104 protein-coding genes and 1 riboswitch (2 of these 105 running past the window's edge) are annotated in these 115,343 nt (G+C 63.2%); of the genes, 31 read left to right on the top strand and 73 right to left on the bottom strand.

Annotated features, from left to right (window positions below):
- The 4 genes from C8C89_RS16895 to queE form a co-directional block, all read right to left on the bottom strand.
- Positions 1-546, bottom strand: the 5' portion of a protein-coding gene (locus C8C89_RS16895) for a TonB-dependent hemoglobin/transferrin/lactoferrin family receptor (protein WP_133991221.1). 1,818 nt of this gene lie to the left of the window's left edge; 546 of the gene's 2,364 nt are visible here — the first part of the coding sequence; it begins with the start codon at positions 544-546; the stop codon falls past the left edge of the window.
- 233 nt (positions 547-779) lie between these two features.
- Positions 780-1,289 carry a tRNA adenosine(34) deaminase TadA gene (gene tadA / locus C8C89_RS16890; RefSeq protein WP_133991219.1) on the bottom strand — a complete coding sequence of 170 codons (510 nt, stop codon included), beginning with the start codon at positions 1,287-1,289 and terminating at the stop codon, positions 780-782.
- Positions 1,282-1,728: a 6-carboxytetrahydropterin synthase QueD gene (gene queD / locus C8C89_RS16885; RefSeq protein ID WP_035819191.1), complete on the bottom strand. Its 447-nt coding sequence runs from the start codon at positions 1,726-1,728 to the stop codon at positions 1,282-1,284. Before queD ends, tadA begins: the two co-directional genes overlap by 8 nt.
- An 8-nt stretch (positions 1,729-1,736) precedes the next feature.
- On the bottom strand, positions 1,737-2,372 hold the full coding sequence (queE, locus tag C8C89_RS16880) for a 7-carboxy-7-deazaguanine synthase (protein WP_133991217.1): 636 nt from the start codon (positions 2,370-2,372) through the stop codon (positions 1,737-1,739).
- 288 nt (positions 2,373-2,660) lie between these two features.
- On the opposite strand from queE, the gene C8C89_RS16875 reads away from it, so the two are divergent.
- The 4 genes from C8C89_RS16875 to C8C89_RS16860 all read left to right on the top strand — a co-directional run bounded on the left by C8C89_RS16875 (position 2,661) and on the right by C8C89_RS16860 (position 11,152).
- The gene (locus tag C8C89_RS16875; protein ID WP_133991215.1) at positions 2,661-3,551 is read left to right on the top strand and encodes a sensor histidine kinase; all 891 of its coding nucleotides are present in this window, start codon (positions 2,661-2,663) and stop codon (positions 3,549-3,551) included.
- Positions 3,552-3,641: 90 nt separating this feature from the next.
- Entirely contained in the window at positions 3,642-4,628 is a 987-nt protein-coding gene (locus C8C89_RS16870) for a diguanylate cyclase (RefSeq protein WP_243858050.1), read from the top strand.
- Between the two features lie 153 nt (positions 4,629-4,781).
- On the top strand, positions 4,782-7,658 hold the full coding sequence (locus C8C89_RS16865) for a pitrilysin family protein (protein WP_133991213.1): 2,877 nt from the start codon (positions 4,782-4,784) through the stop codon (positions 7,656-7,658).
- Positions 7,659-8,317: 659 nt separating this feature from the next.
- Positions 8,318-11,152 (top strand): TonB-dependent receptor, encoded by a 2,835-nt coding sequence (locus C8C89_RS16860; RefSeq protein ID WP_166674774.1) that lies wholly within the window; start codon positions 8,318-8,320, stop codon positions 11,150-11,152.
- A gap of 52 nt (positions 11,153-11,204) precedes the next feature.
- On the opposite strand, the gene C8C89_RS27535 is transcribed toward C8C89_RS16860, so the two are convergent.
- Genes C8C89_RS27535 through C8C89_RS27030 form a run of 3 tightly spaced genes read right to left on the bottom strand, consistent with a single transcriptional unit; the run spans position 11,205 to position 11,637 of the window.
- Positions 11,205-11,327 (bottom strand): hypothetical protein, encoded by a 123-nt coding sequence (locus C8C89_RS27535; protein WP_279587395.1) that lies wholly within the window; start codon positions 11,325-11,327, stop codon positions 11,205-11,207.
- Positions 11,305-11,451, bottom strand: coding sequence for a hypothetical protein (locus tag C8C89_RS27385; RefSeq protein ID WP_243858049.1), 147 nt, complete (start codon positions 11,449-11,451; stop codon positions 11,305-11,307). The genes C8C89_RS27535 and C8C89_RS27385 overlap by 23 nt, the downstream gene beginning before the upstream one ends.
- 21 nt (positions 11,452-11,472) lie before the next feature.
- On the bottom strand, positions 11,473-11,637 hold the full coding sequence (locus tag C8C89_RS27030) for a hypothetical protein (RefSeq protein ID WP_166674773.1): 165 nt from the start codon (positions 11,635-11,637) through the stop codon (positions 11,473-11,475).
- Between the two features lie 103 nt (positions 11,638-11,740).
- Here C8C89_RS27030 and C8C89_RS16850 point away from each other — a divergent pair, with 103 nt between their 5' ends.
- A complete protein-coding gene (locus tag C8C89_RS16850; RefSeq protein ID WP_133991212.1) occupies positions 11,741-14,083 on the top strand; it encodes a M20/M25/M40 family metallo-hydrolase in 2,343 nt (780 codons plus the stop codon).
- 15 nt (positions 14,084-14,098) lie between these two features.
- Here the strand turns inward: C8C89_RS16850 and C8C89_RS16845 are convergent, their stop codons facing one another.
- Complete coding sequence (locus C8C89_RS16845) at positions 14,099-14,353, bottom strand: hypothetical protein (protein ID WP_101481450.1); 255 nt, start codon at positions 14,351-14,353, stop codon at positions 14,099-14,101.
- Positions 14,354-14,373: 20 nt separating this feature from the next.
- Positions 14,374-15,159 carry a DNA/RNA non-specific endonuclease gene (locus C8C89_RS16840; protein ID WP_133991210.1) on the bottom strand — a complete coding sequence of 262 codons (786 nt, stop codon included), beginning with the start codon at positions 15,157-15,159 and terminating at the stop codon, positions 14,374-14,376.
- Between the two features lie 239 nt (positions 15,160-15,398).
- On the opposite strand from C8C89_RS16840, the gene C8C89_RS16835 reads away from it, so the two are divergent.
- Positions 15,399-15,926, top strand: coding sequence for an SRPBCC family protein (locus C8C89_RS16835; protein WP_133991208.1), 528 nt, complete (start codon positions 15,399-15,401; stop codon positions 15,924-15,926).
- A 59-nt stretch (positions 15,927-15,985) separates the two neighbouring features.
- Here the strand turns inward: C8C89_RS16835 and C8C89_RS16830 are convergent, their stop codons facing one another.
- The 6 genes from C8C89_RS16830 to C8C89_RS16805 form a co-directional block, all read right to left on the bottom strand.
- Entirely contained in the window at positions 15,986-16,999 is a 1,014-nt protein-coding gene (locus tag C8C89_RS16830) for a response regulator (RefSeq protein WP_101481453.1), read from the bottom strand.
- Positions 16,992-18,089, bottom strand: coding sequence for a hybrid sensor histidine kinase/response regulator (locus C8C89_RS16825; protein ID WP_133991206.1), 1,098 nt, complete (start codon positions 18,087-18,089; stop codon positions 16,992-16,994). The genes C8C89_RS16830 and C8C89_RS16825 overlap by 8 nt, the downstream gene beginning before the upstream one ends.
- Before the next feature lies 1 nt (position 18,090).
- Positions 18,091-19,434, bottom strand: coding sequence for a HAMP domain-containing sensor histidine kinase (locus C8C89_RS16820; RefSeq protein ID WP_133991204.1), 1,344 nt, complete (start codon positions 19,432-19,434; stop codon positions 18,091-18,093).
- Positions 19,434-20,828: a class I SAM-dependent methyltransferase gene (locus C8C89_RS16815; RefSeq protein ID WP_133991202.1), complete on the bottom strand. Its 1,395-nt coding sequence runs from the start codon at positions 20,826-20,828 to the stop codon at positions 19,434-19,436. The genes C8C89_RS16820 and C8C89_RS16815 overlap by 1 nt, the downstream gene beginning before the upstream one ends.
- Before the next feature lie 273 nt (positions 20,829-21,101).
- On the bottom strand, positions 21,102-22,127 hold the full coding sequence (locus C8C89_RS16810) for an AraC family transcriptional regulator (protein WP_101481457.1): 1,026 nt from the start codon (positions 22,125-22,127) through the stop codon (positions 21,102-21,104).
- Entirely contained in the window at positions 22,127-23,029 is a 903-nt protein-coding gene (locus C8C89_RS16805; protein ID WP_101481458.1) for a GGDEF domain-containing protein, read from the bottom strand. Before C8C89_RS16805 ends, C8C89_RS16810 begins: the two co-directional genes overlap by 1 nt.
- A gap of 307 nt (positions 23,030-23,336) precedes the next feature.
- On the opposite strand from C8C89_RS16805, the gene C8C89_RS16800 reads away from it, so the two are divergent.
- Both C8C89_RS16800 and C8C89_RS16795 read left to right on the top strand, forming a co-directional pair.
- Complete coding sequence (locus tag C8C89_RS16800; protein WP_133991200.1) at positions 23,337-25,877, top strand: TonB-dependent receptor; 2,541 nt, start codon at positions 23,337-23,339, stop codon at positions 25,875-25,877.
- Positions 25,878-25,894: 17 nt separating this feature from the next.
- A complete protein-coding gene (locus C8C89_RS16795; protein ID WP_133991198.1) occupies positions 25,895-27,760 on the top strand; it encodes a phytase in 1,866 nt (621 codons plus the stop codon).
- A gap of 64 nt (positions 27,761-27,824) precedes the next feature.
- On the opposite strand, the gene C8C89_RS16790 is transcribed toward C8C89_RS16795, so the two are convergent.
- Positions 27,825-28,241, bottom strand: coding sequence for a hypothetical protein (locus tag C8C89_RS16790; RefSeq protein WP_133991196.1), 417 nt, complete (start codon positions 28,239-28,241; stop codon positions 27,825-27,827).
- Between the two features lie 69 nt (positions 28,242-28,310).
- Positions 28,311-28,811 (bottom strand): hypothetical protein, encoded by a 501-nt coding sequence (locus tag C8C89_RS16785; RefSeq protein WP_133991194.1) that lies wholly within the window; start codon positions 28,809-28,811, stop codon positions 28,311-28,313.
- A gap of 201 nt (positions 28,812-29,012) precedes the next feature.
- On the opposite strand from C8C89_RS16785, the gene C8C89_RS16780 reads away from it, so the two are divergent.
- Both C8C89_RS16780 and C8C89_RS16775 read left to right on the top strand, forming a co-directional pair.
- A complete protein-coding gene (locus C8C89_RS16780) occupies positions 29,013-29,891 on the top strand; it encodes an EamA family transporter (protein ID WP_166674772.1) in 879 nt (292 codons plus the stop codon).
- Positions 29,892-30,110: 219 nt separating this feature from the next.
- A complete protein-coding gene (locus C8C89_RS16775; protein WP_347876605.1) occupies positions 30,111-30,464 on the top strand; it encodes a cytochrome c family protein in 354 nt (117 codons plus the stop codon).
- Positions 30,465-30,685: 221 nt separating this feature from the next.
- Here C8C89_RS16775 and C8C89_RS16770 read toward each other — a convergent pair whose 3' ends face one another.
- Positions 30,686-30,949, bottom strand: coding sequence for a DUF378 domain-containing protein (locus tag C8C89_RS16770; RefSeq protein WP_208327713.1), 264 nt, complete (start codon positions 30,947-30,949; stop codon positions 30,686-30,688).
- Between the two features lie 357 nt (positions 30,950-31,306).
- Here C8C89_RS16770 and C8C89_RS16765 point away from each other — a divergent pair, with 357 nt between their 5' ends.
- The gene (locus C8C89_RS16765) at positions 31,307-32,692 is read left to right on the top strand and encodes a methyl-accepting chemotaxis protein (RefSeq protein WP_133991190.1); all 1,386 of its coding nucleotides are present in this window, start codon (positions 31,307-31,309) and stop codon (positions 32,690-32,692) included.
- A gap of 21 nt (positions 32,693-32,713) precedes the next feature.
- Here the strand turns inward: C8C89_RS16765 and C8C89_RS16760 are convergent, their stop codons facing one another.
- Complete coding sequence (locus tag C8C89_RS16760; RefSeq protein WP_133991188.1) at positions 32,714-33,238, bottom strand: GNAT family N-acetyltransferase; 525 nt, start codon at positions 33,236-33,238, stop codon at positions 32,714-32,716.
- Positions 33,239-33,245: 7 nt separating this feature from the next.
- Complete coding sequence (locus tag C8C89_RS16755) at positions 33,246-33,818, bottom strand: XRE family transcriptional regulator (RefSeq protein ID WP_133991186.1); 573 nt, start codon at positions 33,816-33,818, stop codon at positions 33,246-33,248.
- A 117-nt stretch (positions 33,819-33,935) separates the two neighbouring features.
- Between C8C89_RS16755 and C8C89_RS16750 the strand changes: the two genes are divergently transcribed.
- Positions 33,936-35,024, top strand: coding sequence for a flavodoxin family protein (locus C8C89_RS16750; protein WP_101481467.1), 1,089 nt, complete (start codon positions 33,936-33,938; stop codon positions 35,022-35,024).
- A gap of 12 nt (positions 35,025-35,036) precedes the next feature.
- Here C8C89_RS16750 and C8C89_RS16745 read toward each other — a convergent pair whose 3' ends face one another.
- Positions 35,037-35,939 carry a LysR family transcriptional regulator gene (locus tag C8C89_RS16745; protein WP_133991184.1) on the bottom strand — a complete coding sequence of 301 codons (903 nt, stop codon included), beginning with the start codon at positions 35,937-35,939 and terminating at the stop codon, positions 35,037-35,039.
- A 118-nt stretch (positions 35,940-36,057) separates the two neighbouring features.
- On the opposite strand from C8C89_RS16745, the gene C8C89_RS16740 reads away from it, so the two are divergent.
- Positions 36,058-37,134, top strand: a complete 1,077-nt coding sequence (locus C8C89_RS16740; RefSeq protein ID WP_243858048.1) for a YeiH family protein — start codon at positions 36,058-36,060, stop codon at positions 37,132-37,134.
- A gap of 106 nt (positions 37,135-37,240) precedes the next feature.
- Positions 37,241-37,882 (top strand): LysE family transporter, encoded by a 642-nt coding sequence (locus C8C89_RS16735; protein ID WP_101481470.1) that lies wholly within the window; start codon positions 37,241-37,243, stop codon positions 37,880-37,882.
- Here C8C89_RS16735 and C8C89_RS16730 read toward each other — a convergent pair whose 3' ends face one another.
- The gene (locus tag C8C89_RS16730) at positions 37,883-38,650 is read right to left on the bottom strand and encodes an alpha/beta hydrolase (protein WP_133991182.1); all 768 of its coding nucleotides are present in this window, start codon (positions 38,648-38,650) and stop codon (positions 37,883-37,885) included. It lies immediately after the preceding gene.
- An 85-nt stretch (positions 38,651-38,735) separates the two neighbouring features.
- Between C8C89_RS16730 and C8C89_RS16725 the strand changes: the two genes are divergently transcribed.
- The gene (locus tag C8C89_RS16725) at positions 38,736-39,509 is read left to right on the top strand and encodes a helix-turn-helix transcriptional regulator (RefSeq protein WP_208327712.1); all 774 of its coding nucleotides are present in this window, start codon (positions 38,736-38,738) and stop codon (positions 39,507-39,509) included.
- Here C8C89_RS16725 and C8C89_RS16720 read toward each other — a convergent pair.
- The 5 genes from C8C89_RS16720 to C8C89_RS16700 form a co-directional block, all read right to left on the bottom strand.
- A complete protein-coding gene (locus C8C89_RS16720) occupies positions 39,506-40,201 on the bottom strand; it encodes a CatA-like O-acetyltransferase (protein ID WP_243858047.1) in 696 nt (231 codons plus the stop codon). The two genes, C8C89_RS16725 and C8C89_RS16720, sit on opposite strands and share 4 nt — an antisense overlap.
- 126 nt (positions 40,202-40,327) lie before the next feature.
- Positions 40,328-41,029: a hypothetical protein gene (locus tag C8C89_RS16715; protein WP_243858046.1), complete on the bottom strand. Its 702-nt coding sequence runs from the start codon at positions 41,027-41,029 to the stop codon at positions 40,328-40,330.
- Between the two features lie 333 nt (positions 41,030-41,362).
- Entirely contained in the window at positions 41,363-41,734 is a 372-nt protein-coding gene (locus tag C8C89_RS16710; protein WP_133991178.1) for a DUF5071 domain-containing protein, read from the bottom strand.
- 13 nt (positions 41,735-41,747) lie between these two features.
- Positions 41,748-42,968, bottom strand: a complete 1,221-nt coding sequence (locus C8C89_RS16705; protein WP_133991176.1) for an MFS transporter — start codon at positions 42,966-42,968, stop codon at positions 41,748-41,750.
- A 78-nt stretch (positions 42,969-43,046) separates the two neighbouring features.
- Entirely contained in the window at positions 43,047-44,072 is a 1,026-nt protein-coding gene (locus C8C89_RS16700) for an ice-binding family protein (RefSeq protein WP_166674771.1), read from the bottom strand.
- A 523-nt stretch (positions 44,073-44,595) separates the two neighbouring features.
- Between C8C89_RS16700 and C8C89_RS16695 the strand changes: the two genes are divergently transcribed.
- A complete protein-coding gene (locus C8C89_RS16695) occupies positions 44,596-45,375 on the top strand; it encodes an EAL domain-containing protein (protein ID WP_101481475.1) in 780 nt (259 codons plus the stop codon).
- 33 nt (positions 45,376-45,408) lie between these two features.
- Here the strand turns inward: C8C89_RS16695 and C8C89_RS16690 are convergent, their stop codons facing one another.
- The 4 genes from C8C89_RS16690 to C8C89_RS16675 form a co-directional block, all read right to left on the bottom strand.
- Entirely contained in the window at positions 45,409-45,711 is a 303-nt protein-coding gene (locus tag C8C89_RS16690) for a pentapeptide MXKDX repeat protein (RefSeq protein WP_133991173.1), read from the bottom strand.
- 182 nt (positions 45,712-45,893) lie between these two features.
- A complete protein-coding gene (locus C8C89_RS16685) occupies positions 45,894-46,664 on the bottom strand; it encodes a molybdopterin-dependent oxidoreductase (protein ID WP_133991171.1) in 771 nt (256 codons plus the stop codon).
- A gap of 10 nt (positions 46,665-46,674) precedes the next feature.
- Positions 46,675-47,280: a cytochrome b/b6 domain-containing protein gene (locus C8C89_RS16680; protein ID WP_133991169.1), complete on the bottom strand. Its 606-nt coding sequence runs from the start codon at positions 47,278-47,280 to the stop codon at positions 46,675-46,677.
- On the bottom strand, positions 47,280-48,086 hold the full coding sequence (locus C8C89_RS16675; protein WP_243858045.1) for a DUF1223 domain-containing protein: 807 nt from the start codon (positions 48,084-48,086) through the stop codon (positions 47,280-47,282). The genes C8C89_RS16680 and C8C89_RS16675 overlap by 1 nt, the downstream gene beginning before the upstream one ends.
- A gap of 140 nt (positions 48,087-48,226) precedes the next feature.
- Between C8C89_RS16675 and C8C89_RS16670 the strand changes: the two genes are divergently transcribed.
- The 6 genes from C8C89_RS16670 (at position 48,227) to C8C89_RS16645 (ending at position 53,768) form a co-directional block, all read left to right on the top strand.
- Positions 48,227-48,817, top strand: a complete 591-nt coding sequence (locus C8C89_RS16670; protein WP_133991167.1) for a sigma-70 family RNA polymerase sigma factor — start codon at positions 48,227-48,229, stop codon at positions 48,815-48,817.
- Positions 48,814-49,461 (top strand): DUF1109 domain-containing protein, encoded by a 648-nt coding sequence (locus C8C89_RS16665; RefSeq protein ID WP_133991165.1) that lies wholly within the window; start codon positions 48,814-48,816, stop codon positions 49,459-49,461. Before C8C89_RS16670 ends, C8C89_RS16665 begins: the two co-directional genes overlap by 4 nt.
- Positions 49,462-49,592: 131 nt before the next feature.
- Complete coding sequence (locus C8C89_RS16660; RefSeq protein WP_180338461.1) at positions 49,593-51,101, top strand: DUF4331 domain-containing protein; 1,509 nt, start codon at positions 49,593-49,595, stop codon at positions 51,099-51,101.
- 18 nt (positions 51,102-51,119) lie between these two features.
- Positions 51,120-51,368 (top strand): hypothetical protein, encoded by a 249-nt coding sequence (locus C8C89_RS16655; protein ID WP_101481481.1) that lies wholly within the window; start codon positions 51,120-51,122, stop codon positions 51,366-51,368.
- 73 nt (positions 51,369-51,441) lie between these two features.
- On the top strand, positions 51,442-52,653 hold the full coding sequence (locus tag C8C89_RS16650; RefSeq protein ID WP_133991163.1) for a hypothetical protein: 1,212 nt from the start codon (positions 51,442-51,444) through the stop codon (positions 52,651-52,653).
- A complete protein-coding gene (locus tag C8C89_RS16645; RefSeq protein WP_133991161.1) occupies positions 52,650-53,768 on the top strand; it encodes a HupE/UreJ family protein in 1,119 nt (372 codons plus the stop codon). The genes C8C89_RS16650 and C8C89_RS16645 overlap by 4 nt, the downstream gene beginning before the upstream one ends.
- A 41-nt stretch (positions 53,769-53,809) precedes the next feature.
- Here C8C89_RS16645 and C8C89_RS16640 read toward each other — a convergent pair whose 3' ends face one another.
- The gene (locus C8C89_RS16640; RefSeq protein ID WP_133991159.1) at positions 53,810-54,355 is read right to left on the bottom strand and encodes an RNA 2'-phosphotransferase; all 546 of its coding nucleotides are present in this window, start codon (positions 54,353-54,355) and stop codon (positions 53,810-53,812) included.
- A gap of 17 nt (positions 54,356-54,372) precedes the next feature.
- Entirely contained in the window at positions 54,373-56,424 is a 2,052-nt protein-coding gene (locus C8C89_RS16635) for a TonB-dependent receptor (protein WP_347876596.1), read from the bottom strand.
- 453 nt (positions 56,425-56,877) lie between these two features.
- On the opposite strand from C8C89_RS16635, the gene C8C89_RS16630 reads away from it, so the two are divergent.
- The 5 genes from C8C89_RS16630 to C8C89_RS16610 all read left to right on the top strand — a co-directional run bounded on the left by C8C89_RS16630 (position 56,878) and on the right by C8C89_RS16610 (position 62,907).
- A complete protein-coding gene (locus C8C89_RS16630) occupies positions 56,878-58,152 on the top strand; it encodes an alpha-xenorhabdolysin family binary toxin subunit A (protein ID WP_133991155.1) in 1,275 nt (424 codons plus the stop codon).
- 69 nt (positions 58,153-58,221) lie between these two features.
- On the top strand, positions 58,222-59,478 hold the full coding sequence (locus tag C8C89_RS16625) for an alpha-xenorhabdolysin family binary toxin subunit A (protein WP_133991153.1): 1,257 nt from the start codon (positions 58,222-58,224) through the stop codon (positions 59,476-59,478).
- 73 nt (positions 59,479-59,551) lie between these two features.
- Entirely contained in the window at positions 59,552-60,571 is a 1,020-nt protein-coding gene (locus C8C89_RS16620) for a hypothetical protein (RefSeq protein WP_133991151.1), read from the top strand.
- A complete protein-coding gene (locus C8C89_RS16615; protein ID WP_133991149.1) occupies positions 60,568-61,590 on the top strand; it encodes a hypothetical protein in 1,023 nt (340 codons plus the stop codon). The genes C8C89_RS16620 and C8C89_RS16615 overlap by 4 nt, the downstream gene beginning before the upstream one ends.
- 114 nt (positions 61,591-61,704) lie before the next feature.
- Positions 61,705-62,907 carry a response regulator gene (locus C8C89_RS16610; RefSeq protein ID WP_166674769.1) on the top strand — a complete coding sequence of 401 codons (1,203 nt, stop codon included), beginning with the start codon at positions 61,705-61,707 and terminating at the stop codon, positions 62,905-62,907.
- On the opposite strand, the gene C8C89_RS16605 is transcribed toward C8C89_RS16610, so the two are convergent.
- Positions 62,889-63,272, bottom strand: a complete 384-nt coding sequence (locus C8C89_RS16605) for an immunity 22 family protein (protein ID WP_133991145.1) — start codon at positions 63,270-63,272, stop codon at positions 62,889-62,891. The genes C8C89_RS16610 and C8C89_RS16605 overlap by 19 nt on opposite strands.
- A gap of 2 nt (positions 63,273-63,274) precedes the next feature.
- The gene (locus C8C89_RS16600; protein ID WP_133991143.1) at positions 63,275-65,968 is read right to left on the bottom strand and encodes a polysaccharide deacetylase family protein; all 2,694 of its coding nucleotides are present in this window, start codon (positions 65,966-65,968) and stop codon (positions 63,275-63,277) included.
- Between the two features lie 161 nt (positions 65,969-66,129).
- Here C8C89_RS16600 and C8C89_RS27530 point away from each other — a divergent pair, with 161 nt between their 5' ends.
- Positions 66,130-66,252, top strand: coding sequence for a hypothetical protein (locus C8C89_RS27530; RefSeq protein ID WP_279587394.1), 123 nt, complete (start codon positions 66,130-66,132; stop codon positions 66,250-66,252).
- A 19-nt stretch (positions 66,253-66,271) separates the two neighbouring features.
- Here the strand turns inward: C8C89_RS27530 and C8C89_RS16595 are convergent, their stop codons facing one another.
- The 8 genes from C8C89_RS16595 to C8C89_RS16560 are packed head-to-tail and all read right to left on the bottom strand — an operon-like array spanning position 66,272 to position 74,079.
- A complete protein-coding gene (locus tag C8C89_RS16595) occupies positions 66,272-67,324 on the bottom strand; it encodes an ABC transporter substrate-binding protein (RefSeq protein WP_166674768.1) in 1,053 nt (350 codons plus the stop codon).
- Positions 67,325-67,372: 48 nt separating this feature from the next.
- Positions 67,373-68,434: an ABC transporter substrate-binding protein gene (locus tag C8C89_RS16590; protein WP_133991139.1), complete on the bottom strand. Its 1,062-nt coding sequence runs from the start codon at positions 68,432-68,434 to the stop codon at positions 67,373-67,375.
- A 39-nt stretch (positions 68,435-68,473) separates the two neighbouring features.
- Positions 68,474-69,358, bottom strand: coding sequence for an ABC transporter ATP-binding protein (locus tag C8C89_RS16585; protein ID WP_133991137.1), 885 nt, complete (start codon positions 69,356-69,358; stop codon positions 68,474-68,476).
- Positions 69,355-70,620 carry an MFS transporter gene (locus C8C89_RS16580; protein ID WP_133991135.1) on the bottom strand — a complete coding sequence of 422 codons (1,266 nt, stop codon included), beginning with the start codon at positions 70,618-70,620 and terminating at the stop codon, positions 69,355-69,357. Before C8C89_RS16580 ends, C8C89_RS16585 begins: the two co-directional genes overlap by 4 nt.
- Positions 70,613-71,377 (bottom strand): ABC transporter permease subunit, encoded by a 765-nt coding sequence (locus C8C89_RS16575; RefSeq protein ID WP_133991133.1) that lies wholly within the window; start codon positions 71,375-71,377, stop codon positions 70,613-70,615. Before C8C89_RS16575 ends, C8C89_RS16580 begins: the two co-directional genes overlap by 8 nt.
- Positions 71,374-72,216 (bottom strand): ABC transporter permease, encoded by an 843-nt coding sequence (locus tag C8C89_RS16570; protein ID WP_133991131.1) that lies wholly within the window; start codon positions 72,214-72,216, stop codon positions 71,374-71,376. The genes C8C89_RS16575 and C8C89_RS16570 overlap by 4 nt, the downstream gene beginning before the upstream one ends.
- 11 nt (positions 72,217-72,227) lie before the next feature.
- Positions 72,228-73,307 (bottom strand): PhnD/SsuA/transferrin family substrate-binding protein, encoded by a 1,080-nt coding sequence (locus C8C89_RS16565; protein WP_133991129.1) that lies wholly within the window; start codon positions 73,305-73,307, stop codon positions 72,228-72,230.
- 22 nt (positions 73,308-73,329) lie between these two features.
- Positions 73,330-74,079, bottom strand: coding sequence for a class II aldolase/adducin family protein (locus C8C89_RS16560; protein WP_133991127.1), 750 nt, complete (start codon positions 74,077-74,079; stop codon positions 73,330-73,332).
- 226 nt (positions 74,080-74,305) lie between these two features.
- Here C8C89_RS16560 and C8C89_RS16555 point away from each other — a divergent pair, with 226 nt between their 5' ends.
- Complete coding sequence (locus tag C8C89_RS16555) at positions 74,306-75,367, top strand: ABC transporter substrate-binding protein (protein ID WP_133991125.1); 1,062 nt, start codon at positions 74,306-74,308, stop codon at positions 75,365-75,367.
- Positions 75,368-75,433: 66 nt separating this feature from the next.
- Here C8C89_RS16555 and C8C89_RS16550 read toward each other — a convergent pair whose 3' ends face one another.
- From C8C89_RS16550 to C8C89_RS16460, 19 genes are all read right to left on the bottom strand, one after another.
- Positions 75,434-75,934 carry a 6,7-dimethyl-8-ribityllumazine synthase gene (locus C8C89_RS16550; protein ID WP_133991122.1) on the bottom strand — a complete coding sequence of 167 codons (501 nt, stop codon included), beginning with the start codon at positions 75,932-75,934 and terminating at the stop codon, positions 75,434-75,436.
- 173 nt (positions 75,935-76,107) lie between these two features.
- A riboswitch (FMN riboswitch) is annotated at positions 76,108-76,269 on the bottom strand.
- Between the two features lie 68 nt (positions 76,270-76,337).
- Positions 76,338-78,710: a TonB-dependent receptor gene (locus tag C8C89_RS16545; RefSeq protein ID WP_133991120.1), complete on the bottom strand. Its 2,373-nt coding sequence runs from the start codon at positions 78,708-78,710 to the stop codon at positions 76,338-76,340.
- Positions 78,711-78,929: 219 nt separating this feature from the next.
- On the bottom strand, positions 78,930-80,084 hold the full coding sequence (locus C8C89_RS16540; RefSeq protein ID WP_133991118.1) for an LLM class flavin-dependent oxidoreductase: 1,155 nt from the start codon (positions 80,082-80,084) through the stop codon (positions 78,930-78,932).
- 34 nt (positions 80,085-80,118) lie between these two features.
- Positions 80,119-81,198, bottom strand: a complete 1,080-nt coding sequence (locus tag C8C89_RS16535) for an LLM class flavin-dependent oxidoreductase (RefSeq protein WP_133991116.1) — start codon at positions 81,196-81,198, stop codon at positions 80,119-80,121.
- Positions 81,199-81,442: 244 nt separating this feature from the next.
- Entirely contained in the window at positions 81,443-82,525 is a 1,083-nt protein-coding gene (locus C8C89_RS16530; protein ID WP_243858312.1) for a sigma 54-interacting transcriptional regulator, read from the bottom strand.
- 285 nt (positions 82,526-82,810) lie between these two features.
- Positions 82,811-84,115 carry a homogentisate 1,2-dioxygenase gene (gene hmgA / locus C8C89_RS16525; protein WP_133991112.1) on the bottom strand — a complete coding sequence of 435 codons (1,305 nt, stop codon included), beginning with the start codon at positions 84,113-84,115 and terminating at the stop codon, positions 82,811-82,813.
- Positions 84,112-84,297 (bottom strand): DUF2783 domain-containing protein, encoded by a 186-nt coding sequence (locus C8C89_RS16520; RefSeq protein ID WP_133991111.1) that lies wholly within the window; start codon positions 84,295-84,297, stop codon positions 84,112-84,114. Before C8C89_RS16520 ends, hmgA begins: the two co-directional genes overlap by 4 nt.
- A 12-nt stretch (positions 84,298-84,309) precedes the next feature.
- A complete protein-coding gene (locus C8C89_RS16515; RefSeq protein ID WP_133991110.1) occupies positions 84,310-86,001 on the bottom strand; it encodes an FAD-dependent oxidoreductase in 1,692 nt (563 codons plus the stop codon).
- 13 nt (positions 86,002-86,014) lie between these two features.
- A complete protein-coding gene (locus tag C8C89_RS16510) occupies positions 86,015-87,370 on the bottom strand; it encodes an MFS transporter (protein ID WP_243858044.1) in 1,356 nt (451 codons plus the stop codon).
- Positions 87,371-87,510: 140 nt separating this feature from the next.
- A complete protein-coding gene (locus C8C89_RS16505; protein WP_101481496.1) occupies positions 87,511-87,909 on the bottom strand; it encodes a DUF1842 domain-containing protein in 399 nt (132 codons plus the stop codon).
- Positions 87,910-88,117: 208 nt separating this feature from the next.
- The gene (locus C8C89_RS16500; protein WP_101481497.1) at positions 88,118-88,936 is read right to left on the bottom strand and encodes a helix-turn-helix transcriptional regulator; all 819 of its coding nucleotides are present in this window, start codon (positions 88,934-88,936) and stop codon (positions 88,118-88,120) included.
- A gap of 18 nt (positions 88,937-88,954) precedes the next feature.
- On the bottom strand, positions 88,955-89,464 hold the full coding sequence (gene msrA / locus C8C89_RS16495) for a peptide-methionine (S)-S-oxide reductase MsrA (RefSeq protein ID WP_101481498.1): 510 nt from the start codon (positions 89,462-89,464) through the stop codon (positions 88,955-88,957).
- A gap of 53 nt (positions 89,465-89,517) precedes the next feature.
- Complete coding sequence (locus tag C8C89_RS16490) at positions 89,518-90,861, bottom strand: MBL fold metallo-hydrolase (protein WP_133991106.1); 1,344 nt, start codon at positions 90,859-90,861, stop codon at positions 89,518-89,520.
- 101 nt (positions 90,862-90,962) lie between these two features.
- Positions 90,963-91,937: a porphobilinogen synthase gene (gene hemB, locus C8C89_RS16485; RefSeq protein ID WP_096235656.1), complete on the bottom strand. Its 975-nt coding sequence runs from the start codon at positions 91,935-91,937 to the stop codon at positions 90,963-90,965.
- Positions 91,938-92,049: 112 nt separating this feature from the next.
- Complete coding sequence (locus C8C89_RS16480) at positions 92,050-92,952, bottom strand: DUF535 family protein (RefSeq protein ID WP_133991104.1); 903 nt, start codon at positions 92,950-92,952, stop codon at positions 92,050-92,052.
- Positions 92,953-93,121: 169 nt separating this feature from the next.
- On the bottom strand, positions 93,122-94,315 hold the full coding sequence (locus C8C89_RS16475; RefSeq protein WP_243858310.1) for an acyltransferase: 1,194 nt from the start codon (positions 94,313-94,315) through the stop codon (positions 93,122-93,124).
- Between the two features lie 110 nt (positions 94,316-94,425).
- Positions 94,426-95,793 (bottom strand): HAMP domain-containing sensor histidine kinase, encoded by a 1,368-nt coding sequence (locus C8C89_RS16470; protein WP_133991101.1) that lies wholly within the window; start codon positions 95,791-95,793, stop codon positions 94,426-94,428.
- The gene (locus C8C89_RS16465) at positions 95,783-96,469 is read right to left on the bottom strand and encodes a winged helix-turn-helix domain-containing protein (protein WP_101481503.1); all 687 of its coding nucleotides are present in this window, start codon (positions 96,467-96,469) and stop codon (positions 95,783-95,785) included. Before C8C89_RS16465 ends, C8C89_RS16470 begins: the two co-directional genes overlap by 11 nt.
- Before the next feature lie 107 nt (positions 96,470-96,576).
- Positions 96,577-96,963 carry a hypothetical protein gene (locus tag C8C89_RS16460; protein ID WP_133991099.1) on the bottom strand — a complete coding sequence of 129 codons (387 nt, stop codon included), beginning with the start codon at positions 96,961-96,963 and terminating at the stop codon, positions 96,577-96,579.
- 238 nt (positions 96,964-97,201) lie between these two features.
- On the opposite strand from C8C89_RS16460, the gene C8C89_RS16455 reads away from it, so the two are divergent.
- Both C8C89_RS16455 and C8C89_RS16450 read left to right on the top strand, forming a co-directional pair.
- Entirely contained in the window at positions 97,202-97,978 is a 777-nt protein-coding gene (locus tag C8C89_RS16455) for a DUF481 domain-containing protein (protein WP_101481505.1), read from the top strand.
- 16 nt (positions 97,979-97,994) lie between these two features.
- Positions 97,995-99,854: an alpha/beta fold hydrolase gene (locus C8C89_RS16450; protein ID WP_166674767.1), complete on the top strand. Its 1,860-nt coding sequence runs from the start codon at positions 97,995-97,997 to the stop codon at positions 99,852-99,854.
- A 15-nt stretch (positions 99,855-99,869) separates the two neighbouring features.
- Here the strand turns inward: C8C89_RS16450 and C8C89_RS16445 are convergent, their stop codons facing one another.
- From C8C89_RS16445 to ppc, 11 genes are all read right to left on the bottom strand, one after another.
- Positions 99,870-100,865, bottom strand: coding sequence for an HD domain-containing phosphohydrolase (locus tag C8C89_RS16445; RefSeq protein ID WP_101481507.1), 996 nt, complete (start codon positions 100,863-100,865; stop codon positions 99,870-99,872).
- Between the two features lie 13 nt (positions 100,866-100,878).
- A complete protein-coding gene (locus C8C89_RS16440) occupies positions 100,879-104,586 on the bottom strand; it encodes a PAS domain S-box protein (protein WP_243858043.1) in 3,708 nt (1,235 codons plus the stop codon).
- 371 nt (positions 104,587-104,957) lie between these two features.
- Positions 104,958-105,614, bottom strand: a complete 657-nt coding sequence (locus C8C89_RS16435; protein WP_133991092.1) for a hypothetical protein — start codon at positions 105,612-105,614, stop codon at positions 104,958-104,960.
- A complete protein-coding gene (locus tag C8C89_RS16430; RefSeq protein ID WP_133991090.1) occupies positions 105,611-105,979 on the bottom strand; it encodes a hypothetical protein in 369 nt (122 codons plus the stop codon). Before C8C89_RS16430 ends, C8C89_RS16435 begins: the two co-directional genes overlap by 4 nt.
- Positions 105,980-106,062: 83 nt before the next feature.
- Positions 106,063-108,522 (bottom strand): TonB-dependent receptor, encoded by a 2,460-nt coding sequence (locus C8C89_RS16425; RefSeq protein ID WP_243858042.1) that lies wholly within the window; start codon positions 108,520-108,522, stop codon positions 106,063-106,065.
- 221 nt (positions 108,523-108,743) lie between these two features.
- The gene (locus C8C89_RS16420; protein ID WP_166674766.1) at positions 108,744-109,721 is read right to left on the bottom strand and encodes a FecR domain-containing protein; all 978 of its coding nucleotides are present in this window, start codon (positions 109,719-109,721) and stop codon (positions 108,744-108,746) included.
- Complete coding sequence (locus C8C89_RS16415) at positions 109,718-110,224, bottom strand: sigma-70 family RNA polymerase sigma factor (RefSeq protein ID WP_133991084.1); 507 nt, start codon at positions 110,222-110,224, stop codon at positions 109,718-109,720. The genes C8C89_RS16420 and C8C89_RS16415 overlap by 4 nt, the downstream gene beginning before the upstream one ends.
- A 174-nt stretch (positions 110,225-110,398) precedes the next feature.
- Positions 110,399-110,656, bottom strand: a complete 258-nt coding sequence (locus C8C89_RS16410; protein ID WP_133991082.1) for a hypothetical protein — start codon at positions 110,654-110,656, stop codon at positions 110,399-110,401.
- A gap of 119 nt (positions 110,657-110,775) precedes the next feature.
- The gene (gene pyk / locus C8C89_RS16405; RefSeq protein WP_101481513.1) at positions 110,776-112,236 is read right to left on the bottom strand and encodes a pyruvate kinase; all 1,461 of its coding nucleotides are present in this window, start codon (positions 112,234-112,236) and stop codon (positions 110,776-110,778) included.
- Positions 112,237-112,324: 88 nt separating this feature from the next.
- Positions 112,325-113,335, bottom strand: coding sequence for a type I glyceraldehyde-3-phosphate dehydrogenase (gene gap / locus C8C89_RS16400; RefSeq protein ID WP_133991080.1), 1,011 nt, complete (start codon positions 113,333-113,335; stop codon positions 112,325-112,327).
- A 126-nt stretch (positions 113,336-113,461) separates the two neighbouring features.
- Positions 113,462-115,343, bottom strand: partial view of a phosphoenolpyruvate carboxylase gene (ppc, locus tag C8C89_RS16395; protein ID WP_208327710.1) — the 3' portion only. 872 nt of this gene lie beyond the right edge of the window; 1,882 of the gene's 2,754 nt are visible here — the last part of the coding sequence; the start codon falls outside the window, past its right edge; it ends in the stop codon at positions 113,462-113,464.

The following is a 115,343-nucleotide window of genomic DNA, read 5'->3' as shown; positions in this document are numbered from 1 at the left end:
ATCGATGCGCACTTCGCGGAACGTTTCCGGGTCAAAATAATCACGGCCCGTGGCGAAGGCGTTGAGGGTGTTGCCGTCCGGCTTGGGCGCCGCGTCGGGCAGCGCAATGCCATCGAGCTCCAGGCTGACCCGATTGCCTTCCAGGCCGCGAATGTTGTAACCGGTATTACCCGAACCATCCCACACGCTGCCGCTGCCCGAGGCGGCCGCTGGCGCGGTAATCAAAGGCAGGTAGCGCACGATGCCGCCCATTTCCGTGACATTGCGGCGCTCCAGGTCGTCCGCCGTGACGAGCGTCCTGGTACCGGCGCGGCGTTCATAGTCCTGCTTGGCATTCACGACGATTTCCGGGAAGACAGGCAGCTTGGCCGGTTCCTGCGCCGCCGTGCCCGCGTTGATGGCGGCGTTTTGCGCAGCGACGGGCAGCAGGGGCGCGGCAAACAAGCCCAGCAAGGCGGCACGCAGCACCAGGTTGTGGCGACGGTTTGGCAGGTAAACTGGGGGTACGACGGGTGCAGCGGTGCGCTGCAAAGGCACTGTAGTCATGATGATCCGGTCTAAGAGTAAAGGCTGGCTCTTGAACCCAGATCGATAACGATGCGCAAGGGAAGTTTGCTGGCGAAAACAATAGTGTAACACGAATCATTCTCATTTGAGAACGATGTGGACATAAATAGATGTTACTGCGCAACAGTTGTAAAAAATGCCAGCCGGAGTGGCTGGCAAGGCATGGCTCATTACCAGCAAGGCCGTGGCGGCCCTGCCCTGTCAGGGCATGCTCAGGCCGGCGGATTGGCCAGCTTGCGCGCTTCCGCCTGCGCGCGGCGGCGCTCGGCAAAGAAACGCTTGAGGAAGGCGCCGCACTCGTCGGCCAGCACGCCCCCTTCGATCGCCGTCTGGTGGTTCAGCGCCGGCTGCTCGAACAGGTTCAGCACGGAACCGCAGGCGCCCGTCTTCGGGTCGCCCGCGCCGTACACCACGCGTGCCAGGCGCGCATGCAGCATGGCGCCCGAGCACATCACGCACGGCTCCAGGGTCACATACAGTTCGCAGCCGGGCAGCCGGTAGTTGCCCAGTTTTTCGGCAGCGGCGCGCAGCGCCATCACTTCCGCGTGCGCCGTGGGGTCGTGGCGGCCGATGGGCTGGTTGTAGCCGACGGCGATGACTTCCCCATCCTTGACGACAACGGCGCCGACGGGCACTTCGCCCAGGTTCCACGCGTGCTGGGCCTGCTCCAGGGCCAGCTGCATGTAGCGCGCGTCCTGCGCGCTAGCGTGCGTTTCAGTCATCGGTCACTTCTGCCCAGCAATTTGGCGTTTCATGCAGCACCAGTTTATGCAGGTGCAAGCCCGTGCCGAAATGGTCGGTAAACGCCGCTTTCAGGATCTCGAAGGCGATGCGGGCCAGGTTTTCCACTGTGGGGATGCGGTCGATGACGACGGTTTTATGGTCAGGCAGGCTGGCCAGGAAGTCGCGCACTGCCGTATCCTTTTCATAGACGAGGAAGGCGTGATCCCACACATCGACCAGATGCTGCTTGGCGAGGGTTTTCACGTCGGAAAAGTCCATGATCATGCCATTGTCGGAATTGCCTTCCGCTTCGATGACCTTGCCGACCAGGGTGATTTCCACCGTGTAGCGGTGGCCGTGCAGGTTGCGGCACTGGCTTTTATGGTCGGGAATGCGGTGGCCCGCGTCGAATTCGAGCTTGCGTGTGATAGTCAGCATAGGTGTTGTTAAGGTATTTGCAGGAGTTTATGGGTTTGCAGGCTCAGCTTCCATTTCGGGTTGCTTTTGCACGTCTCGATGGCCAGCTGCATGTTGTGCGCGGCCAGGGGGCCGTCCATCGCTTGCACGAAGAAGTTCTCGAAGTCGAGCCCTTCGTAGGCGGCCAGGTCTTGCTGGAACTGGGGAATGACGACCTTGATTTCATTGCCTTTGTGCACGACCAGGGTGGAGCCCATCTTCGGGCTGACACAGATCCAGTCCACGCCGGCCGGCACGGGCAAGGTGCCGTTGGTTTCGATGGCGATCGTAAAGCCGACCGCATGCATGGCGTCGATCAGGGCCGTGTCCAGTTGCAGCAGCGGTTCGCCGCCCGTAAACACCACGTATTTGCTCGGTGCGTAGCTGGCCGGCCACAGGCTGTTGATCAGCGCGGCCAGTTCCTCGGGCGTCTTGAATTTGCCGCCCAGTTCGCCGTCCGTGCCGACGAAATCCGTGTCGCAGAACTGGCACACGGCCGTGGCGCGGTCGCTTTCGCGGCCCGTCCACAGATTGCAGCCGGAAAAGCGGCAAAACACGGCCGGACGGCCCGCGTGTGCACCTTCGCCCTGCAGGGTGTAAAAAATCTCTTTGATGCTATAAGTCACTGTATTTCCTAAGAGCTGGCTGGCGTCCTCGCGCAGGGCGTACGCAGCGATGCCGGCGCACAGCGCCGTCACCGCAAAAGCCGATTGACAACCCTCTATTATATGCCGCCACGACACTTCCCGTGCAAATGCCTTGGCCGCCACCTGACGCTGCGACACCAAAGGGCAAGAAAGCTCCAGCGGCAGACCTACCTGCGCAGCTTTTGCGCTTAGACAATACAAATAGCCCAAAGATAATATATTTTCTGTAATAACATTGCCTGATGAGAACATTTTGGGAGCGAGTAAATGATGCAACGCTGGTTACTCCTGCCGTACCGCCTGAGCATCCTGGCCTGTCTGGCGGCCGGCGCACTCGCTACCCTGCACACCGTGCCGATGCTGCAGACAGACACGCCCGCCACCTTGATGGCGGCATGTGATGCCCTGCTGGGTGCGCTGACCCTGCTGCTGTGGCGCCAGCACCGCCTGGCGCTGCGCCTGCAGGTGCAGGAACAGCTGCGTGCGCACGCCGAGCAGACGCGCCTGAGCAGTGAGCAGTACAAGGCCCGCGAACAGGAACGCCTGCGCATCGGGCGCGACATCCACGACGACCTGGGCCAGCATCTGCTGACCCTGAAAATCGACCTGTCCATGCTGCAGGCCAACACGCATGGCGCGACGCCCCAGCTGACACGACACCTGGCCGTGATGGCGCGCAATGTCGACCTCAGTATTGCGGCGCTGCGCCGCGTCATCCACGACCTGCGCCCGCCCGCCCTCGATGCTGGCCTGCAAGCGGCGTGCGACGGCTTGCTGGTGGACTTTCAGCGCAGCACGGGCATAGACTGCAGCTGCGATTACCGGCTCGACGCCGCCGCCGGCTGCGCGCACGGCCCCTTGCTGTACCACGCGCTGCAGGAAGCGCTGGCCAATATCGCCCGCCATGCGCGCGCCACGCATGTTCAGCTGCGCCTGCAGCAAGCAGGCGCCACCCTGACTTGCCGCATCCGCGACGACGGCGTCGGGCTGTCAGGCTCGCCGCCACGCCTTGGTCGCGGCCTGTCCGGCATGCATGAACGCGTGGCCGCCGCTGGCGGCAGCCTGCACATCGACAGCCACAGCGGCGCCGGAACCACCTTGCACCTGTCGCTGCCCCTGCCAAGCTGCTGTCAGGACGAAGCGATGCTGCATCGCTGAAAATATTGCTCATGATCAACACCGTCTTTTCTTCACGCTGCAACATGGCCTAAGAGCCCACCCCCATTCACGCCCAAGAAGGATGCATACATGCCGGATAGCCATGCACAAGCCAGCGCATTGCCCTGCGAAGTAGCTCAGGGTTTCGCCGTCAAGATGATGGAATTGCTGGTGGTGCCCACCTTTGTCCTCGATGTGCACGGGCGGGTGATGATCTGGAACCGCGCCTGCGAGCAGCTGACGGGCGCGCCGGCGGCCGAAGTGCTGGGCATGCGTGAGCCGGGCCGCTGCTTTTACAATGACGAGCGCCCCACGCTGGCCGACCTGCTGCTGGCCGGGCGCGGCGCCGACATGCGCGCCCTGCATCTCCAGCAGCAATACCGCAGCAGCACGGGCAGCAATCTGTGCGCGGAAAACTGGTGCGACATGCCGCGCACGGGGCGCCGCCGCTACCTGGCCGTCGATGCCAGCCCCATCTACGGCAATGGCGACGAACTGATCGCCGTGGTCGAAACCCTGCGCGACATGACCGATGAAAAGCGCGCGCAGGTGGAGCTGGAACGCCTGGCCACGCGCGACGGCTTGACGGGCCTGGCAAACCGGCGCTGCTTCGATGACACCATCCTGGCCGAATGGCAGCGCGCCCGGCGCCAAGGCCAGCCCCTGTCGCTGCTGATGGTCGATGTCGACAACTTCAAGGAATACAACGACAGCCACGGCCACCAGGGTGGCGACCTGTGCCTTCGCAAGGTGGCCGGCGCCGTGGCCAGCGAGATGCGTACAAACGACCTCGTGGCCCGCTATGGCGGCGAAGAATTTGCCGTCATCCTGCCGAACCAGTCGCTCAAGGGCGCGGCCATCGTGGCCGAACGCATCCGCCAGCGCGTGGAGCGGCTGCAACTGCCGCGCAAGCGTCCCGACGGCGCCTGCGTCACCGTCAGCATCGGCGCCGCCACGGCCCTGCCCGGCCCCGGCACGGAACTGGGGCAGCTGATCCACACGGCAGACTGCGCCCTGTACCGCGCCAAGCACCTGGGCCGCAACCGCATCAGCCTGCCGGCAACGACGCCCCCGTAAGCACCCGCCCCAGCGGCAGGCCTTGCCAGTTCCTGGCGCAGCGTTGACGGGCCAGCCCTGACCTGCCAAAACACTTGCCCCTATGCACGGCGGCATGAATATTCTATGCTGCGGCGTTGCACTTTCCACATTCCAAAAAAAGAAGGAGCCTTCGTGTCAAGAATCATGCCCACTTTATTACCTGCTTTCGCCCTGGCCCTGTCGGCCATGGCCTCGTCGAACCTGGGCGCCGCGCCTGTGAAGCCGACCGCCGCCCACGGCGCTACCGCCAGCAAGGCCGATTTGCTGCCATTCAAGGCGACGGAAAAGACCCTGTCCAACGGCTTGAAAATCATCATCGTGCCGACCGGTTTCCCCAACCTGGTCTCCTTGCAAATTCCCGTGCAGACGGGTTCGCGCAATGAAGTCGAGCCGGGCAAGTCCGGCTTCGCCCATTTTTTTGAACACATGATGTTCCGCGGCACCAAGGCCTATCCGCCCGAGAAATACCAGGAAGTCATCACGCGCGCAGGCGCGCGCCAGAACGCGTATACCAGCGACGACTTGACCAATTACCACACCACGTTTGCCAAGCAAGACCTGGAAACCGTGCTGAAGGTGGAGGCGGACCGCTTCCAGCACCTCGAGTACGCGGAAGATGCGTTCAAGACGGAATCGCGGGCCGTGCTGGGCGAATACAACAAGAACAGCGCCAATCCCGTCTCGAAACTGTTTGAAGTGATGCGCGACAGCGCCTACACGACGCATACCTACAAGCACACGACGATGGGTTTTATCCAGGATATCGAAGACATGCCGAACCAGTACGCATATTCGAAGGTCTTCTTTGACCGCTGGTACCGTCCCGAGCGCACCACCATCATCATCGCCGGCGACGTGGAGCCGCAGCAAGCCATCGCGCTGGTGGAAAAATACTGGAGCGGCTGGCAGCGCGGCAAACAGCAGGCGGCCGTGCCCGTGGAGCCCAAGCCGCACGGGCCCGTCTACAAGCATGTGGCCTGGCCTACGCCGACCCTGCCGTGGGTAGCCGTGGGCTTCCACGCGCCCGCGTTTTCCGTGAAGGACAAGGACCAGGCGGCGCTGGCGACCCTGCTGTCGCTGTCGTTCGGCCGAACCTCGCCGCTGTATAAACGCCTGGTGCAGAATGAACAGAAAGTCGACCAATTGTTCGACATGACGCCGGACCGTGTCGACCCGACCCTGGCCGTGCTGGGCGCGCGGGTGAAAAACATCGATGACGCCGTCTACGTGCGCGACGCCATCCTGGCCACCGTGGCGCAGCTGCGCGACACGCTAGTGAGCGAAAAAGACCTGGCGGATGCCAAGTCAGCCGAAAAATATGGTCTGATCCGCACCTTGGACAATACCGAGCAGATCGCCGGCACCCTGGCTTCCTTCGTGCATTTCGACCGCTCGTATGCCACCCTGAACCAGTACTACCGCCTGATCGATACGCTCACGCCGGCCGACCTCCAGGCGGCCGCGCGCAAATACCTGACGGATGACGGCCTGGTGGTGACGACCCTATCGCACCAGCCGATGGCGGCCGTGATCGCCACCACGCCGAAGCTGGCCAGCCTGCTGCCGGCCGCCTCGAACGCCAAGTTCGACGTGCTGGTGCAAAAGTCGGCTCTGCCGCAAATCCGCTACAAGCTGCTGTTTACGGCCGGTTCCGCGCAAGACCCCAAAGGCAAGGAAGGCCTGGCCGCGCTGACGGCCGCCATGGTGGCGTCCGGTGGCTCGTCCGAACGCAAGATCGACGAAGTCAACCAGGCCCTGTTCCCGCTCGCCGGCAGCTTCAGCCAGCAGACGGACAAGGAAATGACGACGTTTACGGGCTCCATCCACAGGGATAACTGGACGCAGTTCAACGCCATCGCCCTGCCACTGCTGCTCTCGCCCGGTTTCCGCGAGGATGACTTCCGCCGTCTGAAGGATGCGCAAAAGAACGCGCTGTTGCTGGACCTGAAGGACAATAACGAAGAAGAGTTCGCCAAGGAGCGCCTGCAAACCAATGTGTATGCGGGTACGCCGTATGGCCACCCGGTGCTGGGCACGGTGGCAGGCATCGACGCCATCACCCTGGACGATGTGAAACAGTTCTGGAAGAGCGCGTATGCGCAGGGCGCCGTCAAGGTGGGCATTTCCGGCGATGTGTCCGACGCCATGACGGCCTCGCTGACGCGGGCGCTGGCAAGCTTGCCGGCCGGCCCCGGCTTGCCAGCCACCGCAAAACCCGCGGGCCGCAAGGCACAGGGACTGGAAGTGGAAATCATCGAAAAGAACACGCGCGCCACGGCCATCTCCTTCGGACTGCCGCTCGACGTGACCCGCACGCACCCGGACTTCCCCGCCCTGTGGCTGGCGAAGACCTGGCTGGGCGAGCACCGCGCCTCGAATTCCTATCTGTACCAGCGCATCCGGGAAATTCGCGGCATGAACTATGGCGATTACGCGTACATCGAAGCCTTCCCGCGTGGCATGTACCAGTTCTTCCCGAACCCGAACCTGGGCCGCAAGGCGCAGCTGTTCGAAATCTGGATACGCCCCGTGGCGCCGGACAACGCCCACTTCGCCCTGCGCGTGGCCCTGACGGAATTGGGCAAGCTCATCGACAACGGCTTGACGCAGGACGATTTCGCCACCACGCGCGACTACCTGATGAAAAACGTGTTCGTCATGACGTCGACGCAAGACCAGCAACTGGGCTATGCGCTCGATTCGCAATGGTATGGCACGCCGGAGTTCACCAAGCTGATGCGTGATGGCTTGACGAAACTGACGCTGGCCGATGTCAACCGCGCCATCAAACAGCATCTGTCGGCGAAGAACCTGTCCGTGGTGATCGTCGCCAAGGATGCGGCCGGCCTGAAGGAAAAACTCGTCAGCGACGCGTTTTCTCCCATCAAGTACGACGGCAACAAGCCGCAGGCTCTGCTCGATGAAGACAAGGTCATCGGCGCGATGAAGCTGAACATCAAGCCGGAAGCGGTCACCGTGACGCCAACTGCACAGGCGTTCGCCAGGTAACCGCGACAGAAAAATAACGCACAAAGTAAATGCAGTCATGGCCGCCAGCATAAAGCTGGCGGCTTTTTTTATGCACGAAAATGGCGCACCGCAGCATCCATTGGCGATTATTTGCCGATATTACCTCGCCTAGCCGGGTGCGTCATAGAGCTTCCGTCGCCGCACCAGAACGGTGCATTTGCAACATATTACAAATGTAAAAATTTGCAACTTGAATGGACATCCGCAAAACAGGAAAAAAATATTTTCAAGCGGGAATAATTTAAATTAATCCTTAAAAATCAATAACTTAAAAAGTTAATGGTGCATTTATGACATTGCTACTTTTGTAATTTCTGGATATTTCCTAGCATAAAATCTTTTACCTGCCATCAATTTTTTACCGAATATGTAAGCATAAAAATAATCTAGATAAACTGTTGTGTCAACGTGACAATGTTGAAAAAAAGCATGGCGCAACTTTTCCGAAAATGTTTTGATAAAGGTCTAGGCAATACTGTTTATACGGTTTTGCAACAAAAATCGCTCAAGCGATCCACTAGACCGGGAAAGTCGCGCATCGCACAACGATGCCCGACCATGTGTTCAGCAGTTGAAATTCGATGGAGAATATTTTGCTTAAAAAAATAGTCTTAAAACAAAGTGTGATCGCAGTCGCCTTGACCTTATCTTCCTCGCAATTAGTCTACGCGCAGCTGGCACCACAGGAGCCGGCGCTGCAAAAAATTCTCATTACAGGTTCGAACCTGAAGCGCGCCGACAAGGAAGGCACTTCCCCTGTCGATGTGATTACCGCCAAGGATATCAAGGACAGCGGCGCATCGACCGTTGCCGAACTGATGAAACTGGTGCCATCCATGGGCACCGACACCAATCAGGACCAGCTCGGCGGTTCCGGCTTTGCCAAGGGCGTCGCCACCGCCTCGCTGCGCGGACTGGGTTCAAGCTCCACCCTGATCCTGCTGAACGGACGGCGCATGACGCCATCGGCCTACGCCGACCCGAACAACGGCAACTCCACCCTGTATGACTTGAACAGCATCCCGCTGTCCGCCCTGGACCGCGTCGAGATCCTGAAAGACGGCGCTTCGGCCGTCTACGGCTCGGATGCCATCGGCGGCGTCATCAACTTCATCACCAAATCGAATTATCGTGGCGGCCAGATCGCTGGCAATGCTGGCACCAACGACGATGACCGGTTCCGCCGCAAGAATGTGAGTGGTTTCTTCGGCACGGGCGACCTGGACACCGACGGCTACAATATCTTCGCCGCCGTCGACTTTTCCGAGCGCGACCGCGTGGCACGCCGCGATGCAAAGGACATCGCTTATTCAACCTACCAGGACTTGAACGGCCGCTTCCGCTCCAACTACTCGAGTTCCATCTCGAAATACGCAACGGTCTACCGCGAATCGTCGCCAGGCTCGCGCAACTTCGGCGTGACGCAAGCGAACGCGCCACAGCGCGTGACGTTCAATCTGGGCTGCGACCCGTCGGAACGCATTACGGGGGGCACCAAGGATGGCTTGCTGCCAACGAGCATCCTCATTGGCCGCACTTTCTGCAACTATGATGCAGATAAATTCCTGGAAAGCCAGGGCGACGGCCGCGATGCCAGCGTGTTGAGCCGCGGAACCCTGAAGATCAGCAACGCCGTCACCGGCTACGCCGAAGCGGCCTACACCCGCTCCGTGCGCTCGTACACGCTAGCACCGATCACCCTGGGCACGACCTCCGTCACCAACTACATGGCGACGGGTTTGGCCGATCCATTCCAGGCCATCCTGCCGATTGGTCATCCGGACAACCCGCTGACGAATGCCCGCGCCTCGGTCGCCTACCGCTTTGAAAACCTGCGCGGCGGCTCGGAGACGACCAACCAGAACACGCGCCTGCTGACTGGCCTGCAAGGCGATCACTTCGGCTGGAGCTGGGACACCGGCCTGCTGTGGAACCGCTCCAAGCGCGATGAAACAACATATGGCCGCCTGTACCTGCCAACCTTGCGCAAGCTCAATACCGGTACCTCGCTGGCACAGCTGGCTGCCGATCCGACCATCGGCTACGACCCGCAAAGCGTAGGCATAGCGGAAATCTTCCAACTCGACGGCAAGGCCAGCACGGAATTTGGCAAGCTGGGTGGCGGGGCCATGGGCCTGGCAGTCGGTTTCGAACTGCGCCGTGAAAAAATCCGTATCGATCCGGACGCAGCAGTCGCCGCCGGCCAGATCTACGGACAGTCCAATACCATTATCGACGGCCAGCGCGACGTCAAGTCGGCCTTCGTCGAACTGCGCACGCCATTCACCAAGAGCTTCGAGATGGACTTTGCCGGCCGCGTAGACAAATATCCTGGCATCAAAACCAACTTTGTGCCGAAAGTGGGCGCCAAGTGGACCGCCACGGATACGCTGGCCTTCCGCGGCACGTATGCCGAAGGTTTCCGCGCCCCGGCATTGTCACAAGTGACGCCAGGCGGTGCACAATTCTTCCTGTCCGGCGTGTGGGATCCGAAACGCTGCCAGGAAGATGAAAGCACCCCGCGTCCGGGTGGCGTGACGGCCGACTGCAGCAAATCGATCTCTGGCGTCGGCGGTGCCAATCCGGACCTGAAGCCGGAAACGTCGAAGAGCTACTCGCTGGGCCTGATCTACTCGCCGACCTCCAACATCGACTTTGTCGTTGACGTGTACCGCGTACGCAAGGAAAAAGAAGTGGCGCTGGGTACGGCTAGCGAAGCGCTGAAAAACGAAGACCGCGCGCCGGAAAACGTCCTGCGCGATCCGAATCCAGCCAACTTCATCACCGATGCGAACGGCAATCCGATTCCCGGCACGGGCACCTTGTTGTCGGTCAAGACTCCTTGGTCCAACCAGGGTTCGACCGAACTGCGTGGCGTGGACTTTGAAACGCGTCTGCGCAACAAGCTTGGTGAATGGGGTTCGCTCAGCACCGCCTTGCGCGGCACCTACGTCTACAGCTACAAGCTGGAGCAGCACGAAGGCGACACGGTCAGCAATGTGACCGGCACCCGTCCAGGTCTTTACGACTGGCAACTGTCCACCGGCACCGACATGCCGAAGGTCAAGGCTTCGCTGACCACCAACTGGACGCGTGGCGACCATAGCGTTAACGCCTCGCTGAACTTTGTTGGCAGCGTATCGCTCAAGCGTAACCGCGACGGCGCCGAGATCTACGACCAGCCTTTCTGCTACTACGGCACGAAGAAGCCAACCGATGCGGCGCCGGATCGCAATACCACGATCCCTGGCTATGAAGCGGCCTTCCCTGACTGCAAAGTCGCCAGCTGGACCACCGTGGGTCTGGGCTATACGTACACCGGCTTCAAGAACCTGAGCCTGGGCATCAACATCCAGAACTTGTTCGACAAAGCCGCACCGTACGATCCAGCGTACCCACTTGAGGGCTACAACGAAGGCTTGCATAACGCCTACGGCCGTTACTTCACCTTCAATGCGCGCTACACGTTTTAATTAACAGCACGCAAGAGACCAACGCCTCCTTCGGGAGGCGTTTTTTTTGCCACTACTCGAATGGATTGGCCACCGTCGTCACCTCGGGCGGCGGCAGCTGGTCGGTCAGCACCTGCTTTTCCAGCTGCGCCAGCACGTCGCCCAGCAGTTTTTTACAGCTGCCTGACCGTGGCAAGACCCGGTTTGTCCAGGGTCTGGTCGATGTCGCCGCTGATGCCGTCGACACGGTTTTCGATGCTCAGGCCGCCGATGTCGCGCACATCGCAGCATGGGCATACAGGACGAATTTCTTTGCTCAATGGGATTTCCTCTCAAGGGGATTATTTCGTGGGCTTGCCATGAATCTTGGGCAAACTCGGCATGTGCTGCTTTTTCTGCCGCGCCAGTGGCGGTAGCTGATGAAAAACGTCTTCGTCACGCCAGCGGCGCAGGCCGTTGCCAGGTAAGGTCGGTCTGGTATTCAGCACGGCCAAACGCGCCTTCAAGCGGCAAATCCTGGCCTTGGTCGCAAAGTGTCATCTTGGCAATCTGCTTATCCCCATAATGTTTTTCGATTCTTCCCGAGTAAAAACCTTGACAAGGATATCCATGCATCTGCTCCATCCCCAGCTTTACGCCAGTTGCATCCTCGCCGTTGCCGCGCTGCCTGGTGCCCTGTACGCCCAAACCCCGGCCCTTGCGGGGCATTGGCAATTCCGGACGGCGACGGGCACGACAACGACGAATGGCGGCGAAGTCGACCTGATCGACACGGGCATACTCGACATCACCGAAGACCAGGGTAGCTTGCGCGCGACGATATCCTGGCTCGACGAGCGGGGCCAGCTTACCTCGCCGCGCACGGTCAATGGCACGCCCGGCCCCGCCGGCACCGTCTTCAGGCATGGTGGCAAGCGGATCAGCACGGGGAGAGACGGCAAGGAGGTGAGCACCGAGGTGACGATCCGCTGGACCTTGCAGGCCAAAGGCATGGTGCTGAGCGGCGAACGCCTGGTCGAAACCGATGAGAACGAACCCAAGCCTGTGACGGGAACGCGGCTCACGGAGAGCTATGTGCCGCCGGCGCTGCCGGCCACACTGCCGGGAACTGCGGCAAGCGCCACCGCGCGCGGCCCTTCCACGCCGGCCGAACGCGCGCGCGTGGTGGAGATGGCGAAAGCGGCGCAGGACGATCCGCAGGCGCTGCAGCAGCGCGATGGCGCCTGGCTCAGCGCATGGATCGATGCCATTCCCGACCTCACGTTTGGCGCCAGCATGCCCGATGACTGGCTCAGCACCGCCCCCACGCCGGCCACGCGCGAGGCGCTGCGCTTCCAGTACCTGGCCAGCGTGATGGCCTTCCAGATCGAACACCCGGAACAGGCCCGGCAGAAAGGGGAATGCGACCTGGCGGGCATGCGGGGCGTGCTGCGCGCCTACGACACACTGCAGCGCCAGGATAGCCGCTACCGTTCCGCAAAGCTGGACGCGGCGCTGGCGGCGCGTCAGCAAGGCAGGCTGCCCGCCTTCCTGGCTACGCTGTCCGGCAGGAATGCCAGCATCAAGGCCACGCCATCACCCTCTGGCGACGCCACGGCGCGCCGGATTGTGGCGCTGGGCACCAGCGATCCGCGCGCCATGGACTGGCTCGACATCCTGAGCAACCGCTTCGGCGGCCGCATGGCTGGCAGCGATGCCTACACGCATGCGGCGCAATGGGCACACATGCAACTGCGGCAATGGGGCGTGCAGGCCGAATTGGAAGAAGCCGGCGACATGCCCGTCGGCTTCAACCGCGGCCCCTGGACGGGCAAGATGCTGGCGCCCCAGGAACAGCCCTTGCGCATGGCGACGCCCGCCTACTCGGCCGGCACGCGTGGCGTGCAGCAGGGCCTGGCCACTCTGGGACCGGCCACCCTGGAAGAGGCGCAGGAGCGCGCCGCGCAATTCAAGGGGAAATGGGTACTGATTGGCGGCGAAAGCGGCGGTGGCGGGCGCGACGGCAAGACGATCCACAAACCCAGGGCCATCACCCGGGTGTTGATGGAGGCGGGCGCCCTCGGTACCATCCAGGCTGGCGAAGAACCACTGTATGCCGCCAGCGCGGCGCCCGCCACCTGGGCGACCCTGCCCACCCTGCCCGACATCAAGCTGGCCGCGCCACAATACGCAGACATCCGCCAGCGCCTGGCGCGCGGTATGGCGGTCACCCTGGAGTTTGATATCCGCAACTGGTTCTATCCGGGGCCGGTGACGTATCACAATGTGGTCGCCCACATTCCGGGCACGGAAAAACCCGAGGAAATCGTGCTGATCGGCGCCCACCTCGACAGCTATGATGGCGGCACGGGCGCGGCCGACAATGGCGGCGGCGTGGCCACCATGCTGGAAGCGATGCGCCTGCTGGCCAAGTCCAATGCCAGGCCGCGCCGCACCATCATGCTCGTGGCCTTTGGGGCGGAAGAAATCGGCCGCAAGGGTTCGTTCGCGTTCGCCGAACGGCATGCGAGTGAATTGAAAAATATCGTCATGATGCTCAACCGCGATGGCCGGCCTGGCGCCATCGACGGCATCGCGATTCCCTCGGCCTGGAAACCCGTGTTTGGCCGGGTCGAACAGGCCCTGCAAGACGTCCATCCCCTGTTCGGCTTCGCCACGAGCGTCAATGACGTGCCGCGCGACGCCAGCAAGGCAATGAACGCGCGGGCAGGCAGCGATGACGCCGTCTTCAGCCTGCATGGCGTGCCGACGCCGAAATTTACCGTGCTCGGCGATTTCGACTATGCGCGCGTGCATCACACGGTGCTCGACACCTATGAGAGCGTGCTGCCTTTCAGCTCGGCGCAGCAATACTCCGCCATCGCCATTGCCCTGACCGCCTACGAGGTCGCGAATGCCCCGGAAGAGATCAGCCGGAAGGGCTACTATCGCGCCGCCAGTCCGGAAAAATAGGTGCCGGCCCCAACGTCACTCGAAGGGATTGGCCACCGACGTCACCTCGGGCGGCGGCAGCTGGTCAGGCAGCGCCTGCTTTTCCAGCTGCGCCACCACGTCGCCCAGCAGTTTTTGCAACTGCCTGGCCAGGGCCAGGCCAGGCTTGTCCAGGGTCAGGTCGATGTCGCCGCTGATGCTGATGCGGTCAACACGGTTTTCGATGGTCAGGCCGCCGATGTCGAGCACATCGCTTTCATTGGCATACGGGACGAATTTCTTTGCGCACATGGGATTTCCTCTCAAGGGGATTATTTCTTGGACTTGCTATTAATCTTGGGCAAACTCAGCATGCGCAGCTTTTGCTGCCGCGTCAGCGACGGTAGCAGATCGATGCCTATCCTGTCTTCCAATTGCGCAATGCTCAGCACCTCATACGCCTTGGTATCGACGTTTTCAATGAAGTAGGCGGCGCCGGCGCGCTGGCGCGGACTGTACACGGCCTTGTACAGATGGCTGGGCACGATGACTCTTCCCACCTTGCGCAAGTTCCCGCCAATAAAGGCCGGTCCCGTGATGACGTACAAATCGCCCTCCTTCTTCGCCATCTTGCGCACGGCGCCTTCGATGCCGGCCCACACGTAGCGGTTGTTGCGCGCGTCCTGCGGCACCATGTTGGCCAGGGTAAAGCTGTCGCGCTGGCTTTGGCGGTCCGGCATGTCGCCGTTCGGTGCCATATGGCCGCGGTCGAAGCCGCTGCGCGCATAATCGGCCAGTTCGGCGCGCTGGGCGGCGGGCAGCTTGCGTTCGGCATGGAAGGAATTTTCGCGCGACAAGTCCTGTGCCGCTTCCAGGTTATTCACTGTCAAGTGTTCAGCCGACCACAGGGGCGTGCGCGTAATCCCCGAATGCATCACGCCAAACACGTTGTAGCACAGTTCCTTTGTCGCCACGTCCAGCTTGGGGTTGGTAATTTCCGGCTTGCGGCCATCGACATAATGGGCAGGACAGGCATCGGCATGCGCCAGGTTCGCGGCAAAGGCGGAAGCCAGCAAGCCACACGCCAGGGTCAGCCTGGCGATCGATCGTTGAATCATATTTCCCTAATTGAAATCTTTGCAGGCCAGCATTCTAGCGGACGGCGGTCCTCACCACAAACCTGCACAAGGCAGGCGTGCGCGGGTACAGGCAGCGGCGAACGCAGGTGCAGGCGGGCGTGCATGCGGCCCTGCGCAGAGCTGGCGCAAATAAAGGCCAACAGGCTGCGCACAGCCATTCATATCTGCTAAGATTGCCTTGATTTGTTCGCATCGACCATTCAATATTTGGAGAGCATATGATCAAAAAAACCCTGCTGCTGATCGTTGTCGTCGTCGCCGCCATCCTCGGCTATGCCACCACCAAGCCCGATACCTTTAGTGTCCAGCGCGAAATCACCATCAAGGCCCCGCCCGAGAAAATCGCTGGCCTGATCACAGACTTCCATTACTGGGCCGCCTGGTCGCCGTGGGAAAAGCTCGATCCCGCCATGCGCCGTACCTTTACGGGCCCGGCCAATGGCCTGGGCGCGCAATATGCGTGGCAAGGCAACGACAAGGTGGGTGCCGGCCGCATGGAAATCACGGAAGCGGCCCAGCCCGAGCGCACCGTCATCAAGCTGGACTTCCTGAAACCGTTCGAAAGCCATAACACCACCACCTTCAGCATGACACCTGTGGGCGACGGCACCAAGGTGAACTGGACCATGACAGGCCCCAGCCCTTACGTCAGCAAGGTCATGACGGTCTTCGTCAGCATGGACAAGATGATCGGCAAGGATTTTGAAAAAGGTTTGACCAACCTGAAGGCGGCTGCGGAACAATAAGTTCAACCCTTAACCGCCGCCGACAGGGCCGCATGGCCCTGTTTTATTTTTGCGCCCCGTCAGAACTGCTCGATCCAGGCCGCCAGGTGGTCCGGCGTGAGCGCCGGTTCAGCCTGCACCACCTTGCCCTGCAAGCCCAGTTCCGTCTTGCTCAGTTGCAGGGACCAGCCGCGCCGCGCCAGCCACAGCAAGCTGGCCAGCCAGAATGCGTGGATGGACGAGACGGGCGTGGTGGTGGGCGTTTCCAGGAATTCCGTCAGCAGACGTCCGTCGAGGAACAGCGCCGTACCGCCCTGGTTTTGCAGCGCCGCACCAAACGCGGGCAACAGCATGTCGATCGCTTGCTCCACGCCGCGCCCCGGATGCTCGCGCTCGAGCGCGTCGAGCTGCTGGCGCACGGCGGCGGCAAAGGCGGTGCCGCGGAAGGCTTCCGAACTGACCAGGTCGGCATAATCCATGAGCAGCCAGTCCGGCTCGGGCGGCGTAACGCCGGCCGTCAGGGCTGCCGACAAATACGCTTCCACGGGCAGCTGCTGTTCCGGACCGGCCAGGCTGGCGCACAAGGCGTACAGGGTGCCGATGCGGTTGGCCACGGCTTGCCGCTGGCGCACCATCAGCTTTTCGCGCAGCAACTGCGCGTGTTCATTGCGCAGCCGCGCCAGCTCCAGCGCCTGCTTCAATTCCATGCGCAGCGCCGCGATATCCCACGGCTTCTGGATGTAGCGGTGGATCTGGCCCTGGTTGACGGCTTCCACCGTGTGCTCCAGCTCGGAATACGCGGTGGTCAAAATGCGCACGATATGCGGATGGCGGTCCCAGGCGTACGACAGCAGCTCGTTGCCGTAGGCGCCGGGCATGCGCTGATCCGACACCAGCACGGCGATGCGGTCGGCCTGCTCGTCGAGAATGCGCTTGCCCTCCTCGACCGAGGTGGCCGTCAGCACGTGGGCCAGCGGCGCGATGGCGCGCTGGAAGTATTTGAGGGCGTTGGCCTCGTCATCGACATAGAGTATCGTCGGCAAGCCTTGCGTCGGCTCACGCTGAGCCGGCAAACGCAGATTGGCGTCAATCATGCTCGTTCCTTATATGTACTGGAAAATTCAGGGTTACCGTGGTGGCACTGCCAAACTCGGAGGCGATATCGAGGTTGCCGCCGAACGATTGCATCATGCGGTGGCAAAAAACCATGCCCCAGCCCTTGCCTTCATTGCCGCTGGCACCGACGGGGTCGATCAACAGCTGCGCAACAATCTCGGGGGCAATACCGGCGCCATTGTCGCGCACCGTGATGCGGCCGGCATCGATGCAGATGCCGATCGCAGGATGGGCGTGCTCACCGGCCGAGCGCAAGGCGTTCGCCAGCACGGACGATAAAATCAGCGCGACGCAGTTGGGTGACTCGGCAATGGCGAAATCCTCGCCCTGCTCGACCGTGATGGCGGCGCGCTGGGCCGGGCTCAAGGGATAGCTTTCAAGCAAGACGGCCAGCAGCTGGCGCGCGCTGCCGGCGCTGCGTCCACCCTGCATGCCGGGCCCGGCGCTGGCCAGGCGCACCGTGTCGACGAAGCTGGCCAGCACGGACAGACAATAACGCGCATTGTCGTGCATCAAGGTGGCCGCTTCGCCGATCTCCGCTTGCGGTGCAGCGTCCGTCTGCGCTCGCCGCGCGATGCCGCGCCCAAAATTGGCGATGGCCGCCAGCGGCGTGTTCAATTCATGCGCGAGAAAGGCCAGCGATTCTTCCATCGCCACCAGCCCCTGGCGGCGCGCCGCGCGCTCGCGTCCCGTCTGCACGGCCAGTTGCAGCGCCGTTTGCATGGCGGGCAAGTCGAGCGGCTTTTCCAGCAGACGGAACAGCGATCCGCCGTTGATCAGTTCCAGCAACACTTCCTTGTCCGCGTAGGCCGTCACCAGCATGCAGACGATATGCGGATAGCGTTGCGCCACTTCCTGCAGCAACTCGCTGCCCAGGCGGTCCGGCATGCGGTAATCGGTAACGAGCACGTCGATGCGGGCGGCCTGGTCTTTCAGCAAGGCCAGCGCCGCATCGACGCTCTGCGCCGTCAGCACGCGGTAGCGCGGGCCGACGGCGCGCTCGAAATACTTGCAGGCGAGCGCTTCGTCATCCACGTACAACACGCTGGCGCGGCTATCGTTATCCATGTTAACGGCCCTCCCAGTCGGAGCGCTGCAAGTCGAAATTCATGCTGGCCCATTTGCCCAGCTCGCTTTCGGCGCTCAGAGTGCCACCATGGCGTTCGATCACGCCATAGCTGATGCTCAGGCCCAAGCCCAGCCCCTGGCCCACTTCGCGCGTGGTAAAGAACGGTTCGAACACGCGCGCCAGGTTTTCCGGGGCGATGCCGGGGCCGTTGTCGCGCACGCTGATGCGCAGACGCTTGTCATCCCAGCGGGCTGTGATGCGGATCTCGAATGGCGGTGCATTACCCTTGCGCATGGACAGCACGGCGTTGCCCAGCAAATTGATCAGCACGCCCACGATGGCCGCCTCGTCGCCGCGCACCAGGGTGTCGACCGGCAAGTCGTGGCTGATGCTGACATTCTTCGTTTCATGCCCCACCAGGCGGATGGCCGCGTCGAGCGCACTGCGAAACTGGAAGTGCCCCGTTTCCAGCTGGTTGCCGCTCTTGCGGTAGGCAAAGGTCTTCAAGTCGGACACGATGTGCTGCACGCGCAGCATGCCCTGCTTGGCGTCGGCCAGGCATTCGCTCACCAGCGCGCTTTGCTGGGCGGCCGGATCTTCGATGGCCACCTCGATGGCCATCATGCAGAAATTCACGGGATTGTTGACTTCATGCAGCATGCCGGCGGCCAGGGTGCCGATGGCGGCCATTTTCTCCTGCTGCAGCATCTGCCCCTTGATATCGGCCAGGCTTTTATTGGTTTCTTCCAGCTGCGTGTTCTTTTGCGCCACTTCCGCCTTCAGCTGGAACAGCATGAAGCGGGCGCGCTCATTGAAATAGGTGAAGACGGCGCTGATGCTGGCCGACATGATGAGAAACAAGCAGTTGACGACAAAGGTGTCCGGCAAGTTGAAGCCGCCCGCATGCCAGGCGCAGGCAGCCACGTACAGCAGACAGGAGATAGCGCCGAAAACCATGTTTTGCCACAAGCCGAACGCCAGCACGATGCCCGACGAATAGATGGCCAGGGTCATGCCCACGTAATAAATCGAGGTGGCGCCTTCCGTGACGGCGATCATCCATGCGATCATGATTTGCGGCAGGATCAGCCACACAAAAGTCAGTCCCTGGATGCGGTCCTGCGCCCAGCGCGTGCGCATGGCCAGCACGACGCAAAAGATCAGCGCCGACACGAGGATGCGCGCACTGGTGAAGGCCGACTGCTTGTCGGGATACAGGGCCAAATCGAGACCCACGCCCAGCAGGATCAGCACGATGCCCGTGTAGGCTCCGCCGCGGCTGAATTCCAGCCGGAAGTCGCGCAGAACGGCCGCGTAGCCGGCGTGCAGGCCTGGAGTATCCATCAAGGAATGCTCACTTCTGCAAACACATTCACGCCCGTAGCGTCGACATAGATTTTCGGTTCTGTCGCGTGTTCGGGTAGCAAGGCCGACAAGCCCGCTTCATTGCGATAGATCAAATGCCACTCCAGCAAATGCTCCATGCCGAACTTGCCCGGATTGTCAGCGTGCACATTGGTGACGAGCAAACGTCCGCCCGGCCCCACGCGCGAGGCGAAGTGCAGCAGCAGGCGCGCGCACACCTTGTCGGACAGGTAATCGAACAGGCCGGCGCAATACACGGCGTCGAAGCTGCCGGGCGAGCCCGTGGCGCCCGAGCCGTGGCGGCGCTTGAGCAGGTTGTGCACGGAATCATGCACGTAATCGATCTCCACCACACGTCCCGTGCGCTGCATGATGGTGCTCAGGCGCGCGCGCGTCCAGTCCAGCGTCTCGCTGCTGAAGTCGACCAGCTCGAAGGCCAGCCACTGCGCATCGGGGCACGTTTCCAGGAAACGCTGCACCTCGATGGCCGGGCCGCAGCCCACGTTGAGCACTTTGTAGACGCACCCGGCAACACGCGCCTCGGCCGCTTTCTGCGCCAGGAATTGCGTCAGTATATCGATGCGGTTGCGGTGCGCCGTGGCGACGGCCGCCTGCAAAAAGGCCGCGTTGACGATCTGAAAATAGGTGCTGGGACCCTGGCGCGGATCATCCAGCAACTGGTTGACCATCTGGTAATCGCCCGCATAGCCGAGCGGTTTTGTAAACGTGCGGAAGACGAAGGGCGCGCGCAGTATCAGCGGGTGCAGCGCCGCCTGGGCGAACGCGCGGTGGGCCGGCGCCCGCTCTTCCTCGACGAGCGAGGCTTCCACCTCGAGCTGGCGCAAGTACAACTGGGTTTGCTCCATCAGCGGCAAGGCCAGTTCATCGAAGATGTCGGCGCGCAGGCGGCCGTTTTCCTTGGGCAGCGAATCGGACAAGTCGACCTGCTCGACCCAGCGCGCCACTTCCGACAAAAAGGCGCGCATTTCATTGACGACGATCTGGTAGTCGCGGCGGATGCGGAAGCGCTCGCCCCAGCCGGCGACAAAGGCGCTGGACTCTTTCGCCACGGCGCCCTTGACTACGACCACGTCGCTGAGCTCGCGCCACTCGTCGATCAGGGTCACGGAAACGATGGCGGTCAGGCCCGTATTGACGCTGCTGATGACGACGGCCTTGCCGACGTAGGCGTTCTTCGCCCCCATGCGCACCGTCACGTCATTGAGCACCTCGCTGACCTGCACAATCGAGTATGGATTGTAGATTTCCATGACCAGCGAATTGCGCTGCAAGTTGAAAATCGTGCCGCGCACCGCCTCACCCTGGGTGTTGCGAAAACTGACGACTGGATCGATCTGCGATTGTGAATACACGATTGAGCATTATCAAGTTACCCGGTTTCCGGCGCACCACGTTGGGGACGCCAGTTTCCAGGCTGGGTTAAGGCACGGCACACCGGTCGTCTGCCGCCGGCCCGCCATCGAAATGGCGGCGTTGCGGCGTCGCGTGACGCCGTGCCGGAGCGCCTCGAAGCGCGTCTGTTCGCTCTCTGATCGAGTGTACTATGGATGTGGCAGAACGGGCAATTGTTCCCTCTGGAACGACTGTCTGTGGCGCCGGCGCACAACGCTGCGCGCAGAACGTCTTTAACCAGCAACAAACAAGGCCAAGGCGTGACGCAACAGCTGCGGCGTTTGCCCCGTCCAGCGCTTGAACGAGCGACGAAAGTTGGTGGCATCATGAAAGCCGAGGTAGGCGGCCACGGCATCGTTGTCGTAGCCATGCGCCTGGAACAGGTAAATGGCCTTGTGCGCGCGCACCTGGTCCAGCTCGGCCTGGAAATGCGTGCCATGGCGCGCAAGGTGGCGTTTCAAGGTGGCGGGACTGACGCCAAACTCCTGCGCCGTGCGTTCCAGGGTCGGCGCGCAGCGGATATTGGCCAGCAGGTAATCGTACAGCGCACCGAGCAGGCTCGCTGGCGGCACGGGCGCCACGGCCGCAGCGCGCAAGGCCAGCGCGGCGGCCGTGGCATTGCCGCGCGGCCAAGGCTTGTCGAGCCAGCTGGAATCGATCAGCATGGCGTCGACCTGGCAATCGAAACGCAGGCACTGGCCCAGGTGCACTTCATGCTGTTCCACGTGCCGGGGCCGCGCGCGGTTGAAGCAGAAGCGCCACGGCAAGGAGACTCCCGCCAGCCAGCGGCACATGGCCGCCAGTGCCGTCATGTGCATCTCCACCAGAAAAGGCAGCTGGCTCGGCGCGCCAAACGCAGCAACCCAGTACAGCACGTGCATGTCGCCCGCCTCGCGCAAACGGGGCTGCAACAACGGACACAGCAAGGCATGAAAATCGCACAGGATGGTCAAGGCCTGGCGCAGATTCTGCGCCTGCAGCAAGGCATGGCTGGCGGCGCCGTAATGGCCGGGCAGCATTTGCTGGCCCAGCATGAAGCTGGTATCGGCACTGTCCAGGCCGCGCGCCACGTTGGCCAGCAATTGCAGGTATTGCGCGGCGCTGACCTGGCTTTCCGCGGACGGCAGCGCGCCGCCATCGAGGCCGGTGCCCTTGAGCAGCGATGCCGCGTCCAGGTCGCGGCTGCGCGCATAATCTAGCACCAGCGCCGGCTGGTGATGGGCCGCGATGCTGGCGTCGCCCTGCTGGTTCAGTGGCATCACGCAGGCGCGGCGGAACTGATCCCGGCACCGGAGCGCGGCGTTTCCACGGCCCGGCTCAGCTCGGCAAGCACCACCTCCGGCACACCATCGGTGAGCGAGCAGGCATGCCGCAGGCTCAAGCGGATTTCGCGGTTGTCGTTGGCGTGGTGGCGCATCTGCCCCACCATGGCGCACAGATGACGCGCCTTCACGGCCGCGTCCTCACGCGACACGCCCGGCATCAGCACGGCGAAGCGGTCGCCCGCATAGCGGCACAGCAGATCGTCATTGCGCAAGTTCAACAGCAGCATGTGGCCCACGGCTTGCAACACGCGGTCGCCTTCGCGGTGGCCATATTCGCGGTTAATCAGGTGAAAACTGTCGATATCGAGCAAGACCAGCGCGCAATCGAGGCCGGGCCGGCGCTCCTGTTCCAGTCGCATCTGCGTGCGCAGGTAGCTGGCGTCGGCCAGTTGCGTGATGCGGTCGAAGGCGCGATGGTCGCGGAACAGGCGCTCGCGCTTTTGCAGGTGCTCGTTCAGGCGGAACTGTTCCTGGCGCCAGTAATACATGCCGATGGTCAGCACCAGCATGCCAAACGGAATCAAGGCCTCCAGCCAGTTATCCCACAAGGCGCTCTTGTCGACGGCAAAGAATTCGTCCAGGCAATCGGCCCAGGACCCCAGCATGATGGCGCACAGGCCGCCGGCGATCAGGCTCGTCACCCGTCCCCGCGGACGGCTGCTGAGGGTAAACAAGAACCAGATGCCCGCCATGACGGCCGTGCCGCCTTCGCAGACGATATCCATCCACTTCCAGATGGCAAACGGTTTAACGTGGCCCAGTGTGGCGTACAGAAAAAAGAACAGGGGCAATGCCAGCGCGGCGGCAATCAGACTGTTACGGTGCAACGGCAGCATGTGGGGAACCTTTAAAAGTGGTGCTGTCGCCACGATAGCGCCCGCCCATGACGGCACGATGACATGCCCCGCGCCCGTGAGGCAGGTGCAAACGGCTCATCATTAGCAGCGCAGCTGATGCAAATCCGGCAAGCGAGTGCCCATGCGCCCTGCGCTGGCAGGTCATTTCAGCTCATCACGGTTCATTTATGGCCGGAAAGCGTACACCTGCCGTTGTTTTCAAGGTGGCAAGCCCTTGCCTGTCACGCAACCGTCATATTTGCTGCCTAGAATCCGCCCGGTTCCTTCCTCCCTAACCGAGCTCTTCATGAAAACCATGCACACTTCGTTTCCCTCCCCGCTGCGCCTGACAGCCCTGTCACTCGGCATCATGGCCATCTTCAGCGCTCAAAGCCATGCGCAGTCGCAAGCCCAGGACGATGGCCAGGCGGGCGCCACCGTGGTCGTCAGCGGCCAGCGCGCCAGCCTGCGCAACGCCATCGCCGCCCAAGAGAAAGCCGACAACATCATCAGCGTCATCAGCAGCGACGACATCGGCGGCCTGCCCGATAAAAACGCGGCCGAGGCGCTGGCCCGCTTGCCGGGCGTGTCCGTGCAGCGCGACCAGGGTGAAGGCCGCTACATCACGGTGCGCGGCCTGGGCCCGGACCTGAATGCGGTGACCATCAATGGCGCGCTGGTACCGTCGCCGGAAGCGGGCCGCCGCGCCGTGGCGCTGGACATCCTGCCTGCCGGCCTGATACGCACCCTGGAAGTGTCGAAGACCTTGCTGCCGGAAATGGATGCCAACTCGCTGGGCGCCACCATCGAAGTCAAATCGCTGTCCGCCTTCGACTTGCCGGGCAAGCTGCTGTCGGCCAACGTGGCCGCCAGCCATGATGAAAAAACGGGCAAGACCAGCCCCAGCGGCGGCGCCCTGTGGGCCCAGCGCTTCCTCGATGGCAAGCTTGGCGTGGCCGCCGGCCTGAGCGCGGAAAAGCGCTCGTTCGGCTCCGACGACGTAGAAACGGGCGGCGCCTGGAGCAAGGGCAAATTGTCAGGTCTGGAATTGCGCGACTACCTGCCCGTGCGCAAGCGCGGCGCCCTGGCAGTCAACCTCGATTACCGTCCGGAAGCGGGCAACAGCTGGTTTTTGCGCTCGTTCGTCAGCGAATTTTCCGACGATGAAGTGCGCGACCGCCTGACCATCAGCAATATCGCGGGCGGCAGCCTTGCCGAAGGCGCATCGGCCAGCGCGCGCGCCGAGCGCCGCATCCGCCAGCGCAAATACACGCAGCAAGTACGCTCGCTCGTGCTGGGCACGCAGCAGAAATCGGGCGACTGGACCCTGGACGTGAAAGGCGGCATGAGCCGGGCGACGGAAGACACGCCGGAGTCGCTGAACGATGGCCGTTTCCGCAGCACCAGCAATGTCGCCGGCATCAGTTTCAATGACACTCAGGAACCCGTCTTGAGCGGCCCCGCCTCGCTGTACGACCCGGCCAGCTATGCGCTCAACGCCATCACCCTGCAAAAGCGCTACTCGAAGGACAATGAACACCACGCGCGCATCGACCTGGCACGCAAGTTCGACATCGCCACGTTGAAATTCGGCGCCAAAGTCAGCCGCCGCGAAAAAACCAATGATACGGATCAATGGACATATAACAGCAGCAAGGCGTCGAGCGGCAATTTCTGGGGCGCCGGTTCTACCTCGATGAGCAATTTCGTGCAGGGCCACAATCTCGACTACGATCTGGGCAACATCGGCGTGGCGCTGGACCCGGGCCTGATCCGCGCCCGCGTGGCCGGCCTGGACCGCGACAAGGCGCGCCTGGCTACCGAGTCCATCATCAACGATTACCGCATGCATGAAGACATCAACGCCATGTATGTGCAGAACAGCTATGACTTCGACGCCTGGCACATCCTGGGCGGCGTGCGTCTTGAACGCACCAGCTTTGAAGCTGCCGGTTCGCAAGTGGACAGCGCCGGGCTTGCCACGCCCTTGACGCGCGAACGTTCGTACACCAACTGGCTGCCAAACCTGCAAGCCCGTTATGACCTGGATCAAAAAACCAGCGTGCGGGCCGCCTGGACGCAAGCCGTGGTGCGCGCCAACTTCAGCCAGCTGGCGCCCGGCATCAGCCTGGCCAGCAACACGGAAGCCGTGATCGGCAACCCGGACTTGAAACCCTTGAAGGCAAACAACCTGGATTTGGGCATCGAGCGCGTGCTGGGCAACGACGGCGTGATATCGGCCTACGGTTTCTACAAGGACATCAAGAATTTTACGTACACGACGAATCTGGCCGGCACGGGCCAATGGGCAAGCTACACGACGGCCACCTCGTATGCGAATGGCGACGCGGCCAAAGTCAAAGGCATCGAACTGGCCTACATGCAGCCGCTGCGCATGTTGCCGGCACCGTTCAACAAGTTTCTCGTCGGCGTGAATGGCACCCTGAGCACCTCGAGCGCGCAAATCGGCCGTTTCGACAAGGCCGGCAACAAGCAGCTCACCCGCGACATCCGCCTGCCGGGCCAGTCGAACCAGGTGATGAATTTAATGCTGGGCTATGAAACCGGTCCGATCAGCGCCCGCCTGGCCCTCAACTACAAGTCGCCCTACCTGCTGGAAATGGGCGGCGACATCCTCGACCAAAGCCAGGACCACATCGTCGCCAGCCAGAAGCAGCTCGATTTCTCGCTGTCTTACCAGATCAGCAAGCAGTTCCAGCTGATGTTCGAGGTGGCCAACCTGAACAACGAGAAATACTACGTCTACCAGGGCACGAAGCAATACAACGTGCAGAACGAACAGTATGGCCGCACTTTTAAAGTGAGCCTGAAAGCCAGCGCCTTCTGATGAGGATCTTGAATAACATGAAAACAACCGTCCTGTGCAGCGCTTTGCTGGCTGCCTTTTGCCTCACCGGCACGGCGCAAGCCACCCCGGTCGCGTCTAACACTGTGCCCGCCTTCGCGCACGAGGCCGAAGAGCTGGCCCGCCTGCCCGGCGGCGGCTGGCTGACCTTGGACAAGCACGGCTTGCGCTTGTTCACTGCGGCCGGCCAGGAGCAGGACCGCATCGCCGTGCGCGCCAAGCAGCTCGACACGCGCATCGATGCCAATCGCGTGCTGGCCGTGTTCCTGGAGGCCGATACGCAGCGCCCCCTGCCCGTCTCCGTGGACGTACAGGCAGGCAAACTGGTCAAGCTGGCGCCGTTTCCCGTGCCGACGTTTTCCGTGGAAGCGTCCTGCCTGTACCGCGACGCCCAGCGACTCGATCATCTGTTCTTGATCGGCAAGGATGGCCAGGCGGAACAGTGGGTGATGCAGGGCGAGCAGCGCAGCCTGGTGCGCAAACTGGCTTTGCCGCCGCACGCCAAGCATTGCCGGGTCGACGATGGCGCGCAGCGCCTGCTGGTGAGCGAGTCCGACATGGGCGTGTGGGCCTATGACGCCGAGTCCGAAGGCATGGGCAAGCGCGAGGTGGTGGCCTTGCGCAAGCCGTACGGCCAGCTGGATGGCGGCGCCGGTGCATTGGCCGTGCTGCCGGGCGGCGTAGCCGTACTCGATGGCAAGGCGGAAAAGCTGCACTTGTACGCCCGCCAGGGGAGTACATGGACGGCGCAGCCAGCCCAGGCCGTCGCCTTGAACGTGCGCAAGGGTGACAGCCAGCTGGCACTGGACGAAGACACGCTACTGCTGCGCGGCAAGAATGGTTGGCAAGCGCGGCCCGTAAAATGGCGCGGCAAGGGGGAAACGCAGGCTGCTGTGGCCATCATCGCCCCGCAAGCGCAGACGGAGCCGATGGCGCGCCAGGGCGACGCGGCCGACGATCCGGCCATCTGGCTGGCCAGCAACCCGGCCGACTCGCGTACCCTCGGCACCAACAAGAAACAGGGTCTGTTGGTCTACGACCTGCAAGGCAAGCAAACGCAGCTGCTGGAAGTGGGCCGTTTGAACAACGTCGATGTGCGGCAAAACATCAGTTTTGGCGGCAGCAAGGTCGACCTGGCCGTGGCCACCCAGCGCGACGACAACAGCATGATGCTCTTCACCATCAATGCCAGTGGCGACGTGGCGGAAGCGGGCCGTTTTCCGACCGGACTGAAAAGCATCTACGGCATGTGCCTGTATCAACCGGCCAGCGGCGGCGTGGAAGCGTTTATCAACGACAAGGATGGCACCTTCCAGCAATACCGCATTGGCGTGAGCGGCAACCAGTTCAGCGCCACCCTCTTGCGCAGCTTCAAGGTCGCCACGCAACCGGAAGGCTGCGTGGCCGACGACGCCAACGCCCGCCTCTTCCTGGGCGAGGAAACGCGCGGCGTGTGGACCACCTCGGCCGACGCCGCCAAGCCGGACACCCTGGCCATGGTCTTGCCGGTGGGAGCGAACCTGAGCGCCGACGTGGAAGGCATGGCCATCTACCGCAAGCCGAACGGCAAGGCTGACTCTGGCTACCTGATCGTTTCCAGCCAGGGCGACAGCAGCTACGTGGTGCTCGATGCGCAAGCACCGTATAAAGTGCGCGGCCGCTTCAAGGTGGGATTCAATTTGCCGGCAGGCATAGACGGCACCTCGGAAACGGATGGCCTCGACGTCACCTCCGCCAACCTGGGCGGCGCGTATGCGCAAGGCATGCTGGTGATCCAGGATGGCTACAAGCGCTTGCCCGATGGGCCGCAGAACTTCAAATATGTGGCGTGGGAGGATGTGGCGAAGGCCTTGAAGCTGGACTAATGACCTGCGGGCGGCCTGTACTGGCTGCCCCAATAGTCGCCCAGTCGCTGCGCCAAAGACCCGGCTACACCATGCGCGGCATATCGATGGCAAACGGCAGGCTGCTACCAAAGAAGTCCACCTTGCCTGCAAGCGCCAGGCGTTGCGAGGACAATTCCACCAGGCGCAGCTCCGCGACATCATGGTAATCCATCATGTAGAGACTACATTCACCCTCTGTACAGCTTGCATCAACGGCTAGCATATGCACGGGCGCGGCATCCGCCCCCGCCACGAGCAAGCCTTGCAAAATGAAGGATGGCGGATACAAGGCCCACGACCAGGGTGCATCGTCGTCTTCCGTCAGCCGCATGAACACGTCGTCATCGGCCTCAATCCTGATATTGATTTCCCGCATGCCATCGGCGCGTGCAGCCAGGCTGATCCGGGATTTCGCGACATCCACTTCAAAATTGGTGTCGCCGATACTGAATACATGCATTTCCCTGCTACTCCTGATTGACACGTTAATATACTGCTCGGCGGGCAAGCAGACAGGCGCGAGTAGCCGTCAATCGCCCTGCTGTTGCCACACTGCCTTGCCACCCTTGATATAGATCAGGGCACTGGCAGCACCCTCTTTCCCCACCACGATCCCGTCCGTTTTCAGCTTGAGGGATTTCTCATGGTAGCTGTGCTGGCGCGAACCCTTGTCTTCCACCTGCCAGACTTCCAGCCAGGCGAAATCGTCGCCGCCGTTGGACAATGCATGTCCGGCACCGACGATCAGGGGCGCCGCCTTCTGCTTGAACAGGAAGACGATGCCCTCTTTCTTGCTGTCTTTGCTCTTGATCAGCACAGCCAGATCGCCCTTCCCATCGCCATCGAAATCGCCGCGCAAGACAAAGGGATTCATGCGCGCATTGATTTCGATCGCCTCGCGTTTGGCCAGGCTTTCAAGCTGTTGCGTCGCCCAGCTTGGCAATTGCGCCTGCGGCGGCAAGGCCTGCGCACCGGCCATATCAGCGGAAAATACCAAAGCCACGGTCACTGCAATGCTTCTGCCATTCATGGGGCGGCTCCATCAAGATGAAGAATCGGGGGTGGCGCACGGTAGTTCCGGGCATGCAGGCAGAATAGCATTCTCCGGAAATACTTGCACTGCCACAACAGGTGCCCGCTCCGCATTGCGTGCCAGTGTCCATGGAAAAATTGCCGTCCGTTGCAGATATGCCAGCGACTGGCGGCCTGCTGCGTATTAAAATGGCGCCCCATGACCTCCCCCGCCTCGACCTCCCCCCTGCCCGACAGCATTTTGCTCCCTTCCCTGGCCGTCCTGGGAGGGCAGATTTCTGTCAATCTGGGGGCGGCGATTGCGAAAAATCTGTTTCCTGTCATCGGGGTCGAGGGGATTACGGCGTATCGCGTGGGGTTTTCGGCGCTGATTTTACTGGCTATCTTTCGTCCCTGGCGCTTCCGCCTGACGCGCAAGGATGTGCTGAACTTGCTGGTCTACGGTTCCGTGCTGGGATTGATGAATTTGCTGATTTACCGGGCGTTTGCGCTGATACCGATCGGTATTGCGGTCGCCATCGAGGTGACGGGGCCGCTGGCGGTGGCCATGCTGTCGTCGCGCCGGCCCCGCGATTTGCTGGCCGTGGCTTGCGCCGTGTTCGGCTTGTATTTGCTGTTGCCGCTGCAAGGCAGCCCGGGCAGCCTGGACCCTGTGGGAGTGGCGTACGCGCTGGGGGCGGCCCTGTGCTGGGCGCTGTATATCATCTTTGGCAAGCGCGCCTCGACCTTGCAAGGCGGGCAAGCCGTAGCCTGGGGCATGACGGTGGCGGCCATGGTAACGGTGCCCATCGGCGTCGCTTACTCGGGCACGGCCTTGCTAGCGCCGTCGATTGCCTTGATGGGCCTGGCCATTGCCATGCTGTCCAGCGCCCTGCCGTATTCGCTGGAAATCTTTGCCCTGCGCCGCTTGCCGCAAGGGGTGTTCGGCATGTTCAGCAGCGCGGCGCCGGCCGTCAGCGCGCTGGCTGCCATGGCCGTGCTGGGAGAACTGCTGAGCCTGACCCAGTGGCTGGCTATCGCCTGCATCGTGTTCGCGTCGGCCATGGCGGCGCTGGGTGCGCAAGGCGGCAAGCGCTAGCCGCGCACGGCAAGTCCTAAATCAGCCATGCGGATGGTCAAGGTGCTCGCCAGCAATTTCCGGCATTGCCACGCGCGCCGACGGGCAAGTTTTGATGCCTGGCTGTAAAATGTGCCATCCCTTGCCACGTACGGCATTCCAGCATGCATGCTTGCTCCTCCAATGACATTCGCATTCCTTTTACGCTTGTTCTCCCCTCTCGCCACTGCAGCCTTGCTGCTGGCGCCAGGCGCCGCCGCGCAGGCAGCCGGCGCGACCGCCACCCTCACGGGCAATGCCGAAGCGGGCAAGGCGGCGTTTCGCAAGTGCGCCTCCTGCCACCAGGTGGGGCCTTCGGCGCGCGGCGGTTTCGGCCCCAAGCTGACGGGCGTGATCGGCCGCAAGGCTGGCTCCACCACAGACTACAAGTATTCGGCGGCCATGAAAAACGCGAATATTGTCTGGACCGAGCAAAACCTGGCCGGCTTCCTGAAAGCCCCCAGCGATTTCATTCCCGGCAATAACATGCGCTTCTGGGGCATCGGCAATGCGCAGCAAGTGGCCGACTTGCTGGCCTACTTGCGCACGCAGTAAGCAAGCAGGTAAGTAGGCAGGTCACGCACCGGCCTGCCCGCGCGCATGCGTACAGGCCGACCCATCAAGTCATGACCGCAGCTCAAGCCTGCAGCGCTTGCAGCCAGCCCTTACGCTTCTTGCGCGCAGCCCGGGTAACGCCCTTCCTGCTTGAAGTTTCGTTCCAGCTGCTTGAATTCGCGTTCATGCCGGGGATGCACGCCGGCAGTCATCTGCTTCCCCTAGGGCTTGGTGGGCAGCTTGCGCAGGCACAGGTAAATAGAATACAGCGCCGCCAACCCCACCAGCACGTACACGCCACGCGACGCGGTCGACATGGCACCAAGGATGCGGGCCACGATATCGATATCGAACAAGCCCACCAGCGCCCAGTTCAAGCCGCCCACGATCAGCAGGATCATGGAGATCCAGTCGATCACGTTCAGGCGCTTTGCCGTCATTTCCTCGTTTGCCGCACCGTCCGATCCTTCCTGGATATTCGCCATCTCAGCCTCCTGTAAGAAGACAGGACCCGCCGTCGGGTCTGTGCAAAGTTCAGTGTAGGCGCGGCACCGCCACACGCCAGTCGGACGATGCCGGGTGTCGAGGTAGGACGAATCTGTAATACGGCAGGTAATTTTATCCGGCACCAAGCCAGGCGCCAGGCAAGGCGGCTATGCGTTCTAGTAATAGTTACCAGCTGTTGCTAAACAAGCAGTGACCAATTCCAATATGGAAATATTTATAGATTACTTAGTATTGCACTGCTACACTCATTTCACCCCGGCAACATCAGGGGCAACAGCGCCGCGCCGTGCCGCCCGCATGGGGTGCGGCCACCATGGGACAACAGCTGAGGGGACATGAATATTTCTAACATACGCATCGGTGTACGCCTGACCACGGGTTTTTTGCTGGCATCGCTGTTGCTGGCGGTGGTCGTCAGCATCAGCACGTGGCAGCTTGCTACGGTGAGCGGGGAAATCGACAGCAGCGTGAACCAGCGCTATGCGCGCATCGAGCAATTGCAGGCCACACGCAACAGCACGCAGGCGCAGCCCGCCCTGCGCGACATCGACCAGCAGATCGCCACGCAATCGGCGCAGATGCGCGCGGCGGCCGAGGCGGCCATCGCCCGCGCGCACAATACCAGCGTGCTGATCATCGCGCTGGGCCTGATCGGCGGCGTGCTCAGCCTTGCCACGGCCTGGTTCATCAGCAGCGGCATCGTGCGGCCCCTGCGGCACGCCGTCAAGGTGGCGCGCAAGGTGGCCGGCGGCGACCTGAGCGGCAATATCCGTGTGGAATCCAGCGATGAGGTTGGCCAGTTGCTGCAGGCACTGAAAGACATGAATGCCAGCTTGATCCATATCGTGGGTGACGTGCGCGGCGGTACGCAGGACATCGCGGGTGCCTCGGGAGAGATTGCTGCCGGCAACCTGGACTTGTCGCAGCGCACGCAGGCGCAAGCCAGTTCGCTGGAGCAGACGGCCGCCTCCATGGAAGCACTGACGGGCACCGTCAAGCAAAATGCGGACAATGCGCGGCAAGCCAACCAGCTGGCGCTATCGGCCGCCGATGTGGCCGGCAAGGGTGGCAAGGTGGTGGCAGAAGTGGTCGACACCATGAGCTCGATCAATGCATCGTCGAAAAAGATCGTTGATATCATCGGCGTCATCGACGCTATCGCCTTCCAGACGAATATCCTGGCCCTGAATGCGGCTGTGGAAGCGGCGCGCGCAGGCGACCAGGGACGCGGCTTTGCCGTCGTGGCCGCCGAAGTGCGCACCCTCGCCCAGCGTTCGGCCGGGGCGGCGCGGGAAATCAAGCAATTGATCGGCGACTCCGTCGAGCGGATCGACGCGGGCGCGCGCCTGGTCGACACGGCAGGCGCCACCATGCGCGAAATCGTTGCCAGCGTGCACCGCGTGACGGACATCATGGGCGAAATCAGCATGGCCAGCGGCGAGCAATTGTCCGGTATCGAACAAGTCAATGCCGCCATCGTGCAGATGGAGCATGTGACGCAGCAAAACGCCGCCCTGGTGGATCAGGCGTCGGTAGCGGCCGCCAGCATGCAGCAGCGCGCCCAGCAGCTATCGGGCACGGTGGGCATCTTCACCTTGGGAACGGAGGTGGCGCCCCCGCACGCGGCGCGGGCCATCAGCCTTGTCGCGACGCATGACAAGGAGGCACCCGCCCTGACACGCTCACGCGCCCCTGCCGTTAGAGCGCGCCTGAAAGCCTGAGTTCCCCGCCTGAATTCCCCGCTATAGCTGCTTGTACATGATGGTCGTGGCGTCCAGCCGGTCGCCGGCAGGCGCCAGCGCATAGGCGGGGATGCTGCCCGCCACCACATAGCCCAGCGACAAGTACAGCGCTTGCGCATGGTCGCCGCTGCGCGTGTCCAGGGTCAGCAGGCTGCGCGGCAAGAGGCGCGCCTGCTCTTCCAGCGCCAGCATCAACTGGCGCGCGAGGCCGAGGCGGCGGTAAGCGGGCGCGACCAGCAGCTTGCGCACTTCGGCCCGATGCGCCTGGTTGGGATTGGTGTCCCAGTCCAGCTGCACGGCGCCGGCCACCCGACCATCGACTTCGGCCACCAGCAGCAGGCGCACGCCGCGCGCCACGGCGGGCAGCACATTGTCCGTCCAGAACGCCTGGCTGGCCGACGCGTCGAAGGGCAGGATGAAACCGATGCTGGCGCCATCGTGCACGCAGTCTTGCAGCAAGGCGCCCAGTTCCGGCAGGCGGACGAGAATATCGGTGGACGAAAAGTGGCGTAGCGATACGGACATGGTAGCCTCAGACAAGAAAGAGAAAATAGCGGGCGCCGCTATCGTGCGGCGTCGCAAACGCGCTGGCGCCATGCAGCTGGTAGCGCAGGCAATCGCCGGCCATCAAATCGTGCGAGCGGCCGTCGACGGTGACGTTCAGCTTGCCCTCTTGCAGCAATAGATGGTGCTCCATGCCGGGCCGGGGCGAGGCGGCATAGGCGATCGTGACGCCCGCGCCCAGTTCGCATTCGAGCGCTTCGCCAGCCAGCGCGCGCGACGGCGGCGAGATGGAACGGCGGATAAAACCCGTGTCCGGATCCGTCCACACGCCCTGCTGGGCGCGCCGCAGGACGGGCACGAAATCGTCTTCCACCATGCGCAACAGGCGCGACATGGCCAGGCCATACGCGGCGCACAGCTTGCCCAGCACAGCCGTGGTCGGGCTGACTTCGCCATTTTCCAGGCGCGACAGGGTAGCGCGGCTGACCTGGCTGGCACTGGCCAGCTGGTCCAGCGACCAGCCCCGCTCCACGCGCAACTGCTTTAAACGCGCCGCCAGGCGCTGTTCCGTATCGTTATCAGTCAATTTTGCATTTTCCATATATGGGAATTTATCCCTAAAACGGGAATTTGGCAAGCAATCGTCGCAGAGTTGCTCAACGCACAGACCCACACCCGGACTCCAGGCACCATGGCGCCACCACTTCAAGGAGAAGCCATGTCCGCCACTCCCCCCACTCCCCAGCCGCGCCAAGGCCAGGCGCCCGCGCCACTGGGCAGGGTCGAATTTCATTTGCAATTTATCCGCTCGTTTGCCGACCCCACGTTTGACGCCGTACGCGACGCCCTGGTGCAAGTGGAAGATGTGGCGTGGAAGAATTATCAGGATGGCCGCAAGGCGCCCGTCACGCAGAAGGCCGGACCGGGTTTTGCCGACCCCGACTACGATTTATCCGTGGAATGGCTCGGCACGCGCGACCGTCTGCTGGCCGCCGAGGCGCGCCAGAAAGATCCCGCCACGCCGTCGCGCGTGCTGCTGATCTGCGGCGCGGCACGCAATGACGGTTCTTGCCCTGGCGAAATATCGAAGACCTGGCGCATGACGCAATGGGCCAAAGAAGTGCTGCAGGCGGACGCCATTGAAGCGGACGTGCTGGACCTGAGCTTGCTGACCTCCTCGTATGATTTGCACATTCATCCATGCAAGGGCTGTGTCTCGACGGCCATGCCCCTGTGCCACTGGCCATGCAGCTGCTATCCGAACCATGGAGAACGCCAGACGAATGACTGGATGGCAGAAATATACGAGCGCTGGACGGCCGCGCATGCCGTCATCATCCTCACGCCCGTGTACTGGTACCAGACGCCCGGCGTGCTGAAACTGATGATAGACCGGCTTGTGTGCGCCGATGGCGGCAACCCGGACCCCACGTCCACGCACGGCAAGAAAGCCGTGGAAGCGAAGGCCCTGGAGTTGCAAGGCTGGAATTATCCGAAACACCTGGCCGGGCGCGCGTATGGCCTCGTCGTGCATGGCGACGTGGCCGGCATCGAAGGGGTCCGGCGAGGCCTGTCGGACTGGCTGGACTGGATGGGCCTGGTCGATGCGGGCGCGAAATCACGGCTGGACCGCTACATCGGCTATTACGACACTTATGCGCAAAGCCATGAGACCCTGGACCGCGATACCGATATGCAGGAAGAAGTGCGCAACGTGGCGCGCGCCGTGGCCGACGCCGTCAAGCGGCAGCGCGCAGGCACGCTGGCGCCGCCCGATGCGGCATTACAAGCTCCGCGGCCAAAATGATACCTTGCGTACCTACCCCGCCATGCGCGAGGCGTGGCGGCACAGTTCCAGGAAACCGCGCAAGCGGGGCGAGAGTATTTTTTTAGACTGGCGTATCAGATAAAAGTTGCGCTCCAGGGGCGGCAACATGGTTTCCAGTTCCACCAATTGCCCGCTGGCCAGCAGATCGGCCACCACCACCCTGGACAGACAGGCGATACCCAGCCCCGCCGCAGCGCCATACTTGATGGCTTCCGAATTGCTGAACTCGCCCGCAGCGCGCAGATAGTGCAGGTACGGCACCAGCGCCTGCTCCACCGCTTCGCGCGTGCCCGAGCCCGCTTCGCGCAGCAGCCAGCCCGCCTGGTTCAATTCCGCAAAGCTGAGCAAATGGCGCAACTGCGCCAGCGGATGCGTGGGCGCGGCCACGATCAGCATCTGGTCCGTCAGCCATGGCTCCACCAGCAAGCCCGCTTCGTGGCACGGTCCTTCGATCAGGCCGATATCGACCTGGAAGGCGGCCACGGCAGCGGCGATATCGGCCGTGTTGGCAATCGTCACTTGCGGGATGCTGCGTCCGTACTGCTGCGCCGCCTGGGCCAGGATCTGCGGCAACAGATAGATGCCGATGGTGGTGCTGGCGCCGATTTGCAGGCTGACGGGCACGGACGGGTCGGCGCCCGCGAACTGGCGCTCAATGCTGGCAGCGCCGTCGCGCATCTGCCGCGCCTGCGGCAACAGCAGACGGCCATTGTCATTGAGCAGCAATCGCTTGCCCACCCTGTCGAACAGTTGTGCACCCAGCAAGATCTCCAGTTCATTCAAGGAAGCACTGGTGGCCGATTGCGATAGCGCAATCAGGTCGCCGGCCGCGCTGGTGCTGCCCGTGTCCGCCACAGCCAGGAAAATCTGCAGTTGCCGCAAGGTTAACGCCATGCCTTACTCCTCCGCCTTACCTATTTTTCAGGTTAAACATACAAAAACAATCCGTTTTACCATTTAATCGACGAGCTGTACAGTCATGCCATACGAACACAGAACCATGGAGTACGGCATGTCATCCCTATCAACGACGAATACAACAAGTTTCAGCGACCGCTACGGCCGCCTTTTGCCGGGCCTGCTGCTGAGCGGCGTGATCGCCTGGGGCGCCATTCAACTGGGCAAGCTGGAATGGATGCAAAACCACGGCATGAGCGCCCTGACCCTGGCCATCATGCTGGGCATTGTGCTGGGCAACAGCGTGTATGGCCGCCTGGCGCCCAGCTGCGGCGCGGGCGTGGCCTTTTCCAAGCAGACTTTATTGCGTCTTGGCATCATCCTCTACGGCTTTCGTTTGACCTTCCAGGATATCGGGCAAGTGGGCCTGGCCGGCATCGCCATCGACGCGCTGGTGCTGGCATCCACGTTTGGCTTGGCCATGTTCCTCGGCATCAAGGTGTTCAAGCTGGAGCGCAACAGCGCCATTCTGATCGGCGCAGGCAGCTCGATCTGCGGCGCGGCGGCCGTGATGGCCACGGAACCCGTCGTCAAGGGGCGCAGCGAGGATGTCACCGTGGCCGTCTCCACGGTCGTGGTGTTCGGCACTATCGCCATCTTTTTATACCCCTTGCTGTACCAGTTGAATCAGGGCTGGCATGTGCTGGCGGCAACGCCTACGGCCTTTGGCGTGTACATCGGCTCGACCGTGCATGAAGTGGCGCAAGTGGTGGCGGCCGGCAAGTCGATCGGGCAAGAAACGGCGAACGCGGCCGTGATCGCCAAGATGGTGCGCGTGATGATGCTGGCGCCCTTCCTCGTCATCCTGTCGGCGGTGCTGGCGCGCGGCAAGGCCAAAGCCGGCGGCCATGACAAGGCGGCCAAGCTGGCCATCCCCTGGTTCGCCTTCATTTTTATTGCCGCAGTGGCCTTCAATTCGCTGGGCCTGTTGCCAGCAACTACAGTAGCTGCCATCACCGAGTTCGACACCGCCCTGCTGGCCATGGCCATGGCCGCCCTGGGCTTGACGACGCATATGTCGGCCATCCGCCGCGCCGGCATCAAACCCCTGCTGCTGGCCGGCCTGCTTTTCTGCTGGCTGATCGCCGGTGGCGCCGCCATCAACCACATGGTCGCCAGCCTGTTTGCCTGAAGTTGCGCCAAATTCAAGCGAGGGCCGCTGACACGGGAGTCTAAAACTTCGTACAATAAGCGTGTTTTGACTCTCAATCCCGCTTCGGCCCCACCCAGGAACACCCATGCATATCTCGAACTGGCTGCTTTTCTGCAGCGTCGCCCTGCTCGTCACGTTTTCTCCCGGCCCGGCTGTTCTGCTGGCCATCTCGAATGCCATCGCCGTCGGCCCGCGCCGCGCGATGATCAGCAGCATGGGCAATGGTTTTGGCTTGTTCATCATTTCCGGCGTGGCCATGGCCGGCATGGGCGTCGTGCTGGCGACCTCGGCGACGGCCTTCATGCTGCTGAAACTGGCTGGCGCCCTGTATCTGGTGTACCTGGGCATCAAGCAATGGCGCAGCAAGACCAGCATCGTGGCCGATGCGCCCGTTGCGCTTGGCGCGGCCAATCCTAATTCGTTCTGGAAACTCTTCCGCCAGGGCTTGACGGTGGCGCTGACCAATCCCAAGGCCATCCTGTTCTTTTCGGCCCTGTTCCCGCAATTCATCACGCCGGGCGAACCCGTGGCCATCCAGTTCACCGTGCTGACAACGTCGTTTGTCGCCTGCGCCATGCTGGCCCACTTGTTCTACGCCAACTTGGCGCGCCTGCTGAAAACCCAGTTGGCGACGCCGGGACGCGCCAAGCTGTTCAACCGCATTTCGGGCGGCGCCTTCGTGCTATTGGGCCTGAGCCTGTTGCGCCTGCGCGCCAAGACCGCGTAACTAGTCCTTTTCCGTCAAAAACGCCTCGATGCTGGCCGCCAGGGCCAGCGGCGTTTCATTCATCGGATAGTGTCCCGCATTGGCCAGCACTTCCAGCCTGGCCCGCGGGTACCACGCCAGATACGTGCGGCGCATCAGGGCCGCATCGAAGCGGGGATCGTGCTCTCCCACCAGCGCCAGCAAGGGCAGCGGCGACGCCGCCCGCCTCACTTCGCCGCTGAAATCGGAGCCGCTCCACGCGAGGAAGTAGGCCGCGAACGCGGCTGGATCCGAACCTTCCCACGAATACTGCGCCTTCCAGTCCAGCCAGGTGGCGGACAGGCGCCCGCCCGTGCTGCGGGCGATGATGGCGCGCCGCGCCTGACGATCGCCGCTGGCATCCAGAAACAGTTGCCGCGCCGCCCCGTCCAGTGCCACGCCGCAGCTGGGCACGGGCGCCACGGCCACCAGTTTGCGCAAGCGCATGGGCTCTAGCAAGGCCAGCCGTTCCAGCGCCATGCCGCCCATCGAATGACCCACCACGCTGAATGTGGCAAAACCCAGCGCATCGGCCAGCGCCAGCGCGTCGCGGGCGACCTCGTCCATCGAATACTCGCCCGCCGCGCCGCGCATGCCGCCATAGCCGCGGCAATCCATGAAGACATAGCTGAAAGCGTCACCATCGAGGGCCACCTCCATCGGTGCAAACGCGTGCGCGTCGCCAAACCAGCCGTGCAGGACGATGACGGCGTGAGCGCCATGACCCACGCGATGATAGCTATTGTGCATATACACTCCTGAAAAAGAGTGGATGGTAAGCGGAGATCAAGCGGCCCGCCTTCGATGTCAGGTCAAATACTGTAGAGTATGGGCCATGGATGATTTTTATACGGAAGTACCGCGCCCATTGATCGCCACGGCGCGCGACCATGCGCCCGATGAGATGTTTCCCAGCCACAGCCATGCGCGCGGCCAATTCGCCTATGCGGCGCGGGGCGTCATCAGCGTACATACGCCGCAAGGCAACTGGCTGGTGCCCCCGCAGCGCGCCTGCTGGGTCCCGGCCAGACTCATCCACGGCATGCGCATGCATGGCGCCGTGACCATGCACAATATATTCGTTGACGAGGCCGCCATCGCCAGGAGGGGCTTGCCACCCGATTGCCAGGTATTGGACGCTTCGCCGCTGCTGCGCCAGTTGCTGGCCGAGGCAGTGACGGTGGCGACCCTGTATGCGGAAGAATCGCGCGACGGACGATTGATGGGCTTGCTGCTCGATGAGATTGCCGCAGCCAGGCCCCTGCCCCTGAGCGCTCCCCTGCCGCAGGAACCCCGGCTGGCGCGGCTGTGCATGGAATTGCTCCGGCAACCGACCCTAGACAGCAGCCTGGATGCGATGGCGGCGCAGGCGGGCATGAGCCGGCGCACCTTTACGCGGCAGTTCCGCGCCCAGACGGGGCTGGCCTTTGCTCAATGGCGCCAGCAAGCGTGTTTGCTGGCGGCCATCACGCGGCTGGCCGAAGGGCAAGCCGTCACCAGGGTCGCGCTGGACCTTGGTTATGCCAGCCCCAGCGCCTTCACGGCCGCCTTCCGCCGCGTGCTGGGCCAGGCGCCCAGCGCGTATTTAAGTCAAGTTACGCTGGACTAGGCAATGATGGCGGCGATGCGCTGGTCCAGCGCCAGCGCCAGTTTCTGCACATGGTAGCCGTCGACAAAGCCGTGGTGGGCCTGCGCGGAAAACGGCACCCGCATGCGGCCATCCCCCTGCGTGGGACCGAACTTGCCCCAGGTAAAGGTCGGGATATCGGCATCGCAGTGGCGGTAGATGGGGTGTTCGATGGCCGCCAGCTCCAGCCATGGCAGGCAGGTGATGAAAATATTGTTGCGTTGCTCGCGCTCGGTCTCTCCCTCGCCCGTGTTGATCAGCGCGGCACTGGCTTCGGCGATGCGCTTGGCTTCCAGGCTGCGTTCGATGAATAGATCGAGCCGGTCCGTCATCGTGAAACGCGTGTAGTTAAGGTTCTCGTCGCCGTTGATGACGGTGTAGGAAGCGGGGAAATCGTCGATCTTGATCACCTCGCCCTGGTAGATGCGGTACATGAAATTGTCGATCTCCCTCACCGTATTGAGCAGGCAAAACAGGAAGAAGTGGAACACGGGGATTTTCCGTTCCTTGCACCAGGGCCGGAAGTCCGGCACGTCGAGCTGGAAGTTGATGTTGACGAGGGGATTGTCAAATGCCCGGAACAAGTCATAGCGGTCGCGCCGCTTTTCAAAATTTTTCATGCGGCGAGTGTAGACGATGGGGGTGCTGGCGGGCAAGTCATGCCATAGGCGCATGAAATGTTTTTTGATATTCGTCATTCCACAGTCAATGTGTTTTCACTTTTATCTGAAGTTGACTGCCGACCGGGATAGCCCGGTCGCAAGCCTCCCTGTATCGGGAGGCATATTTTCGCCGGATTTTTACGCGGCCTGATTAATCTCGTCGTCCAGCATATTGGCGAACAGATCGAAACTCAGGATACCCGTGCCGATGCACGAAAACACCGTGGCGCCCGCCGCATCCTTGATCGTCACTTTCTCGGTCCAGTCACTCAGATTCATGCACTTCAGGCTGGCGCCAGGAAAGGTGACGCCATCCACATGCAAGCCCTGGGCAGACAATGCCACTACTTGTGTCTTGAAATTCAGGAAATTGCCGAGCAAACGTTTCTTGTACACGTTGCCGCTACTGATGTAATGGAAGTTCACGCGTTCGCCGTCTGCAAGCTTCTGCTTTAATACGGGCATGCGGTGCAAGACATAGCGGGAACGAAACTCGTCCATGAAATCGTTAAAACGCTTGAGTTCTGCGGTAGCCAGTATCCAGGGCTGGTCGGCGCCCGTGCGATAGGCGAAGTTATTGATCAAGCCTGACATGGCGGTGGAGCCGGCGGCGAATAGATACAGGTCCTCGATATCGGCAAATGCAGCGTAGCTGCGGATGCCACCCGATTCATGCACCACGCCGTCTTCATGCAATTCAAAACGGCTCTTTTGCCGCTTGAGCATTACCGCACGCATCACCAGTACCAGCAGTGCGATCAGCAATAGAAAAGCCGCTGTGCCATAAAGAATAGTCAGATTGCTGTGCGTGCCCAGCTTGGCGCCATTTCTCAGTGCCATGGCCGAAGATTCCGTCAGCGTTTTCTGCGGCAGGATCGTGCTTAAATACAGCACAAATCCCGCCACTGCCGCCAATATGGCCGCAAATACCGCAAAGAGCATAGGCACTGTCTTGCCATGAAAATACACGGCGAGTGCTTTATTGGTTTGCGGGATACTAAAATTACCCATGTAATCTTCCTGTTAAATGATAGGGGGGGGTTCAAAACCCGGATGTCGACATAATTCGGACCGGATTGTCCCCCATCTGCCGCAGGAATGGCCACACGCACGCACATTCAATATTGATGCGCTCAATGCCAATACCGGATGCCGGTCGCGCACGGTTATTATCTAATGTCCCAACATTTCCCGAGCTACCTCGGCCACGCCTTCTTCCAGCTCTCCAATTGTTGGCGCATGCGCCAATCGGTTCAATTCCCCGCCTAATTCGAATGCCAGCTTCGGGGAATGGCGCACGATACCCAGCAGAACAAAATACTTCCATTGTTCGTCATCACTGGCGAGCACCGTTTTTATATAGGGGGCGAGGCGTGGACCGATACCAGCCAGATAAGGCAGGAGCACGGCGGCCACTGGCCAATTGGCATCTTGAACCCATTCCAGTATCTGCGGCATGGCGGGGCGGAGTTCCTCCCAGCTCAAGGCGATGAGCTCTTGCGCATGCTGCGTATCGTGTTTGTCGCGCGGCAATGGCAGCCTCATGCAAGGCCTCCTGTCATGTGGCGCTACCGTGTGACAGGCCCCGCTGCACCTTCCACGCCAGCGGCAAGGTCAGCAGCAAAACGCCCGCCAGCGCCAGCAAGGCTGTGTTCACGCTGCTATGGTCGCTCAGCGTGCCGAACAGCACGGGCGACAGGGCGCCGCCGCCGATGCTGCCCGTGTAGAACAGGGCGAACGCATGCTCGCGCTTGCCAGGCTCGGCCAGTTCCGGCACCGCGCCGTACAGCACGGACGAGGTGCCGTTCAGCGCCAATCCAAGCAAGGGCAGCATGGCCATGACGCCGGCCAGCGGCAGCCACAGTGCCGCGACGATGAGCACGGACGTCATCGATTCCGTCAGCCATACTGTCTTCATCATGCCGATGCGCGCGCCCAGATAGCCGCACAGCAGCTTGCCGAAGGCGCCGCCCACGAACAGCAGCGATAGCGCCACGCCGATGCCGGCCGTGCCCGCACCCTTGCTTTTCAGTAAGAATGGCAAGAAGGTGAGAAAACCCATGCGCACGGCGCTGTCCAGGGTACCGGTGGCCAGCAGCGCGCGAAAGCTCGCCTTCGAGCCGCTGCCCACGATGCTCTTGCCGGGCTTCTTCGCGCCCGCCTGAAGCTCGCCCGGTTTCGGCAATAGCCACCACAGCAAGCCGGCCGCCGCCAGGCCCAGCAACCCTAGCAGCGAAACGCTGGCTTGCCAGCTGCACACCAGCAACAGCAAGCCCACCAGCGCGGGAATCAGGGTCTTGCCGATATCGCCGGCAAAGTTGTAGTGCGACAGCGCCTCCTTCACGCCGCCGCCCGCCTCGTGCGTGTCGGTGACGATGGACGAGGCCAGCGGATGCTGGGTGCTGGCGCCCAGTCCGCCCAGCAGCAAGGCGAACAGCAGCACGGCCAGGCCACCCGCCTGCCCGGCGATCAGGTAAGCGATGCCGGCCAGCGCGGTGCCGCCCACCAGCAGGCGTTCGCGCCCCCAGCGCCTGGCCATGCGGCTGGCCAGCAACTGGAAACCGGCCATCATGCCCGAGTACGAGCCCCGCAAGAGGCCTACCATGGCGTAGCTGATGGCAAACTGCGCCTGCCAGATGGGCAGGAGCACATAGATCACGTCCGTCAAGCCATCATGCACGGCATGCGCGCTGCAGGCGGCAAACAGCGAGCGGCGGCGGATCGATTTGTCGGAGGGATTTGCTGCGGGGGACAGCGCGGCGGCGGATCGTTCGGTCATGACAGTGCATGCAGGAAATCAGGAGGCGACCAGCTTACTACAAATTGCAAACTGGCATCTTGGTCGCCTTGCGTCCCCTTACAGGCGAGCCTGCTTGCGCTGCCGCATCAGGCCAAGCAGGGCAAGTCCGGCCACCAGCATGGCGTAGGTGGATGGTTCCGGCACTGGCGATATGTCGATGCTGCGTACAGCGGTACCGTCCACGATATCGAAACCGCTGCCTATGCCGCGGCAGCCGCTGCCGCCGATGCTCGCGCCGTCGCCCGTCGACACATACGAGGTGGCGGAATAGAGCCCGCCGCATGCGCTTCCCACGCCAGTGACGCTGGTGCCCGCGCCTACGCTGACGTAATCCTTTGCCAGGATGGTGCCGATGAACTCCCCGCTGGCCCCCAGGCTCGTGTAGCCGCCACTGTTCCAGATGACGCTATTGCTGGCATCGGCATTGATCAAGACAATTTTCATGGCCGCTCCAGTGACCAGGTAATCGTCGATATTGAACACCCAGGATTGATTGGGCCGGTTCTGTCCGTCCAGGGTCAGCGTGATGCCGGCCGTGGTCGACAGATTGGCAGCCGTAAACACGCCCGGGTACAGCGTGGTATCGAGCGTCATGGTCGTGCCCAGGGCGGTCCCCTGCCCCATGTTCTTCAGTGCGGCCTGCGCGGCGCCGATCTGCTGCGCATTGCTCTGCACGTTCGTCGGCAGCGCGGAAAGCGTATCTGCGCCATGGGTGGTGCTACTGGCGGACAAGGTGATGGCTCCCAGCGCCGCTACCTTGCCGGCAACGGTGGCATTGGCGCCGACGGTGGCGGCGCCGCCACTGACCATATTGCCGCTCAAGACGGCATTGGCACCGATGGTGGCCGCGCCCAGGGACTGCAGATTACCGCTGAGCAACGACGCGGCGCCCATGGTGGCGACATCGCCCGAGACGATATCGCCTGTGACGGTCGAGTTGGCGCCGGTCGTCGCATAGGTTAGGGCAAACACGGAGGTGCCTGACAGCGACTGGCCAAACAGGGGCACGCCTTCGGCGTGGACTTGCGCGGCGGTGCATGCCAGCGTAACGAGCAGCGCCAGTGTTGATGGAGGCAATTTCATGGATTTCTTTTTGCGCAGCTTGCGCATGAATGGAGTCACGTGCGAATGCCGGGACGGCTACAGGAAGCACCACGAAAAAAGCGCGCAGCGTATCCCCGGCCATCATGGCCAACTTGAGAATGAATGGTCGTTTCGCGACTAGCAGCAGGCAGCAGAGGTGAAACACCTGAAACGATATCGTCGAATGCAGCAAACCAGTACGACTGCGCGTAAGGGCCGGTAGGCGGGGAAATACCGCGGGGGATGGGCGGCGGGCGGTCAGCTATTCCGATGGGCGGGTCACGGTGACGACGTGACGCATCGGAACTGGTAAATTGCTTAATGGAAATAATACAGCGCCTGTCGGCGATTAGCCAATCAATTATTACTATGAGGCAATTTGTATTATTTTCTGTCTCATTTACCCGTCCTGGCGCAGCCTTCCCCTGTCTTGACGGGACATAAATATAGCGCTACTGGCACAGGACCGTGGTATAAGGACTGTGTACAACTTGTATATTCTTCATCAGAGGCAAGCGCGACCATGACGTCATCCAGCGACACCTCGGGCCAGGCCGGGAAAAAAGCAGGCTGCAGCAAGTGCCGGGACAACGAGCCACTGGACTTCGACTTCACGTTTGCCTATCAACCGATCGTCGAACTGTCCACCCGCTCGATCTTTGGCCATGAAGCACTGGTGCGCGGCCCCAACGGCGAATCGGCTTATTCGGTCTTGTCCCAGGTCAATGACGAAAACCGCTATATGTTCGACCAGGCCTGCCGCGTGCGCGCCATCGAGGGCGCGGCCCGGTTGGGCATCCAGGAATATCTGTCCATCAATTTTCTGCCGAATGCCGTGTACCGTCCCGAAGCTTGCATCCAGGCCACTTTAGCCGCGGCGCGCGAATATGACTTCCCCATCCGCCGCATCATCTTCGAGGTAACCGAAGGCGAAGAAGTGCGCGACCGGCCCCACCTCGTCAACATCTTCCATGAGTACCGCCGCTTCGGCTTTCAGACGGCCATCGACGATTTCGGCGCCGGCTACGCGGGACTGACCCTGCTGGCGGAGTATCAGCCGCACATCATCAAGATCGACATGGAACTGGTGCGCGGTATCGAGGCAAGCGCACCCAAGCAGGCGATCGTCAAGGGCATCACGGCCATTTGCAAGGAACTCCACATTACCGTTCTGGCGGAGGGTATCGAAACGGCCGCCGAACGCGATTGCCTGAAGGAGATGGGCATCGACCTGATGCAGGGATATCTATTTTGCAAGCCGGCATTGATGGCCATCGGCGTGATCAATCCCGCAGCGTGGTGACAGGCAGTCACCACGCCTTGATCTGCTTCAGCCTTACTTGCCCATCGCATCCTTTTTCATCTCATCCTTTTTCATCTCGTCCTTTTTCATGCCATCTTTCGCCATGGCATCTTTTGCCATGGCATCTTTTGCCATGCCGTCCTTGGCCATGTGATCCTTCTTCATGTGTTTCTTGGCCATCGGCTTGTGCATGCCATCCTTGTCCATCGCATCCTTGTGCATGGCGTCGGCTGAAGCGTCCTTGGCCATCGGGTCTTTCTTCATGGCATCCTGGGCGAAGGCGGCGCCCGACATGAGGATGGCGGAAGCGATAATGGCGGTGATGGTGGTTTTCATGATAAATCCTTGTCTCAGTGTTGGATGGGCGAATGCCCGGTGGTAAAGCTGTTGCTGTGCTACAGGGTGCTGCTTGCTGCTAAACAATAGGAAGGCCGGGAGGGGTCAGGGCCAGGCGCATTGCCGCAGGCAGTACGATTAGTACGACAAGGCAATGCAACATGGCCGCCTTTGCCGTCTTCCTAAGAACCGCCGAACCAGTTATATCCCTGGTTTTCCCAGTACCCTCCCGGATACGTATTCGTCACGAAGATGGCCTGGATGTGCTTGGGATTCTTGTAGCCCAGCTTGGTGGGCATGCGCAGTTTCATCGGGTAGCCGTACTTGGGCGGCAATTCCTGGCCGTCATACGTCAAGGCCATGATGGTTTGCGGATGCAGGGCCGTGGCCATGTCGATGCTGGTGAAGTAATCGTCGGCGCACTTGAAGCCGATGTATTTGGCCGTCGTGTCGGCGCCGACCCGTTTCAGGAAATGGGAAAACGGCACCCCGCCCCATTTACCGATGGCGCTCCAGCCTTCCACGCAGATGTGGCGCGTGATTTGGGTTTCCTGCGGCAAAGCACGCAGCTGCGGCAAGCTCCACGGTTTCTTGTCGGCGATCAAGCCGCTCAATTCCAGGCGCCAGGCATCGCCATCGACCTCTTCCACTTCGTCTTCGCCGTAATACGCGTTGAAGGGAAACGGCCGGGTGATCATGGATTCGGGATAAGTCGGCGCCAGTTTGTTCGGGTCGAAAAGCCAGCCCTGCACCCGGTCGTTGAAGCGCGAGACCGCCGTCAAGGCTGTCTCGATGCTGGACGGGTCGCTGGCGTTGCAACCGGTCAGCAGCGACAGGCCGCCCAGGGTCAGGCTGCGCTGCAGGAACAGGCGCCGTGATGGCTGTTTGATCTGGCGCAAGGCGTCGGCCAGCATGACCTGGCCCTGCTCTTGCACGAGGATGGTTTTTTTCATGATTATCTCCTTAGCGGCCGCGCAGCATGGCGACCAGGGTGCGCGGTACCAGCGCCACCATCAGCAAGTGGACGCCGACAAAGCCCACCAGCAGCGCCATGGCGATGAAATGCACGCGGCGCGCGCTCTCGTAACCACCCAGCAGCTCGCGCAAGAGGGGGAACTGCACGGATTTCCACAGCACCAGGCCGGAAAGCACCAGCACGATGCAGTCCAGCATGACGAACAGATAGGCGGCGCGCTGCACCATGTTGTAGCGGCGCGGGTCTGCATGGGCCAGCTTGCCTTTCAGCGCGGCGACGAAATCGGCCAGCAACAGGCGCGGCGTCAGGGGAAAGAACTGGCGCCGCAGCCGTCCCGATACCATATTAATGATCAGATAGAGCAAGCCATTGGCCACCAGCAGCCACATGGCGGCAAAATGCCATTGCAGGGCGCCGCCCAGCCAGCCGCCCAGGGTCAGGGCGCGCGGCAGCTCGAACGGGAAAAATGGCGCAGCATTGTAGATGCGCCAGCCGCTGGTGGCCAGCACTACCACGGCGACGGCATTGAGCCAGTGCGTCAGGCGCAGCCAGGCGGGGTGGATCACGGCGTTGGAATCAGTCTGCGTATGCATCACAGTACTCCCGTGGCGCATGGCGCCGTGCTGACGGCTTGCAGGATGGCGCTGCTGTCGGCCCGCTGCACGAAGGCGACCACTTGCAGGTGTTCGGGGCGCCAGTTGGCGGGCAGCTTGACTTCGCGGCGCAGTTGGGCGCGGCCTTGCGCCAGCGCAACTGGCCCCAGCCACAGGCGCACGGCCGCATCGTGATGCAGGGTGGCGCCCCGGTTTTCGCCGCGCAGCACAGTTGACACGATGCCGCTTTCGCTGATGGCCAGGTACAGCTGGCCGCTGGTCAGCGGGTCTGGCGCACTGGCATTCGCTTCCAGCAGTAATTTCCCACCCTGCCCCGGCGTGGCGGACAGGCTGATGTTGACGGGCGCGGCCGTCGCGTTGATGCGGCGTATGGCGGCCGGCAACTGCGTATCCCAGCTGCGCAACTCTGTGCCGCCCACGAAAAACTGGGGCGTGTAAGCCACATGGCGCGGCTGGTGGCGCAGCAGCTCGGCCTGGCGCGCATCGAATTGCGCCTGCGCCAGCGGGTCCGTCCAGCCGATCTGGTCCCAGTAGGTGACGTGCAGCGCCAGCGACACGACCAGGCTGGCCGCCCCCGCTTCCTTGCGCAAGGCGTTCAGGCGCTGGTCGGCGGGCGGGCAGCTGGAGCAGCCTTCGCTGCTGTACAGCTCCACCAGCGCCGCTGTCTGTGGCCCACTTTGCACGGCGCAGCGCTGGCCGGCCGCCATCTGCGCGTAAGCGGGTGCCGTCGCGGCCCACAGACAGAGCGGAACGAGGCTGGCGGCAAGGCGGTGCTTGATATGCATGATGACTACCCGTTATAGTGAATGAAGAAACGTGCTTGCTTGTCAATTCGCCGCGATGGCAGAATTGGTTACAGCCACCTTCAATTATTTTTGAATTTGTTGTTAGATTTATTTTTCAACGCCTGTCACCAAAGGCCTGCATGCAACGAATACCTGTTGGCGAGCATCTGCATGGCACGGAATTGCGGCTGCATGGCTTGATGCTGCGCGGGCTCGATGGCGATGCGCAGGCCTACCACAGTTTCTTGCAGGCAAGCAGCGCCCATTTGCGTGCGTTTTTCCGGCGCCGCCTGCAGCGCTGGCCGGACGAGGTGGAAGACCTGGTGCAGGAATGTTTGCTGGCCATCCACAACCAGCGGCTGACGTATGACACGGGCGTGCCGCTGACGTCGTGGATCCATGCGATCGCACGCTACAAATTGATCGACTGGCTGCGCCGGCATGGGCGGCGCGAGGCGCAGCACTTGCCGTATGACGAAGAAGACAGTGCGCAGGAAATGTTTTCCAGCGCCGATGCCGAGGCGGCCGAGGCCAGCCGCGACCTGCGCAAGCTGCTGGCCTCCCTGCCGGCGCAGCAGCGCAACGCCATCGTGCATACCAAGCTCGACGGCTGGTCCGTGCGCGACACGGCCGCCGCCATGGACATTTCGGAAGCCAGCGTCAAAGTGGCCGTACATCGCGGCTTGAAAGCACTGGCAGCCAATTTAAGGATAGAAAGAAGCACATCATGAAAACCGATGACTTGATCGCCATGCTGGCCAGCGGCCCGGACGTGGCCGCCGCAGCGCCCCCGGGCACGCACTGGCGCGCCGCGTCCACCTTGGTCGCCGGCCTGCTGGCCAGCATCGCCTTGACGGCCATGCTGCTGGGCGTGCGTCCCAACCTGGCGCAGCTGGCACTGCTGCCCGACTTCTGGATCAAGGTGGGCTTTGTCGTGTGCCTCAGCCTGGCTGCCTGGCACGTCAGTCGCCGCCTGTGCGTGCCGGGCGCCAACACACGCGCCCTGCCGCTGCTGATCGCCATGCCCCTGCTGCTGATGTGGGCGCTGGGCGCCATCATCATGCAGGAAGCCCCAGCCGACCAACGCGCCGAACTGTTCTGGGGCGCCACCTGGCGCAGCTGCCCCTTGCTGATCGCCCTGCTCTCGCTGCCCATCCTGGCCGCCGTCCTGCGCGTGATGCGCCAACTGGCGCCCACGCACCTGCGCCTGGCCGGCGCGGCCGCCGGCTTTGCCGCCGGCGCCATGGCGGCGCTCGTCTATTGCCTGCACTGCCCCGAACTGGCGGCCAGCTTCGTCGGCTTCTGGTACGTACTGGGCATGCTGGTGCCGACCGCCATCGGCGCGGCCATCGGCCCCAAAGTGCTGGCCTGGTAAGGGGTCGGCAAGTTCAGCTGCACACGTTGACAGAAAGTTGAATCCGTTTTTTTTCCCCGTTCGTATAAGTCAGGCAGCCTGCAGTTTCTTGGACCTGCCTGTCAACGCTAACAAAAATCGGGAGAATCGAAATGTCATTGTCACACTCGAAAACCGCACTGGGCGCCGCACTCCTGGGCAACCTGCTGGCCGTGTCTTTTACGTTGGCCATCGCGCCAACGGCCTACGCTTCCAGCCACCGCGAAGCGCCATTCATCACGCAAAACCCCAAAGTCGACGCCACCGACTTCTATATGTTCCGCAGCTATGAAACAGGCCGCGGCGCCTACACCACCATGGTGGCCGATTATATTCCCCTGCAAGACGCCTACGGCGGCCCCAACTACTTCGCCATGGATCCCAACGCCCTGTACGAAATCCATATCGACAACAATGGCGACGGCAAGGAAGACCTCACCTTCCAGTTCCGCTTCACCAACACCATCAAGGATGGCCAGTTCACCGTGGGCGGCAAGAAAGTCTCGATTCCGCTCGTCATCAACGGCGGCGCCATCGATAGCGTCAACCCGGCCGGCCTGAACGTGCGCGAAACCTACAGCGTGACAGTGGTGCGGGGCGACCGCCGCACGGGCACGCGCAGCAGCGTGACCAATGCCACGGGCGGCGGCACGACCTTCGATAAACCAGTCGACTACATCGGTACCAAGTCCATCCCCAACTACGCCGCGTATGCCGCGCAGCACGTCTACACGGTCAACATCCCCGGCTGCGCCACGCCGGCGCGCATGTTCGTCGGCCAGCGCAAGGACCCGTTCGTGGTGAACCTGGGCGAAACGTTCGACTTGATCAATATCAAGGCACCCGCCACGGAGTTTGCCGCGAATGCAGAGTCGGCCGCCAAGGATGACCTGGCGCGGAAAAACGTCACGGCCATCGAGATGGAAGTGCCGACCGCCTGCCTGACGGCGGGCAGCGACCCCGTCATCGGCGGCTGGACCACGGCCAGCCTGCGCCAGGGCCGTTTGCTGAACCCGGCACCGGGCAGCACCGCGGCATCGAAGGAAGGCGGCGCGTGGGTGCAAGTGTCGCGCCTGGGCATGCCGCTGGTAAATGAACTGGTCATCGGCCTGAAGGACAAGGACCGCTTCAACGCCAGCAAGCCCTCGGGCGATGCGCAATTTGCCGACTACGTCACCAACCCGACGGCGCCAGCGCTGGTGGAAGTGCTGTTCGGCTCGGCAGGCGCCAAGGCGCCCACCAACTTCCCCCGCAACGACCTGGTGGCCACCTTTTTGACGGGCATCAAGGGCGTGAACCAGCCAGTCACCGTGACGGCATCGGAAATGCTGCGCCTGAACACCTCGATCGCGGCCACCAATGTCGGTGCGCAAAACCGCCTCGGCGTCATCGGCGGCGATAACGCGGGCTTCCCGAACGGCCGCCGTCCCGGCGACGACGTCGTCGACGTGGTGCTGCGCGTGGCCATGGGCAAGCTGTGCACCTTGAACATCGGCTGCGCGCCAAGTGACGCCCCCGCCGGCGGCCTGCACTTCACGGACGGCGCTTTCCTCGATGAAACTTCCTTCACGGCAGGTTTCCCTTACCTGAAAACACCCATGGCAGGTTCGCCGCAGCTGTAAGCCAACCAGGAGAATGCGATGAAAAAGCTCTATGCATGCAGCGCCCTGGCGCTCACGGCCCTGCTGGCCGGCTGCGGTGGCGGTGGCAGCAGCCACGGCGGCGATAACGGCAACGGCGGCGTCAACCCGCCCCCGGTAGTCTTGCTCGACGCGTTTTATGTGGCCGTCAGCAACGTCATCCTGACCACCAGCGATGACAAGGAAGGCGTGGGCATCGACGCCATCATGGCGACGTCTCCGGAAGACACGGAACCGGTGCCGTTGTAAGCCATTGCGGACGCCGCGGAGACTAGCTCTCCCCGGCGCCCGCCCTGTTCCCCCACTGTTCACGGCGTCCACCATGAAAACACCAATTTCCCTGCTGTGCGCCTGCCTGCCCATGCTGGCATGGGCCGCGCCCTACACGCCGAAGGATGGCAGCGCCGTCATCGAACAACTGCCGCGCCGCGCCGACGCCACGCAAATCGCCCTGCGCGGCCTGCGCCAGCAGCTCGACGCCGCGCCGCAAGACCTGGCCCTGGCCAGCAGCCTGGCGCAGCGCTACATCGCGCTGGCGCGCAGCGAAACGGACCCGCGCTACCTGGGCTATGCGCAAGCGGCGCTGGCCCCCTGGTGGCGGCAGGCGGCGCCGCCCCTGCCCGTGCGCCTGCTGCGCGCCACCATCCTGCAAAGCACCCACCATTTCGACGCCGCCCTGCTAGACCTCGATGCCGTCATTGCCCAGGAACCGGCCAATGGCCAGGCCTGGCTGACGCGCGCCACCGTGCTCACTGTGCAGGGCGACTACACAAAAGCAACGGCGGCCTGCGCCCGCCTGTCGGCCTTGACGACGCAGCTGGTCACCGTCACCTGCCTTGCCAATATCGCCAGTGTCACGGGCCGGGCTGCCAGCAGCGAGCGCTTGCTGGACATGACCCTGCGCCGCAGCGCCGGCGCAGCGCCCGAACTGGAAAGCTGGGCCTTGAGCCTGCTGGCGGAAATGGCCACGCGGCGCGGAGAGAGCACGCTGGCCGAAGCGCGCTACAAGACAGCGCTGGCGCAGAAGCCGCGCGACAGCTACCTGCTGGGCGCCTACGCGGATTTCCTGCTCGACCGGCAGCGCCCGCAGGACGTCGTCAAGTTATTGAAAGACCAGCAGCGCATCGACGCCCTGCTGCTGCGCTACGCGCTGGCCCTGCAAGCTCTGCCCGGCCAGCAGACGGCATTCCTGGCGGCAAAAGCGGAACTGGCGGCCCGCTTCAACGCCGCCATGCAGCGTGGCGATACCGTGCACCAGCGCGAGCAAGCCCGTTTCACCCTGTTTTTGCAACGGGATGTGCCGGCCGCCCTGCAACTGGCGCAGAAAAACTGGGCCATCCAGAAGGAAGTTCCCGACATGCGCATCCTGCTGGAAGCGGCCCTGGCCGCACGCAGTTACGGGGCCGCGCAACCGGTGCTGGCCTGGATCGCCGCCAACGGCGTGGAAGACGAGGCACTGCAGCGCCTCGTCCGGCAGCTGGGGCCGCAGGATGGCCAGAAACTCAGTGCAGCGAAGAAGGCAGGTGTACTGTGAAACGATGCCTCTTCATCCTGCTACTGTGCGCCTGGCTCGCTCCCGCGCAAGCCCACAAGCCCAGCGACAGCTATGTGAGCCTGGCTATCCAGGGCCAGCAGATCGAGGGACAATGGGATATCGCCCTGCGCGACCTCGATTTCGCCATCGGTCTCGATGGCAATGGCGACGGCGCCCTGACCTGGGATGAAATCCGCGCACGCCACGAGGCGATTGCCGCCTACGCCCTGCAGCGCCTGCAGGTGGCCAGCGACCAGGGCGTCTGCCCCTTGAAAGCTGTCGAACAACTGATCGACAGCCACACGGATGGCGCCTACAACGTGCTGCGCTTCCAGGCCACCTGCCCCGGCACCGCGCCAGCCAGTGTGACGATCGGCTACACCCTGTTCGCCGACCTCGATCCGCAGCACAAGGGTTTGCTCAAGATCAATAGCGGCGGCGCCACGCAAACGGCCATCTTCGACCCGGACAGCCCGCGCCAGACGCTGTCCCTGGCCGCGCCCGACCGCCTGGGGCAGTTCGGCGCCTACGTCAAGCACGGTATCTGGCATATCTGGATCGGCTATGACCACATCCTGTTCCTGCTGTCGCTGCTGCTGCCGGCCGTGCTGCTGCCCGGCTTGCGCGAGCAGCAGCAGGGTTTGAAGGCGGCGTTTGTCGACGTGCTGAAAGTCGTCACGGCGTTCACGCTCGCCCACTCCATCACCCTGAGCCTGGCCAGCCTGTCGCTTGTGTCGATGCCGTCGCGCTGGGTGGAATCGGCGATTGCCGCTTCCGTGATCCTGGCCGCGCTGAACAACCTGCTACCGCTGTTCCGGGGCAAGCGGCCCGTGGCGGCCTTCGCCTTTGGCCTGATCCACGGCTTCGGCTTTGCCAGCGTGCTGCGCGACCTGGGCTTGCCGCAGGGCTCGCTGCTAGCCAGCCTGCTGGGCTTCAACGTCGGCGTTGAAATCGGGCAGCTGGCCATCGTCGCCGCCTTCCTGCCCGTCGCCTGGCTACTGCGCAAGACCTGGTTTTACCGCCAAATCCTGACCGTGGGTTCGCTGGCGATTGCCTTGGTGGCGTGCGTGTGGCTCGTCGAGCGGCTAGCCGACATCAAGCTGATCAGTGCATGAGCGGGGCCATGCATTCGCCCAGCGCATCAGCGCATGCCGGCTCAAGGAAAGCCGATAAACGCCTGCGGCACGGCATCGACCAGCCACACGCCGTTTTCCGATAGATAAAACACCTGGCCTTGCGCCTGCATGGCGGCCGCATCCACCGTCAGCACGACGGGCTTGCCGTGGCGCGCCCCCACGGCCACGGCCGTTTCGCGGTTGGCAGACAGATGGACATGATTGCGCGATCCGGGCAGCAGGCCGGCCGCGCGGATCGCCTCGACAAAGCGGCTGGCAGTGCCGTGATACAGCATGGCGGGCGGCGTGGCCGGTGGCAAGTCGATGTCGACAGCGGCCAGGGAGTGCCCCTGGTTGGCGCGGATGCGCAAGCCGTCGGCACTGATGGCGTAGCGCGTCTTGCTGTCGCGCGCCACCACATCCTGCAATTGCTCAAGGGAAATGGAGCGGCCATGGCTGCCCGCCTGCGCCAGCAGCTGGCCGATGTCGGCCCAGCCCTGGGCATCGAGTGCAAGGCCGATTTTTTCGGGCGCGTGGCGCAGTATGAGGGAAAGAAATTTACTGGTATTTACCAAATGATCTGTCATGCCACAGTTTACCGTTATCAGAACGCATATGACAAGGTCAGGCGCGCGGAACGCGGTTCCACCGGGTGGAAATGCCGGTCGTTCACCCCGTCCACCGCCTCGCCGGGCAGGCGCGACGCATAGTAATAATCGATGTCGCTGGCGCGCTTGTTGAACAGGTTGAACACGTCGAGCGACAGCCGCGTCTCGCGGTTGATCTGATACGCCAGGCGCGCATACGCCAAGGTTGTCGAGGCGGAGCGCACGCTGTTGTCCTCGATCAATGGGCGGGGACCGAAATAGCGCAGCTGGAAGGCGGCCGACCACGGTCCTTGGTCCGTCACCGTCACGCCGAACGAAGCCACCTTGTCGATGGAACCCGGAATGAAGTTGCCGGCCGTATCACTCTGCGCATAGCGCGCGCGTGAGGCGGCCAGATCCAGGTCGAACAGCAGCCAGGGCGCGGCTATGTAATGGTTGTTCCACTCGATGCCGTGGCGGCGGCTGGCGCGGCTGGGTTCCGTCTCGCCCGCGTCACCGACGAACAGCAGTTCGGACGCGATATCGAGACGCCACAGGGCCAGCGAGCTTTGCAGGCCCGGCAGCCATTGCGTGCGCGCGCCCAGTTCCATGCCTTTCGTCGGCACCAAGGGTGTGACGGGCGTGGAAGGCGCGCCATCGGGCAAGCGCGTCTGCGTCGCGCCCCGCGCATCGTTGCTATGGAATCCCTTGCCATAATTGACAAAAAACTCCGTACTGCTCCACGGCCCGAGTATCAACGACAGCTTGGGCGACACCACGTGGTCGCTCGCCGTGCCACTGTTGCCGTCGATACTGCTATCGACCTTGAAACGGTAGGCGTCAAAGCGCACACCCGCCACGGAACGCAGCCAGGGCAGCCATTGCACGGTGCTTTCCCCATACAGGCCGACGCTGGCCTCGCGCACCCGGTCTTCGCGCACGGTGCTTTGCCGCACCCGCTCCACCGTGCTATACAGTCCCACGGGCGACAGCCGGTCGTAGCGTGCCTGTACGCCGAGCTTGTTGCGCATGGTCAATCCCGCCAGCTCCGTGTTCCAGCTTTCGCTGGCGTTCACGCCGGCCACCGTGCGCCGCTCGCTTTGCTGGAACTGGTCGCCATCTGCCGGGTTGGCCAGGAAGTAGGTGAAATCGCTGTTGAGTTCCAGCTGCGAACGGATCAGATACGCGTCCAGCTCGAACAAGCGGTTCTGCGTGCGCTGGCGCATGGCATACGACAGGCTGTAGCGCGACGTGTCGCCCCCGTCGCTGGGCGCCAGCGAACCAAAACGGCCGATCTGGCCCGATTCCACGGCGCGCAGCGGCACCTGGTCGGTGGCGTTCCAGCTGTTGCGATACGCCATGGCCGTCACGCTGTAGCCATCGTCAGGCGTGCCCTGGCTGTAGCGCAGCACGCCGCTATATTTCCGCACGTTTTCCGGCACGTCCCAGGGACCGTTGTTACGGTTCACCTCCAGGCCGTACAACAAGGTGCCTGGCCCAGCATCCAAGGATGCAGCCACGACGCCGCGCACGTAACCGTGCTGACCGATGGATATGCTGCCCTGGCCTTGCGGCAATTTGTCGGCCAGGCGAACGCGCGCAGCACCGGCCGAGGCAAAATCGCCTTCGCTGGCGAAATACGGTCCCTTCTTGTAATCGATACGCTGCACCAACTCGGGAATCAGGAAATTGAGGTCGGAATAACCCTGTCCATGCGCGTGCGTGCGCATGTTGACGGGCATGCCGTCGACATAAGTGGCGAAATCCGTGCCGTGGTCAAGATTAAAGCCGCGCAAAAAATACTGGTTGGCCTTGCCGTCGCCACTGTGCTGGGTGACGATCAGCCCCGGCACGAATTCCAGCAACTCTCCCGTGCGCAAGGAGGGCCGGTTGACGATCAGTTCGCTGGTGATGACGCCCTGACTGGCCGCGTCCGACGTGCCGACGGCGTTGTCGTAGTGGCCCGTCACGCGCACGGTGCGCGCCTCATTGGCAACTGCATCAGGCACCGCGTCGGCAGGCGGCTCCGCCCATGCGCTGGCCTGGATGGCAAGCCAGGCCAATGCCAAAGGGACTCTCCTCGATTGCATATCTTCTCCCGTTCATCCTGAAAACAACTGCTTGTGACTAGTCTCTGAAGATACGCAAAACACCGGCGTTCGGATTCAAACATTTGCGCAAAATCAAGCTGCAAAACACATGTTTTCAAACAATGCAATAAATAGAGGCGAGGTTATCTTTAGAGAGAATGTCGCCATGTAAAAAGTGCATACTACCTTTCAGAATCCGCGCACAAGACCGGCCCGCCAGCATCTCCTGCCATGCCTGCCGCTCTTTCGCCCGCGCCGCACCGCCGTGCGCATCAGGGCTGTCGCTGTGATTTCGCCGTCTACGCATCGCCCTGCCATATCGACCAGGCAGGCTGGCGCAGCTGCGGCAAAGTCTTTGGTTTTTTCCATATTGTCAGACACCGGCACGCCTGCACGGCGCGGCCTGGCGACCACTTTGAACTGGAGAACTACATGACATTGTTCCTGCCCTCTTCCACGCTGCTGATATCGGGCGACAATCCGGACGGCCAACGCTTCGTGCTGGCCTCGCAGCAATGGATCGACCTGCAGACGCGCATCCAGGCCGTGCTGGCCCTGCCGTCGGATATCGGCGAATACGAACAGCGCTACGGCGACGCTTCGTCCGGTTCGCAAATGAAGGAATGCTTCGACGCCATGCGCAAGCTGCGCCAGACGGCCGAGCGCTACGGCAGTCCCAGCAGCCTGCGGGCAAAGATCCTGCACGACCCGAATTTCCTGGCCAGCGGCACGCGCCCAAAAAACGATGCCTTTTCCGCCACCGTCTGGACCGTGGAACGGGCGCACCGCGATGCCTTTACGCTGTCGTCGACCTTGCGCAGCATCCCGGAGATGGCGCGCCAAGAATCGGCGGCCGACGCCACGGCCGGCATCAAGAGCCTGTTCCTCGACAATGGCCAGATACTCGACAATATGCAGAACACCATCGCGAAAATCGGCGAGTTGATTGCGGAGTTCGAACAAATCGAAACAGCGCTGGACGAAGCCCAGTTGCTGATGCGCACCTTCACCGAACGCTCATCCAAGACGCGCACTGAACTCGACAAGGAAATCGGCGCCCTGGGGCAGAAAATCGGGGATCTGGAGCGCGCGCGCGACGCCGCCTACTCGAAATGGCTGGCATTGACTATTTCCGCCTGCATCGTGCCCGCCGTCATCGGCATCATCGGCATCGCCATCATGGTGATCTTGGCCGTGCCCACGGGCGGCGGCAGCTTTGCCATCGGTTCGGCCGTCACGGGCGGCGGCGTGGCCCTCTCCGCGGCGGCGCTGGGCGCGGCGGCCGGCGTGGCGCGCGGCAAATACGATGGTCTGGTACAGGAAGTACACGAGCAGAGCGCCTTCCTCGCCAAGCGCGCGTGCTACCGCAGCGACCTGGGCGCGCTCGATGAACTGATGAAATTCTCGCTGCCGGCATCCAACGGCATCCTGGGCCAGTTGCGCAGCGTGCAAGCGGCCTGGAGCGCATCGGCGAGGGAACTGGGCGCGCGCACCAGCGATTTGAGCGTGGACAACCTGCACACCGGACCATGGCTGCGCGAAGCCGAGATGGTCAAGGCTGCCGATGGCTGGCGCACGCTCGACAACGCCTTGAAGGCGTTTGTTACCGGGTCCTTTGTCGATGCCAATCTGCTCGGCTTTGGCGCCAGCTTGCCGCCAGACCAGCCCGACTGGCAGCAGCAACTGGCGGCCAGGCTCGCCGCCTGACGCCAGCGTTTTCAGTAGCTGTTTTCCGTACTTCCACGCAGTCTGACCTGATCACTGAAGGGAACTACCATGAGTGTTACCGCTATTAATACCGCCGCCACGCCATCGATCGACCCGCCGCCAGGCTTGACCACGCCTGCCAATCCCCAATCCGGACAAAAGAGCCAGTTTGCCCTGTTCAGCGATAGCTGGATCGAATTGCAAGCCTATGTGGGCTCGGCCAGCGAATTGCCCATCACCAAAGGCGATTTCGAAAGCAAGTACGGTGCCGTCGATGGCTCGCAGACGGTACTCGATTGCATCGGCGCAATGAAAAGCGTGCAAAACGCCTCCACCGAATTCGGCAACCCGAAAAGCCTGCGCGCGGCCCTGATCAAGAATCCCGGCCTCCTGGCCACGCCGACGCCGCCGACAGAAATCTACACGCACACAGTATGGCTGGGCCAGCGCGTGCATGACACCTCGACCAAGCTGGTGAGCGGCTATCAAAGCGTGCTGGATGAACTGCCGGGCCTGCCTCCCAAGGAACAGGTGGAGAACCTGAAAGCCTATCTGTTCGACCAGACCATGGGTCCGATACCGCTGGCGCAAAAAATGTCGGCCGAAGTGGCGGTACTGATCAGGAAGCTGGGTCTGTTCGAACAGAAAATGAATGAATACAACAGCAAGCTGCAGGCATTTACCAGCAGTTCGTCGACGATGATCGCTAATGTCAACCGCACCATCGGCGGCCTGGAAACGAAGATCGTGGAACTGGAGAAACTGCGCGATGCAGCCTACAAGGCCTGGCGCGACTTCACCATCGCCGCCGTCACGGCATCCGTCGGCTGCGCGCTGATCGGCGGCCTGCTGGCGCCGTTCACGGGCGGCGTCTCGCTGCTGGTGGGCGGCGCAGCCGCCATCGCCACCGGCGTCGGGCTGGGCATCAAGGCGGCGCAGAACCGCGCCGCCTACAACGAATATTGCACACAGATCAGCAGCCAGACGCAGGAATTGCAAAAGAAACAGCGGCTGCGCAGCGACCTGGGCGACTTCAACACGCAGATGGCGCGCGTGGGGCCGGCCATGTCCAAATTCCTCGGCAGCCTGCAAACGGTGGAAGGCGTGTGGGTGCAGATGAATACGGACATGATCACGCTGGGCAACAGCATCACGGAATCGAACGTGGGCAGCATGCCTTTCCTCGTCAAGGCGAAAGCCAAGCTGGCCATCGATTCCTGGCAAGCCATCGATGACAGCGCCAAGCAGTTTACCGTGCAGTCGCTGGTCGACTACGACAGCCTCGCATTCGGCCAGCACTTGTCGGAAAACCAGCGCGCCGCTTGATGACAGTTGCCCCCCGGCCCAGGCACCGGGGGGGTAAACATACCGATCGTTGGCTTACAGAAAGGCAAACACCATGTCGAGACAATTCGGATATCCGCTGGCAGTGCAACAGGCAGCGCTGCGGCAAGCTGTTGATGATGGCGATCCCCATCTGGCGTTTGAAGGCGGCAGCGCCTGGGATCACCTCACGTACTACATAGCCCAGGCGGACAAGCAGCAGCCCGGCCCGGACAAGCCGCTGGCAACGGCGGCGCAAGCCGTAGCGGACGAGGCTGCCCGCTTTGGCACGCCGAAAAGCTTGCGTGCCCTGCTGGCCACATCGCCTGACACCCTGGCGCAGAACACGCCGCCGGCCATGCTGTACGCGGGCCTGGTGTGGTTTGTCTTGCGCCTGAAAAGTTCGGCTGCCAGCATGCTGTCGTATCAACAATCACTGCTGGAGGCAGGTGTTGCCGCCAGCGACAGGCGCGAAGTGCTGCATGCGCTGGGACCGATGGTGGAAGAAGCGCGCGCGTCCATTGCCCCCCTGCTGCAAGGCTTGAACAAATGGAAGGATGGCGTCTTGCCGGCGAATGCGGCGCTGGCCCAGCTGGCTACACAGACGGGCACCGATCTGCAGGCGCAGCAAGAGGCGCTGGGGCGCTTGCAGGCAGCCATCGCATCGATAGAGGGACAATTGGCGCACCTGGGCCTGTTCAGCGGGCACAAGAAAAAGGAACTGGAGGCGCAGTTGCACGCCTTGCGCGAGCAGCTGGCGCGCGACACGGCGCTGTCCGAGCAGCTGCGACTGCAACTGGAAGGCGTCAACCTGCTGCTGGCCAATGGCGGCTGGCTGGAAGCGGCTATCGATGAGCTAATCCATTGGCTGGACGGCTTGCGCACCGCGTGGAGCGCTCTCGGTTCCGGTACGACCCAGCTGGCGGCCGACGCCAGCGACGCGGAACTGGGCAACGACAGCTGGCTGGCGCAAACACTGGCCAGCGCCATGGCCTTTCCCCTGTGGCAGGCGCTCATCACCGCCGCGCAACGCTACGCCAGCAGCGCGCTGGTCGACTTCCCCGCGCCGCCCGACGCGGCGGGACGCCAGCCATGAGGCGCGCCGCCGCACGCCTGCTGCATCTGCTGGCCATGGCCACCCTGGCGCTGGGACTGCTGCATGCGCCCGCCATGGCACAAAACAGCAATAGCGCCGCGCTGGAAAACGCGCTGCACCAGCTGGCGCAATTCCAGCGCGAAGTGGCGAATATGCGCAATGCCGTGCGCCAGCCTCTGGGGCCGTACCCGCTGTACACGCAGTGCAGCTGGTGCAGCGAGCATGCGTGGTGGGGCCTGGGCATGTGCACCAAGACGACCACGGAAACATGGTCGCAGAATGTCGATTTCACATGGACGCGCAACCAGCTCGATCAAGTGCTGGCCCGCGCCGAACGCGATGCGGGCAACCTGGGCACGGCATATGCTCCCACCCAGGCGTGGATAGACAGCTTGCCGGCCTTTAGCCGCGCCTTTGACGCGAACGCCGACCGCGTGCTGGCGGTGCAGGAGCAGATTCGCCAGGGAATCGGGCCCAACGACCAGCAGAGGCAAACGGCGACGCAGGCGCTGCAACAGCTGAGCAGCGACATGGAGCGCAGTTCGGCCCAGCTGAAGGCGGGCACGCAGGCGCTGGCGGTGTCGCTGCAGCAGCAAAGCGCCTATCGCGAACAGATCCGCCTGGCCATCGAGGGTGCCGACCGCTCGGCCCAGGAAGCGCTGCGACAGATTGAACAGGCGGCCCAGTCGCATCACTGCCAGGATGGCTTGCCGCAAAAGTTCAATGCCATCCGCGACGACTTCAAGCGTTCGATCCAGAGCATCTCGGCAGCTTTCCAGCAGCTCGATAGCAGCAGCCGCGGCGCCGAGACCGGCCTGGCCGCACTGCTGGGCGCTGTCGTCACCTCGCAGACCGACATGCAATCCATCCTCGACCTGCTCAAGGCGGCGCAGAACGACAAGCTGGGCAGTTTCCTCGAGCGGCTGCACCTGAATGCGGCGAAACAGCAATGGCACGACCTGGCCAATGCCTATACGCGGGTGGCGCGCGAAGCGGCGCTGGCGCAAGGAGGCGGCTGACAAAGACTGACACTGCCGGATGCCGCCGCTTTGCGCCGTCTCAATACCACGGCCGCCCTACTTCCTATGATGAGCATATGCAGCTTGTGCAATGCCGCATCCATTGGGGGGGCCGTGGGCAAATCGGATACCAGCAGCGCCAGCGCCAGTGCGCCGGCAGCGGTGCGCAAGAAAGATGCGCTGCCATTCATCCTGCTATACATCCTGCTGGCGGGCTTGCTGGCAGTGATAGGGGGGGCGGTCCTGGCGCCCCGCTACCAGGCCGTGCCGGCGCTGCTGTGGAGCCTGGGTTTTTGCGTCAGCGGCATGCTGCTGGGATTTCTGTTCGGCATTCCCCGCACCCTGCCCTCTGGCATGGTCAACATGGCGCAAGCCGAGGACCGTCCGAACGGCAAGCGACGCAGCACGGACGAGAACGCTAACGGGGGGACCGGCAATACCCTCTTTCTCGGCACGCCCGCGCCGATGGAAATCAATTCCAACTTGGTGGAAGTATCGGACTGGCTGACCAAGATCATCGTCGGCGTGGGCTTGATCGAAATGAAGACCTTGCCCGCTACGGCGCGCGGCGTGGCCGCATTCATCGCGCCCAGCCTCGCCATTGCGCCAGACACGGCCCAGGCCGTCGTGAGCGGCATCATGCTGTTCTTTTCCGTGCATGGTTTCCTGATCGGCTACCTGCTCACGCGCATCTACCTGTCCATCATGATCCAGCGGGCCGACAGCCTCGTCAAAAATGATTCCGTGCGCCTGGAAAGCGGCAAGGAAATCGAAGTAACGGAACTGAGCCGCTTGCAGCAAAAGTCGCTCGACGACATGCAGGAAGCCGTCACGCAACTGCTGCTGGCCCATCCTCCGGACGGGGGCGCGGCAGTCACGGCCCTGGCCGGCGTGCCGACAGCGCAAAAGCCGTCCAGCCTGGTGCTGTGGCTGGATGACCATCCGTGCAACAACACCTTGCTGGTGGAACAGCTGGAACGGGAAAACATCAAGGTAGACCAGGCTGTATCGACGCGCCAGGCACTGGATATGCTGCAACAGAAGGCCTATGCACTGCTCATCACGGATATGGCGCGGGTGGAAAACCGCCGGCGCATCAAGGATGCGGGCGTGCGCACGGTGCGCGAAGTGCGGCAGGCTCAGCCCACGCTAGCCATCATCGTGTATTGCAGCAAAGATACGGTCGCCAGTTACGGCGTGGAAGCGGAAGCGGCCGGCGCCCGTTTCATCACCACCTCGGGCACCAGCCTGCTGGCGGCCGTCAACAAGCTATTGCATGAGGAACAGGAGGATGGGACTCAGTCTTCCACGCGGTAACGGTAGCTGCCCACGTAATGCAGCGAACTGCGCTGGGGGTGCGCCAGCCGGTTCGGCGCAAACACGCACACGCTCGTGTCGGCCAGCACACCCTGCGCCTGCGCATCCGCGCACGCCTGCGCCAGCCAGCTGTCGCCATACGAGACGCCATCGAGCAATTGCGCCAGCGGCGCGGGCGAGGCCAGCAGCGCGCTTTCCACACACGCTGGCTCGTAGTGCGTGAGACCCGTTTCCAGGAAGAATGGCGACGGCACGGCGTCACCATCCTCCGTGCAGGTGGGCGACAGGTAAGCCTGCAGCGCTTCCCAACTGGCGAAGCGCCCCTTGCAGGCAAATACGTGGACGGTGGTCACGTTGGAAGACAAGCCTACAGCTTCTCCATTTTTTGCCGCACGGCCGGGGCCGTCGAGGCCGTCGGCGCCAGTTCCAGATAGGTTTTGTACGCGGCCTTGGCCTTGGCGGCATCACCGGCCTTGGCATACGCATCGCCCAGGTTCAAATAGGCGATCGCGCGCGACGGGTCCATCTTGACCGTGTTTTCAAACCAGCGGGCTGCTTCGCGGTATTTTTCCTGCTTGTAGAAGACAAAGCCCAGGTTGTTCGCTGCCAGCGCGAAGTCGGGACGCAATTTCAGCGCTTCCGTAAATTGCGCTTCCGCCGCCGCATACTGTTTCTCCTTGTACAACTGCAAGCCGCGGTCGTTGGCCCGCTGCGCCAGCTGGCGCGCCGACGTGGGCACGGCGCCCGGCGTGACGATCTTTTGTTCACCGCCCTGCAAATCCTTCACCGTGACGCTGGCAGCTTGCGGCTTGGCGTCGAGCTTGCTGTTCAGGGCGATGGCTTCCGTCGACAGCTGTGTCGTATTCGGGCTGAGGAACTCCGTCTCGCCCGGCAATTCGAAGACGAAGTCGCCCCCTTCCGAGCCAGGCAGGCTGCCAAACGCGGGGGTCTGGTTCGATACGCTGGACACGGCGGGCGCCACGTAGGCTGCCAGTTCCGTGGCCGTGATGAGGCCATCGCCGTTCAGATCGCCCTTGCCCGCCAGGCCTTGCAGCAGGGTCCAGGTGAACACCGAGTGGCCGTTCGGTCCGCCATCGGCCACCAGCTGGTCGCCGCCGCCGGCCGTCAGCATTTGCCGGCCGATGCGCTTGGCGTTATCGCGCAAGAAGGAGCTGGAACCGGCTCCGCGCGTCAGGCCCAGGCCACTGTAGCAGGCATCCATGACAAAGAACGCATGCTTGGCCGTCAGCGATTCCGCGATATTCTGGATTTCCGTCATGGGAATCGCATCCGTGGCGAACTGCGCCGGGTCAGAATCGACGGGCACGATGTAGCCAAGGTCGCGCCCGGAGCTCAGCTTGCGCGTGGCGCCGTGGCCGGCAAAGAAGACGAAGATGCGGTCATTCTTTTGCACGCCGCCATGCGCCAGCTTGTCGTGGAAGGCGGCCAGGATGTTGTTGCGCGTCGCCTCGCCATTCTTCAGGGTCACGACGCGCTCGGGCGCAAAAGCGAACTTTTCGATCAGGGTTTCGCGGATGCCTTGCGCATCGCGCACCGCGTATTGCAGTTTTGGCCACTTCGCATAATCATCGATGCCGATCACCACGGCCCAGGAATTGGCGTAGCCCGTGGTGACGGGCACTTTCTCGGGTGCGGGCGCCGTGCTTTTCGCCACCTGGAAGCTGCTGCCATCCCAGCCTGCGAATTGATAGCCTTCAGCGATCAGCTTGTCGAGCACGGCCGGCAAGGCTTTCACCGTGCGCTCATGGATGTCATGGAACAGGACGATGCCGCGTCCCGCCTTGTCGACGGAGGCCAGCACGCGATTCGTGATGGAGCTGGGCACGGGATCGGCCCAGTCCAGCGAATCGATATTCCACATCACGGATTTCAAATGCGCATCGGCCAGCGCGGCCATGCCTTCGCTGTTGCGCGCACCATACGGAAAACGGAACAGCGCGGCCCGCTCGGGGCTGATGGCTTTCAACAAGGTGTCCGTGCCGAGGATTTCGCCTTTCAGCTTGTCGCCCGTCTGTTTCGACAACTGGGCGTGACTGAAACTGTGGTTGCCCACGGCATAGCCCTCTTTCATCAGCTTGCGGCTCACTTCCGCGCCCGCATTGAGCTTGGCGTGGCCTTCCGCGTCGAGCGAGCCCAGGTTGCGGCCCACGTTGAAGAAGACGGCCGGCACGCCATACTGTTTCAGGATGGCGCTGATTTCTTCCGTGTAGCGGCGGTGCGGGCCGTCGTCGAAGGTCAGCACGATGGTTTTCTTCGGCAAGCCCAGGCCAAAGATTTCCGCCTCATCTTTTTTTGGCGCCGGCTTGGCTTCGGGTATGGAACCGGCGGGCGGTACCGCATACGGTACGACAATGCCGTTTTCCTTCAGAATCTGTTCGCGGCTGTAAAGCTTTTTCAGCTGCGCCACGTAATCGTCCCAGCGTTCGCGCTTGAGTTCGATGGCGCGCTGCCCCAGGTTACCGAAGATTTGCCGGATTTCCTTCTCATAATTGCGCTCGATCTCGCCCAGCGCATCGAGGTCCTCGGAAATGCGCTTGTGCAGTTTGATGGCCGGCAAGGAGCTATCCCTGGCCACGTCGGCCAGCATGCTTTGCAGCAGTTCGCGGAAAGCCAGGCGGTCCGCATCGTACAGGCCGGGATCGGATTCGATATACGTCAACAGGCTATCGAGCGCTTCGAAGCGGCCCGGATTGGTGGGCGCCGTCAGTTGGTCCAGCGCCGCATCGAGCTTGGCAATGCGTTCCTGGTTTTCATGGAAAAGCGCCTGCCCCACTTTACGCGCTTCGTCGCGCGCGCCTTCCGGCAGACTTTGCTCGTCGGCCAGCAGCACGATGATCTTGCGGAAATTGCCCAGCAAGTCGCGGAACTGGCTGGCCACGGCAGCCGTGTCGGCGGTGGACTGCGGCGCGGCGGCCGGGCTGTCCGAGGCGGGAGCGCCAGGTGTGGCGGTGGCGGCGGGACGGGTATAGGCATAAATGCCGGCCCCAGCGGCGAGAGCCACAACGACGGTGGCGGCGATCTTGATCGGCTTGGAAGTCACAGGCTTGTCATTCCCTTCACATACTATGCATAGCATTCAGATGGCGCGGATGCGCACGATGCATAATTGTAAAGCACGCCTGGCACAAGCTCAGCCCGCACGGTGAATTTCGGCAATAATATTGCTGAACACCTCCATAGATAGTGAAAACGGAAACGACGATGCACAAGAAACTCTGCGCGGCTGCGCTGATGCTGGGCGTGGCCCTGATGCTGCTGCAACTGCGCGCGCATGCGGGCGATACGGGAGTAAAATCGGTGGGACGCGTGTGCCTGCCGCACTGAAGCGCGCCCAACGGTACCGCTACACCTTGGCCGGTTCCCAGTAATTGGCCAGCCCCAGCTTTTTCAGGCCGGCCGCCACGAAACGCGGTTCCAGCAACTCTTCCGCCGTCAACGGTAGCCGGATCAGCTTTTGTTCCTGCGCAAACGCTAGCACCCGGCGGTAATGCCGGTACACGGCATCGTCGTACAGGGGCGACCAGCGTTCCTTCCACTGCAAGCCCGGATCGTCATAGCTGCGCCGCACGACGCTGTCGGGCGTGCCGTTGCGCGTGCCATCCTTGATGACCGCTTCGCGGTTGCCATCGAGCGCCGCCCAGTGCTGGGCCCGCAGCCAGGCCGTGGCCACCAGTTCGGCGATGTCGGGATGGGCTTGCGTAAAGTCGCGCCGCGCCCATAGTTCCGCCCGCATTTTGCGCTCCGGCAAGCCCTTGCTGGACCAGATGATGCGGCCGATGCCCTTGTCTTCCAGCGGATAGCCATTGATCATGAACAAGGCGTCGACGGCGCCCGTGGCCAAGGCGGCCGTACCTGGCTTCAAATCCATATTGATCAGGCGAAAATCCGTGGGTGACATGCGCTGGTCAGCGATCAGCTGGCGCAGCCCCAGTTCCCATGGCCGGCCCCGGTGCACGCTGATGCGCTTGCCCTTCAGGTCGGCCAGCGAGGTGGCGCGTGAACTGCTGGGCACAAGCAAAAACTGGTCCGTGCCCCTCCCCGCCGGAACGATCACCTGCGTGCGCACGCCACCCGCGTTAAGGATGACTGACGGCAAGTCGCCATACGCGGCCATATCGATGCGCCCGCTGGCGAACGCCTCATTCATGGTGGCACCCGTGTCGCCCGTGACGGGCAGCCATTCCAGCCGCACGCCCCGCTGTCTGAGTTCGCGTGCCAACCAGCCTTCCTGGTGCACCCGGTAAGCGATGCCGCCCAGTTCCGCCCTGCCGTTTTCCGCAAACCCCGTCGAGGCGATGCGCAGGGCTGCCGGTGGCACCCCCACTTTCGCCGCCGACACTGCCTGTCCCGCCAGGGGCAGCAGCGCCAGCCCGCCCATCACCGTGCGTCGCCGCATCCCATTCTCCTCATCATCAATCATGGCCACTGTTGACGTGCTTCCCGCTCAAGCCGCACGACGCGTTTGCGCCAGCGCCGCTTCGAATGGACGGGGATCGATCCAGGCACGCACATCGACCTTGCTGGGCAGGAAGTTCCAGCGGAACAAAAAGTCGCTGAAATCCTGCAAGCCCGCAATCGACGTTTCCGCCAGATCAGTGTCCAGGCGCAAATGCGCATCCTTGCCGTAGGCCACTTGCACCCAGTGCTCGCTGGCATTCGATTCGCGCGCCAGGAAACGCCGCGTCTCGTCCGCATGGCCGCGCGCCCACGCTTCGGCCCGCAGCACCTGCTCGACCAGGGTGACGGCGGAACTGAAATGGTGGTCCAGCAAGTGCGCATCCACGCTCAGGGTGCGCGGCGTGCCGTTGTTGGCGCGGATCAGGGGTTCCGGATGGATGCCCGTGTCGATCACCGTGTGCAAGCCGAACTGCTGCGCCAGTTGCGCGGCCGAAGCGCCTTTCAGAAAGATGGCATCCACCTCGCCCCGCAGCAGCCCCAGCAGTTCCGGACTTTGGCCGCCGCGCCGCGCGCCGCTGAACAGATTCGTCGCCGCGCCCTGCTCCGGCGGTGATTCGCTCTGTCCCACCGCAATCACATAGTCAAGCAGTTCCACGTCCGCAATGGCCAGGCCTTCCAGGCTCAGCGCGTTTTCCATACCGCGCAAGGCTTGCGCACGCGCAAAGTCGATCTGCGCCTTGGCCCACAAAGGCAAGCCGAAACGACGTCCCTTCAAGTCGCGCACTGTCTTGATGCCGCTGTCGGGCAAGGTCAATATCAGCTGCGTCTCGTCCGACCACGACAGGCCGATCACGCGCGTCTCGCGCCCCGCCGCGCGCGCCCACAGGGCGGGAATATTGCCGCCGTGGCGCACGGAATTTTGCAAGGTATGGTCGAAATGCGATTCGCGCACGGCTTTCTGCTCGGACTCGCGCAAGGAGCGCAAGCTGGTGCCGTCCGCGCGCAAGGCTGTTTCCAGCCAGCCTTGTTGCAGGGCTATCCCCAGGCCCGTCGGGACGGGGCAGCGCGTGTACCACAGGGTATCGAGTACTTGATTGTCATTGCTCATTTGCTATCTCCTGGTGGGTGAATCGATCAGACATGTCAACTACAGCGCCATCCTGCGCGCCCATTCATTGCCATCCCATAAGCTGCTGGGGTGTACCTCGTCCTGCGCCACGGGCGCGTGCGTGTCGTCGAGGTCGCTAAAATCCGCATGCAAGCCGTCGCGGATGGCGACAAAGCCCGGCGAACCGCGCTGGCGCGGATGGGCCAGCGGCACGTCCTGCACCCGGCGCACCTTGCCTGGGCGCGCATCGAGCACGACGATGCGGTCGGCCAGGTAGACGGCTTCATCGATGTCGTGCGTGACCATCACCATGGTGATGCCCTCGTCCTGCCACAGGCGGCGCAGCTCTTGCTGCAAACGCAAGCGTGTCAGCGCGTCGAGCGCGCCCAGCGGTTCGTCCAGCAGCAGCACATCGGGCCGCCCGACGAGGGCGCGGGCGATCGCCGCCCGCTGCGACATGCCGCCCGACAATTGATGCGGATAAGCATCCGCATAGCCATCGAGGCCCACGCGCGTGATTTCCGCCGCCACGCGCGATGCGCGCTCGGCCAATGGCACCTTGGTATTGCTGAAAGCCACGGCCACGTTCTGCTGCACCGTCAACCAGGGAAACAGGCGGTGATCCTGGAACACGAGGCCACGGTGCAAAGCCGTGCCACGTATCGGTACACCATCGTGCAGCAGCAAGCCCGTGTAATCCGTATCGAGACCCGCCAGCAGGCGCAACAAGGTTGATTTACCGCAACCGGACGCGCCCACGATGGCAACGAATTCGCCCGGCGCAATCGTCAGGGAAATGTCGTCGAGCACCAGCAGCGGTGCGCCTTTCAGCGCGAACGACTTGCTCACATGCTGCACTTGCAAGCCGCCGCTCAGGTGCTGTCGCTGCGGCAGCAAGGTCGATGGAGAAACGAAATCATTCATGGCGCACTCTCTGCGGTGGGGGCTAAGGAAGGAATGGCGGCGGGCGGCGCCCGGCGCAGCCAGCGGCTGCCGTGAAAATAGAGCCAGGCGGCCAGCCACGGAGCCAGCCAGATCAGGAACACATTGCGCAAGCCCGTCAGGTCAGCCAGGCGGCCCGCCGCCAGCGCGCCAGCCGTGCCGCCCACCATGCCGAACAGGGTCAAATGGGCCGAAACGCGGGCCTTGTCGACGGGCGCGCGGGCAATATTGTCCGTATTGACGAGGTTATTCACGCCCAGGCCCAGGCCCAGCAGCACGGAAGCACCCAGGTAGGCGAGGCTATCCGGCCACAAACCCAGGATCAGCAAGGCCGCCATGATGGCCAGGTGCGCGCCGCCATACAGCTGTTCGCGGTAGCGGCTGGCCAGCACGAAGCGCCCCAGAAACAGCAGCACCAGCACGCAACTGAGTCCCTGCACGGCCATCAGCCAGACGGAGTGGTGAGCAGGCCAGTGCAGCACGCGGATGGCCAGCAAGATGGAAAACACGCCCACGCTGGACGCCGTGAAGCTGGCGAGGATCTCGAACAGATACGTGACGCGCACCACTGGCAGGCGCAGCAGCTCGCGCAGGCTGGCCGCGCCGGGCATGGCAGCATATCCCCCCTGCTTGCGCGGCGCCGTGTTATCGGGCAACACTTGCCAACCAAGCACGGCCAGAATGGCGAACATCAGGGCGGATATCAAAAAGCCTGCCTTCAGCCCCAGTTGCGCGATCAGGTAATTACCACACAAGGGCCCGAGGAACTGCATGCCCAAGATCAACGTCCCCTTGTACCAGCCCGCCTTGCCCTGCCCCAGTTCCGGCAGGCGCACGAGAAACACGGTGCTCATGGCCACGATGCGCAGCGAAATGCACAGGCCAACCAAAAACATCAGCAAGGCCACCCACTGCCAGCCAGGCAGCCACGGCAGCACGCAAAAAGCCAGCGCCAGGCTCATGCTCACTCCCGCGTACAAGTGCTTCGGATTGCCGCGTGACAAGATGTAGCCGGCCGGTATGGTGCCCAGCGCCATGGCCAGGGTTTCCGCGCTGCTGATCGCGGCCAGCTGGAAATTGCTCACATGCAAATGTAACCCCAGCAAGGTGGCCAGCACCTTGTTCATGCCGATAGTCACGCCCGACAGCAGGGTCAGGCCGATAAAGCGCAGCAAGAAGGCGCGCAGTTCACCTTCGCGCGCACTGACGGCCGCGTCTGGCTGGAATGGAAGGGATTCACTCACTGCTGCGCCCCTTCACCAGCAAACGTGCCAGCCGCGCGAACGCCACGTTCATCGCTTGCGCCAGCAATGCAATCACGAGCACGGCCAGCAGGACGACATCCATGCGGCCCGATACTTCGCCGTTGAGCAATAATGAACCCATGCCGGGGCCGGCCGAAAACAGCAGTTCGCCGCCCAAGCAAGCGAGCCAGGCGAACGCCAGCGCATGCGTGACGCCGGTAACGATGGCCGGCATGGCGCCCGGCAGCAAAATCTGGCGCAAGGTTTGCCAGCGCGTCAGGGTCAGCACCTGCCCCACTTCGCGCAATCTTCCTTCCACCTGGCGCATGCCCGCATACGTGTTGAGCACGGTGGGATAAAAGGCGGCGATGGCGATCACCAGCAGCTTGGCGCCGTCGCCATTGCCCACCCACAAGCCCAGCAAGGGGATCAGGCCCAGCAAGGGTACTTGCCGGATGCTGTGGAACAGCGGGCCAATCAGTCTGTCAGCCAGCGGCGACTGCGCCATCAGCGCGCCCGTGACGATGCCGGCGCTGCCGCCCAGCAGCAAGCCGGCCAGAGTGCGGCCCAGGCTGGCGCGCAAATGCACCCACAGTTCGCCCGTCACGACCAGGTCGCGCAAGCTATGCGCAAGGTCGCCCAGCGAGACAAAGATGTAGGCGGCCGCCGCGCCCTGGCCGGATGCCCATTGCCAGGCGCCCAGCAAGGCCAGCGGCAGCAGCGCGCCCTTGATGATCTGGATCAAGCGTTGTTTCATATGGACTCCCCATTACGCTTCCAGCGCATCAGCCACGATTCCAGCGCGTGGCAGGCACGGTCCAGGCTGAAGCCGATCACGCCCGTCAGCACCACGCCCACCATCACCACGTCGAGACGGAACATTTGCCGGCCCATTTCCATCATCTGCCCCAGGCCGCTGTCGGCGGCCAGCAATTCCGCGCCCACCAGCACCATCCACGAGCGCGACAGGGCGATGCGCATGCCCGTCAGCGACGCCGGCACGATGGCCGGCACGACGATCAGGCGGATGCGCTGCCAGCGCGAAAAGCAATACACGTGCGCCACCTCAAAGTAGCGCTGCGACAGGTTGCGGATGGCGTCATGCACGGCCAGCGCCACGATGAAGAAGCTGGCCTTGGCCACGATAAACACCTTGAAGCTCTCGCCTATGCCGAACAGCAAGATAAACAGGGGAATCAAGGCCACGGTGGGCAACTGGCGCAAGACATTGAAAGTAGGGTCGACGTAGCTGCGCAAGCCAGGCGACAGGCCCAGCACGACGCCGAAGGCCAGGCCCGCGCTGGCGCCCAGGCCGAAACCGGCCAGCAGTCGGAACAGGCTGATGCCCAGGTGCTGGCCCAGTTCGCCGCTTTCGACCAGGTCTGCCGCCGTCAGCAGCACTTGCCAGGGCGACATCAAAATGTGCGCGGGCATCCACTCATAGGTGGTCGCGACGCTCCACAGCAAAAGCAAGGCCAGCGGCGACGCCCACACGGACCAGCGCGAGCGGATAAAGCGCTGCAGCCACGGGCTCTGCGCTGCGTGCGCTGGCGCAGGGGCGCGCGGCAAGGCGATGGCGTTAGCGAAAGTATTCATGCGCGCCGCCGTCATGGCGTCCAGTAAGTTTGCAGCTTTAGCTGCGCAAGCGCCTGGTTGACGAACTGGGGCGCGAACAGGCTGTCGACTTGCAGGGGACGCCCGATCAGGCCCGCGCTCTTCGCATACGCCGCCTCGCCCACGTAGTGCTGGCGCAGGCTGGCCGTAAACAAGGGCGACCAGCGCGCCTGCCACGGCGTATGGTCGCCCGCCAGTTCACGCCGCACGACGCTTTCCACTTGCCCAGCCGCCGCCTCGCTGCGCACATATTCATCTTCGCCACCCGCGCCGGCGGCCCGGTGGTGCTCGCGCACATAGGCCGTCACCACCAACTGGGCCAGCTGCGGATAGCGTTGCAGGAAGCCGCTGTCGGCCCACAGTTCCGCGCGCATCTTCCAGTCCTGCGGGGGCGCCTTGCTGGACCAGATGATCTTGCCCACTTTTTTATCCTCGAGCAGGAAGGCGTCGCTGAGGGTAAAGAAGGCGTCCGCGCCGCCCGTCGCCACGGCCGCTGCGCCTGCCTGCGGATTGAGGTTGAGGATTTTTACGTCGCGCAAGGTCATGCCATTGGCTTCCAGCAGGCGCGCGAATGGGTATTCCCACGGCCGCCCGCGGTGCAGGGCGATCTTCTTGCCCTTCAAGTCCTTGATCGAGCGGGCCGTGGAACCATTGGGCACCACCAGATAGGTATTATTGGCGCTGCCGCCGGGCAAAATCAGCCGCGTCTGCAAGCCAGAGGCATTGGCGATAATCGATGGCAAGTCGCCATACTGCGCCAGGTCGATCGAGTGATTGGCAAACGCCTCGTTGACCTGCGTCGCCACCGAATTGGTGGTGACGGGCACCCACTCCAGCTTCACGCCCAGCTTGCCCAGTTCGGCGGCCAGCCAGCCCGTTGATGCCACCTGGGCAGCCGAACCGGCAAACACGGTCTTGCCGGACGGCGCCGTACGGGCCACGACGGCGATGCGCACGGCGGCCGGCAGTGGCTCGGCAGCGGCCGCCAGTGCGATGGCGGGCGCCAGCAGGCTGGCCACCACGGCGGTGGCGAATACTTTGCGCCAGCTCAAACGTAAGAATTTCAATGACATCTCGGGCCTGTTCTTGAAAGGGTTACACCAGATCGGTGGCAGGAAGCAGTGAAAGCGCGCGGGCCGTGTCGATCAGCTTGCTCATCTTCCATTGCTGCAGCAGCACGCCGGGACCGAAATCGCGCGAACCGCCGATGGCTTCGGCCGCGATCTGGATCTTGGCGCCCTCTTCCAGCAGCAGAATGAACTCGGCCAGCTTCAGCAAGCCCTGCTTGCCCCACACGGTGGCGCCGCCATTCGCTTCCAGGATGGCCGTGGCATGCGTGTTGCGTGCGATTTCGCCGAGGATGAAATCGACTTCCGGCTGGCGGCGGTCGATATAGATGGGAATTTCGCGTATCAGCTGGAAGCGCTGCACGGGCACGTAGCGGATCGGCAGGGTGCGGTGCGTCTGCGCCCACGCGCCCAGGGACGGCGAATGCACATGCGAGATCGACGTGACCTCGGGCCGTTCGCGGAATAATTTTAAATAGCGCGCGCCGCCGTTGTTGGCGTCGCCCACAATCACCGTGCCATCGAGCGCCAGCACGGCCGCCTTCAAGGGCTGGCCGCGGCGGAACGGGCCCGGGTCGTTGACCACCACCACCTTGTCACCGCCAGGGGTGCGCTCGACAAAGCCCACCGTGCCGTTGGCCGTCAGGCTGCCCGTCTCGCGCAAGCCGTCGAAGGCCGTCTGCGCATCGCGCCGCACCTGCTCCACGAAGGCCAGTTCGGCTACCGTCAACTCCTGCGCCTGCACTTGTTGTGTTTCCGCTTGTGCCACGTCCGTCATGTCATGCTCCATTCTTTGAGGTTGAGGTACGAATCAGTCATGCCTCTACTTTCGCAAGACGCGTGCCAGCACCAGGGCGGGGGGAAATGCTGAATGCCTGCTGCCTGCGCAACAGCGGCTGCTGGCGTGGCAGCAGCACCGTGCGCACGCGCTGTCGGCAAGCCAGCAAGCGGCGCGGGCACGTTTCCTGCACGGCTCAAGACTTCCACCATCACGAAGGAATTCCATGACTACCGCAAGCTCCGCTCCCATCGATACAGTCGATACCGTCTGGTTCACGCGCTGCCCCGTGCCCACGGCCACGGGCCTGGCCTACAAACTGGGCTGGCTGGACGAGGAATTCGCCCGCGACGGCATCGCCCTGAAAACCCTGCAGGAAGTAGGCGGCGAACTGGCGCGCCACCATTACGATCACGGCCTGTCCACGCTTGTGCGCGAAGGGGGCAACCTGCTGGCCCTGCCCGCGCGCGCGCAATGGGCTCCCACGCGCCTGGTCGGCCTGACCTGGATCGACGAATGGCAAGCCATCCTCGTGCGCCCCGGTTCCGGCATCACGACGCCGGCGCAGCTGCAGGGCAAGCGGCTGGCGCTACCCGTGTTCCGCGCCGAGGATTTGCGCGAGAACCGGCGCGGGCGCAGCATCGCGCGCGGCATGAGCCTGGCCGGTTACAAGGGCGTGCTGGCCTCGGCCGGGCTGACGCTGGACGATGTGCGTCTGGTGGAAGTAGGCGCGGACGCGCCAGCGCAGGCCAATCTGGGCGCGGGCCTGTGGCAAGGCATCGCGCCGCTGCTGCGCGGCGACGTCGACGCCGTCTACGTGAAGGGCGCGGCGGCGGCCGAGGCGGCCCGCGCGGCCGGGCTGGAAGTGGGCATAGCCATCGACGCACTGCCCGACCGGCGCTTCCGCGTCAATAACGGCACGCCACGGCCGATTACCGTGCATGAAACGATGCTGGAACAGCATTTCGAGCTGGTCGTGCGCTTTTTGACGCAAACCCTGCGCGCCGCCCACTGGGCGCGCAGCCACCAGGCCGACGTGCTGGCCATCCTGCAGGGCGAAACGCGGGCCGGCGCCGACGCCGTGGCCGAAGCCTACCGTGACGGTTTTCACCTGACCCTGGCGCCCGACCTGTCCGACGAGAAGGTGGCCCTGTTCCGTCAGCAGAAGGATTTCCAGCTGCAGCACGGTTTTCTCGACCGCGACGTCGATATCGATAGCTGGATCGACCGCCGGCCGCTGGAGGAAGCGCAACGGCGCCTCGACGCGCTGCTACAGCAGGCGGCATAAAGAAACGGGGCCAGCGCACGAATATGCGCTGGCCCCGGGTACTACGGCGTCAAGGCAAACGGCGTCCTAGGCGGCCAAGGCCTCGTGCGGCGCGCTAGCCGGTTGCGCCAGCCGCTGCAGCGAGTGGACGGTGGCCGCGCAAGCCGTGGCCAGTTCGACGCCCTTGACCTTGAAATGCTGGAAGTAGAATTCCTGGTGCTCGTGGCCCGCATGGAAGTGGTGCGGGGTCAGCACGGCCGACAGCACGGGCACGCCCGTCGCCAGCTGCACCTGCATCATGCCGGAAATGACGGCATCGGCCACGAAGTCATGGCGGTAGATGCCGCCGTCGACCACCAGGGCGGAAGCGGCAATCGCCGCGTACTGGCCGCTCCTGGCCAGCACTTGCGCATGCAGGGGAATTTCAAAGGCACCGGCGACGTCGATGACATCGATGTCGTCCTGCGTGAAACCCAGAGTCGCCATTTCGGCGATGAAAGACAATCGGCATTGCGCGACGATGTCGCGGTGCCAGCCCGCCTGGATGAATGCGATGCGCTTGCCGGGTGCTGCATATGTTTGTGACATGTATAACTCCTGTTTTCAAGAATGATAAAAACAGGGCATAGAATCGAAGGGGATATGACAGGCGCGTGAAAGCCACGCCCAACTGCGCATGCAGGAACACGCGCCCGCGCATCGACGGCAAACGCAGGCCGTCCATGCACCGGGCGTATGCCGGCACCAACACAATGATTCCATCCCGCTCTCTCTTTATCCGGACTATACCGTCGGCCCCGGAATCTCACCAGGTCTGCTGACCTTGTCGTCATAGCCCGAAGACCATGCCGGCAAGCGCTCGCGGGCTAGGCACGCATGCCATTACCGCCGGTGGGGAATCGCACCCCGCCCTGAGAACGTTACGTGGCCAGCGCACAGGGTGCGGCATCCACGTCCGGCGACTATAGCATATCGCCCCTGCCCTGCGCGATCAGAACTGCACCGTGTACGACGCGCCCACCGTGCGCCCCTGGCCGATGATCACCGTGTCGCCATTCACGGCGCCTGGCACGAAGCTGGTGAGGGTGTGGTTGCGGTAGACCTTGTCGGCCAGGTTGTTCGCATACGCCGTGATCCGCTGCTTGCCGCCCGGGAGCACATACGACAGGCGCGCATTGGCCAGCGCGAAGCCGCCCTGGTTCAGCAAGTCGCGCGCGGCATTTTGCGGGTCGACATAGTAGTACTGCTTCGACGTGTAGCGCACATCGCCGCTGAAGACCAGCTGCGCGCCATTGCCCAGCGGGTAGCGGTAGTCGGCCGCCAGCAAGGCCGTCACGTGCGGCGAGCGCACGAATTCATTGCCGGAGCGGTCGCCGCCATTGTTCTGGATGGCGAAATCGTCGAATTCCGTGCGCAGCAGGCCCAGATTGGCATTGATGTGCAGGTTGTCCGTCGGCTGCGCCTCGATCTCGAATTCCGCGCCATTCACGTGGGCCTTGCGCACGTTCTGCAGGTAATTGACGCTTTGCGTAGGGTCGCCGTTGTACACGCCCGTGATATTCACCTGCACGTTCTTGTAATCGTAATGGAAGACGTTGGCGTTGAAATTGAGGCGCCCGTCCAGCCATTCCGATTTCAGCCCCGCCTCGAACGAGTTCAGGGTTTCCGGTTTCACCGTATTCAATGCGCGCACGTCCGTGGCGCTCGTGTTGTAGCCGCCCGACTTGATGCCGTGCGCGTATTTCAGGTAGCCGCGCAAGGTGCGGCTGAAGCGGTACTCGGGCGTCACGTCATACGTCAGCGCATTCCACGTGGTGGATGGATTCGACGTGAAGTTGTTGTTGGTCACCGAAGCGGCCGCGTAATTGCCGCCCCGGACCGTGTTCCACCAGTTCGACGTATCGCCAAACGTCACCGTGTTCGATGCGGCCTGCACGCGCTGCAAGTCCAGGTCCTTGGTTTCCGTGGTCCAGCGCAAACCAAAGGTGGACAGGAACTGCTCGCTGAAGTTGACGGTCGTACTGCCAAAGATGGCCGCGCTGCGCGCCTTGTGCTGGTAGACGGTGCGGTTGTAGCCGACAGGCTGGGTGCTGCCCGCCAGCGCCGGCACGGTACCATTGGGCAGGCGCGCGCCGGCCGAATCGGAGTCGATCTTTTCATTGAAATAGAACAGGCCAGCCACCCAGCTCACGGCGCCGTTTTGCGGCGACGTCAAGCGCAGCTCCTGCGACACTTGCCGGCTGCTTGCCTTCGAGCGGCTGCGGCCCACTTCCAGCGGCGTGTTGTCGCTGTCGCCCGTCGCTTCGTTGCGGAAGTTTTCATAGCCCGTGATCGACGTCAGGGTCAGTTCGCCCAGCGCGTACTCGAGGTTCAGCTGGGCGCCGCCCTGTTTGACGTCGCTGTCGGCCGGCGCGTTCGTGCTGACATCATCGGGATTGGTGCTGGGGACGTAGCCGTTGCGGTACACACCATTGGCACCGTAGCTGGCCACGGTGGTGGTGGCGCCCTTGGTCGTGTAGTCGCGATAATGCAGGTTCAGGTTCGCTGTCAGGTCGCGCCCGATCAGGGCCTTGAGCTGACCGCGGATGGCGCTATCCTTGAGTTTTCCATCGCGCTCGCCCGTAAACTGGTTGTGGAAGCGGCCTTTGTCCTGCTGCTCCGTGTGGAAAGACAAGCGCCCCGCCAGCACCTCGTCGACCAGCGCGCCACCAATGGCGCCTTCGGCCAGAGTGGTGTCGTAGCTGCCGTAATCGAGCTTGGCATAACCGCTGGACTTGAACGAGGGCTTGCGCGAAATCACATTGATGGCACCGCCCGTCGTATTCTTGCCCCACAAAGTGCCTTGCGGGCCGCGCAGCACCTCCACCCGGTCCAGGTCGAACAGGGGAAAGCCCGTGGCGCTGGAATTGCTGATGTAGACGTCATCGAGGTAAAAACCGACGGGGTTCGGAAAATCAATTTGCTGCTGGCCCGCGCCCACGCCGCGTATCCACCAGCGCGGACGGCCATGCTGCTGCGTGCCCGCCGAGGCGTTCGGCACGTAATTGAGGATTTCGCTTGCCGAGCGGCCGACGCCAGTATCGAGCAGCTCCTTGCCACCGAGAACCGTGATCGCGCTCGGCACTTTTTGCGCGGATTCCTCGCGCTTTTGCGCCGTCACTGTCACCGACTGCAAGGAGGCGCCCTCGCCGGTGCCGTTGGCGTCGGCCGAGGCAATGACGTCGGCGCCAGGCGTTTCCGCGTGGACCATGCCATGGACGAGCATCAAGCCGCCGATGGCGAAGGCCGAGCGCAACGCGCGGCGCAGCGGGGTCAGATGAAAGGGAAAGGAAGAGAAGGCGGCGGGGGCAGTCGAACGGCGCATGGGTGGTGATCCTTGAGTAAAGTCAAAACGCGAGATGGTGATGACTGTTATTGCAAGGCGCATGCCCGCTGCCGCAGCGCAGCAAAATTAACTTAAGTGTTTGATTTCAAAAGAAGACTATCGAAATGATAGTGCTGTTGATTTGGCAGCAGCGCTGCTGCCGCGTGCTGCCTGCGCGACAGCAGGCGGTGGCGCTGCTGTCGCGGCAACAGGGGATACTCAGGCGGCGCGCAACAACGCTGCCGTATGTCCGCGCACGAGGGGCAGCACTTCCTCGCCCACCCGGTACGCTTCTTCCAGATGCGGTGTGCTGGCCAGGATGAAGGCGTCGGCGCCCAGCTGCACCAGTTCGTCGAGACGTTCGGCCACCTGCTGGTAGCTGCCGACGATGCCCTGCGTCTGCCCGCCGCGCAGGAGATTAAAGCCGGACCAGATGTTCGGCGCCGTGATCAAGTCCTTATAGCTGTTCAGGGTGGTCGGACGGTTGCCCCGTTGGCGTGCCGCACCCACGGAATCGCCGCCGTCCGTGCCGAGGAACTGGCGCAAGGTGGCGGCATCCACGGCGTCAAAGCCCTTGCGCACCTCGTCCCACGCCTCTTCCTCCGTGGCGCGGGCCACGATGTCGACGCGCACGGCGCACTTGATCTTGCGCCCCAGGAGCGCCGTCTTTTCATGCACGCGGGCGAATTTCTCGCGCAGCTGCTCGAACGGCTCCAGCCACGTCAGGTAGTAATCAGCGTGCTTCGAGGCGGAACCGAGGGCCGCATCGGACGAGCCGGAAAAGTAAATTTCGGGGAAGTCCTGTTCCGACAGCGGCGTGGCCAGGCCCGCGTCTTCCACCTGGTAAAACTTGCCCTGGTAGGAAAATGGCCCGCCGCGCCACACGCCGCGCACCACGTCGAGAAATTCCGTCGTGCGCGTGTAGCGGTCGTCGTGGCCGGCCGAATCGCCCCACCACAGCTGCGAAGGGCCGCCGCCGCCCGTGATCACGTTGTACAGGGCGCGGCCGCCCGTGGCCCGCTGCAGGCTGGCCGTCATGCGCGCGGCCACCACGGGGTTCAAAAAGCCGGGCTGGAACGGGATCATGAAGCGGAATGTGCTCGTCTCGCGCGCCAGCAGCGCGGAAATGGCCCACGGTTCATCCGTCATCGGAAAGGACGGGATCAAGCCGCCCTGGAAGCCCGATAGCTCGGCCGCGCGGGCGATTTCCGCCAGGTAGTCGATGTAGGTAAAACCGTCGGCGCCGCCACCACCGAGGCCCGCCTGGCGCAGCTTTTCATTGCCGGGAAACCAGTCGCCGCGAAACGGCGTGCGGGCGCGGTGCGAACTCGGTTCGCCATGTGTGGGGATGCGCCAGAAAAAATCGATTGCCATCAAGGTACTCCTTCAGTAGGTTGGATACAGGAACTCAAGCCGCTTGCAGCTGCGCGCTCAACGCTGCCCGCACGCGTGGCAGCACGTGTTCGCCGATGCGATAGGCTTCCTCGAAATGAGGGATGGCGGCCAGCACGAAGCTCGACACACCGGCCTGCGCGTAGGCTTGCAGCGCCTCGCTGACCTGTTCATAGCTGCCGACCAGGGCGCCGTGGGCGCCCGTTTGCGCTTGCGCAAAGCCGGGCCAGAACGCGGCAGCATCATCCTCGAACGGAGCATCGTCAGGTAGCCCCGCCCCGCTGCGGTAGCGGCGCGCGTCGCGCAAGGCTTCGTCGAAGGTTTCACGTGCCAGCACGTCGATGCGCAAGGCCGCCGCCACGACGCGGCCCAAGTGGCGCGCCTGCGCTTGCAGGCTGTCGATGGAAGGCTGCAAGTCCGCCAGCGGCGCCGCGTCAAACACGTGCACGTCGGCCTGGCGCGCCGACAGGGCCAGCGCCTCGGGCGACTCGCCCGTCAGGTAGATGCTGTTCACAGGATGGTTCGCCAGCGGGCCATTGAAGCCGCCGTCCTGCACTTCGAAGAACTTGCCCTTGAAGCTGAACGGCGAGGTGTTCTGCACGCCGCGCGCCACCGTGATGAATTCATCGATGCGCGGCACAATATCGGCGTCCGGCGCCGTATCACCCTGGCGCCGGCGCGCTGCCGCATCGCCGCCGTAGCCGATCTGCCAGGCGAAGCGCCCGCCCGTGAAGCGCTGGAAGCTGACGGCGTTCTTTGCCGCGTAAACGGCCGAACCCCAGGCGGCGTCGAATTCGGCGATCAGTTTCAGATGGCGCGTGCTGCGCGCCAGGTAGCCGGCGACGATCCAGCTTTCATCGCCCTGCGTATCGTGGCGTATCTGGATGCCGTCGAAGCCCGAAAGATCGGCCGCGCGGGCGATCTGGTGCAGGTAGTCGAAATAATTAAAGGGCGGATGCGCGCCGCGCGGGTCGCTCACGCCCGGCTGCAGGGGGCTGGGCGCGCCAGCGTTTCGCTCGCCCCTGCGCGTGATGCCGGGCGCCGCGTAGCGGCCGTCGCCGCTGGTGGGCAATTGCCAGATGAATTCAATGGTCATGCATGGACTCCTGTCGTGGGTCGAAGAAAGGGCCGGGGCGCGCTTTCCATACTTGCGCGCACTGGCCTGCCCTACCCTCCTCGCAGAAAACATGCCATGCCGCTTGCGCCCACCAGCGCCCTTCACTGTTGATTTGGCAGCAATCCGCTGCATCCCCGGCAGCAGCGTGCTGCGCGCGCAACAGCCATGAAAAAAGCCGGAGCCGCATCACTGCGGTTCCGGCTCCAGGGGATCAGTCATGCGCCTAGTCGATGGCGCCCGCCTTTTTCAAAAAGGTGCGCAGGATGTTACGGCTCAGATTCAGGTGCTTCGCCGTGCGCACCTGGTTGCGCTCATTGCGCTCCCACGCGGCGCGCACCAGTGCCTGCTGCATGGCCTCGAACTCCACGGCCTCGCCCGAGTCGAGCAAGGCTTGCCAGGCGCGGGCGAAGCGTTCGGCGGCCAGCAAGTCATCCTGGCCGGCCGCGCCGTGGGCCGCGTAGGCGATATCGGCGCCGCCGGCCCAGGCGTCTGGAACAGGTACAGGAATAGGGGTAGACGCGGGCACTGGAGCGCGGTGCCAGCCCGACAAACTCAGGTCCTCGGCGCGCACCACGCCGCTGCGGCACACGAGCAGCGCGCGGTGGATGACGTTTTCCAGTTCGCGGATATTGCCCGGCCACGGATACGCCAGCAAGGCTTGCTGCGCTTCAGGGCCCAACTCCACCTCGCCCAGGTGCAATCGCTGCGCATAGATGGCCATGAAATGGCGCGTGAGCGGCATGATGTCGCCCGGGCGTTCGCGCAAGGGGCGCAGCGGCAGGCCGATCACTTGCAGCCGGTAATACAGATCTTCGCGGAAGCGCCCGGCCCGCACGGCTTCGGCCAGGTCCACATTGGTGGCGGCGATCAGGCGCACGTCGATGGGGATGGCGCGCCGCGCCCCCAGGCGCACCACTTCGCGCTCCTGCAGCACGCGCAGCAGCTTGACCTGCATCGCCAGCGGCAAGTCACCGATTTCGTCGAGGAACAAAGTGCCGCCGCTGGCCGTCTCGAACCAGCCGGGTTTGCCCTGCTGTGCACCCGTAAACGCGCCTTTTTCATAGCCAAACAGTTCGCTCTCGACCAGGGTTTCGGAAAACGCGCCGCAGTTAATCGCCACAAAAGTCTGCTCGGCGCGCCCGCTCAAGCCGTGCACATGGCGCGCGATCAACTCTTTCCCGGTACCCGTTTCGCCCGTGATCAGCACCGTCGCCTCGCTGGGGGCGATGCGCTCGATCAGCTCGTGCAACTGGCGCGAACGGGGGTCGGCAAAGACAAAGGCCGTGGCGCGCACCAGCAAGCTCATTTGCTGTGGGTCGCGGAAGGCGACCAGCGCCTCGCTATCGCCGTCAGCGCCCGCGCCGCGGGCAAGGTGGGCGCTGCGCGCGAAATCGCTGCTGAAATTGTGGGCTAAGAGTTCCATGGGCCGACTATACCGCGCCCCATCGCCAGGCGTGAACGAATCGTGCCGCGCTAGCTTATCCGGATTTTGCATATGCGGACGCTAGTCCAATGCTGGCCGTAACCTTGCTGAAGCAAAGGAGCAGGAAATCTCGCCTGCACACCACGGAGCCCTCAAGCGCGCGCCGATCTAGGTTTGATCAGGTTCAAAATGCTTGCGCAAGCCTTGCCAGCACTCGAAATAGTCGTTTTGCAGCAGGCCGCCATTCAAGGCGAACGGCGTCGGCTTGAGGATGGTGCGCGTCTCGAACATGAAGGCCATGGTGTCGGCCACTTTGACGGGCGCGGACGTGTCGCTGCGGGAAGCCTTCTCGAACGTCTGCGCATCGGGACCGTGGCCCGACATGCAGTTGTGCAGGCTGGCGCCGCCGGGCACGAAACCGGCCGCCTTGGCGTCGTACACGCCGTGGATCAGGCCCATGAATTCGCTGGCCACGTTGCGGTGGAACCACGGCGGCCGAAACGTGTTCTCGGCGGCCAGCCAGCGCGGCGGGAAGATGGCGAAGTCGATGGCGCCCAAGAGCGGGTTTTCGCTGGGCGCTTGCAGCACCAGGAAAATCGACGGGTCCGGATGGTCGTAGCTGATCGAGCCGATGGCGTTGAAACGGCGCAAATCGTATTTGTAAGGCGCGTAATTGCCGTGCCAGGCCACCACGTCCAGCGGCGAATGGTCCAGGGTCGTACGCCACAAATGGCCGCAGAACTTGGCCAGCAGCTCGCACTCGCCATCGATATCTTCGTAGGCCGCGTGCGGCGTCAGAAAATCGCGTGCATTCGCCAGGCCGTTCGAGCCGATGGGCCCCATGTCCGGCAAACGGAAGGCCGTGCCGAAATTTTCACACACATAGCCGCGCGCCATGCCATCCGGCAAGGTCACCCGGAAGCGCACGCCGCGAGGGATGACGGCGATTTCCTGCGGTTCCAGCTCGATCAGGCCCAGTTCCGTGGCAATTGCCAGCCGGCCTTCCTGCGGCACGACAAGCAATTCGCCATCGGCCGAATAAAAGAAGCGCTGCATGGAGCGGTTGGCCGCATACACGTGGATGGCGCAGCCGCTCATTGCTTCGGCGCTGCCGTTGCCGGCCATCGTGTGCCAGCCGTCGATGAAGTCGACCGGCGTACTGCTGTCGGGCAGCGGCAGCGGGTCCCAGCGCAGCTGGTTCGGCGGCGTGGGGGGCATGGCATGGAAATCGCTGACGATGTTGTTATTCGCCAGCAAGGTAAACGGCGGATGCTGGCTGGCCGGGCGGATGCGGTACAGCCACGAGCGCCGGTTTTGCGCGCGCGGCGCCGTGAAGGCCGTCCCCGACAATTGTTCCGCGTACAGGCCCAGGGGCGCTTGTTGCGGCGAGTTTTGCCCATGCGGCAAGGCGCCGGACACGGCCTCTGTGGCAAATTCGTTGCCGAAGCCGCTTTGGTAGCCGGCCCCTATCATGCGCTCACCACCAGGCCCTCGGCAGCGTCGCGCAGCAAGCCCTGCACCACGTCGGCCTTGCCGATGGCGCCCATGGCCAGCAAGGCAAAGCGGGCGAGGAACAGCGGCGAGCGCTGTTCGCCCAGGCCGCCCATGGTGTGGCACAGTTCAGTATATAAATTATCAAGTTCGATGTCGTTCATGTTGTCTCCTTGTTACTCTGATTGGGCGATGCAGGCCGCCGCCAGCGCTGCCGCCACCTGCCCCGCCGTCACTTGCCGCCAGCGTCCCAGCACGTGGCCGTCCGGACGCACGAGGTAAAACGTGCCTGGCTGTGCGTCAAACAATGAGAATACCTGCGCAGTGTGGTCCCAGGCGCACAATTCACCTCTGGCCCCGGCCGGATTACGGGCCAGCGCCACGGTGGCCAATGGCCATGTATCGCGCAGCGCCAGCAATTGCGGGGGCACGGCGCCATCCTCGCTGAAATACAAGCCCGTAAAGTCGCCATCCGCACCTTGTACCAGATCGGTAATATACCCCGCTTTTTGTCCGCCGCTGTGTGGCAGCGCCAGCGGGCACTCCGGCAAGACCGTACCCGGCGCGGGCCCGGCCGTGAACACATCCGGGTCGGGCGCGTTCAAGGGCGACTGCGCATACGTGATGGCGCTGGTCTGGCGCGGATTGATCAGCGAGCGCACGTGCGCATGCTTGCCCGCCAGGCCAAGCACGGCCGTGCGCATCAGCTCGAAAGCGAACGTGGGCGGCGCCATGAATTCCGTGCTTTTCGTGCCGTGGCGCAAGTTTTCACGGGCGGCGAACACGCGCTCGTCCGAATAGCTGTCCAGCAAGCCATGGGGTGCCTGCCCTTTGACCACATACGCGAGCTTCCAGGCCAGGTTGTCGGCATCGTCGATGCCGGAATTGGCCCCGCGCACGCCGAAGATGGGCACCAGGTGGGCCGCATCGCCCGCGAACAGCACGGGGCCGTGCCGGTATTTGTCCAGGGTCAAGGCGTTGGCTTTATAAATGGTGATCCACACGGGATGCCACGGCGCAGTTTCCCCCATCATGGCCAGCAGGCTGTCCACCCGGGGCGCCACGTTTTCCAGCAACACGGCCGACTGCGCGTCCTCGTCATCGCGCAACTGGTAATCGATGCGCCAGATATCGTCGGGCTGCTTGTGCACCAGCACGGTCGAACCGGGATTCGACGGCGGGTCGAAATACGCCAGGCGCTCCGTCGGTCGGTCGCTCTTCAGGTGGATATCGACGATCACATAACGCCCCTCGTAACTGGTGCCCTGCAGTTTGAGACCTAGCGCCTCGCGCACGGCACTGCGCCCGCCATCGGCCGCCACCAGCCAGTCCGTATCGATTTGATACGTATCTTCCGGTGTCGTCACCGTCACGCTGGCGCCATCGGCGCGACGATCCACGCGCGTGACTTTCGTTTGCCAGCGGATATCGATCAGCTCCGGCAGGCGTTCGGCCGCGTCAAGCAGGAATTGCTCGATATGGTATTGCGCCAGGTTGACCATGGGCGGCAATTTCTGGTTCGCGTCTTGCGGCATCGTAAAGTGCAGCACTTCTTCCTCGCGGTAAAAGCTGCGCCCGCCCGCCCACGGCAAGCCCTTGGCCAAAAAGCCGTCGAGCGCGCCCAGGCGGCCTATGATTTCCAGGCTGCGCCGCGAGATGCAAATGGCGCGGCTGCCCGTGCACACGCCATCATCCGCTTCGATCAGCACAGAGCGCACGCCGTGGCGCGCCAGGCCCAGGGCCGTGGCCAGTCCCACGGGACCGCCACCGATGATCAGTACCGGTACATGCTGCGTGCCGGCGCCCACCGGCTTGCCAGGCGGATAGACTTTCGGCACATGGGGATAGGGGTGAAATGTGTCGCTCATGATGCTTTCCTCTTCAAGAAGGTGTTTTACCAGTACGCGCAATGGGCAGGGTCAGCACGATGGCCGCACCTGCCACGAGCAGCACGCTGGCATACAGCAAGCCCGTGGCAAAGCTGTGCGTGAAATCCTTCAGCCAACCCACGACGACGGGGTTCAGGGCCGAGCCAATATTGCCCGTGGCATTGATGACGGCAATGCCGATGGCCCGCGCCCCCAGGCTCAGTGCCCGGTCCGGCGTCGTCCAGAAGACGGACATGGCCGTATAGGCGCCCGTCGAGGCCATGCACACGCCCAGCAGCTGCACCACGGGGTTGCCGGAATACGCCGTCAGCAGCCAGCCAGCGGCCGACAGCAGCATGGGCCAGACGATGTGCCAGCGGCGTTCCTGCAGGCGGTCCGAGCGGCGGCCCCACAGGACCATGCCGATGACGGTACATACCTGCGGGATAGCGGCCAGCAAGCCGATTTTCGTGTTGCTGGCGTCGCCGCTGAAGCTCTTCACGATCAAGGGTGTCCATACGGCAACCATCGCCAGGGTATTGACCAGGCAAAAATAGGCGATACCGAATTTCAGCACGGTAGACGACAGCATTTCCGCCAGCACCGAGGTTTTCGTTTGTCCTGCGGTTTGTGGAGCTGCCGGCTTGTGCTCGGCCGCCAGCATGCGCGCCAGCACCTGCTGTTCCAGCTTGCCCAGCCAATGCGCCTTGTTGGGCGAATCGTCGAGGTAGCCGTACACGGCCAGGCCCAGCAGGACGGATGGCATGCCTTCGAGCAAGAACAGCCATTGCCAGCCCTTCAAGCCCCAGTGGCCGTCCAGGCCAAGGATCAGGCCCGACAGGGCCGAACCGATGGCGGCCGTGACGGGCATGGCGATCATGAACAGGGCGTTGGCGCGTGCGCGGTAGGCGCTGGGAAACCAATACGTCAGGTACAGCAGCATGCCGGGCAGAAAGCCCGCCTCCGTCACGCCGACCAGGAAGCGCAAGGCATACAGGCTGGCCGGACCGCTGGCAAACAGGGTCGCCGTCGAGGCCAGGCCCCAGGCGATCATCATGCTGCCGATCCACTTGCGCGCGCCGATGCGGGCCAGCACGATGTTGCTGGGAATGCTGCACGCGATGTAGGCAATGTAAAACAGGGTGGTGGCAAAGCCGAACTGGGTGCCGGACAAGCCCAGGTCTTGCATCATCGTCAGGCCGGCGAAGCCGATATTGATGCGGTCGAGAAAGGAAAACACGAACAGCAGGAACAGAAATCCCAGCAAATGGCGCGATACCTTGCGCATCACCTGCTGTTCCAGCTGATTGGCGGCCGCGTCAAGAACGGGCGCATGGGTGGCGGGGGTGGCCGCTTGGGCGATGGTCATGCTTGTCTCCATAAGGTGTCACTCTCCCCGTGTTGATTTTATTGGGTGAGAGTTGCCGGATGCTCCGGCTTGAGACACAGTATGCAGACGACTACGCCAACGGCTGTCCCCATTTTGGGGACAGCCGCTGGCCAAAAGGACTAACCGCGTTTCTTGATGGGCACGTTGTCGATCTTCTGGTTGCCATAGCTGAAGGAACCGTGGCCGCTCCAGTTGTTGTCGGTCACGAAAGTCGCTTCAAACTTGGCCAGGTAGCTGCCGATGGCCGGTGGCGGCACGGACACCACGTATTCGCCGCTCAGGCTGAAGACGCGCGTGGCATTGCCCAGGCCCAGGCCATGCACGGGGCCGCTGACGGGACGGATCACCACGCGGCCATGCGGTGGCGCGATCGATTGCGTGATCAGCGCTTCGCCGCTGACGCTGCCGTCGTCGGGATTGTAAAACAGGGCGAGATTCAGGATGGGTGCGCCAGGCAGACCGAGATTGCCGGCGATCAGATAGACATGTTCTACCGCATTCAATTCAGATGAGGACACAATGAACTCCTTATGGGATGATTCCTGAGCCATGAAAAGGGAGATCGCGCGCGGCGACAGGCACTGGCTATCAGCCTTGCTGATGGCGCTTCAGCGCATCAACACTCTGCCGGCAGCATAGCCTTTTTTTTCATATCAATATGCTCACATTATTGCCTTGAATTCCAGTATTTTTGTGCACTGCCCCCTATGCACGGCGCGCTAGCATTTATACGGCATGCGGGCTTAGACATAACGCAAACAATTGGCGCTGGCTGGCAATGCCCAGCCGTTTGTACGCGCGCTTCTGATAGGTGACGACGCTCGATGGCTGCACGCCCATGGTCTCCGCTATTTCCACGGCAGTGAGCCCTTCAAGCACGCCGCGCAGCACGTCGAGTTCGCGCTTGCTCAATTGCGGGCCATGCTGGCGCAGCCGGGCCAGCATCATGGGCGAGACGCCTTGCGCGGGCTGTCCATTGATGCTGTAGTGGTGTCTGGCCGCATGCGCGAACAGGGGTGACAGGGTTTCGATGGCGGCGATTTCGCCGGGCTGGAACTGGCCCTGGCTGCTGTCGCGGTAGAAATTGACGGACAGCCAGATATCGCTGGCCGGCTGTACCAGCAGGGACAGCCGGTCCGACACATTGGGTTTTTGATAGCAGACGGCGCGGTAGCCGGGGTGGCGGATCTCGTCGCTGGCTTGCTGGTGCAGCACGATGGCGGGATCGATGTAGGGCCGGGCGGCGGGCGCGATGACGCTCTGGTTGCCGTCGAGTGCATAGTAATGACGCGCGTAGCTGTCGGCAATATCCTGCAGAAAACGCCCGCCGCGCCGGTCGGCCACGGCCACCGTGCGGGGCCGGTTGCCGAATTCATAAGCGAAGATCGTGCACTGGGCGATGGATGCGGCCGCGCCGGCCGTTTTCAGGATGGCGCTTGCCATGGCATTCACATCGGCATGGCTGATGGCGGCCACCAGATCGAGGGCGCGCCCCAGATCCAGCTGCCCTTCCGCCTGCCGCCGCTCTACCTGCCAATAGCGCATGGCTGCCTCCCGTGACGCTTATTGTTGACGCTGCGGCAAGACCCAGTCCGGGCGGATGTAGTGGCAGGTATAGCCGTGCGGCAAGCGCTGCAGATAATCCTGATGCTCCGGTTCCGCTTCCCAAAACGGGCCGGCCGGCGCCACTTCCGTCACCACCTTGCCGGGCCACAGGCCGGAAGCGTCGACATCGCGGATGGTCTCTTCGGCCATGCGTTTTTGCTCGTCGCTCGTGTAAAAGATGGCCGAACGGTAGCTCGTGCCGCGGTCATTGCCCTGGCGGTCTTCCGTGCTGGGGTCATGGATCTGGAAGAAGAATTCCAGGATCTTGCGATAGCTGATGGTGTTCGGGTCGAAAATGATCTCGATCGCTTCCGCATGCGTGCCATGGTTGCGGTAGGTGGCGTTGGCCACATCGCCGCCGCTGTAGCCCACGCGCGTGGCAAGCACGCCCGGATAGCGGCGCAGCAAGTCTTGCATGCCCCAGAAGCAGCCGCCGGCCAGGATCGCGGTTTCGTTATTTTGTGTCATGTTGTTCATTCCTTGATCTGAGAACCTTATCTTACCCTGTCGCGGCGTTTTCTTCAGCGGGCCAGCAAGCGCTTCAGCTGCGCCGCCTGGTAGGCGCCGATGGCGTCATTGAACAGGCAGCGGATCAAGGGATCATCGACGATGTCCGCTTCCATCAGCTCGGCCTGCGTGGCCGCGTCGAAAGGGCCATCGTTGATGCGCATGTACATTGAAGTCAGCGATTCGCCCAGCACCAGCGCCGCATGGCACTTCGCCAGCGGCACCTCGGTGGTCCAGCCGGGCGCCTCGCCGGTGGCGGGCACCAGGTCGATCAAGTCGCCATGCGTGCGGTAATGCAGCACGGTGGCCGCGCCGTCATGGCCATATAGCGACAATCGCCACAGGCGCGGCGCCTGGAAATAGCTGTCCTCGGACAGCTCCATGTCGCGGTAGCGCTCAAGCAAGCCGCGCTGGCAAAAATCGAGCACCAGCGCCGCGTCGGCAGCGCTCAGGGAGGCGAAACGCCGGGCAACGTCAGCCGTGGCGGGCGGCGGCGCATCGGGACGGTAGTCAAAATCCACGTCCTGCGGCCCGACGGGGATGACCCAGGGCAGCGGCGCGGCCGGCGTCAATCCTTGCGCATCGAGCAGCACGGACGTGGACGGGTCGAGGCGGAAGATGTGCACGCCGGGCAGCGCGGCGCCGATCTCCTGCGCAAACTGGCGGTAGGTAATGGGAAACATCGCGTGGTTGTACCAGGACCAGTCTTCCTGCACGAACTGGCAAGAGCTGGGTACGATGTAACGGGGTGCCAGGGCCTGCAGCTGCGGCACCCAGTCATCTGGCAAATCCACTGGGCCTCGCGTTGCCAGCGACGGCGCGATGACGGCGATCTCGCGCATGGTCTGGAACGGCCACAGCACCATGTCCCAGGGCGCGAAGGCGGCCAGCTGCTCCAGGGTTTCCGGGCCGATCCAGGAATCGACGACGTTGAGCACATTCAGGCCGGCGGCGCGCACCTGGAACAGGGAGTCCACATCGTCGTCCAGCGCACGGCGCGGGATCACCTCGATGGCGCCCACCCGCACGGGCACGTCGACGTGCAGCCGCTCGACAGCGGTAAACCCCAGCGCGCGCAGCATGGCGAACAGTTCGTCGAAGACGCAGTACAGGTAGATGGGCGTGGCGCGGTCGAGCACATCGAGGCTGTCGAGCGAGCAGTGGTCGTCGTGGAAGTGCGAGATGAAGACGGCATCCCAGCGCAGCCGGCGCACGGCATCGAGGTCGAAGCGCACGGAGGGAAAGGCGTGGCAGTTGCGGCTGAACGGATTTTCGACGATGGCGTCGAAGGCGATGGCCGTGCCTTCGCATTCGAAGACATAGCCGGCGTGCAGGATGCGGGAGATTTTCAGGGGCATGGGAAGCTAAGAATACCCAACGGCGTGAATGCTGGGGTCAGACCCGGCGGGTCTGACCCCGGAACTTGCTTTGGGGGTGAAGATAATTGACGGGGAAATGCTTAATACGGATTATTCAGCACATCCATCGCGAAGTACGTAAAGATCATGTCCGCGCCCGCGCGCTTGATGGCGCCCAGGGTTTCCTGCACCACGCGGCGCTCGTCGATCGCACCCGCCTGCGCGGCGAACTTGATCATCGCGTACTCGCCGCTGACCTGGTAGGCGCCAATCGGCAGGCGCGTCACTTCGCGCAGGTCGCGGATGATGTCCAGATAGGCGCCGGCAGGTTTCACCATCAGCGCATCGGCGCCTTCGGCTTCGTCGATCAAGGACTCGCGGATGGCTTCGCGGCGGTTCATCGGGTCCATCTGGTAGGTCTTGCGGTCACCCTTCAGCGTGCTGCCTGCCGCATCGCGGAACGGGCCGTACAGGCCGGAAGCGAACTTGGTGGAATACGCCATGACGGGCGTGTCGTGGAAGCCGGCTGCATCCAACGCGCTGCGGATGGCTGCCACCTGGCCATCCATGGCTGCCGATGGCGCGATGATATCGGCGCCCGCCTGGGCCGCGATGACAGCCTGCTTGCCCAGGTTCAGCACCGTGCTGTCGTTGTCGACCGTGTCGCCATGCAGGATGCCGCAATGGCCGTGGTCCGTGTATTCGCAGAAGCAGGTGTCGGACATGACCACCATTTCCGGCACGGCGTCCTTGATGATGCGCGACATGCGCGCCACCAGGCCGTCCGGGTTCAGGGTGTCCGTGCCGTGGCTGTCCTTGTGGTGCGAAATGCCGAAGGTCATCACGGAGCGCAGACCGGCGCGCGCGTAGCGCTCGACTTCCTGCGCCAGCTTCGCTTCGGGAATGCGGCGCACGCCGGGCATGGACGTGATGTCGATGAAATCGCTGGAACCTTCGTCGACGAAGATCGGCAGGACCAGGTCGCGCGGATTGATCTCGGTCTCGCGGAACAGCTCACGCAGTTGCGGGGTCGCGCGCAGGCGGCGCATGCGCGAAGTTGGGTAGTGTGCTGGCATGGGATGACTGGCTTCAGGTTGGGAACGCCGATAAGTATACGCCGATCACGCCGGTTGCGCCGGGCCGTCCGGCAAAAAAGCCGCCCAGGTCAAAAAATGCCGTCGGGTGCCTTCATTGCGCGTGAAGCAAAGCCGTCACTTGCCAGCGCATGTCCGCCGCCAGCTGCAGCAGCATGGCGCCGCGGCGGCGCGCCTCGGCACGCTTTTTCGACGGCAGTTGCTCCAGATCCGGCATCCTGCAAGGGCCGCAGGGCAGGCGGTAATTGCCGTCACTGGTAGGCAGCGCATGCAGTTCCTGCCATGCCAGGTCGTAGTCGCAGGAGATGTGGCGGCGCCGGCGCCAGTTCAGCGCGATGCGGTTGGCATTGCTGACCAGGTCCAGATGGCCGCAGCCGAAAAAATCGCCCAGGTCGCGCAAGGCGGCCACCATCAGATTTTTTGGCCGGCAGCCGTGCAGCGCCCGCGTGGCCTCTTTCACCGCCTGGGCGCCGGCGGGCGAGCGCAAGCCCTGCAAGGCGCCCAGCTGGATGGCGCAGCCGCCAGTCTGCGGCCGGAACAGGAAACCGGCCAGATACAGCGAGACGCCGTCGCGCGTCAGGCGCAGGCACAGGTCGCCCTCGCGGTGGCTGTCGTGGATAGCGGTCAGCTGCAAGCGGTAGGTGGCACCATCCCTGCCCTCGATGGTGGCCAGCACCAGCGCTCGCCGCGCCGCGTACTCCACCAGCGGCCGCGCGCCAGCCTGCCACAGGAAGCGGTAATGCCCGCGCAACAGCTCCACGCGCGCCGCGCAGGGAAACTGGCGGCTGGCGTAGGGCCGGTAAATTTTATACAACATGCTGGGATGGGCTTGCGCCAGCGCCGCCAGGCCCGGCGTGCCGGCAATGAAGGCTTGCCAGCGCGCGCGCTGCAGGGGAAAGACCAGTGCGCCCAGGGCGGCCTTGATACGGTGTCCGTGCGGACGCAGTGCCGGCTGCTGCGGCGCGGCGTTGTCGCCGGTGGCGCTAAAAGTATGCATGCGAACGACTCTACTGAACGGGACGCGGCGACGGCCGCAAACAGCCCGTCACAGGCTGCTGCGCGTGCGCAGCCGCTCTATGCCGGGGTAGAGCGAATGATAGGGGGAGGTGAAAACGAAGGGGGTTACAAGTTGGTAATGTCGACCTGGCGTCTGGCGCACAAGCACATTATGGTACGGAGCCGGCTGCCGCCACCCTGAGGCCGCGCTTGAGCCGCTGCAGCAGCCAGCGCCGTGCCGGCACTTCCAGCAAGCGATAGCTGATGTTACTGACAAAGAGCAGGATGGCGGTGAAGATCGCCGCCTTCATCATGTAGTCCGCTATGCCCGTGCCCGGAAACATCAGACGCAGCGGCTTTTGCAGCAGCATGACCAGCGGCACATGCAGCAAGTAAATGGCATACGAGCAGTCGCCCAGAAAGGCTGCCGCCCGGCCCTCGAGTATCGCCGGCCGCAGCCTGGCGGCGAGCCATACTGTCCCAGGTAATACGCCCATCACGACGATGCCCAGCGGTATGACATCGGCGGTATCACCCACCGCATAAAAGGCGCCAAAGACGCCAAGCGTTAGGGCCGCAAAATAGGCCAGTATCCAGGCATGCATGCGGCACTGGAACAACAGCAAGCCGCCTGCAAAGCCCAGCAGGCCACGCAGCAAGCCTTCGTGCAGGTCGTCCGACTCATAGCCGGCCAGGTAGCGGTTCATCCAGACGGCGAATCCCCATAGCAGCAGCACCGAGCCAAGGTGCAGCGCGAGCTTCCAGCGCAAAGTATGCATGCCCATGCGGACGGCAGGGAACCAGATCAGATTGATGCACACCTCGACGAAAATCGACCAGCTAGGTCCGTTCCAGGGAAAGGTAGACACGCCATCCTGCAGGCAGGGCAGCATCAGCGCATTGGGCACGAAGCATGCGATGTTAGCCGGCATGGTGCCGATGCGGCTCTTGATCACGGTAACGGCGAGGGCCGCCACTAACGCGACGGCGTACAGCGGATACAGCCTTGCAAAGCGGTTGTGCAGAAAGGCTCTGAACGGCATGCCAAGGCGGATCCGCTCTTCATAGCTATGTGCCATGACCCAGCCGGAGAGGATGAAAAAGAAGTCGACCGCCAAATAGGCGTGCGTGACCTTGAAGCCGAAGATGAACGGCAGATGATACACGGCGACCAGCAGCGCGGCCAGACCACGCAAGCCATCGAGAGAAACGATACGGCCGCTGAAATGGCCATTCTTCATGCCAGCACCAGTCATGCTTACCCCCGATATCCGCCTGTCGAACTGGCGCACCGCGCCAGCAATGAAAACCAGGCAGATATGGCGATCACTCGATGCAGCCTCCCGACGACGGGCAGGATCCACCGTCAAATGGCGATGCCACAAAAAGTATCAAAATTATATCATGATATTTTATTAAAAAGAAAATATGACAACACTTATGTCAAAAAAATATCGCGACTAGCAAGGCTGGCTTAGCGGATAGCAAAACCGTCCAGTCTGAAACGCAGCCGCAAGCCCGGCGCCGCATCCTCGATCTCCAGGCTGCCGCCATGCAGGGCCGCGATGGCCGCGACGATGGACAGGCCCAGGCCATTGCCGGGCAGGTGGCGACTCTTGTCGAGCCGGTAAAAACGCTGCGTCAGCTTCGGCAGTTCTTCCGCTGGCACGCCGGGGCCGTTGTCGCGCACGGCCAGCCAGCTGCCCTGCTCATCGCTGCCGGCCGACACTTCCACCGTGGCGCCCGGCCCCGCATACTTGATGGCGTTGTCGACCAGGCTGGCCAGCGCGCTGCCCAGCAGGTTGCGGTCGCCGCGCGCCGGCACGCCCTCGCCATACATCTGCACCAGCAGCACGCCCTGCTCGTCGGCCGTCGCCTCGTACATTTCCACGATGTCGGCAGCGATCTGATGCAGGTCGATGTCATCGAAATTCTCGGGGCGCATGCCCGATTCGGCGGCCGCGATCTGCAGCAGCTTGTCGAACACGCGCGTCAGGTCGTCGATGTCGTCGATGGCCGCCTGCGCCGCACTCTCAAAGCCGGCCACGCCCTGCTGCTGGCGCAAGGCGCCATCGAGCTTGTTGCGGATGCGCGCCAGCGGCGTGCGCAAGTCGTGCGCAATGGCGTTCGACACGTGGCGCACGCCTTCCATCAGGTGTTCGATGCGATCAAGCATGCGGTTGATATCGCGGCTCAGCAAGCCGAATTCATCCTCGCTGGCCACGGGAATACGCCGGCTCAGGTCACCTGCCTCGATTTCTCCCGCCGTGCGGCGGATTTGCCCGATTCGCGCCTCGATCTGACGGCGAAACAGCCAGGCGCCTGCCACCACCAGCAAGATGGCCACCCCGCCGCCATAGGCCAGCGAGCGCAGCACCAGGGAGCGGATCGACTTGCCCTCCTCCATGTCGCGTCCAACGAACAGGCGCGCGCCGTCCGCCAGGTCGCGGATCAGCATGCGCGCGGGCACCCTGCGACCTTCGCGCGTGACGTCGCGGTGCAGCAGGCGGCCGACGGGGCTGGCAAGGTCGGGCCAGGACGACAGATTGCCCGCCACGCGGCGGCCATCGGCGTCCACCAGCAAGAAGATCTCCGTGTCGCTGTCGGTGCGGTCTGTGAGCAGATGGGCGATTTCCGCCGTCGTGCGGTTGCTGCCGCCCTGCTGGTACAGCGCGGCAAGGCGCTCCGAGAGCAGGGTCAGCTTGCGGTCCACGCTGCGATCCAGCACGCCGATGGTGCCAAAATAGAATACGGCGCAGACAATGCTGATCGACACGACCACCAGCACGCCATAGCCAAGCGCCAGGCGGGCCGCGATCGAGCGGTGCCAGTTACGCACCATCGATCACGCCCAGGGTGTAGCCGACGCCGCGCACCGTGTGGATCAGCGGCGGCGAAAACTCCTTGTCCACCTTGGTGCGCAAACGGCTCACCTGCACGTCGATGACGTTCGTCTGCGGGTCGAAATGGTAATCCCACACGGCTTCGAGCAGCATGGCGCGCGTGACGGACTGGCCCTGGTGGCGCATCAGGTATTCCAGCAGGCGAAATTCGCGCGGTTGCAGGGCGATTTGCCGGTTGGCGCGCGTCACGCGCATAGTGCGCATGTCGAGCACCAGGTCGGCCACCTGCAACTGCGTCGATTCGGGGACGGGCGCGGCGCGCCGCAGCAGCGCCTCGATGCGGGCCAGCAGTTCGGCGATGGCGAACGGCTTGGACAGGTAATCGTCTCCGCCGCTGCGTAGGCCGCGCACGCGCTCGTCGACGCTGGACAGGGCCGACAGCACCAGCACGGGCGTGTTGCGGCCCATGCCGCGCAGACGCGCGACGATGGCCAGGCCGTCGATCTCGCCGGGCAGCAGGCGGTCGAGCACCAGCGCATCCCAGTCTTCGCCGCAGGCCAGGCGCATGCCGTCGATGCCATTGTCGCAGGCGGTGACGTCGTGGCCGGCCTCGCGAAGGCCGGCACAAATGTAACGGGAAGTTTCGGCTTCGTCTTCGATGACCAGGCAGCGCACGGGGAATTCCTTGTAAAGATCGGGACAGTAAACAGATGCAGCATACGCCAGGCGCGCGCCACTTGCCAGCCCCGTCGCGAGCCCGTGCCGCCACGGGACATTCCGGCCTAGTTACATTTTCCGCGCAGCTTGGCGATCGCCACGAAGGGCAAGGCATACACGCCGCCGATACCGATCGGGCCGATGTTGGTGGGCTGGCGCTTCAAGCCATCGGCATGCAGGCAGTCAGGCACCTTCGCCTCGGCAAAGGCGGCAGCAAACTGTTCATACTTCCGGTCGGCGCGTATCGTCACCTGCTGCATGGCCGGCTGCGGCAGCGCGTCGCGCACCTGCGCCTCTTCCGCCAGCACAGCGCGCACGGCATCGCGTATCATCGATTGCGTCAGTTGCGGGACCGGGACGGAGGCGGCGTCAAGCGCTTGCGCGCCGGCTTGCGCCGCGAGGCACAGCCAGGCCACGGGGACAAGCTTGCGTACCATTTTCATCGTCATCATCCATGCATGCCAGGTTTGCAATATTTCCCATAATATAGCAGCATTCGTGCGCGCCGCCGCGTGCGGCAAACGATGACAGGGTCGGGTACAATACAGCCTCGACAATGTTTGGCCGCGCCTGCGCGCGCATGTCCACATGTTTTAACCGGCGCCGCCCGGCTTGCCGCAGCCTGCATAGCCACCACTGCCACTAACGAACAGCAGGCGCGCCCGGCGCGCGCCACAGACAAATACAGCCATGAAATCGACCCACTCTCTCGCACTGGCGCTGGCCATGGCCATCACCTGCGGCAGCGCCGCCGCTGCAGACACCAAACAAACCATGCTGTTCGATGAAATTCCCATCGGCAGCTGGAGCACCTCCGCCGAACTGGGCGCCATCACCACCTCGGGCAATACGGTCGGCACCTCGGTGACGGGCAAGATCGACGCGCGCCAGGAACTCGATGACTGGAGCAACCAGTACATCTTCAGCGGTTACTTCAAGGAAGACGAAACGACCAACGACGACGGCGAGAAAGTGCGCGAACGCTCGGCCGAACGCTTTTCCGCCTCCGCCAAGGCCGCTTACAAGCTGATGGCCGACCATGAAAAACTGTTCGTGCTGGCCTCGCACGTGAACGACAAGTTCGGCGCCTACACCAAGTACTCGACCCTGGCCGTCGGTCATGGCTCGCGCTGGTATCAGTCGAGCGACAAAAGCGTCGACGTGGAATTCGGTCCTGGCTATTTCAGCGGCACCAACGACACGGGCGAATCGGAGCACGGCCTGACGGTGCGCGGCGCGGCCGCCATGAAATGGAAAATCAGCCAGTCGGCGATGTTTACGCAAACGGTCAGCGTCGAACGGGGCACGTCGAATACCCACTCCATCGCCGAAACAGCCCTCAGCACGAAAATCAACGGCACCATGCAGATGAAGGCCGCCTTCAGCGCGCGTAACGACACACGCGTACCGGACGACAAGAAAAACACGGATACGCAGACGTCGCTGACCCTGGTCTACTCGTTCTGAGATGCCGGCCTCGCTGATGCGGCGACTGCGCCTGGGCGCCCTCGTATGCGCCGCGGCGCTGCTGAGCGGCTGTGCCGCCGTCACCGTCAGCGCCATTTCTCCGGCCGACTACCTGCAGCAGCGGCGCGGCGACATCCTCACCACGGGAAAACTCAGTGCCTCGGCCAGCGAAGTGCTGCGCATCATCGGCAGCGACATCTCCGCCTGTGTAGCCAATACGGGCAGCTGCCGCGCCGACCTGGCCCGCTCCGAGCTGCTCAGCGACGAGCAGCGCCTGGCGACGCTCTCCGAATTGTGGCTGGAAAGCGCGCTGGCCGAAGAGAGGCAAGGTGGCCATGCCAGCGCCGAATTGCTGGCCGCCTGGCTGGAATCGGCCCGCTACGCCTATGCCTACCTGTTCTACACGACGCGCACACCGGGCCAGCGCGCCTTCGAGGAGCGGCAGACGCAAATCCGCGACTACTATAACTATGCCGTGCAAAAGGCCGTCGGCAACCTGTTCCGCCACCGCGGCGAATACCGTCCCGACGGCCATGTGATCCGCGTCGCTGGCTGGCAGATCGACAGCGAATTGTCGGCCCTGCGCCTGCCCGAGGACGGCACCCTGCCCGAAGAACTGCTGCCGGCCACCTCGCTGTCGTTTTCCGGCCTGCGCAATGTGTACCGGCGCGACGGCTTCGGCGCCGACCTCGTCGCCGTCATGCCCAAGCCAGGCGCATCGAAAGGCGAGTATGTGCCCTACCAGGAAACCCGCTTCCCCGTCGTCACGGCGCTGATCCGCTTCGACGGCAACAGCCTGCAGGAGGTATTGGCCACGCAGCAGTTGATGGTGATGCTGGTGGACCCGACGCGCAGCGAATCGACGCGCATGGCGGGCCAGGAATTGCCCGTCGCGGCCAATTTCACAGCCGGCTATGGCCTGTGGCTGGCCCGTTCCGGCTTCGGCGTGCAGGCGCTGCGCACCCTGTTCGGCCGCGCCGACGGCATTTCGCGCCCGCAGGTGCACCTGATGCAGCCCTACGACCCGAACAAGCGCACCATCGTCATGCTGCACGGCCTGGCCAGCAGTCCGGAAGCGTGGATCAATGTGGCAAATGAATTGATGGGCGACGAGCAGCTGCGCCGCCGCTACCAGATCTGGCAGGTGTATTACCCCAGCAATGCGCCGCTGGCGGCCAACAACGCCGCTATCCGCCAGGCACTGCAAGCCACGCTGGCGCAGTTCGACCCTTCGGCCAAGGCCGATGCCGCGAACGATATGGTCTTGATCGGCCACAGCATGGGCGGCGTGCTGGCGCGCCTGATGGTCTCGGACGCCAGCAACACCCTGCTTGACGCCATCACGGAAGAATACAATTTGAAGGGCAAGAAGGCGGAAAAAGTACGCGCCGGGCTGGCGCCCTATCTGAATTTCACGGCCATGCCGCAGGTAAACCGCGCCATCTTCATCGCCGCGCCGCACCGCGGCACCTCGTTCGCCAATCACAAGGTGGCGCGCTGGATCGCCAACCTCGTCACCTTGCCCATCACCATGCTGGACCAGTTGTCCGACGCGGCCGGCAGCCTGGCGCAGCTCGACACGGGCAGCAGCGAACCGCTGCGCATCCCCAACAGCATCGATAACCTCAGCGACAAGGACCCGTTCGTGCGCCTGGTGGCCGACCTGCCCATCAGCCCGAAAGTGCGCTACTACTCCATCATGGGCAACGATACGCCCGAGCTGCCGCTGGCGGAATCGAGCGACGGCGTAGTGCCCTACGCCAGCGCCCACCTCGACGGCGCGCTGTCGGAAAAAGTCATCCCCTCGTGGCACAGCGTGCAGGAAAGCCCGCAGGCGATCCTGGAAATACGGCGGATTTTGAGGCTGCCGGACTAGGCGAGTGCCATCGTTCTACGCCGGCTCGCGCCACTTGTCCTTGATCTCCAGCATGGCCGGCAAGTGTTCCACAAACAGCGCCAGCAGGTCCGGGTCGAAGTGCGTGCCGCTGTCGCGCTGCATGGTGGCGATCGCGTCCGATACCGTCCAGGCGGGCTTGTACGGACGTTCGCTGGTGAGCGCATCGAAGACGTCGGCGATGGCGACGATGCGGCCTTCGTGGGGGATTTCCTCGCCTTTCAAGCCGTGCGGATAGCCGCTGCCATCCCATTTCTCGTGATGCGTCAGGGCGATGGTGCGCGCCATTTTCAACAGGCCGCCCGCGTGCTCGCCGATGATGGCCGCGCCGATTTCCGCATGGCGGCGCATGACATTCCATTCGTCCGCATCGAGTTTGCCCGGCTTTTGCAAAATGGCGTCGGGGATGCCGATCTTGCCCACGTCGTGCATGGGCGCCGCGTTGAGCAGGTCTTCCGCCCTGCCCGCGCTGTAGCCGGCCGCCAGCGCCAGCTGGCGCGCGTAATAGCTCATGCGGATGACGTGCATGCCCGTCTCGTTATCCTTGTATTCCGCCGCCTGGCCCAGGGTCTGGATCACCTGCAGGCGCGAGCGTCGCAATTCTTCGGCGTCCACCAGCGACAAATGCGTGCGCACGCGGGCGCGCACGATGGGCGGGCTGACCGGTTTGGTGATGTAGTCGACGGCGCCGGCGTCAAATCCATCCGCCTCATCCTTCACGTCGCACAGGGCGGTGACGAAAATGACGGGGATGGACGCGGTGGCCGGCATGGCCTTGAGCTGGCGGCACACTTCATAGCCCGTCATGGAGGGCATCATGATGTCGAGCAGGATCAGTTCGACGGGGTTGTTCTGCGCCAGTTCCAGCGCCTTCTCGCCATCCTTGGCATACAGCAGGCGGTAATCGTCCTGCAGGATCTGGCGCAGCACCTGCAGATTCGTCGCTTCGTCGTCCACCAGCAGCAGGATCGGTTTTTCTTCGTGTAAGGTCATCGTTAGCCCAATATCAGGAAAGGTCGGCAGGTGCCGGTGCTGCCAGCCACGCCAGCAACTGGCGCAGCACGCCTGCTGCACGCGCAAATTCAAAGTCGTCAATGGCACTGGCCAGCGCCTGCAGGCGCTGCTGCTGGCCGTGCGGCGCCAGCATGGCGGCGATCTGCGCCATCAGGACGTCGTCCAGCTGCCCGCCTTCCAGGCTGGCGATGGCTTGCCGCAGCAAGGCGTCAGCGGCGGGCGCATCGAGCGGCGCGCTGGCAGCCGGCGCTGGCATGGCAACGGGCGACACCAAAGGCGCCTCGGCGCCCGCCTCCAGCTCACCGGCGAGCGCCATGAAGGCGGCCGCCAGCTGCACCAGCAATTCGGTCGCCGGCAGCTGGCGCGCGATCGCTTGCTCGATGCGTCCCAGCAGGCTTTCCACCTGCACGAGGCACAGGTTGCCCGCCGCGCCCTTGATACGGTGCAGCAGGTGGCCAGCCACGCTGCTGCCGCCACGTTCCAGCTCCGCGGCCAGCATGGCGGCGCAATCGCCATTGGCCTGCACGAAGCGGGTAATAGCCCGCTGCAAGGGCTCGCGGCCGCCCCACAGCGCGATGCCGCGCTGCCAGTCCACCTGGCCGGCGGCGGCACGCGCCGCCGCGCCCGCCGCCGGCGGCGGCATGGCCACGGCGATATCGAGCAGGCGGGCGATTTCCGCCGTCAGCTTGTGCATTTCCAGCGGCTTCGAGGCGAATCCGTTCATGCCCGCCGTTTGCGCGGCCCGCCGGTCCTGTTCCAGCACACTGGCCGTCAGGGCGATGATGGGCGTCGCCTTCAGGCCCTGTTCGCGCTCGTACACACGAATCAGGCGCGTCGCTTCCAGGCCATCCATGCGCGGCATCTGCACGTCCATCAGGACAATGTCGAAGCTGCCCTTGCTGAACTCGCGCACGGCGCTCTCGCCATCGCTGGCGGCGATCACCTGGTGGCCGGCCGCGCCCAGGCTGATCAGGAGCAGCTCCACGTTCTGCGGCACGTCGTCGGCCGCCAGGATGCGCAGCGGCGGCAAGGCCACCACGGGCTGCTCGCTGCGGCGCGCCACAGCCTTGCCCGGCGCCAGCGGCAGCAGCACGTGGAACACGCTGCCCACGCCCAAGGTGCTTTCCACTGTGATGGTACCCCCCATCAGTTCGACCAATTGCAGCGAAATCGTCGTGCCCAGGCCCGTGCCGCCAAAGCGGCGGCTCATCGAGGAATCGGCTTGCGTGAACGGGGCGAAGATCTTGTCCAGGCGGTCGGCGGGGATGCCGATGCCCGTATCGTGCACGCCGATATGCACCTGCTCTCCCTGCATGGCGACGGCCACGCGCACATGGCCTACTTCCGTGAACTTGACGGCGTTGCCGATCAGATTCGTCAGCACCTGCTGCACCCGGCGCGCGTCGCCCAGGAAGAACTGGCCCATGCCCGGATCGACATCCACATGCAACACCAGGTCGCGTGCCTGCGCCGTGACGCGCAGGGAGGCCGCCACGTGGTCGACCAGGTCAGGCAGCGAAAAGTCCACCAGTTCCAGCTCGGTGGCGCCTTTTTCCAGCTTGGCCGTGTCGAGGATGTCGTTGAGCAGTTCGAGCAGCGAACGCGCCGACTGGCGCACCGTGCCCAGATGGCGGCGCTGCAGGCTGTCCAGGGCAGTCCCCAGCAACACTTCCGTAAAGCCGATGATGGCGTTCATCGGCGTGCGAATTTCATGGCTCATGTTGGCCAGGAAGCTGGTCTTCGATTCGGCGGCCAGTTCGGCGCGGTCTTTCGCCGCGCGCAGGTTTTCCTGCATGGCGCGCCGTTCGCTCACGTCGGTGGCCAGCTTGACCACCTTGAACGGCTTGCCGTCCGTGTTGAAGATAGGGTTGTACGAGGCCTGTATCCACACTTCCCCGCCATGCTTGTCGATGCGCTTGTACTCGCCCGTGTTGAACTGGCCATTGGCCAACTGCTGCCAGAACGCAATGTAGTCCGGCGAGGTGACATACCCCGGTTCGCAGAAGATGCTGTGGTGCAGGCCCAGCACGTCGTCGAGCTGGTAGCCAACCAGGTCGAGGAAGTTCTGGTTCGCCGCCAGGATGCGTCCCTGCAGGTCGAACTCGATGACGGCCATCGCGCGCGAGATGGCCGTCACCTTGCCTTCGTATTCGGCGTTGCGCAATTCGCTTTCCGTGATGTCGAGGATGACGCCGTCGATCCAGCGCACCACGCCATCGTTGTCGAGCACGGGGCCGCTGCTTTCGCGCACCCAGCGCTCGCGCCCATCGCGGTGGATCAGGCGATAGACGTTCTCGAAATCGCGCCGTTCGCCGGCAGCCTGCACGCAAGTGTCGTTGACGCGCTGGCGGTCATCGGGATGCACGAGGTCGAACAGGCTGACCCGCCCTTCGATGAAGTCCTGCGGCATCCAGCCTGTCAGGTTGAAGACGGCATCGCTGATAAAAATCATCTTCCATTCGGGCCCGAAGCTGCAATGGAAGGACACGCCGGGGATATTGCGGATCAGGGTACGGTACTGGCGCTCGCTGTCCTTCAGCGCCTGCTCCATGCTGCGCGAGGAGCGCATATCCGTGACAAAAGCCACGAACAGGGGTTGGCCCGGCGTGTCGATCTTGCCGATCGCCACGCGCATGGGCAGTACGGCGCCATCCTTGTGGCAACCATCGAGTTCCCGGCCACTGTCGAGGATGCGCGAGGCGCCCGTTTCCAGATAGTCGCGCAGATAGCCTTCGTACTCGGCGGCGTCGGCCGGCTGCAGCAGCACGCTGGCGTCGCGCCCGACGATCTCCGCTTCGCGCCAGCCAAACAGGCGTTCCGCGGCGGGATTGAAGGAACGGACCTGGCCCTGGCCATCGATGGTGATCAGGCCATCGGCCGCCGTATCGACGATGGCGCGCAGGCGCGACTCGCTGGCGCTGGCATGGCGCAGCAACTGGCGGTAGCGCAGCAAGCCGTTCGCAGCCACCACAAAGACGGTCAGGGTGACGGTGATCAGGGCCACGGCCAGGGCCACGAACGAGGCTTGTACCGTAATCGTGTTCGCGCCTGCCGTGGGCGTGCCGGAAAAGCGCGCCGCCAGCATGCCCGTGTAATGCATGCCGGAAATGGCCAGGCCCATCACGACACTGCTGACCAGCAGCGCCGCCAGCGGACTGAGGCGCTGACGCAAGGCATTCAGGCCGAAGCGTATCCACAGCGCCAGCATGGCCATGACGACGGCCACCAGCAGCGACAGGACGAACAGCCACGGCTGGTAATGCAGGGTCAGCGAGGTTTGCATGGCGGCCATGCCGCTGTAATGCATGGAGCCGATGCCCAGCCCCACCAGCACGCCGCCCACCACCAGCTGGCGCCAGCTGATGCGCGGGCGCGCCAGCAAGTGCAGCGCCACCCACGAAGCGGCCACACCTGGCAGCATGGACAGCAGGGTCATGCTGGGCTCGAAGGACACGCGCGTGCAGATGTCGAAGGCCAGCATGCCAATGAAGTGCATCGACCAGATGCCGCCGCCGAGCGCGATGGCGCCCGTGATGATGGCTGTCTGGCGCTGGAAGCCCCGCTCGCTGCTGCGCGCCATACCGGCGATCTGCAGGGCCATGAAGGAGGCGAAAATGGCGATGCCGATGGAAAACAGCACCAGCCAGGCATTGTGCGTGCCATAGATATAGGCAAGCGTATTGTCCGATACATCAAACATGGAACTAAGCATACTGTCGTGGCATAAGGTGAGTGAAACGTGACGTCGTAAAACATGACGGCGCACCGCGCGTGCCGGTGCCACGCCTTTTACTAAAGCGGCAACACAGCGGAAATGACAACGGTAGCAGTCGACCAGGGCAAGGCTCGGTCATCACGCCCGCGCCTGCCGCGCGGGGGAAAGGTGCTTTTTACACAATGAAAAAGCGGAATGCGTACGAACTCTGGCGCGGATGTCTGGCCGCCAGCGTGACGATGATTTTTTAAAGAGCCATGAGTATAGTTGCTTTGCGAACATATTCATAGGACTTCAGCAATATCATGGCAATAAAAGCAACATTCTGCGGCACTGATGCGACAAGGCCCCGCCGCTCAGGCTGACGGCCACTGGGCGCGTATTGCGGACGATGCCTGATAGGAAGGACCGGCCCGCACGGCCACGGGGATACCGGCCAGCGTACAACGGCGGCTCAGCTCGTCCTTAATCTGCCGCAACGACCAGCGCTGCGGCACGGGCAAATCCATGCCGACCACGCGGATCAGCGGGCAGTCGCCGAGGGTCGTGTGCAGCAGCAGCTCCAGGCGCGCCATCGGTGGCCCGCCGCGGTAGACATCCACCGGGCCCGCGTAGCTGACCACCTCCAGCTCGCGTATCTGCTGCGGCGCCAGCTGCAGCTCCCTCTCATGGCCGGGCAAGCGCCGCGCCACCCGGCGCAGCAACAGGCCAGCGTCGTTGATCTCGACATGAAAAGACAGATTGGTATCCGGCAGCAGGACCAGGCCGACGATCCAGATGACCAGCGCCGGCAGGAGCAGCAGCACTGCCTCGCCCGCGTACGACACATCGCGCCAGACGGCTTGCAGGACAAAGGCGAGGATCAGGGCGCAGCCACCCAGCAGCACGCTGCGCCACAGCACGGGACGCAGATTGGCCATCATCGCCGCATGCGAGCTGGCATCGTCAGCAGGCGAAAAACGGATCCATTCGGCGCGCGCCGGCTTGCAAGGCCTGGCGCGATTAGCGCTCAAGCGTCGGGCGCCAGCATGCCGCGGAACCACGCCAGTTGTTCGCGCGTCAGGTAATTGGCGCCATCGCCATGCAGGAGGACGATCTCGATCTCGGGAGGAATCGAAGCGATCAGCTGCGCGCCCGTGACGGGAATCTTGGGGAAGGCGATACCCGCCAGGAAAGCCAAGTCTTCCGCCACCGTCACGCACTGGCGCTCGGGATTGGGCGATGGCACGAGGAACAGGTCGATCTGCTCGCTTTGCCCGCCGATGATGACATGCAATTGCGCGGCCAGCAGTTCGGGCAGAATCAGCTCGATGTTATTCTCGGCGCGCGATTGCTGGAAAGCGCTTTTCAGGGGCGTGAGGACTGGCGTGGCGGACATGGGAGCAGTGTAAAAGTGAAGACGGCGGCAGTGTAGCAGAGGCGCCCGCCAGTGCGCGCTCCGCTGGTGCGCCGAAGTAAGGGCTACAGCTTGTAGTTCAAGGACAGCAGCACGCTGCGCGGCGCGCCGTAACGCTCCAGCCCGCCCGACCAGGAATAGCCTAGGCCCTGGTAATAGCGGCGGTCCAGCACGTTATCGACACTCACGCGCAACTGCAGCTGCTCGCTCAGGCGGTAGCCTGCCGTCAGGCCGACGATGGCGTAGCCGCCCTGCTGCGTCAGGTAAGCCGTGTCGCGGCGCTCAATCTTGTCCTGCGCGTAGACGGAGGCGCCCAGATTCCACCGCGCCAGGCTGCCGCTCAGCTGCACAGTCGTGTACAGCTTGAACAATTGCTTCGGCTCATCCGTGGCGATGCGCTGGCCGATGTTCGCCGTCACGCTATCTTTCGTGTACTTGGCCAGTACATAGGTGTAACCGCCCGCGATCTGCCAGCCCGGCAACGGCGAGCCCGACAATTGCAGATCGACGCCTTCGCTCTGCACCTGCCCGGCCGCGCGGGCGCAATAGATGGCGCCGCCCGTGGGGCAATTGAGCTCGTCGGCCATGGCGCGGTTGTTTTGTTTGATGCGGAACAAGGCGCCGCTGGCATTGAGCCTGCCGCCAAAATACTCGCCCTTGATGCCCGCCTCCAGGTTGGTGCCGCTCAAAGGCGGCAAGGTATTGCCCTTTACATCGAGTACGCTTTGCGGCTGGAAGATCTGCGTGCCGCTCGCATACACGGAATGATGCTGGTCCAGGTCGTAGACCAGGCCCGCATACGGCGTGAACTTGGCGTTTTCCGTCAGGTCGCGGCGCCATGTGGCGTTGGTGGCATACCAGCCCGTGACATCCTGCGCATACCAGCCGAAGCGCCCGCCCAGCACCAGGCGCAGCGGATCGGCCAGGCTGAAGTTGCCGGCCGCATACAGGCCCTTCTCCTCCGTCTTGCGGCCCCAGTTATAGGGCTCGAACGGCCCGCCGCGCATCGGGTAGGCACGGGGATTCCACTGGCGCAGATCGAACAGGCGCGTCCCGGCGCCTTCCCAGCTCTGGCCCGCATCCGAATCGTCATGGCGGTAGCTGGCGCCAACGATGACGTCATGCTGGCGGCCGAACCAGGTGACGGGGCCGCTCAAGCGCCAGTCGGCCACGACTTGTTGCGTGTTGTACTTCCAGCCCGTTTCCGACTGTTCCAGCAAATACGCTTCACCATCGACGCGGCTGTTGGTGGTATTGCGCGTCGATGAAGAGGCATCGATGCGCGTGACGGCGAAGCGGCTGCGCCAGCCCTTCTCCAGCCGCGTTTCCAGGTCCGCGAAGACGACGTTGTTGTCGCGTTTCTGGAAGGAATCGGCATTGTTCAGGAAAGTCGAGCGGGGCAAGTCCATGTGGCGGCCGTCGGGCAAGGTCGGCAAGCCGACGAACACGCCGTCGGTGCGGCTGTGCTGGCGCGAAAAGCCGATGCCGGCCGTGGTCGAAGGCGTCAGGTCCGCTTCCACGATCGCATACACGGTGCCGTTGGTGTTGTTAACCACGTCGACAAAGCTGTCACTGTCGCGCCAGCTGGCCGCCACCCTGCCGCGCACGCTGCCCGATTCATTCAGCGCATTGCTGGCATCGACCGTCAATTGCCGGTCCTTCCAGCTGCCCAGGTGGGCAGACGCGTTCAGCAATGGCGTGGCCGTGGGACGCTTGCGTATCATGTTGATGCTGCCCGACGGCGCGCCCGCCCCTTCCATCAGGCCCGTGGCGCCGCGCACCACTTCCACGCGGTCATACATCAGCATGTCGGCCGAGACGTTGCGTTCATTGAAACCCGTGACATCGAGCGGCAAGCCATCGACATTCACGTGGCTCAAGGCGAAACCGCGCGCAAAATACGTGGTTTCCTGGTCGGATACGCCCTGCGTCTTGCCATACAGGCCGGGTGTGGCGCGCGCCACGTCCTGCAAGGTGGTCAGGTCGAAATCTTCCATTTGCTGGCGCGAAATGACACTCACCGTTTGCGGCGTGTGTCGCTGCGACAGGTTCAGGCCCGTGGCCGTCGACATGGCGCGCGAGGTATATAAACCCGTGCCTTCCGTGGCACGGTCCGCCTCGGCGCTGACGACCACGGCGGGCATGCTGTCCAGGCCGCCGTCGGCCGTGCTGATATTGATCTTGCGCAACAGATAATTTCCATTGCCACCATCCGTCACTTCCAGGCCGCTACCCTGCAGCAGTTTTTGCAGGCCGGCGGAGACGCCATGGCGCCCCTGCAAGCCCGGCGTCGCCAGGCCGTCGAGCGCCACGCCCTGGGTGGACAGGTTGATCCCTGCGGCGATGGCAAACGTGGACAGCGCATCGCGCAGGCTGCCAGCAGGAACGCTGTAGTCGCGCACAGTGGCGGCCGGGCTGGACTCGGCAGCCACCACCGCCTGCGGCAAGCCGGCGCCGGCCCCAGCCACGGCGAGGAGCAGGACCAGCGCGGCGCGCACGGCGCCGGTGGTGGGATGGAGCGTCATGCGTGCTGTTGTCAAACTGCGGTGCTGCAAAGCCATGTGGACCCTTTCGATGGTTCGGATTGTTCGTTCTCTACCTTGTATGACGAAGCAAGCCGCAAAAAGGGACAGGCAAGAAGTAAATTGGAGCACGTCGGCTTACGCCCTGCGGGCTAAGCCGACCTACCATACCCGACAGGCGTAGGTCGGCTTAGCGTGGCAAGGCCACGCGTAAGCCGACAATCTCAAGCCGCCTCGACACTGATCCAGTAGCGCGTGCGGCGCGCCAGCCGGATCGGCAAGGAGCGCTGCAGCAAGAGCAGGATGTTGTCCGGGTCGTTTAACTGGAAGATGCCGTCCACGGGCATGGCAGCGCACGCGGGATCGCAGCGCAGCACGCCGTAGCGATAGCGCGCCACCTGCGCCAGCACTTCGCCCAGCGGCATGCGCTCGGCGATCAGCACTCCCTGCACCCAGCCGGCAGCGTGCGGCGCCAGCGGCGTCAAGGCAGAAACGGCATCATCATCGAAACTGCCCTGCCGGCCCGCATCGACCCTGCGCAAGGCGCCGGGAGCTTCATTTGGCTGTATCTCGACGGCGCCTTCGCTGACGCTCACCTGCGTACGCAGCGCCAGCACGGTGCCAGCGTGGCGCACGCTGAAGTGCGTGCCCAGCGCGCGCACGACGCCATTGCTGCTGCGCACGAGGAATGGGCGCGCGGGCACCGCCCCGTCGTGCGCCGTGGCGACATGGAGTTCGCCCGCATGCAAGACCACCAGCCGCGCCGCGCCGTCAAAGCGCACATCGATGGCCGTGTCCGTATTGAGCACCAGTTGCGTGCCATCCGGCAATGTCATGTGGCGGATTTCCCCCCTGGCCGTGCGGATGGTGGCACGCCACGCTTGCCATGGTAGCGAATGGCTGGCCAGCCACAATGCCGGTCCGGCCGCGATCAGCCCGGCCAGGCCGTAGAGCACGGCGCGCCTCTGCGGCGACTGCGGCGCCGCGTCCGCCGTCCGGCGCAGCGCGGGCGGCACGCTGCCCAGGGTGCTGCACACCAGTTCGGCCCGCTGCCACGCCGATTCGTGCGCGGGGTCGCTGGCGCGCCAGGCCTGGAAAGCTTGCTCCTCTTCTGGAGTCAAGGCGCCCCCGTGCAGGCGCACCAGCCATTGCGCCGCCGCGCGGGCGGCGCGCGGATCGATGGCAGTCAGGTTGGCGCTCACAGAATCAGCAGAATGCAGCGCTCGAACGCCTGCACCATGTAGCGCTTGATGCTGCGCTCGCTCACGGCCAGGCGCCGGGCGATTTCCCCGTAAGCAAGGCCATCGACATGGGCCAGCAAAAAAGCGCTGCGCACCAGCGGCGGCAAGCCATCGAGCATGGCATCGATGCGCTGCAAGGCTTCCAATACCAGCAAGCGCTCTTCCGGCGACTGCATCAGCAGATCGGGCTGCTGCGCCAGGGTTTCCAGCCATGCCTGCTCCAGGGACAGGCGCCGGTAATGGTCGATCAGCAGGCGCTGCGCCACGGTGGTCAGGTAGGCGCGCGGTTCGCGCAAAGTCTGCCGGGCTTCGGGCGGCGCCGCCAGCACGCGCACGAAAGTATCCTGCGCCAGGTCGGCCGCATGGTCGGCGCACTGCAGCTTGGCGCGCAGCCAGCGCATCAGCCAGCCGTGGTGGTGGCTGTAAATGACTGCGATCGACTCGCTGGACTGCGCAATGCTCACTAGGGACTCCGATGCGCTCAAGGCAAGGCGCGGCTAACTGATAATAATTCTCATTATCACAAACCATTGCCTCCGGCGTCAATGCCGGCGCCTGCCCATGCCTGGAAACTGTTGTTTCAGCGTGGCTGCCAGTGCTTTATATACTGTCGTGGTCGATCAGGTGGTCGCGGGCGATTATGCCGGATGGCGTTTCTCTGGCCTTGCGGCCAGCACGAAGGGAATGGCAAACGGCCCAAGAAACACCACCAGGATGGCCCTGACAGCAGTTGTTTTCAAAGAGCGGCGTTTGGCAATGAAGAGGCAGACGAAGGCCGACAGCGACCAGATCAAGGCAGGCAGATAGGTACTCATCATGGACTCCGGATGCGCCTCGGAAGGCAGGAAAACCATGCTGACACGGAAATGTGGGCGCCGCAACGGCAGATTGCGCATCCTGCCTGCGGTGCGCCGGTGTGGACGCATCTTTCAGGCATTCTTAAGTCTGCAGCGACGCTTGCCGGCTTGTGCGCGCAGCGCCAAGCCGGCTTACGCCGTTTCCAACTATGCCATGCTTAGTGCTGGCCGATCTTCATGATTTTCAGCGCATTCGTGCCGCCGACCTTGCCCATCGGCTCGCCCCAGGTCAGCACGACGGTATCGCCCTTGGCCACGACTTTATGTTCCAGCAGCAAGTCTTCCGCCTGTTGCAAGACCTTGTCGCGGTCCGTGCCAGAGGTCAATTCCAGGGTGCTGACGTTGCGGTACAGGGCCAGCTTGCGGCGCGTGCCCACGCTCGGGGTCAGTGCGACGATGGGGATATCGATGTTGCAACGGCTCATCCACAGGGCAGTGGAACCCGATTCCGTCAGGGTGGCAATGGCTTTCACGCGCAGGTGATGGGCCGTAAACAGGGCGCCGTAGGCGATCGACTGGTCGATGCGCGAGAACGTGGCGTTGAGGAAATCGGCGTCCAGCTTGCAGGTATCCCATTTTTCCGCGTCCAGGCAGATGGCGGCCATGGCTTCCACCGTCTCGATCGGGTAGCGGCCCGAGGCCGTTTCCGCCGACGTCATGACGGCATCCGTACCGTCGAGCACGGCATTGGCCACGTCGGATACTTCGGCGCGGGTCGGCACGGCGTTGACGATCATCGATTCCATCATCTGCGTGGCCGTGATCGCCAGTTTGTTCGACGCGCGCGCCATCTTGATCATGCGCTTTTGCAGGGCCGGCACGGCCGCGTTGCCCACCTCAACGGCCAGGTCGCCACGCGCCACCATGATGCCGTCGGAAGCATCAAGGATTTCTTGCAGCGCAGGAATGGCTTCCGCGCGCTCGATCTTGGCGATCATCATCGGCTTGTGGTCCCACGCTTCGCCGGCGATATTGGCCAGCTGGCGCGCCATCACCATGTCGGTGGCGTTTTTCGGGAAGGACACGGCCACGTAATCGGCCTGGAAACTCATCGCCGTTTTCACGTCTTCCATGTCTTTCGCTGTCAAGGCCGGCGCCGACAGACCGCCGCCCTGGCGGTTGATGCCCTTGTTGTTCGACAACTCGCCGCCGATCTTGACGGTGGTGTGGATTTCGCTGCCGACGACTTTATCGACCGTCAGCACGATCAAGCCGTCGTTGAGCAGCAGCACGTCGGCCGTGCGCAAGTCGCGCGGCAATTCCTTGTAATCGAGGCCGCAGCGCTCGATGTTGCCCAGTTCGCCGTTTTCACCCCATTTCGCGTCGAGAATGAACTTGGCGCCGTTTTCCAGGAAAATCTTGCCATCTTCAAATTTGCCGACGCGAATCTTCGGACCTTGCAAGTCGGCCATGATGGCCACTTCGCGACCGCACAGGGCTGCCGCCTCGCGCACCATGCGGGCGCGGTCGATATGGTCTTGCGCCTTGCCATGCGAAAAGTTCAGACGCACGACGTCGACGCCGGCCTTGAACATGCGGACCAGGGTATCGATATCGTTCGAAGCGGGGCCGATGGTGGAAACGATCTTGGTGGCGCGTTGCTGTACTTGCATGGTCATGGTGTGCTGCTTTCTATAATGAGTTACTACAAGGGCCAGCCTTGTGGGCCGGCCGTCCTGGTGCGCTGGATCAGCGGTGGTTCTTGACTTACTTGGCCGCCATCAGGGCGACCGTGGTGTCGAGCATGCGGTTCGAGAAGCCCCACTCGTTGTCGTACCACGACGACACTTTCACGAGGCGGCCCGAGACCTTGGTCAGGGTCGAATCGAAGTTCGACGAGGCGGGGTTGTGGTTGAAATCGATGGAAACGAGCGGCTCCGTCTGGTACGTCAAAATACCTTTCAGGGTGCCTTCCGAGGCCGTTTTCAGCAAGGCGTTGACTTCCTCGACCGTGGTGTCGCGCTTGGCGATGAAGGACAGGTCGACCAAGGAGACGTTGATAGTCGGCACGCGGATGGCAAAACCGTCCAGCTTGCCATTCAGTTCCGGCAAGACCAGGCCGACAGCCGCCGCCGCGCCCGTCTTGGTGGGGATCATCGAATGCGTAGCCGAGCGGGCGCGGCGCAAGTCTTCATGCATCACGTCGGACAGCACCTGGTCATTCGTATAGGCGTGCACCGTGGTCATCAGGCCCGATTCGATGCCGATGGCGTCATTGAGCGGTTTGACCAGCGGCGCCAGGCAATTCGTCGTGCACGAAGCGTTGGAAATGACCGTGTCCGATGCCTTCAACACATGCTGGTTGACGCCGAACACGATGGTGGCGTCCACGTCCTTGCCACCAGGGGCCGAGATGATGACTTTTTTCGCCCCACCCTTCAGGTGGGCCGAGGCTTTTTCCTTGGTGGTGAAGAAACCCGTGCATTCGAGCACGACGTCGACGCCCAGTTCGCCCCACGGTATCAGGGCCGGGTCGCGCTGCGCGAAGACACGGATGCGGTCGCCGTTGACGATCATGTTGTCGCCGTCGATGGTGACGACGCCGGGAAACTTGCCGTGCACCGTGTCGTAGCGCGTCAAATGCGCATTCGACTTGGCATCGCCCAGGTCGTTGATAGCGACGATTTCGATATCCTGCTGCTTGCCGCCTTCATAAAACGCGCGCAAGACATTGCGGCCGATGCGGCCATAGCCATTGATGGCAACTTTGATGGTCATGCTGTCTCCTTGATGTTTTCTACTACACTCGAAAAGCCACCCCAGGTGCAAAGCTGGGCTCAGACCCGGCGGGGGAATACGCCCCAGTGGGGTGCATTCCGATCACGCAGTGACTGCCCCTAAAAATTAACCGCTATTGCGCAACCCGGCCGCGATGCCGTTGATCGACAAATGGATGCCCGTGCGCGCCGCCGCATCCTGCTTGCCTTCGCGGAAGCGTTTCAATAGCTCCACCTGCACGTGATTGAGCGGGTCGATATACGGGAAACGGTTGCGTATCGAGCGCTGCATCAGCGGATTGGCTTGCTGCAACTCTTCCTGGCCCGTGATCAGTTTCAAGGCGTCCAGGGTGGCCGCGTATTCGGCGCGGATGCGTGTAAAGATGGCCTCGCGCAAAGCCTTGTCCTTGACCAGTTCCGCATACTTGCCGGCAATGGCGATATCGCTCTTGGCCAGGACCATATCCATGTTCGACAGCAGCGAGGTGAAGAATGGCCAGTCCGTGTACATGCCGCGCAGCACGTCCGCACCATCGGTGGGATGGGCGGCCAGGTAGGCTTGCACGGCGGAACCAAAGCCGAACCAGCCCGGCAGCATCAAGCGGCATTGCGCCCAGCTCAAGACCCAGGGAATGGCGCGCAAATCCTCGATGGACGTGGATTTCTTGCGCGACGCCGGACGGCTGCCGATATTGAGCGCGGCAATTTCCGCGATCACCGTCGATTCCCAGAAATACTGCTCGAATCCTTCCGTGCCGTAGACCAGGTCGCGGTAAGCGTTCAGGGCCGTGCCGGACAGCTCTTCCATTGCGGCCAGGTGGCCCGCGCCGGCCGAGGCCTTCGGCTGCAGCTGTGCCTGTGGCAACAGGGTCGACTGGATGGTGGCAGCCACCAGCACTTCCAGGTTGCGGCGCCCTACTTCCGGGTTCGCATACTTGGCCGTGATGACTTCGCCCTGCTCCGTTAAACGGATCTGTCCCTGCACGGCGCCCGCTGGCTGGGCCAGGATGGCTTCATAGCTGGGTCCGCCACCGCGGCCGACGGAGCCGCCGCGGCCGTGGAACAGGCGCAGCTTGATCTGGTATTGCTTGAAGACCGTCACCAGCTCGATCTCGGCCTTGTAGAGTTCCCAGCCGGACGTGAGGAAGCCGCCGTCCTTGTTGCTGTCCGAGTAGCCTAGCATGACTTCCTGCTGGTCAGCGCGCGACTCAAGCAAAGCCCGGTAGAACGGCAGGCCAAAGGCGCGCGCCATGATGGCGGGACCGGCGCGCAAGTCGGCGATGGTTTCAAACAGGGGGATGATGTTGACGTCCACTTCGCGGCTGTCCTGGCGCAGCAAGCCCACTTCCTTCAGCAGCAGCGCCACTTCCAGCAAGTCCGAGACGCTGGCCGCCTTCGAAATGATGCAATTCGGCACCGATTCACGGCCGTACTTGACATGGGCTTCGCGCACGGCGCGGAAAATGTCGAGTTCAGAGGTGGTTTCCTCCGAATAGTGCGCATACGGCGACGTCAGCAGGCGTGGCGACTCCAGTTCGGCCAGCAGCACGGCGATGCGCTGCTCTTCATCGAGGTCCAGATACACGAGGCCCGGCTGGGCGCCCGCGAACAGTTCACCCACGACGCGCTCGTGCACGTCGGAGTTCTGGCGCAAATCGAGCGGCGCCAGCGAAAAGCCGAACACCTTGACGGCGCGGCGCAGCTGGCGCAACCGGCCACGCGCCAGCGCGCGCAAGCCATTGCTGACCAGTGAATGCTGGACCACGTCCAGATCGGCCAGCAATTCAAACGCCGCAGCGTAGGGCTGCACGCCTTCGGCTTGCTTGCCCTTGCCGCACAAGGCGACGCGCGTGGCTTCCAAACGTGCATGGATGCCATGCAGCGCGCGGCGGTACGGCTCGTCGACCCGGTGCGGCGAGGCATCGGCCGAGCGTTCGGCCAGCGCGCGCAGCGGCTCGCTGCATGCATTGAGTATTTGCGCCAGGGACAGTTGCGAAGCGAGCTTGCGC

It is taken from the genome of Janthinobacterium sp. 75 (assembly GCF_004365495.1).
GTDB lineage: Bacteria > Pseudomonadota > Gammaproteobacteria > Burkholderiales > Burkholderiaceae_D > Janthinobacterium.
Note: the sequence above shows the minus strand (reverse complement) of the source record. Positions and strands in the feature narration are given on the sequence as shown.

Excerpts from the sequence above, each read along its gene's own strand:
- C8C89_RS16745 (WP_133991184.1), bottom strand. The coding sequence starts at position 35,939 with ATGGCGTTAACCTTGCGGCAACTGCAGATTTTCCTGGCTGTGGCGGAC.
- C8C89_RS16790 (WP_133991196.1), bottom strand. The coding sequence starts at position 28,241 with ATGCATGTATTCAGTATCGGCGACACCAATTTTGAAGTGGATGTCGCG.
- C8C89_RS16545 (WP_133991120.1), bottom strand. The coding sequence starts at position 78,710 with ATGCGCCGTTCGACTGCCCCCGCCGCCTTCTCTTCCTTTCCCTTTCAT.
- C8C89_RS16660 (WP_180338461.1), top strand. The coding sequence starts at position 49,593 with ATGTCATTGTCACACTCGAAAACCGCACTGGGCGCCGCACTCCTGGGC.
- C8C89_RS16535 (WP_133991116.1), bottom strand. The coding sequence starts at position 81,198 with ATGACCATTGAATTCATCTGGCAATTGCCCACCAGCGGCGACGGCCGC.
- C8C89_RS27530 (WP_279587394.1), top strand. The coding sequence starts at position 66,130 with ATGCACAAGAAACTCTGCGCGGCTGCGCTGATGCTGGGCGTGGCCCTG.
- hmgA (WP_133991112.1), bottom strand. The coding sequence starts at position 84,115 with ATGATAGGGGCCGGCTACCAAAGCGGCTTCGGCAACGAATTTGCCACA.
- pyk (WP_101481513.1), bottom strand. The coding sequence starts at position 112,236 with ATGACCATGCAAGTACAGCAACGCGCCACCAAGATCGTTTCCACCATC.
- C8C89_RS16550 (WP_133991122.1), bottom strand. The coding sequence starts at position 75,934 with ATGTCACAAACATATGCAGCACCCGGCAAGCGCATCGCATTCATCCAG.
- C8C89_RS16715 (WP_243858046.1), bottom strand. The coding sequence starts at position 41,029 with ATGGCACTGAGAAATGGCGCCAAGCTGGGCACGCACAGCAATCTGACT.
- C8C89_RS16800 (WP_133991200.1), top strand. The coding sequence starts at position 23,337 with ATGAAAACCATGCACACTTCGTTTCCCTCCCCGCTGCGCCTGACAGCC.
- C8C89_RS16735 (WP_101481470.1), top strand. The coding sequence starts at position 37,241 with ATGCATATCTCGAACTGGCTGCTTTTCTGCAGCGTCGCCCTGCTCGTC.
- C8C89_RS16805 (WP_101481458.1), bottom strand. The coding sequence starts at position 23,029 with ATGCTGCCGTTGCACCGTAACAGTCTGATTGCCGCCGCGCTGGCATTG.
- C8C89_RS16700 (WP_166674771.1), bottom strand. The coding sequence starts at position 44,072 with ATGAAATTGCCTCCATCAACACTGGCGCTGCTCGTTACGCTGGCATGC.
- C8C89_RS16695 (WP_101481475.1), top strand. The coding sequence starts at position 44,596 with ATGACGTCATCCAGCGACACCTCGGGCCAGGCCGGGAAAAAAGCAGGC.
- C8C89_RS16540 (WP_133991118.1), bottom strand. The coding sequence starts at position 80,084 with ATGGCAATCGATTTTTTCTGGCGCATCCCCACACATGGCGAACCGAGT.
- msrA (WP_101481498.1), bottom strand. The coding sequence starts at position 89,464 with ATGACACAAAATAACGAAACCGCGATCCTGGCCGGCGGCTGCTTCTGG.
- C8C89_RS16460 (WP_133991099.1), bottom strand. The coding sequence starts at position 96,963 with ATGATGACGATGAAAATGGTACGCAAGCTTGTCCCCGTGGCCTGGCTG.
- C8C89_RS16870 (WP_243858050.1), top strand. The coding sequence starts at position 3,642 with ATGCCGGATAGCCATGCACAAGCCAGCGCATTGCCCTGCGAAGTAGCT.
- C8C89_RS16625 (WP_133991153.1), top strand. The coding sequence starts at position 58,222 with ATGAGTGTTACCGCTATTAATACCGCCGCCACGCCATCGATCGACCCG.
- hemB (WP_096235656.1), bottom strand. The coding sequence starts at position 91,937 with ATGCCAGCACACTACCCAACTTCGCGCATGCGCCGCCTGCGCGCGACC.
- C8C89_RS16455 (WP_101481505.1), top strand. The coding sequence starts at position 97,202 with ATGAAATCGACCCACTCTCTCGCACTGGCGCTGGCCATGGCCATCACC.
- C8C89_RS16440 (WP_243858043.1), bottom strand. The coding sequence starts at position 104,586 with ATGTTTGATGTATCGGACAATACGCTTGCCTATATCTATGGCACGCAC.
- C8C89_RS16555 (WP_133991125.1), top strand. The coding sequence starts at position 74,306 with ATGACTACCGCAAGCTCCGCTCCCATCGATACAGTCGATACCGTCTGG.
- C8C89_RS16560 (WP_133991127.1), bottom strand. The coding sequence starts at position 74,079 with ATGACGGACGTGGCACAAGCGGAAACACAACAAGTGCAGGCGCAGGAG.
- C8C89_RS16425 (WP_243858042.1), bottom strand. The coding sequence starts at position 108,522 with ATGACGCTCCATCCCACCACCGGCGCCGTGCGCGCCGCGCTGGTCCTG.
- C8C89_RS16590 (WP_133991139.1), bottom strand. The coding sequence starts at position 68,434 with ATGAGCAATGACAATCAAGTACTCGATACCCTGTGGTACACGCGCTGC.
- C8C89_RS16835 (WP_133991208.1), top strand. The coding sequence starts at position 15,399 with ATGATCAAAAAAACCCTGCTGCTGATCGTTGTCGTCGTCGCCGCCATC.
- C8C89_RS16530 (WP_243858312.1), bottom strand. The coding sequence starts at position 82,525 with ATGAGCTTGCTGGTGCGCGCCACGGCCTTTGTCTTTGCCGACCCCCGT.
- C8C89_RS16765 (WP_133991190.1), top strand. The coding sequence starts at position 31,307 with ATGAATATTTCTAACATACGCATCGGTGTACGCCTGACCACGGGTTTT.
- C8C89_RS16445 (WP_101481507.1), bottom strand. The coding sequence starts at position 100,865 with ATGACCTTACACGAAGAAAAACCGATCCTGCTGCTGGTGGACGACGAA.
- C8C89_RS16670 (WP_133991167.1), top strand. The coding sequence starts at position 48,227 with ATGCAACGAATACCTGTTGGCGAGCATCTGCATGGCACGGAATTGCGG.
- C8C89_RS16845 (WP_101481450.1), bottom strand. The coding sequence starts at position 14,353 with ATGTGCGCAAAGAAATTCGTCCCGTATGCCAATGAAAGCGATGTGCTC.
- gap (WP_133991080.1), bottom strand. The coding sequence starts at position 113,335 with ATGACCATCAAAGTTGCCATCAATGGCTATGGCCGCATCGGCCGCAAT.
- C8C89_RS16640 (WP_133991159.1), bottom strand. The coding sequence starts at position 54,355 with ATGACAGATCATTTGGTAAATACCAGTAAATTTCTTTCCCTCATACTG.
- C8C89_RS16630 (WP_133991155.1), top strand. The coding sequence starts at position 56,878 with ATGACATTGTTCCTGCCCTCTTCCACGCTGCTGATATCGGGCGACAAT.
- C8C89_RS16575 (WP_133991133.1), bottom strand. The coding sequence starts at position 71,377 with ATGAAACAACGCTTGATCCAGATCATCAAGGGCGCGCTGCTGCCGCTG.
- C8C89_RS16680 (WP_133991169.1), bottom strand. The coding sequence starts at position 47,280 with ATGCATACGCAGACTGATTCCAACGCCGTGATCCACCCCGCCTGGCTG.
- C8C89_RS16710 (WP_133991178.1), bottom strand. The coding sequence starts at position 41,734 with ATGAGGCTGCCATTGCCGCGCGACAAACACGATACGCAGCATGCGCAA.
- C8C89_RS16840 (WP_133991210.1), bottom strand. The coding sequence starts at position 15,159 with ATGATTCAACGATCGATCGCCAGGCTGACCCTGGCGTGTGGCTTGCTG.
- C8C89_RS16470 (WP_133991101.1), bottom strand. The coding sequence starts at position 95,793 with ATGGTGCGTAACTGGCACCGCTCGATCGCGGCCCGCCTGGCGCTTGGC.
- C8C89_RS16585 (WP_133991137.1), bottom strand. The coding sequence starts at position 69,358 with ATGAATGATTTCGTTTCTCCATCGACCTTGCTGCCGCAGCGACAGCAC.
- C8C89_RS16725 (WP_208327712.1), top strand. The coding sequence starts at position 38,736 with ATGGATGATTTTTATACGGAAGTACCGCGCCCATTGATCGCCACGGCG.
- C8C89_RS16785 (WP_133991194.1), bottom strand. The coding sequence starts at position 28,811 with ATGAATGGCAGAAGCATTGCAGTGACCGTGGCTTTGGTATTTTCCGCT.
- C8C89_RS16755 (WP_133991186.1), bottom strand. The coding sequence starts at position 33,818 with ATGGAAAATGCAAAATTGACTGATAACGATACGGAACAGCGCCTGGCG.
- C8C89_RS16750 (WP_101481467.1), top strand. The coding sequence starts at position 33,936 with ATGTCCGCCACTCCCCCCACTCCCCAGCCGCGCCAAGGCCAGGCGCCC.
- C8C89_RS16570 (WP_133991131.1), bottom strand. The coding sequence starts at position 72,216 with ATGAATACTTTCGCTAACGCCATCGCCTTGCCGCGCGCCCCTGCGCCA.
- C8C89_RS16650 (WP_133991163.1), top strand. The coding sequence starts at position 51,442 with ATGAAAACACCAATTTCCCTGCTGTGCGCCTGCCTGCCCATGCTGGCA.
- C8C89_RS16685 (WP_133991171.1), bottom strand. The coding sequence starts at position 46,664 with ATGAAAAAAACCATCCTCGTGCAAGAGCAGGGCCAGGTCATGCTGGCC.
- C8C89_RS16510 (WP_243858044.1), bottom strand. The coding sequence starts at position 87,370 with ATGACCATCGCCCAAGCGGCCACCCCCGCCACCCATGCGCCCGTTCTT.
- C8C89_RS16675 (WP_243858045.1), bottom strand. The coding sequence starts at position 48,086 with ATGCATATCAAGCACCGCCTTGCCGCCAGCCTCGTTCCGCTCTGTCTG.
- C8C89_RS16705 (WP_133991176.1), bottom strand. The coding sequence starts at position 42,968 with ATGACCGAACGATCCGCCGCCGCGCTGTCCCCCGCAGCAAATCCCTCC.
- C8C89_RS16410 (WP_133991082.1), bottom strand. The coding sequence starts at position 110,656 with ATGCGCAATCTGCCGTTGCGGCGCCCACATTTCCGTGTCAGCATGGTT.
- C8C89_RS16810 (WP_101481457.1), bottom strand. The coding sequence starts at position 22,127 with ATGCCACTGAACCAGCAGGGCGACGCCAGCATCGCGGCCCATCACCAG.
- C8C89_RS16500 (WP_101481497.1), bottom strand. The coding sequence starts at position 88,936 with ATGCGCTATTGGCAGGTAGAGCGGCGGCAGGCGGAAGGGCAGCTGGAT.
- C8C89_RS16825 (WP_133991206.1), bottom strand. The coding sequence starts at position 18,089 with ATGGATAACGATAGCCGCGCCAGCGTGTTGTACGTGGATGACGAAGCG.
- queD (WP_035819191.1), bottom strand. The coding sequence starts at position 1,728 with ATGCTGACTATCACACGCAAGCTCGAATTCGACGCGGGCCACCGCATT.
- C8C89_RS16520 (WP_133991111.1), bottom strand. The coding sequence starts at position 84,297 with ATGAACGACATCGAACTTGATAATTTATATACTGAACTGTGCCACACC.
- C8C89_RS16480 (WP_133991104.1), bottom strand. The coding sequence starts at position 92,952 with ATGCATACTTTTAGCGCCACCGGCGACAACGCCGCGCCGCAGCAGCCG.
- C8C89_RS16620 (WP_133991151.1), top strand. The coding sequence starts at position 59,552 with ATGTCGAGACAATTCGGATATCCGCTGGCAGTGCAACAGGCAGCGCTG.
- C8C89_RS16515 (WP_133991110.1), bottom strand. The coding sequence starts at position 86,001 with ATGAGCGACACATTTCACCCCTATCCCCATGTGCCGAAAGTCTATCCG.
- C8C89_RS16770 (WP_208327713.1), bottom strand. The coding sequence starts at position 30,949 with ATGGCGAATATCCAGGAAGGATCGGACGGTGCGGCAAACGAGGAAATG.
- C8C89_RS16450 (WP_166674767.1), top strand. The coding sequence starts at position 97,995 with ATGCGGCGACTGCGCCTGGGCGCCCTCGTATGCGCCGCGGCGCTGCTG.
- C8C89_RS16490 (WP_133991106.1), bottom strand. The coding sequence starts at position 90,861 with ATGCCCCTGAAAATCTCCCGCATCCTGCACGCCGGCTATGTCTTCGAA.
- C8C89_RS16740 (WP_243858048.1), top strand. The coding sequence starts at position 36,058 with ATGTCATCCCTATCAACGACGAATACAACAAGTTTCAGCGACCGCTAC.
- C8C89_RS16565 (WP_133991129.1), bottom strand. The coding sequence starts at position 73,307 with ATGTCATTGAAATTCTTACGTTTGAGCTGGCGCAAAGTATTCGCCACC.
- C8C89_RS16875 (WP_133991215.1), top strand. The coding sequence starts at position 2,661 with ATGATGCAACGCTGGTTACTCCTGCCGTACCGCCTGAGCATCCTGGCC.
- C8C89_RS16780 (WP_166674772.1), top strand. The coding sequence starts at position 29,013 with ATGACCTCCCCCGCCTCGACCTCCCCCCTGCCCGACAGCATTTTGCTC.
- C8C89_RS16720 (WP_243858047.1), bottom strand. The coding sequence starts at position 40,201 with ATGCGCCTATGGCATGACTTGCCCGCCAGCACCCCCATCGTCTACACT.
- C8C89_RS16615 (WP_133991149.1), top strand. The coding sequence starts at position 60,568 with ATGAGGCGCGCCGCCGCACGCCTGCTGCATCTGCTGGCCATGGCCACC.
- C8C89_RS16730 (WP_133991182.1), bottom strand. The coding sequence starts at position 38,650 with ATGCACAATAGCTATCATCGCGTGGGTCATGGCGCTCACGCCGTCATC.
- C8C89_RS16795 (WP_133991198.1), top strand. The coding sequence starts at position 25,895 with ATGAAAACAACCGTCCTGTGCAGCGCTTTGCTGGCTGCCTTTTGCCTC.
- C8C89_RS16690 (WP_133991173.1), bottom strand. The coding sequence starts at position 45,711 with ATGAAAACCACCATCACCGCCATTATCGCTTCCGCCATCCTCATGTCG.
- C8C89_RS16655 (WP_101481481.1), top strand. The coding sequence starts at position 51,120 with ATGAAAAAGCTCTATGCATGCAGCGCCCTGGCGCTCACGGCCCTGCTG.
- C8C89_RS16430 (WP_133991090.1), bottom strand. The coding sequence starts at position 105,979 with ATGTCCGCCACGCCAGTCCTCACGCCCCTGAAAAGCGCTTTCCAGCAA.
- C8C89_RS16820 (WP_133991204.1), bottom strand. The coding sequence starts at position 19,434 with ATGGATACTCCAGGCCTGCACGCCGGCTACGCGGCCGTTCTGCGCGAC.
- C8C89_RS16595 (WP_166674768.1), bottom strand. The coding sequence starts at position 67,324 with ATGCGGCGACGCACGGTGATGGGCGGGCTGGCGCTGCTGCCCCTGGCG.
- C8C89_RS16760 (WP_133991188.1), bottom strand. The coding sequence starts at position 33,238 with ATGTCCGTATCGCTACGCCACTTTTCGTCCACCGATATTCTCGTCCGC.
- tadA (WP_133991219.1), bottom strand. The coding sequence starts at position 1,289 with ATGACTGAAACGCACGCTAGCGCGCAGGACGCGCGCTACATGCAGCTG.
- C8C89_RS16665 (WP_133991165.1), top strand. The coding sequence starts at position 48,814 with ATGAAAACCGATGACTTGATCGCCATGCTGGCCAGCGGCCCGGACGTG.
- C8C89_RS16850 (WP_133991212.1), top strand. The coding sequence starts at position 11,741 with ATGCATCTGCTCCATCCCCAGCTTTACGCCAGTTGCATCCTCGCCGTT.
- C8C89_RS16830 (WP_101481453.1), bottom strand. The coding sequence starts at position 16,999 with ATGATTGACGCCAATCTGCGTTTGCCGGCTCAGCGTGAGCCGACGCAA.